The organism is Stenotrophomonas sp. 10L48 (assembly GCF_056395105.1).
In genome coordinates, this window is record NZ_JBFTIX010000009.1 from 1 (window position 1) to 114,375 (window position 114,375).

A 114,375-nucleotide genomic window follows, 5' to 3' on the forward strand; every position below is an offset into this window, starting at 1 on the left:
CGTTCACTCTGAGCCAGGATCAAACTCTTCACTTAAAACTGCATTGTCCGAAGACAAAAATTTAAAGCTGCAGATGAATGATTCTGGCAACGTATCGCTTGCTTTAAAACAATTAATAGTTGCTTGATCAAACGTCTGCAAGATGGACAWTCATCCTTCCTGCAGGCGCCTTCACAAGATACCTGCGCATACTTTCAAAGATCGGGGGAAGTGGCCTCAGCGCCATTCCCGTGTGCTGCGAAGTTTCCTTCGTAGCGAGCCGCCCATTATAGCCGGCTTTTCCGCTTCGTCAACACCTTTTTTCAAGGCCGTCTCACCGAAGTGGACGTTGTTGCCGATGCTGCTTCGTCGTTGGACCCGAAGGCCTTTCGTCGTTGCGAGCCGCCTATTATGCCGGACTTTTCGAGTCCGTCAACACCTTCGTTCGATGATCTCGTCCGGCGGTGGTGGCGTTGCTGTTCGCGTTGCTGGCTTCCGAAGAAGTCGCCGCGCTGCAGCAAGGGAGCGAATTCTAGAGATCCTGCAGAATTCGTCAACACATTTTTTTCAGGAGCATGACAACGCATCGGCTGCTGCATGCACAACGGGCGTGCAACGATCACGGCGGCGTTGCCCGCGCGTTGCGCGGTCAACGCCGCAGGCGCTATCTATAGTGGGATGCATACAGGAAGGAGGACGATGGACACGACGGTACGACAGGGATGGTGGCGCGATCTTTCGATGCCGGCGATCGTCGCCGGCTTTATCACCGTGCTAGTCGGCTTCGCCAGCTCGGCGGTGATCGTGTTCCAGGCCGCGCAGGCCGTGGGTGCCGACCAGGCCCACATCGCCTCGTGGATGTGGGCGCTGGGGCTGGGCATGGGCGTGACCTGCATCGGCCTGTCACTGCGCTACCGGGTGCCGGTGGTCACCGCATGGTCGACGCCTGGGGCGGCGATGCTGGTCGTCGGTGCGGGTGGCGCCTCTCTGTCCGAGGCCACCGGTGCGTTCCTGCTTGCGGCAGTGCTGGGCATGCTCGCCGGCTTCTCGGGAGTGTTCGCCCGGCTGATGAAACGCGTGCCCATGGCCCTGGCCGCCGGCATGCTGGCCGGTGTACTGCTGCGCTTCGGGCTGGACGTGTTCGTGGCGATGAACATCCAGCGCGTGCTGGCATTGGCCATGTTCGCTACGTGGCTGCTGGGCCGCCGCCTGTTCCCCCGCTATGCGGTTATCGCCACCCTGCTGGTCGGCATCGGTATCGCTGCCAGCCAGGGTCTGCTGCATGCACAGCAGGTGCACCTGCAACTGGCGGTACCGCAATGGGTCACTCCCTCGCTATCGTGGACGGCGATGGTCGGCATCGCCCTGCCCCTGTTCGTGGTCACCATGGCGTCGCAGAACATTCCCGGTGTGGCGGTGATGCGCGCCTCCGGCTACGACGCGCCGGTGTCACCGGTGATCGGCTGGATCGGCGTGGTCAACACGCTGCTGGCGCCCTTCGGTGCCTACGCATTGAACCTGGCCGCCATCACCGCGGCGATCTGCATGGGCCGTGATGCCCACGAAGACCCGGCACGGCGCTACACGGCGGCGATGGCGGCCGGCGCCTTCTATATCGTCATCGGCCTGTTCGGGGCCACCGTAGCGGCCCTGTTCGCTGCCTTTCCCAAGGAACTGGTGGCCTGTGTGGCCGGCATCGCCCTGTTCGGCACCATCGGCAACAGCCTGGCCAGTGCATTGGCAGTGGAGCGCGACCGCGAGGCCGCGCTGGTCACTTTCCTGGTGACCGCCTCGGGCATGACGCTGGCCGGTGTCGGTTCTGCGTTCTGGGGCCTGGTCGCCGGAACGCTCTGCCTGTGGGTGCTGCGGCCGCGTTCGCCGGCTCAGTGATAGGTCTGCAGGAGGCCCTGGGTGATGTAACGCAGCGCGTAGATCAGGCCCAGGCAGACCACCACGGCCGAGGCGCGGGTGCCACCACGGCGAAGCAGCTCGGCGCGGATGCGGTTCGGCTGGCCGGCGTGGGTCGCCTGCACCCTCGCCAGCAGACGGCTGCAATGGCGCAGGTACAGGGCGTTGGCGAAGATGGCCAGGGCGATACGCGGGAGCAGCATGCCAAAGGCGATCTGCGGTATGCCCGCGTCGGCCAGCAGCATCAGGATCGGCAGCAGCGTGGTGACCAGGTAGAAGCCGATGGCGGCCAGGTACATCCGGCGATGCACCATCCACAGGATGCCGAACAGGAAGGCGGGCCAGTTCCAGCGGCGCGGAGGCTTCGGCAGCGCACTGTCCACATGCCAGAAACGACGGTAGGCGGCGGCATTGGGCCCGACCACCAGCGTCAGGTAGTCGGCATCTTCCAGTGCAGTGCCTACATCGGCGTCAGCGCCAGGCGCCAGATAGGGATTCTCGCTACCGGGCGAGGTCTGCGGATCGAGGGTGCTCATGCTGGCCATCCGTGCCAAGGGGGAAGCCCGCTATAGCGGCGCGCTGGACAGGATCTGAAGCAGAACATGACGCCCGCCCGGTGCCACGGTGACCACATCGGGCCCGGCGTTGGCCGCTTCCAGGCAGACATAGTCGCGCCAGCCGTCACCGACATCGGCCATCCTGGCGGCACCTTCGGCGCCAGGGTTCCATGCCACCAGCGAGCGGCTGCCTTCGGTACGGAGGTCGATGCGGCGCTTGAGCACCGGGTCGCGCAGCACATAGTGTCCGCCGGCCTGGGTGTAGATGCGGTCGCTGCGGCCCGGGTCACGCGGATCGCGCAGCGACCAGGGGCCCTGCTGGCGGCGCGGCTGGGCGTAGTTCTCGAACTTGTCGAGGTAGTCCAGGCCGTCGACGCCGTCGACATCGACCTTGCTGGCGTCACCGACACGGAAGTAGTTGTGCAGCGCCTGGGTGATGGTGGCCGGAGCCTTGCCGGTGTTCTCGGTGACCAGCTGCTGGCGCAGTTCACGGCCGACACGGACGGTCATGGTCAGGCGCAGGCCAAGGTTGTCCAACGCCGGCGGGGCCAGGGTCAGCTCGATGCTGCCATCGTCGAGCCGGCGCGCCTGCTGCAGTTCCCAGGGCAAGGTGCGCACGAAACCGTGGGCGGGCACGTCGTCGCCCTGCCCCTGGCGGCCGAAGTAGGGCCAGCACACCGGGCTGCCGCCACGGATCGGCGTGGGCAGCGCAGCACGCTTGGGCGAGAGCCACATCACATCGGGCTGGCCCTTGGGCACGAACGAGAGGAGTTGGCCGCCGAACACGCTGATCGCGGCGGTGGCCTGGGGAGTTTCCACCAGCCAGGCGTCGAGTCCCTGGAACTGGCCGCTGCTGACACCCTTTATCTGTTGCACGCTGGATCGACTCCGGATGGCCGGCGATTGCGCGGCACTGTAGTTGGTGGGAAGGCTGAAGCGGGTGGGCTTGGCCGGAACCTTCGCCTGCGGTTCGCTCTGCAGCGCGCGCAGGATGCGCTGGCCGGCGCGACCATCGGCGTCGGCCCACCCGAGCCGGCGCTGCTCGACCTGGATGGCACGACGACTGGCGGTACCGATCATGCCATCGGCGGCACCGATGTCATGGCCGCGCGCCAGCAACAGGGTCTGCAGCTGGCGGCGCTCGTCGCGGCCAAGGCCAGGATCATCGGTAGGCCAAGCGGTGACCAGTCCATTGCCCCCGCGCAGGCGGTCGGCCAGGGTAGCGATGGCCAACGCATAGCTCTCGGCCGCGTTGTAACTGTAGATCGCGTCGTAATTGCGGAACACCAGCAGCGCCGGGCCTTTTGTCCCGGCCGGCAGCAACAGCGCGGCGCGGGCGTCAGCGGGCAGGCCAGCCGGCGCCAGCGCGCTGCCGTCCAGACCGGTCACGCCCAGTGCGCGCCAGTCGGCCAGTGACCGGCGCTGGGTGCGTCCCGCCTGGCTGGCGTTGAATCCGGCCGGGACACGGACTTCCATGCCCCACGGTTCGCCGGTTCGCCAGCCGGCACGCTTCAGATAGTTGGCGGTGGAAGCCAATGCATCGGGAATGCTGCCGACCAGATCGCGGCGGCCATCGCCGTCACCATCAACGGCAATGCGTGCGTAGGTGCTGGGCATGAACTGGGTGTGGCCGAAGGCACCGGCCCAGGAACCGGTCAGGCCCTGCGCCTGCAGGTCGCCCTGGTCGATGAGCTTGATCAGCGCCAGCAGTTCGCCGCGGAAGAAGGGCTGCCGGCGGCCGGCACAGGACAGCGTAGCCAGCGACTGCAGCAGTGGGCGTTTGCCGAACACGCGGCCGTAGTCGCTCTCCACACCCCATACGGCGACGATGGTGACTGGATCGACGCCGTACTGCGCCGATACGCGCTGAAGCAGCTCACGGTGCTGCTGCAGCATGGCGCGACCGTCGTCCACGCGCTGGTGATCGACCAGTGCGGCCAGGTAGTCCCAGATCGGCGTGGTGAACTCCGGCTGCGCATCGAGCAGCGGCAGCACGGTAGGGTCGGGCTGCAGTCCGGCGGTGATCGCATTGAAGCGGTCAGCGGCAATGCCCTGGCTGGCAGCCGTCGCCTGCAGGCCCGCCATGCAGCGGGCAAACGCGGGATCAGCGGTTGCCGCTGCGACCGGCGGCGCGGCCGCTGGCATGGCAAGCGCGGCGGCCAGGCCGAGCGTGGTCAGAATGGGCATGGCGTCCTCCGTGTTGCCGGTGCTGCAGCCATGGTAACGCGGAGGGGCGGCAAGGTTGGTCGAGATTGCCGGCCAGCGGCCAGTACTACCTGTGCCTAGGGTGAGGGGCGCAGGAGGCGCAGGCCATAGGCGGGATCGTCCGCGTTCCAGGATGCCGCCACCTCCAGCCCTGCCTGCTGCAGCAGGTGGCCGAAGCTGGCATCGGTGTACTTGTGGCTGTACTCCACGCGGATCGGTTCGCCAGCGCTGAAGTGGAAGGTGCGGCCGTCGAGATGCACGTCCTGCTCGCGTTGGCTCACCAGATCGGTTTCGATGCGCAGGCGCGCGGTGCTGTAACGGGCCTGGTGACGGAAGCCGTCGAGATCGAAATCGCTGCCGACCTCGCGGTTGAGACGCGCCAGCAGGTTCAGGGTGAAGGCGGCGGTGACACCGTCGGCGTCGTTGTAGGCGGCCTCGATCAGTGCAGGGTCCTTGTGCAGATCGATGCCGACCAGGGCCAGGCCGTGCTTGCCCATGGTCTGGCGCATTGCGCGCAGCAGCGCGATCGCATCCTCATCGGCGAAGTTGCCCAGCGTGGAGCCCGGGAAGAACAGCAGCCGGCGCGCGGCAGGCCGCTCTGGCGCGGGGACCTGCACAGGGCGGGTGAAGTCGGCACACACCGGCAGCATTTCCACGTCCGGCAGCGCCGGGGCCAGATGGTCGATGCTGGACAGCAACGCCGCGCGCGAGATCTCGATGGGTGTGTAGGCCACCGGGTCCTGCAGGGCAGCCAGCAGGCGCGCGGTCTTGCGGCCGCTGCCGCTGCCCAGTTCGACCACATGCACGCGCGGACCCACCGCCTGCGCGATCTCCGGCAACACCCGGTCCAGCAGGGCCAGTTCGGTGCGTGTGGGGTAGTACTCGCGGGTGTGGGTGATCTGCTCGAACAAGCGCGAGCCGCGCGCGTCGTAGAAGTACTTGGAAGGCAGCTGGCGAGAGGCGTGCGACAACCCCGCCACGGCGTCGGCAAGGATCTGCTGGCGGCCGGGGGTAAGGTCGGTCAGCGCCTGCAGCGCATCCTGGACGGTACTCATGAAAGATCCCTTGCCAGGCGCAGGCCTGAGAACTGCCAACGCGCCGGTGGCATGAAGAAGTTGCGGTAGCTGGCCCGTACATGGCCGCGCGGCGTGGCGCAGCTGCCACCGCGCAGGACCCACTGGCCACACATGAATTTGCCGTTGTATTCGCCGAGGTTGCCGGCGAAGGGACGGAAGCCGGGATAGGCGCCATAGGCGCTGCTGGTCCATTCCCACACGTCGCCGAACAACTGGCGCAGCCCGTCGCCCTGCCCTGCCATCGGGTGCAGATGGTCGTCGTCGGCGAAGTGGCCTTCGACAGGCTGCGAGGCGGCGGCCGCTTCCCATTCGAATTCGGTGGGCAGGCGGGCGCCGGCCCAGCGGGCGCAGGCATCGGCTTCGTAGTAGCTGAGATGACAGACCGGCGCATGCGGATCGAGCTCGCGCCAGCCACCCAGGGTGAACTCGCGCAGCAGGTCGTCATCCCAGTACAGCGGATGCTGCCACTGCTCGGCCTCGCGCAGCGCCCAGCCTTCGCTCAGCCACCAGCGCGGATCGCGGTAGCCGCCGGCGTCGATGAAGGCGCGGTACTCGGCGTTGCTGAGCGGGCGTTCGGCGATGGCATGCGCAGGAAGCAGCACGCGATGCACGGGCGATTCATTGTCATAGGCGAAGGCTGCGTGCTGCGGCCAGGCGGACGCACCGATGCTGACGATGCGCTCGCCCTGTTCGACCCAACCCTGCGTGCCGAGGGCGCTGACGGCGATGGGCAGGTCTTCGCGGTACGGCGGCTGCAGCGGATTGCACCAGAAGGCGTGCTTGATGTCGGTGAGCAGCAGTTCCTGGTGTTGCTGTTCGTGCTGCAACCCCAGCTGCAGGTGCTGCAGGGCGTCGCTGCCGAGATCGCCATCGCGCAGTCCTGCCAGCACCTGCTCATCCACATGCTGGCGGTAGGCGTGGACCTGCTGCAGCGAGGGCCGCGACAGCAACCCGCGCTGAGGCCGTGCGTGGGCGGGGCCGAGACTCTTGTAGTAACTGTTGAACAGATAGTCCCAGGCCGGATCCCAAGGTGTGTAGCCGGGCTGGCTGGCCAGCACGAAGCGTTCGAAGAACCAGGTGGTGTGGGCCAGGTGCCACTTGGCCGGGCTGGCATCGGCCATGCTCTGCAGCAGGGCGTCTTCCGGGCTGAGGGGTGCGGCCAGCTGCACGCTGCGCCCCCGCACATGGGTGAAGTGGCGGGCGAGGTCACGCTGCGGGGCAGCGACGGCGGCGGGTACGCTGTCCATGCGACCAGCTTCGACCGCGGCTGGTGAGCGCGATGTCATGGCCCGGTGCCGCGGTGTTCACATCAGGCTGCGCGCATTCAAGAAGGGCACCGTTGCGCCGCTAACGGCAGTGCTGCGGCCGCGTCGTGACCGCGCTGGAATTCCGTGTGTCCCATCATCCGCTTCGACAGCCTGTGCACTATCTGTTCGTGCTGCCCGCCGTGCTGGTCGCGCTGGTGCTGTGGGCGAGCCTGGAAAGCGATGATGTCGGCCGCGCCGGGCAGCGCATCCTGCCGTGGTTGCTGGCCTGCCTGGGTGCAGGGCTGGCGCTGCTGTACAACCAGGTGCGCACGCTGTGCCTGTTGCTGCTGGTGGCGCTGGCCTTCGCGGTGCTGCACCAGGACCTTGGGCACTACCTGCGCGAGGGCCGGGTGACGGCGTTGACGCCACTGCGCTTCCACGCGATCTCGACCTGGCTGCCGTTGCTGTTCGCCGTCCATGCGTTGTGGCCCGAACGTGGCCGCCGCCGCCAGGACCTGCTGCTGAGGGCCACGACCAGTGGTGTTGCGGTGGCGATCTTCATCCTGCTTGCCGTACAGCAGCCACGGGGCATGCACGACCTGCTGTCGAACCGGCACTTCCCCTGGATACCGAGCGACTGGAACGCGCTGGCGCAGCTGCCTGCCGTGCTGTTCCTGCTGGCCACCGCTGCGCTGGCATGGCAGGCGTGGCGCCAGCCGCGGCCGCTGCATACGGCGATGCTGCTGGCCCTGCTGTGCCTTTGGTGGATGCTGCCGCGGATCTTCCTGCAGCCGGCACTGCTGCCGGCGCTGAGCGTAGCGGCGCTGCTGCTGATGCTGGGCGCGACCCTGCAGGAGTCCTTCCACATGGCCTTCGGCGACGAGCTGACCGGCCTGCCCGGTCGCCGTGCGTTCAACGAGACCCTCAAGCGCGCCACCGGCACTTACAGCATCGCGATGATCGACGTGGATCATTTCAAGAAATTCAACGACACCCACGGCCACGACACCGGCGATGACGTGCTGAAACTGGTGGCCTCACGGTTGTCGCGGGTGGGCGACGGCGGCCGTGCGTTCCGTTATGGCGGCGAGGAATTCGCCGTGGTTTTCCTCGACCGCCCGGCATCGGCGTGCGTGGACGCGGTGGAGGCGCTGCGACAGGGCATCGAGCAGAGCCGCATGCAACTGCGCGACCGCAGCACGCGCACCCGCGACGATACGCTCGGCCAGCAGCAGCGCGGGCGCGGCGGTGGCGGTGCGGTGGTGCAGGTAACCGTCAGCATCGGCCTGGCCGACAGCCGGGTCGATCGGCGCCCTGCCGGGGTGGTCAAAGCGGCCGACCAGGCGCTGTATGCGGCCAAGGAGGAAGGCCGCAACCGCGTGTGCGCGCATGGCGGCCAGCGCGTGCTGGCCGTGCGCGGCAGCCAGGCTCAGACGGCGTCGAGGTAGTACCAGCGACCCTCGACCCGCAGGAAGCGGCTGTGCTCGGTCATTTTCACCGCGCTGCCGCCACCGACGCGGTAACGGGCGGTGAAGCGGACCTCGGCACTGTCGCTGCCGGTCACCTGGTGGTCCTGCACGGTCAGGCCCAGCCATTGGGTGCGCTGGCCGGGGGCATCATCGAGCGACAGTTCTGCCGGACGGGTGTCCGGGTGCCAGGTGGCACGCAGGTAGTCCGGCAGGTGGCGCACATAGGCGCTGTAACGCGAGCGCATCAGGCGCTCGGCATCCGGCGCGGCGTCGCCGGCATGGAAGCGACCGCAGCAGGCAGCGTAGTCGGCGGCCAGGCCACAGGGACAGGGATCGGGGGCGGTTCGGCTCATTCGGGTATTGTCGCGTGGGCGGCGGCAATGTGACAGGCGTATGCTGTCGCGCCCCCACTTCGATCGATCGCCGTGCTGGAACTGATTCCTCCTGAGTTGTGGTGGCTGGTGGTGATCGCCTTCATTGCCGGCCTGGTCGATGCGGCCGTGGGCGGCGGCGGACTGGTGCAGCTGCCCGGCCTGTTCACGGTACTGCCGCAGCAGACCCCGGCGATGCTGTTTGGCACCAACAAGTTCAGCTCGATGTTCGGCACCGGCGCAGCGGCATGGCGCTATGCGCGCAACGTGCGCTTCCCGTGGAAGCCGGTGCTGTTCGCCGCCGGTACGGCCTTCGTGTTCTCCTTCCTTGGCGCTACGGCGGTCAGCCTGTTGCCCAAGGACGCAGTGCGGCCACTGGTGCTGGTGCTGCTGGTGGCGATGTTGGCCTACACGCTGTGGAAGAAGGACTTCGGCGCGCTGCACCGGCCGCAGGACATCGGCCGCCGCGAGCTGGTGATCGCGCTGGCGATCGGTGCGGCGATCGGCTTCTACGATGGCTTCTTCGGGCCCGGCACCGGCAGCTTCCTGATCTTCCTGTTCGTGCGCTTCTTCGGGCTGGACTTCCTGCGCGCGTCGGCCGCGTCGAAGGTGGTGAACCTGGCGACGAACGTGGCGGCGATCTCGTTCTTCGTACCGACCGGCAACATCCTGTGGCTGTTCGCGCTGCCGATGGCGGCGGCCAACATCATCGGTTCGGTGGTGGGCACGCGGTTGGCGCTGAAGGGCGGCACGCCGTTCATCCGCAAACTGTTCGTGGGCCTGGTGGTGGTGCTGATCGCGCGGATGGCGTGGGATACGTTCCGCAGTGCGTAAACGCGGTTGCCGGCCAGCGGCCGGCACCACCACTATCGGGATTCATGACCCGGTAGGTGCCAACCTTGGTTGGCACAGCGTTTCCAGAGCGGTCAGGCTTCGGCTTCTTCCGGTTCGTCGGCCTGCTGGCGGCTGCGCTCCGGCAGCTTCAGGCGCTTGCCTTCTTCGTCGTACTCGATGAGCAGCACGCCCGAATCGTGGCGGCCACTGATCTCGACGAAGCAGGCGCCACCGATGAACGGTTCCAGCGTCATCACCGATTTCAGCGGGGTGGCCACCACCATCTGGAAACCGAAGTTGTCGAAGATGTTCATCGCCAGCGCGGTGAACTCGTTGTCGGCCTTGTCGAAGGCTTCGTCGAGCACGACTGCGGCGTAGCTGGGCAGCTGGCTGTCGGCGCCGCCGAGCTGGTAGCGCAGCGCCGCCGCCAGGCAGGTGGTGGCCAGCTTCTGCCGCTGGCCACCGGATTTGCCGGCGCCGCTGCGGTAGATCTCGACCTGCTGGCGCGTTTCCACATCCAGCTCCACGCCGATGAACTCCACGTGCAGGCGTACGTCCAGCACCACTTCGCGCCAGCGCTTGTCTTCGCCTTCCTGCGAACCGAGGCGGTTGACCAGCTGGCGCAGGACGGTGAACTGCGTTTCGGCCAGGTCGCGCTGCTCGGTCTGCTGCTGCGACAACACCTCGCGCAGCTGCTGGTGGAACTCCTGCACTTCCGGCAGGCGCCGGTCGTTCAGTTCGATGGTCAGCAGGGTGCCACGGTTGAAGGGCACCTGCTCCAGGCTGGCGTTGACTTCGTCCAGGCGCTGGCCGATCGACTTGCGGGCCTCGGCGCTGTGACGCTGCAGCGCGAGCAGGTTGTTCTTGCTCTGGTTCTGCAGCAGGTCGAAGAAGCGTTCTTCGTGCTGCGGCAGGCCATCGCGTTCAAGGCGTTCGAGGCGAGCGAGGAAATCCTCGGCCGAGGCCACCGACACGGTGAAGTCGCCCGATTCTTCCGGCCACTGCTGGATGAAGCGACGGAAGCAGCCAAGCAGCAGGTTCTCGATGCGGTTGACGTCCTGCTGCGAAGACGAGAGCTGTTCGTTCAGCGCGTTGCTGACCTGGCGCATGTGCGCTTCCAGCGTTTCCAGGCTGAGCGGGCCCTGCTCCTGCAGGCGCTCGGCCAAGCCGGCTTCCTGGTCTTCGGCCAGCGCTGGCAGGACCAGTGCACGGCTCTGCTGGCGGGCACGGTCCAGGCGGTCGCGTTCGCGCACCAGCTGGCCGCGCTCGACGCGGGTGTCTTCGTAAGTGCGGCGGGCCTGCTCGATATCGGCGCGGGTGGCGTCGATCTGCTGGGCGATCCTGGCCAGGTCGGCATTGCCTTCGCGCAGGGCGTGCAGGCTGGCCTCGATGTCGGCCAGGCGCTGCTGCGGCGCGGCGACGTCGATTTCGTTCCAGCTGATGCCGACCAGCTGGTGGCAGGCCAGGCGACGTTCGTTGTCGCGGTCACGCTGGCTGCGCAGGCGCGCGATGTCGGTATCGCAGCTGGCGATACGGGCGGCCAGCTCCTGGGCTTCCTTCTCGAAGACGGCCAGCTTGTCGCGGTTGCTGAAGCCCAGCAGCCAGCGGCGGCGATCATTGACCGCACTGCGGTCGTCCTTCTCGAAGCGATCGCCCGGATGCTTGACCTGGCCTTCGCGGGTGATGCCGCGGTCGACGTTGCGCAGCTGCTTGGCGTCCACGCACTCGTAGTCGAAGCGCTTGCCCAGCTCGCGCCGCAGCCAGCTTTCGAACACGTGATCACGCAGTTCCAGCTTGTGCAGCAGCGACTTGGCGGACGGTTCGCGGGCGAACGCATCATCATTGCGACGCACGCGGTAGTAGGTGAAACGCATGCCCAGATGGGTGCGGTTCACCCATTCGGCGACGTCGTTGTAATGCTTGTCATCGACCAGCAGCGATTGCGCGAAACCACCGAGCACGCGCTCGATCGCGCCCTGCCAGCTCTGCTCTTCCGAGCGGACCTGGATCAGTTCGCCGACGAACGGCAGGGCCGCTTCGGAGATGCCGGTTTCTTCGGCCAGGCGTGCGCGCAGCTTCTGCATCGGCGCAGGAATGCTGGAGGGTGTGCGCTGCATCGCCTCCAGTTCGCCACGCACTTCGGAGAAGCGCCGCTCGTCGTCGCGCTTGCCGCCCAACCGTTCGCTGATGGCGTCGTCCAGGGCGCTCGACGCACGCTGACGGTCTTCCAGTTCGGATTGCGCCTGCTCGACCAGCTCGGCGAAGCCATGTGCATCCTCGGGCAGCGCGGCCTGCAGCTTCTGTGCGGCGTCACGCGCCTGCGCCTGCTTGGCCAGGCGGCGATCACGTTCGGCTTCGGCGCGGCCCTGCTCGCGTTCCAGTTCCTCGATGCGCTCACCACCCTGCTGGCGGCGCTGCAGTTCCAGCTCGGCCAGTCGTTCGGTGTGGTTGTCCAGCGCCGCACGACGCTGCGCTTCTTCGCCCAGCAGGCCACGATCGCGCGTGTCCATCTCGCGCAGGCGTGCTTCGATCAGCAACTGGCGGCGGCTTTCGCGGAAGCTGTCGATGCCGAGCTTGAGCGCTTCGTCGTCGCCGCGACGGCGACTCATCGCCTGCAGATCGCCATAGTGCTCGCGCGCCGGCTGCAGGGTTTCGACCTGACGCCGCGCGGTGACCACGGCCTGGTGCGCGCCATCGAGTTCGGCGAAATCGCTGACCAGTCGTTCGGCAGCGTCGAAGGTCTTCGGCGTGTCGAGCATGAAGTCGCGCAGGAAGACGTTCAGGTCACCCAGGTTCTTCGCCGACTGCGTCTTGTGCAGCAGCCGCAGCGCCATCTCGTTGTCGATGCCGAGCAGGTGGCGGAATCGTTCGGCATAGCCGGAGAACGTGTCGAAGTGATGGACGTCGGCCAACTTCTGCTTGAGCTTGCGCAGGTCCAGATCGAAGCCGCCCAGATCCTTGGCGATGTCGAACGGACGCTCGGCAATCATGTAGTGCTTGCGCACGTCACCGGCGGAGGTGCTGCTGCCGGCGATCCAGAGCAGGCGTACCAGGCTGACCACGCGGCCATCGCCGGCGCGGTACTCCAGCACCAGCGCGGTCCAGGTCGCGCCCTTGCGCAGGTACTGGGTGGCGATTTCACCGGTGCCACTGTCCTGCTGGTCGGCCCACGCGCCGCGCACGTAGGACACCAGGTTGCGGTCGCGGCCGCTGCGTTCGGCTTCACGCGCTGCGGCGTTGAAGTCGACGATGGCCGGTGGCGTCAGCAGGGCGGACATGGCATCGAGCAGGGTCGACTTGCCCGAACCGGAGCGGCCGACGAACAGGAAGCCGCGCTCGGCGATCGGCACTTCGGTCAGGCCGTTGAAGGTGCCCCAGTTGTGCACCTGCAGGCGGCGCATGCGGAACTGCTGCAGGCGCGGGTCCGGCAGGCCTTCGTTGAACAGGGCGGGAGTGTGCTTGGAAATGGCCATGCGGTGCTCGGGTCTCTCAGGCTTCAGCGGCCGGGGTTTCGCGCAGCTGGCGGTAAACCGCCGACAGCTGGGATACGTCTTCGGCGGAGAACAGCAGCTTCAACGCCGGCGAGACTTCGTGGCGATCTTCCTGGCCGCCGAGGCGGGTCAGGATGTGGTTGTCCTTCATCTTCTGCACCGCCGAGGCGACACGGCGGTTGAAGCCGGCGCGGTCGGTGGACAGGTTCTTTTCGTAGATGGCCAGTGCTTCGGCCATTTCGGCATCGGCGACCACGGCGCGGTTGCCACGCGCATCGGCTTCGCCCAGTTGCTGGCGCAGGTACAGCAGCAGCACCGAATCGATGAAGGTCAGCGGCGAGGTGCGCAGCAGTACCGGTGCATCGACATCTTCGGTGTCGGCCTGGCGGGTGAACGCCACGCCACTGTCACGGTCGAGCACCAGTTCCAGGAACAGGTCCGACAGCGCCGAGCGGATACCGGCTTCGCTGCGGATCAGTGCCGGCCACAGCTTGGCGTGACGCAGCTGGTCGATGCTGGGACCGATCAGCAGCTGGCACAGCGCGCGGCGCGCATCCAGCGGCAGGCGGCCGGTATCGCCCATGTAGTAGACGTCGTTGCCGCGCCGGGGCTGGGCCACGGTCGCCACCGGTTCGGCCTGGTACGCGTCTTCGGCCAGGTCGGCATGCGGTGCATCGATGGGGTCTTCATGCCAGCTCATGGCGTCTCTCCTGGGTAAACCAAACCAGCGGGATGCGGGCACGACGGATCTGTCCGTCGCCACCTCGCCATTCGGCAAGCTCCTGTTCGCCGGCGATCACGCTGCCAAAGCGCGTGCCCAGCGAGAGGTAACCGATGACACTGCCCAGCCCCTGCGGCGCTTCGCGCTGCGACAGGGCCTGGGCAATGCTGAGTTTCGGCTGCCTGTCGAGCAGGTCGTGCAGGTCGCGGCGCAGGGTGCGGAAATCGATTTCCGACGACGCCACCAGATCGCCCACGCTTTCCAGGCTGATGCTGGCCGCATCGTTGTATTCGACGTTGCCATCGACCTGCGCGCTGCGCGGGTCGTGCAGCTTCCACTGCGACCACGAACGCAGGCGGCTGGTGGTCAGCTGCAGGTCGCGGCCAATGGCGCGCTGCGCCGGGAAGTCATCGCGCAGTGCCAGTGCTTCGGACTGCGCCTGCTTCAACAGCTGGTTGAGGCGGCGCTGTTCCAGGTAGCCACGGCTCTGCACGAATCCACGCAGGCTGCGCGCGAAGTTCTGCAGCACGTCATGCACCTGGCCACCACGCTCGAGCATGGTGCTGGTGAAGCCGCGCAGGAAGTTGCGCTCGTTGCGATCCAGCCGCCGGGCGAAGCCACGGGCCAGCAGCGTTTCCAGCGCGGCATCGAGCTGGGCGCTCTGTTCGGCGTCGTTGAGCAGGCGCCAGAACGCCTGGAAACTACGCCCCGCGTCGCTCTCGCCGATCACGTCCACGCCTTCGAACAGCTTGGACAGCACGTCGCCGCGCTCGCCTTCGTCATCGATGATGCGTTCGCGGAAATCACGGTTGAGCTGTTCGAAGTCGTCGCGCACGCGTCGGAAGTCTTCGGTCAACTCGTCGGCCAGACCGATGATCTGCCGCGTACGTTCCAGCGCGCGTTTGCCGTCCAGGGCCGTCACACGGCCAGCGCTGACACGGGCGATCTCGGCATCGATGCGATCGCGCTCGTCGCGTAGTGCGGACAGGCGTGCGTCCGGGTCGGCCTCGGTCTGCGCGGCCAGCTGCGACAGCTGCTCGATCACCAGTGCCAGACGGCTCTCGGTGGCGGCCACGCGGGCCTGCTCCATGCTGTCGGCGAAGCGGATCGCCTGCAGCGCCTGGGTCGAGAGCTCGTACTGCTCCTGGTCGGCGCCTTCAGGCAGCCGGCGTTCCAGCCAGCCCTGCGCGAGCCAATGGGCGACGTAGGCCTGCGCGGTCCGCGGCAGCTCGCGCGACAACTCGTCGCCGTTGAGCTGGTCCAGCGCACGCTGCAGGCGCTCGTTGAGGACCGATGCCGGCAACGTGCGATCGCCGTCCATCAGCAGGCCCTGCAGCAGGCCGATGATTTCCGGTGCGTGGTCGGCGGCGAGCAGCTTCCATTGCGGCTGTTCGCGCAGGTGGCGATAACGGGTGATACGTTCGCGGTGCTTCATGCAGCGAGATCGGTCGGAAGGGCGCGGCGGCCAGCGCGCGCGCAAAGGCGCGGCGCAGGCACGGCGAAAGCGGCGGCCACGCGCGGCCGCCACCGGGAGGCGACGGCGCTCAGCGCTTGCCGCCCACTTCGATGAAGCGCAGGAACTCGGCGCGGGTGCGGGCATCCTCGCGGAAGCTGCCCAGCATCTTCGAGGTGACCATGCTGACGCCGCGCTTGTGGATGCCGCGGGTGGTCATGCACTCATGGGCGCCTTCGACAACGACGCCGACACCGACCGGCTGCAGCACGTCCTGGATGCACTGGGCGATCTGCGCGGTCATCTTTTCCTGGACCTGGAAGCGGCGGGCGTAGGCTTCGACCACGCGTGCCAGCTTGCTGATGCCCACCACCTTGCCGGCCGGCAGGTAGCCGACGTGCACGCGGCCGATGATCGGCGCCATGTGGTGCTCGCAGTGGCTTTCGTATTCGATGTCGCGCAGGACGATCAGCTCGTCGTAGCCGGCCACTTCCTCGAAGGTGCGTTCCATGTAGGCGCGCGGGTCGTCGCGGTAGCCGCTGAACCAGTCGCCATAGGCTTCGGCCACGCGGCGCGGGGTATCCAGCAGGCCTTCGCGGGTCGGGTCCTCACCGGCCCAACGCAGCAGGGTGCGCACGGCATCCTCGGCCTGGACCTGGGTCACTTCGCCCTGCGGGGCGGCCTTTTCGTTGTTCTTGCTCATTGCATACAGCGCCCGAACGGGGGGCGAGCATCGTACCCGACCGGGGGGTGGGTCGTCCTCTGGGGACGGTTCATCGGGGGTCGTCGTGGTGCGTCATTGCTATCGGTCTGGAGGGGGTGAGGGGGCTGCGCAGGACACGCCCTGAACCCGTCCATGGGGGCTCGATGGCGCCATCCATGGCGCCAACGGTCCTGCGCAGCCCCCTCACCCCCTCCCCGACAGTTTCCTGCGGGCGCGGCCGGACCGCCCGAAAGCGGGGTCAAAAGCTGGGGGTTCATGGCTTCGGAGAGTGATCTGGTAGCGCCGGGCCATGCCCGGCGAGCGGAGCGGGTGCCACCAGGAGCCGCCGGGCATGGCCCGGCGCTACCGCTCTTGTTCTTGAAGAGCCAACCCTCCGCGCCCGCGGGATGTGGGGTGGGTGGCGGAGGGCCGGGCGGGGTAGGACCGTGAGGCGCATGGATGCGCCGATCGAGCTTACAGGGACGTACTTGCAGCGTGTCCTACCCCGCCCGGCCCTCCGCCACCCCAACCGATAGCCAGCAGGCGCAACGCTTTCCTCAATACACCCAACCCATTCAGCAAAGCCTATTGATAGGAATGAAATTAGTAGTATCCTATCTATTACTTATGGACCGACCCCTCGACGAGCGCACCGTGCTGCAGATGCAGCTCAGCTCCGGCCTGCTGTACGCAGGGCGGCAGTGGCAGCGCCTGGCCGACAGCCGGTTGGGCAGCTACGGCATCTCCACCGCCTGCACCATGCCCCTGCTGATGATCGGCCGCTCCGGCGGTGGCATCCGCCAGGTCGCGCTGGCGCAGCAGCTGGGCATGGAAGGCCCTTCCCTGGTGCGCCTGCTGGACAAGCTCTGCGCCAGTGGGCTGGTCCGCCGCGAATGCGATGCCAGCGACCGCCGCGCCAACCTGCTGTGGCTGACCGAGGAAGGCCAGGCGTTGGTGCGCGAACTGGAAGACCAGTTGATCGGCCTGCGCCAGGACGTGTTCGGCGAGCTTTCCATGGATGAACTGCATGCCGTGCTGAAGGCATGGCGCCTGCTGGCCGAGGCTGCCGACCGCATCACGTAAGCCCGTTGTCGGTGAATACCGCCGCTGCCGTGCATGCGCCAGCGGCTTTTGCCCGTTGCCGTTGTCCTGTTCCACCTCCCCTTCCCCTACCGTCCCCGCCCCTACCGATGCCCGGTGAATTCAGTCTCCACGGAGTGTTCGTCCCGACCCTGCTCGGGTTGATGGTGTTGGCCTACCTGGTCAACAGCGGCCTGCACGCGCTGCTGCAGCGTGCCGGTGCCTATCGCCACGTATGGCACCCGGCGCTGTTCAACCTGGCCTTGTACGGGATCGTGCTGGGCCTGCTGTTCCACCTCCTGCGTTGGATGCAATCGTGAACAAGATCGTGAAGAAGACTCTGCCGGTGCTGCTTACCTGCGCAGCCGTGATCGTCGCCCTGCTGGTGCTGCGCCAGCTGTGGGTCTACTACATGGATGAGCCGTGGACCCGCGACGCCCACGTCGGCGCCGACGTGGTGCAGGTCGCGCCGGATGTGTCCGGCCTGGTCGAAACGGTGCAGGTAGCCGACAACCAGGCAGTGAAAAAGGGCGACCTGCTGTTCGTGATCGATCGCGCGCGCTACCGCATCGCGCTGGAGCAGAGCCGCGCCAGCCTGGCCGAACGCCAGGCATCGGTCGCGCAGCTGCGCCGTGAGATAGGACGCGACCGCAGCCTGCAGGATCTGGTGGCCGCCGAGGACGCCGAAGTGCGCCGGGCCAAGCTGCAGGCCGCACAGGCCGCATTGGCCACCGCACAGGCCGCGGTCGACCTGGCCGAACTCAACCTGGCCCGCACCGAAGTGCGTGCACCGGCCAATGGCCGGGTCAACGACCGCACCATGCGCGTGGGCGACTACGTGGTGGCCGGCAAGCCGGTGCTGGCACTGCTGGATACCGGTTCGTTCCGCATCGATGGCTACTTCGAGGAAACCCGCCTGCGCGGCGTGGCCCCGGGGCAGCGCGTGGACATCCGCCTGATGGGCGAGGACACCCCTCTGCACGGCCATGTCGAAAGCATCGCCGCCGGCATCGAGGATCGCTACCGCAGCAATGGCAGCACCCTGCTGCCGAACGTGACCCCGGCCTTCGACTGGGTGCGGCTGGCGCAGCGCATCCCGGTGCGCATCGCCATCGACGAGGTGCCTGCCGGCGTGGAGCTGATCGCCGGGCGCACCGCCACGGTGACCGTGGATACCGGCCGCCACGTGCAGAACAAGAAGGCCGGCGCTGCGCCGACACAGGCGGGCCTGTGAACGCCGCCCTGCCCCGCCTTGGCCTGATCGTCGCGCTGGCCAGCCTGGCTGCGTGCAGAACCGTCGGCCCGGATTACGCATTGCCCGAGGGCTCGGCGTTCAAGCGGCCGCAGGCGAATGCCGCGTTCATCGATACCCACAACCCCGAAGTGGCTGCCAACCAGGCACTGCCGGCACGCTGGTGGTCGCTGTACAACGACCCGGTGCTGGATGGGCTGATCACCCAGGCGCTGCGCGACAACGTCGAACTGAAGGCTGCCGACGCGCATCTGCGCCGCGCTGCTGCGGTGTACGAGCAGGCGATGGACGCCGGTGGCTTCGAGTACGAGGCCGAAGCCGGCGTCAGCCGCGCACAGTTGTCGGCCGAGTCGTTCCTGCAGGAGCACGAGCTGCCGGTGATCAACCTGGCCGACGGCAAGTTCGCGGTGAGCTACCAGTTCGACCTGTTCGGCAAGCTCAAGCGCGGTGCCGAAGCAGCCCGCGCCGACGAACAGTCGGTGGCCGCTGCACGTGACCTGGCCCAGGTGAGCGTGGTGGCCGAGGTGGCCGACAGCTACCTGGAGATCTGCCACGCCAACCATGAGCTGCATGTCGCCGAGCATTCCCTGCAGCTGCAGCAGCGCAGCCGTTCGGTCACCCAGCGGTTGATCAGCGCAGGCCGCGGCACGCCGCCGGAACTGGCGCGCGCCAATGCCCAGGTCGCGCTGCTGGAAGCCGCATTGCCCCCGCTGCAGGCGCAGCGTTCGGCCGCCGCCTATTCGCTGGCGGCACTGCTTGGGCAGACCCCGGGCCAGCTGCCGGCCGGGGTGATCGACTGCGCGCACGCACCCACCCTTGCCCAGCCGCTGCCGGTCGGTGATGGCCGCGCGCTGCTGCAGCGCCGTCCCGACATCCGCCAGGCCGAACGCAAGCTGGCCTCGGCCACCGCACGGATTGGTGTCGCCACTGCCGAGCTGTACCCGGACATCCGCCTGGGCGCCTCGGTCGGCGCCGCCGGCCTGCTGGAAGACTTCGGCCAGCCGATGACCCAGCAGTGGTCGTTCGGCCCGCTGATCTCGTGGACGCTGCCGTCCTCGGGCACGCATGCACGCATCCACGCCGCCGAGGCTGGCGCCGATGCGGCGCTGGCCGAGTTCGACCATGCCGTGCTGCAGGCACTGCGCGAAACACAGACCGCACTGGACCGCTATGCGCAGGATCTGCGCCGCCTGCAGTCGTTGCGCGTGGCGCAGGAGCAGGCTGCGATGGCCGCAGAGCAGAACCGCCGGCTGTACCAGGGTGGCCGCACGCCGTACCTGTCCAGCCTGGATGCCGACCGCAGCCTGGCCAGCAGCGATGCCACCCTGGCCGCGGCCGAAGCCCAGGTCTCGCGCGACCAGATCCATCTGTTCCTGGTACTGGGCGGTGGCTGGCAGGACAGTGCCGCGTCTGCGTCTGCGCCGACGGCGGCGAGGTAAGCGATGAACGGGCTGACCGACCGCCAGGCCTGGCTGTTCTCGATCAAGACCTACCTGGCAGCGATCGTCGCGCTGTATATCGCCATGGCCGGCAACCTGTCGCGCCCGTACTGGGCGATGGGCACGGTGTACATCGTCAGCCAGCCGCTGCTGGGCCCGACCCGGGCCAAGGGCGTGTACCGCATCCTCGGCACCCTGGCCGCCGGCCTGGCCACCCTGCTGATGTTGCCCGCCCTGGTGGAAACACCGCTGGTGCTGAGCGCGGCGATGTCGATCTGGCTGGCCGGCTGCCTGTTCCTGGCCCTGCTCAACCGTGGCCCACGTGGCTACGCGTTCCTGCTTGCCGGCTATACCACTGCATTCATCGGTTTCCCGGCGGTGACCTCGCCGGAGACCATCTTCGACACCGTGGTGGCGCGTAGCGAGGAGATCATCCTCGGTACGGTGGTAGCGGTGCTGTTCGCCTCGCTGCTGTTCCCGGCCTCGGTGCGGCCGATGCTGGGCGCGCGCATCGGCAACTGGATGGAGGACGCAGCGCAGTGGTGCCGGCAGATCCTCGAGCGCGGCCGCGCGCATGCCCCACGCAACCGGCTGGCCGCCGACCTGGTGCAGTTCGAGGCACTGATCGAGTTCCTGCGCCGCGATGACCCACGCCATGCCGGCGCGGCCGTCTCGATGGAGCGCCTGCGCGAACGCATGCTGTTGCTGCTGCCGGTGCTGTCATCGATCGCCGACCGCCTGAGTGCGCTGCGCAGCGATGGACAGACCCTGCCCGAGGGCCTGCCGACGCTGGTCGATGACATCCACGACTGGATCGACACGCCGTCCAGTGCCAGCGACTACGCGCGCCTGCGCGCACGCATCAGTGCGCTGAAGCCACAGGTGGACCGCGATCTGCAGCACCTGCAGCTGGCCAGCCTGCTGCTGCGCCTGGAGGAGCTGGTGGACCTGTGGCAGGACTGCCGCACCCTGCAGCACGCGATCGACCAGGGCACCGCGCCGCTGGACCGTGCGCACTACCGCATCCGCACCGAACGCGCCGCCACCGACAAGCACGTCGACTACGGCATGGCACTGTTCTCCGCGCTCAGCGCCGGTGTGGCGCTGATGAGCTACTGCGTGCTGTGGATCGGCCTGGGCTGGGAGGGCGGTGGCAACGGCGCGATGATGGCCGCGGTGACCGCCGCGTTCTTCGCGGCACAGGACGACCCGGCGCCGAGCATGGTCTCGTTCCTGGTGTGGGCGATGGTGGCTTCGCTGGTCGCCGGCGTGTACCTGTTCGGCGTGTTCCCCGCCGTGCACGACTTCGGCCTGCTGGCGCTGGTGCTGGCAGTGGTGTTCCTGCCGTTGGGCCTGCTGCTGCACCACCCGAAGAGCGCGCTGTTCGCGCTGCCGCTGACGGTCAACCTGGCTGCGCTGCTCAGCCTGCAGAACACCTACAGTGCCAACGTGCAGACCTTCGCCAACTCGTCGATCGCGATGTTCATCGGCATTGGCTTTGCGGTGGTGATGACCCGGCTGTTCCGCTCGGTGGGTGCCGAATGGACCGCGCGCCGGCTGGTACGGCAGGGCTGGACCACGCTGGCCGAGGCGGCCGAAGGCCGTGGCCAGCAGGATCGCCAGCGCTTCGCCGCGCGCATGCTGGATCTGCTCGGCCTGCTGGCACCGCGCCTGGCGGCGACCCCGGAAGGCAGCGACATCGCCTCGGTGGACATGCTCAACGAGGCGCGCATCGGCCTGAACATCCTGCAGCTGCGCCGCGCCCGCCTGGAGCTGCCGGAGCGCAGCCGCGAGGCGGTCGAGCACATTCTGGAGGAAGTGGCCGTGCACTATCGCCGGCAGATCGCCGCGCGCAAGCCGATTGTGGCGGCCGAGGCGCTGCGCGAGCGGCTGGACACCTCGTTGGGCCGGGTCGGCAGTGTGGCCGCCTGCAAGGCACGCGACGAGGCGCTGATGGGCCTGGTCGGCCTGCGGTTTGCGCTGTTCCCGGAAGCGAAGGCGTTGGCGCCGGGATTGGCGGACGCCGCAGCGCCGTCCGTCTGATGCGATCCACCGGGCATGGCCCGGCGCTACCATCGTCATCCGGTAGCGCCGGGCCATGCCCGGCGTCCTTACGCCACGGCAACAGGACGGTTCAATGAGTTACGACATGATGGTGTTCGAGGCCAGCGTCGCCCCGCGTGAAGCGGCGGCGTTCATCGCCTGGTTCGAGAAGCAGGCGCAGTGGGGCGAGAGCCACGAGTACGACGACCCGGCGGTCAGCAGCCCGGCGCTGCAGGCATGGTTCGCGGAGATGGCGCAGGAGTTTCCGCCGATGAACGGCCCGCTGAGCAATGACGATGATGATCGCGCCGAGGTGACCGAGTACAGCATCGGCCGCCATGTGATCTATGGCGCGTTCGCGTACTCGGTGGCCGAGCGCGCGCATGGGCGGGTGCAGGACCTGGCCGAGAAGCACGGCGTGGGGTTCTTCGATGTCAGTGCGGATGAAGCGGCGATCGTGTATCCGGATGGGTTGGTGTTGATGCCGGAATAGATTTGGCGGCAGGGCTGCGCCCTGCACCCGCCGAATCAACGGCAACGGCAACGGCAACGTCAACATCAAATGCGTGCTCTCCGTGGGTTGGCGGGGTGGGTCCGGTTGAGGGGGACGCCGTAAACCCATCCATGGGGGCTTGGYCGCGGCATCCATGCCGCKSACACCCCCKCAACCGGACCCACCCCGCCTTCGACAGTTYYCCGCGATCTGTCGRAATGGCAKGGCCTGCTYCTGGTGGGTGTCGACCTTGGTCGACACGGTAGATCCACGCCGTGCGTGGATGAAGGTGACCGACGTGATGGTAAGGCTGGCGTTTAGAACAACGTGCCTTGCACGGTGGGTTCTTCGCCGCGCGCCGGTTCCTCGGTTACCTCTTCCGCACCCAGTCGCCACGCCAACCCACCAAGGCGGCTGGCATGTCGTTTCAATGCCGCCTCCAGCACCTCGGCGCTGCCGGCCACCTGCAGGCGCTGGCGGGCGCGGGTCAGGCCGGTGTAGACCAGTTCGCGCGACAACACGCGGCTGTCCTGCCTCGGCAGCTGCAACCACACTTCCTCGAACTCCGAACCCTGCGCCTTGTGCACGGTCATCGCGAACGCGCTCTCGTGTGCGGGCAACGCTGCCGGGTGGAAGGCGCGCGGCTGGTCGGCGGTCTCGCCGGGGAACCAGGCCACCATCGCACCGCTGCCATCGCGCAGGCAGATGCCGATATCGCCGTTGAACAGGCGGTGGCGGTAGCTGTTTTCGGTGATCAGCAGCAGCCGGCCCTGGAAGTAGCCCGGGGTGTTGCCAGCCAGCAGCTGTTCAATACGGCTGTTGAGGCCACGCGCGCCCTGCGGGCCTTCGCGCAGTGCGGTCAGCACGCGCAAGCGACCGGCCTGCTGCAGTGCCTGCGCCGGGTCCACTGCGTCGGCCAGTGCGCGCCAGTGGTCGAGCAGATGCTCGCGCTGGCCACGCAACGGGTCCGCCTCGCCTTCATGGAAACGGACACCAGCCAGCCCGCCACTGCGCAGCAGGCGCAGGGCGGTACCGCTGTCACCGCCACGCACGGCCTGCGCCAGCGGCGCCAGGTCCAGCGCATCACTCTGCCGGTAGCCACGCTGCAACTGCACGCGGCGGCCTGCGAACGCGCGCGGCGGTGCCTGCGGCTGCAGCGTCGCCGCTGCCAGCAGTCCATGCAGCGCCTGCGCATCGTCGGCACGGGTGCCGATGCCATCGCCGCTGGCGCGCAGGATGGCGCTGAGCACATCACCGGCTTCCACCGATGGCAACTGGTCGGGATCGCCGAGCAGGATCAGGCGGGTACCGCTGGCGATCGCGTCGACCAGCTTGGCCATCAGCGGCAGGTCGATCATCGAAGCTTCGTCGACCACCACCACGTCCACCGGCAACGGATTGTCGGCGTGATGGCGGAAGCGCGGTGAATCGGGAATCACCCCGAGCAGGCGATGCAGGGTCGTGCCTGTGCTGGGCAGCGCGGTGCACAGCGCCGGATCCAGCCCCTGCCCCTGCAGCCGCTGTACGGCCAGGCGCAGGCTTTCGGCCATGCGCTCGGCGGCGCGGCCGGTGGGTGCAGCCAACGCTACCTTCGGCACGGGCAGGCCCTGGTGCTGCGCCTGTGCCGCCAACAGCAGCAGCAGGCGGGCGATGGTGGTGGTCTTGCCGGTACCGGGACCACCGGTGACCAGGGCCAGCGGATGGCGCAGGGTTACGCCAGCCGCACGGGCCTGGTGGTCCTCACCCGTTGCGGCGTGCGGGAACAGACGCGCGAACAGGGGCGCCACGGCGGCCATGTCCGGTGCAGCCAGCGGATGGCGGCCGATGCGTTGCAGACCGACAGCCAACTGCCGCTCGTATTCGCGGTAGCGGCGCAGGTACAGCAGACCGTTCTCCAGCACCAGCGGCGCTTCCGCGGCGGCGGCGTTGGCATCCTGCGGGGTCGCCACCCAGGGCGAGGCCTGCAGTTGCGCCAGCCACTGCGCAGGTTCGGGCCATGCCGGGATGCCATCGATCACGCGCTGGGGCTGGCGCGGATCGAAACCAGCGTGCCCCTGCGCCACGGCCAGCGAGGCCAGTGCGGCGGCCAGTGCCACGTCGTCCGGCGTGTCTTCGCGCAGGCGCTTGAGGCTGATGGCCAGGGCGTGGTCCAGGGTGCGCAGCTGGCCACTGCGATGCAGATCGCGCAGCAGGTTCATGCGGTTTCTCCGCGCGCGCGCGCCGCCATCTCGGCCTGGGCTGCTTCGCCGCCCGCAAACAAGGCATCCAGCGCATCCACCAGCTCAGGCGCGAAGCGCTGCACGTGCACGCCGTTGCCGGCGATATCCAGGCCCCGGCAGAACAGATAGCGGATACCGCCCATGTCGCGCGCGTAGTCGTATGCCGCACCCAGGCGGAAGCGCAGCCAGCGATGCAGGGCCACGGTATAGATCAGCGCCTGCAGGTCGTACTCGCTGTGGCGCATGGCGATCTCCAGCAGGTCCGGGCTGTAACCCGGCAGCCGGTTGGATTTGTAGTCCAGCACATACCAGCGGCCATCACGCACGTAGGTCAGATCGATCTTGCCGGTCATCAGGCCTTCCAGCCTTCTGCGCAGGCCGAAACCGCGCCGTGCGCTGGAGATGCCGTGCTCGTGCAGCAGCTGCAGCAGCACCGGTACTGCGGTCGGCTCGATGGCGAAGTGGAACTCGATTTCGGCCCGGCGCTCATGCTCGGGCACGCTGCACAGCGCACCGCCTTCGGGCAGCGGTACGGTGAGGGTGTGGCCGACCAGCGGCACCAGCACCGCCACGCCATCGTCCAGATCCTCGTCGGCATAGCCTTCGTCGTGCAGCGAGCGGCGCAGAACGTCGGCCTGTCCCTCCGGTGCCGGTTGCTGCGGCTGCCAGTGCGACCACAGTGCGAAGTCGACGTTCTCCAGTGCATCGTGCAGCACGTTGCCGAAGCGGCTGCCCATGAAGCGCGGATCCGGCGGCGCAGTGTCTTCTGCGGCAGCGTCCGGCAGCGCCGGTTCCAGCGGCAGCTCGGCACCGGCGGGTTCGTCGGCAGCCGGTGCCGGCAGTTCGGTGGCCGCCGCTTCGATATCGTCGCCGTTGCCAGCGTCGGCATGCGCCAGCTGGGTGAAGCTGTAGACCCACCAGTCATGTGGCACCCGGCGGGTCAAGGCACGCACCGCAGGCAGCTCACCTTCGGTTTCGGCCAGCAGCTGCGGCAGGCGGCCCGGCGGCGCACTGTCATCCAGGTCCACGTCCGCGTGCGCTCGCAGCGCCTGCAGGTCGCCCAGCAACGGCGCCAGGCGGGTCTTCGCATGGCCTGCCAGATCGCCGGTGGCGATCCACAAGGCATGCTCGGCGCGGGTCAGGCCCACGTACAGCAGGCGCGCGTCTTCTGCACGCTGTTCGCGCTCGCGCTGGCTGCTGGCCGCGTCCCAGGCATCGTCCCTGTCCAGCTTCCAATGCAGCTGGCGCTCACCCTCCAGGTGCACGGTGCAGTGCGTGGCGGTGTTCGGCGCGCCGCCATCGATGCCCACGAACGGCAGGAACACCAGCGGGTATTCCAGGCCCTTGCTCTTGTGCAGGGTGATGATCTGCACCCGTCGCGCGTCGGACTCCAGCCGCAGCAGCTGCTGCTCGTCATCCTGGTCGGCATTGGCCATCTGCCCCTGCAGCCAGTCCAGCAGGCCGTGCATGCCCAGTGCCTGCGCGGAGGCTTCCTGCAGCAGTTCGCCCAGCTGCAGGTAGTTGGTCAGGCGCCGCTCGCCGTCGATCAGTGCCAGCAGGCGCTCGCCCTGCGCGGCGCAGACATCGGCCACCACCGCGAACGGGCCGCCACGCTGCCAGCGCTCGCGCCAGTGCAGCAGCTGTGCCTGGAACCCGCGCTGCAGGTCCCCCTCACGCTCCATGCTGGCAATCGCGCTTGCGCGCTGCCCCAGCAGCACCGTTGCCAATGCAGTACGCAGTCGCCCTTCGTCGGCCGGTTGCAGCAACGCCAGCAGCAACGCACGCAGGTCACGGGCCTCGCTGGTGGCAAACAGGCTCTGCTTGCCGGCCGCCACCGCGGGAATGCCGACTGCGGCCAGTGCACGCTGCACCAGCGTGGCTTCGCGATGCGAGCGCACCAGCACGGCGATATCGCCGGGTTGCACCGGGCGCCCACGCAGCAGCGCGGTGCCGGCACGCGCCTCCAGCAGGATCTGGTGGATCGCTGCCACACAGGCCTGGGTCGCCGCGTCGCGCGACGCATCGGCGCCAAGGGCCTTTTCACCGTCGCTGCGCAGCAGGCGCAGGGTCAGCGCCGGTGCGGCCCGGCCATCGCGCAGGTAGTCCTCATCGACACGCACGCCACCGGGCCGCACCGGCTCGAACCGGATGTCGCGTTCGAGGAAGGCATCTTCGCCAGCGTTGTCGTACAGCGCCTGCAGCGCGCGCAGCACGGCCGGGCGCGAGCGGAAGTTCTGGTCCAGCGCCGGTGCCTGCTCGGCCACCTGCTTGGCTTTCAGGTAGGTATGGATGTCGCCGCCACGGAAGCCATAGATGGCCTGTTTGGGGTCACCGATCAGGAACAGCGCCGGCTGCAGCCCCAGTTCGTCCACCTCCGGCGAGGCGCCGAACACGGTATGGAAGATGCCCCACTGGCGGTCATCGGTATCCTGGAATTCATCGACCAGGGCGATGCGGTACTGCGCCCGCAGCTGCTTGACCAGGGCCAGCCGCTGCGGGCCTTCCAGCGCGCGGGCGACGCCGTCGATCAGATCGTCGTAGGTCTGCACGCGGCGCACGCGCTTCAGCACCGACAGGCGCTGGGTGGCTTCCTCGCGCAGGGCGTGCAGGAAGTTCAGTGCCGTGGCACGCAGCCATTGTTCGCGCTGCGCCAGCAGTGCCACGTAGCGCTCAAGCGGTGCCTGCAGCGGCGAGGACGGTGTGCGGTCGGCGGACTTCTTGTTGGTCTTGGCCACCAGCGCATCGGGCAGCAGCGCCGGCAAGCGGTCGCTGGACAACAGTTCGGCTGCGTCGCCGCGCTCGGCCCAGCCCAACAGCTGCCGGCCCAGCGGGTGCAGCCAGCCCAGCTTGTAGGAAACGCCGTTGATCCACTTGTTGTCGACCGCTTCGCACAGGTCCAGGAAGAAGCGCTCACCGTGCTCGCGCACGGCCATCGACAGTTCCGCCGCCGCGCCCTGCAGCGCCGGGCGCGGATCGTCCACGGCCAGCGGCTGCAGTGGCGGGTGCAGCGGTGGCGATGCCAGCAGCGCGCGCAGGTCAGCCGCCAGCGCATCCGGGTGGGACCACAACCAGGTCAGCGGTTCCAGCGTTGCCGGATCGTTGGCATGCACCCGCCACAGATCGGCCGCCAGTTCTTCCAGCAGCTCGCGATCGCTGGCCAGCAGCTCGGGCGGGTCGAAGGTATGCCCGCTTTCGAGCGCATGTTCGCGCAGCACGCGGGTGCAGAAGCCGTGGATGGTGAAGATCGCAGCCAGGTCGATCTCGTCGGCGGCTACCTGCAGGCGCCGCTTCAACGCTTTTGCGGTTTCCGTGCCGTCCTGCAGATGACGTTGCAGCACCTGCCGGGTCAGCAGCGCATCGGGTGTTTCATCGTCGCCGGGCGGCAGGTCGACCAGGCGCGCAGCCAGGGCCAGTCGCTCGCGGATGCGCTTGCGCAGTTCCTGGGTGGCGGCGTCAGTGAAGGTCACCGCCAGGATCTGGCCGATACGCAGGCCCTGCTCGACCACCAGACGGGTGAACAGCGTCGCCAGGGTAAAGGTCTTGCCGGTGCCGGCACTGGCTTCGATCAGTCGCGTGCCGTGCAGCGGCAACGCCAGGTAAGGGTCGGGGCAATGCGTGTTGATGGTAGCGCCCTCGGCACCGCTGCTCATGCGTGGCCCGCCTGTGGATCATTGCCGAAGCTGCGCCCTTCGCGCACGGCGCTGAAGACCACCTGGCTGTTGCGCAGCAGGTCGGCGTAACTGGCGTCGTCGGCGAACGGGTCGGCGCCACGCAGCAGCAGCTGCCAGGCATCACTGTTGGCTTCACCCCAGCTGCGGTCGCTGCCATGCCATTGTTTCCAGCCTTCGCTGCGCTGCTTTTCCACCGGCGCGTTGAACAGCACCCAGCCGGTATAGGGCGCAAAGCGCAGTGGTTCGCGCAGCCCGCGCTGGCGCAGCTGCAGCAGCGCGCGCAATGCCGCGCGTGCTGCGGGCACGGTCAAGGCAGGCAATGCATGCGGACCGGGGCCGGCATCACCGCCGTCGTAGAACTGCACCAGCGGCAAGGCATCGCCGGCGGCGTTGGCCAGCAGCCAGTCCAGCCCCTGGCGGATCACCGCGTTGCCGTTGAGGGCGCCGGCGCGCAGGCGCACCAGGCCTTCGGGATGGCGATCACCGACCCGGCCATGCAGGCGAACGCCGTCGATCTCCACTTCATAGCGGCGGCTCTCCAGCGGCGTGCCCTGCAACCAGCCCAGCATGGCCGTGGCATAGGGGCGGGTCTTGAGCCGCTCCACTTCAAACTGGCGCTCGCCGAGGATGCCCGACGGCAGCAGCCCGCGTGCGCGCAGCCGAGGGTACAGCGGCTCGCCGTCACCGGCCAGGGTGGCCTGCACCACGGCCAGCTGCACACTGCGCTTCTCCGGCCCACGCGAGGACAGCACCAGCGGCTCCAGGTCGTCGACGTCCTCGACGTCGTCGGCCAGGCGCAGGCCCAGCGACTGTGCGAGGAACTGCCCGGCCGGATCACACAGGAAACGACGCAGGCTCTCCAGCGAGACCTCTTCTTCCACCGCGTCGTCCACCGGCGGCGGCAGTGCGGCGTCGAACCACGGCAGCAGGCCGCCGCGCTGCCCGCCCAGCCGCCCGGCGGCCGGGTGCCACTGCCGGCGGTAGCTGAAGCGGCGTGGATCGCCGTCACCGAAGGCGGCCGGCGAGAACGGCTGCAGCGCGTGGCGCACGGTGAAGTCCCGCGTGGCGGTCGACGGATCGAGGTGATAGGCCGCGGCGGCATCGATCAGTTCGCTGACCAGCACCGAGGGTTCGCGCACGCTGCCATCGCGCGGGTCCGCGCCGAGGTAGCTGAGGTAGAACACGTCCTGCGCAGCAGCAAACAACTGCAGGAACAGGAAACGATCGTCTTCGCGGGTGGAGCGGTCGCCGGGACGGCGGCGCGGCGTATCCAGTTCGGCGGTGAGCTGGTTGAGGCCGGCGGCCGGGTCGCGACGCGGGAAATCACCATCGTTGAGGCCGAGCACGCAGATCACCCGGAACGGCAGCAGGCGCATCGGCACCATGCGGCCGAAGCTGATGCCACCGGTCAGCAACGGCGCGCGCGTATCGGCCTCGGCAAGCGCACCGGCGAAGTGCGCACGCACCACCTCCGGTGGCACGCCATCGACGAACCCGGCCTTGTACGCATCTTCGGCGAACTGGTTGAGCAGCTTGCGCAGGCGCTCCAGCGCGCGCTGGCTGTTGGGCGAGCTGGGTGGTGTCGGCAGCAGGGCATCGAGCAGCGACAGCAGGCGCTGCCGCCACTGTGCCGGGGTCAACAGTTCGCCCAGCCGGCGCTGGTAGACGGCCAGCACGCGCAGCAGGCGCAGCAGCCGGTCCAGCGCATCCAGCGCCCCGCCTTCCAGTTCGATCCACGGCGCCACCCCGACCAGATCCACCTCGCTGCCGGTGGCGTGGCCCAGCAGCAGGCGATCCAGCGCGAACTGCCAGGTGTAGGCGTCATCGCTGGGGGCCTGCAGCTGGTCGCGATGCTGGGCATCCAGGCCCCAGCGTGCGCCTGCCTGCTGCAACCAGCCATGCAGTCGGTCGAAGTCCACCGCTTCCAGGCCGGCGGCCTCGGCCAGGGGTGCACTGGCCAGCAGATCCAGCACCTCGTTCAGGCCGAAGCGCGAAATCGGCAGGCCAAGCAGGTGCACGAACACGTCGGCCAGCGGCTCGCCAGCCAACGGACTGCTGTCGGCCAGCGCGTAGGGAATGTGTTCGTCCTCGCCCCCCCGTCCGCCGAACACCGCTTCCAGATAGGGCACATACGGATCGATGTCCGGCGCCAGCACGGCGATCTCGCGCGCCTGCAACGGCGGGTCGAAGCGCGGGTCCTGCAGCAGGCTGCGCAGCTGGTCGTGCAGCACCTGCAGCTCGCGCAGGCGGGTGTGGCAGGCGTGCACCTGCAGGCTCGGGTCGTCGCTGCGCAGGCCATCGCGCAGTTCACCGGAAGGCAAGGCACGACGGTGGAACAGGTCGCGCTGCAGGCGATGCAGCAGGCTGTCGGACAGCCCGCCCTGGTCCATCGTCGGCCGCGTGTCTTGCTCGGGGTCGGAATAGGCCGCGATCTCACCGGCCGGATGCACCACTTCATAGCTGCCCAGCACCGCCATGAAATCGCGGCCGGCCGCACCCCACGCTTCCAGCAGGCGGTTCTCGCCGGCGGCCTCGCCGAACGGGTCCGGCGCACCGCTGCGCAGGCGCTCTGCCAGGGTCTGCAGGTCGCCCCAGTAGGACTGCACCGGCGTGGGCAGATAGAAATGCAGTTCGCCCACCCGCGACTGGGTGGCCATCACCCGCAGTACGTCGGGCGAGATGTTGAGGGTGGCGAACGCCGACATCCGCGGCGGCAGGCCCTGCGGCAGCGGTTGGCCGGCGCCCTCGAAGCGGTCCAGGTACGCCTGGATGCGGCGCGCGCGGTAACCATGGCCGGCGGCGATGCTGCGCCACAGGATGGCCTGCGGATCGGCCGCGTCGGCGCCGGCTTCCCAGCGCAGCAGCCAGTCGCGGCGCCAGGCCTGGTACTTCTCGAACACCGAGGCCAGTTCGCCGGCCAGGGCCCAGGGTTTGAGCGCGTCGCCCCCGGCAAGATAGGACTGCAGCGCGCGCATCGGTGGCTGTGCCAGCAGCTGCGGATCGCGCAGGGCCTGGTACAGGCGCCAGTGCAGGGCGGCCGCGTCCAGGTCGTCGGCTTCGCCCTCGACATTGGCGTTCAGCGCACGGGCGACGAACTCACCGGGGGTCAGGAATTCCAGGTTGGCGGCCACGCCATACTCGGCAGCCAGTGTCGCCTGCAGCCAGCGCCGCATCGCCACCTGCGGGATCAGCACCACCTCCGGCGCCAGCAGCGACTGCCCCGGCACCGGCACACGCACGTTGCGCGCCAGCAGGGCAGCCAGCACGTCCAGCGAATTGGAATGGTAGAGGCGGAAGTCGCTGCCCGGGTCACTCATCGTGCACAGTGTGCAGCACACCCGCCCGTATTCAATCCCGGGGTACGGTGATCGCGACGGATTGTTCCGGTCGTTTTCGGAATTGTCCCGGTCTGGCGACGGTCCGACCGTGCAACAATACTGCACCGTCCAGTCTGCTTATGTTCAGCAGTCTGACCCGATGCTTCAATGTCGAAAAAACGTTAAGGGTGCCCATGTCGGCTTCCACTCCCAGTCTGGTGCAGTTGTCCAACGTCCGCATCGACCGGAGCGGGCGCACGATCCTGCGCGACGTTTCGCTGCAGGTGCCCAAGGGCAGCATCACCGCGGTGCTCGGTCCGTCCGGCAGCGGCAAGTCGACCCTGCTGGCGGCGCTGACCGGCGAACTGCGTCCGGTTGCAGGCGACGTCACCCTGTTCGGCAAACCCATCCCGCAGCGCACCGCCGAACTTCTGGAGATGCGCAAGAGCGTCGGCGTACTGCTGCAGGGCAATGGCCTGCTGACCGACCTGACCGTGGCCGAGAACGTCGCCCTGCCGTTGCGCACCCACACCCGCCTGCCGGCACCGGTGCTGCGCCGGCTGGTGCAGATGAAGCTGCATTCGGTCGGCCTGCTGGCCGCCGCCGATGCCTGGCCGCGTGAGCTGTCCGGTGGCATGGCCCGGCGCGTGGCACTGGCCCGCGCGTTGGCCCTGGACCCGCCGCTGATGATCTACGACGAGCCGCTGACCGGGCTGGACCCGATCGCCTCGGGGGTGATCATGAGCCTGATCCAGCGCCTCAACCACAGCCTGGGCTTGACCAGCATCATCGTCAGCCACCACGTGCACGAGACTCTGCCGATCTGCGACCAGGTAATCGCGATCGCCAATGGCGGCATCGTGTTCCAGGGCACGCCGGAGGCGCTGCAGACCAGCCAGGACCCGCTGCTGCAGCAGTTCCTGCATGGCCAGCCCGATGGTCCCATCCCGTTTGATGCCGCACCGCGCGCGAGGGTTGCCTGATGCCGTTCGTGCAAGCCACCCGCTCGCTGGGTCGTGCCGGCCTGTTCTCGCTGACCGTGCTGCGCGGTTCGCTGCCGACCCGTGATTTCCTGGCCGAGCTGACCCGCGAGATCTACAAGATCGGTGCGCGCTCGCTGCCGATCATCGCCGTGGGCGGTGCCTTCGTCGGCCTGGTGCTGACCCTGCAGGGCTACCGCACGCTGACCACCTTCGGTGCGGCCGACGCGCTGTCCACCCTGCTCGGCCTGTCGCTGTACCGCGAACTGGCACCGGTGCTGACCGCGTTGTTGTTCATCGGCCGCGCCGGCAGTTCGATCGCCGCCGAGCTGGGCCTGATGCGCGCCACCGACCAGATCAAGGCGCTGGAACTGATGGCCATCGACCCGGTGGCCAAGGCCGTGGCACCGCGCTTCTGGGCGGCGGTACTGACCGTGCCGCTGCTGACCGGCATCTTCTGTTCGCTGGCGATCAGTGCCAGCTACTTCGAAGCCGTGCACGTGCTGGGCCTGGACAACGGCGTGTTCTGGTCGGCGCTGCGTGGCAGCGTGGACTTCTGGGACGACTTCGGCGTGGCGATGCTGAAGTCGGCGATCTTCGGTGGTACCGCAGCCCTGGTGGCCGCCTATGTCGGCTTCCACGCCGAACCGACCATCGAAGGCACGTCCGTCGCCACCACCCGTGCGGTGGTCAACGCCTCGCTGCTGGTGCTGATGTTCAACTTCGTACTGTCGGCAATGTTGTTCACCTAACCCCTCCATCGGCGGTGCGCATCGGCGCGCGGCCACCACGACTGATCAGGTAATCCACATGGCCATCCGCGGTCCCAGACTCGAATTCTCCGTCGGCGCCTTCCTGCTGCTGGCCCTGGCCTCGCTGATGGTGCTGGCCGTCGCCTCGACCAACCAGCGCTGGAGCTGGGGTGGCGAAGGCTATGAACTCAAGGCACGCTTCTCCCAGGTCGGCCAGCTGCGCAAGCAGGCGCCGGTGAAGATCGGTGGTGTCACCGTCGGCCAGGTCGCAGCGATCGATCTGGACCCGGTGAAGTTCGAATCGATCGTGACCCTGCGCATGGACAGCAAGGTCAAGGATCTGCCGGCCGATACCTCGGCGGGCATCTTCACCAGTGGTTTGCTCGGCGAGAGCTATATCGGTCTGCAGCCCGGCGGCGATCCCGACGTGCTGAAGCCCGGCGAAGAGATCGTCTTCACCCAGCCGGCCGTGGACCTGATCCAGCTGGTCGGCAAATACATGTTCAGTGGCGGCGCCGGTGGCGGCGCTGCTCCGAAGCCCAACGATGGCGCGCAGGCGCCTGCAACGGAAACGCAACCATGAAGATGAAACTGATCCCGGCCCTGCTCGCCTCGTCGCTGCTGCTGGCTACCCCGTTCCTGGCCCAGGCGCAGGCCGCCGCCCCCGCTGCCGCCGCCCCCCAGGGCCAGGCCGGCAAGGTGGTGATCGACGCCAGCACGCGCATCCTCACCACCCTGCAGCAGCGCCGTGCCGAATTCAGCGGCAACCCGGCCAGCCTGCGCAGCTATATCGACAGCGAGCTCAACCGCACCTTCGACCGCGACTATGCCGCGCGCCTGGTGCTGGGCACGCACGCCCGCGGCGCTGCGGACGCTGACATCAAGCTGTTCGCCAATGCGATGGCCGACAACCTGATGCAGCGCTATGGCTCGACCCTGCTCAACATCCAGGGCAAGCCGAGCTTCCGCCTGAAGGGCGAAAGCCCGCTGCCGGGCAACCGCGGCGTGCGCGTGAGCACCGAGCTGGTGCGTGCCGGCAGCGAGCCGACGCCGGTGGAGTACTGGATGCGCAACGAAGGCGGCCAGTGGAAGATCTTCGACGTGAACATCGAAGGCATCTCCTACGTGCAGACCTTCCGCAACCAGTTCGATGCCCCGCTGCGACAGAAGGGCATCAAGCAGGTGGCCACCGAACTGCGCAGCGGCAGCATGCAGGCTGGGCCGGCCGGCAATGGCAAATAAGGCGCTGGCGCTGCTGGAAGGTGACACCCTGCGCCTGCGCGGGGTGCTCGACCGTGCAGCGGTGATCGCGCTGTGGCCGCAACTGCAGGCCCTGCCTGCGCAGCTGTCGCGGCTGGAACTGGCGGAGGTCGAGCGCGTGGACAGCGCCGGCCTGGCGTTGTTGGCCGAGTTGGCCGCACGCGCGCGCCAGGGCGGCCATCCGCTGACAATCTCCGGCGCCCCCGCCGGCTACAACGAGCTGAGCGCGGCCTACCGGCTGTCGCCCGACCTGGACTTCAACGCTACTTCTGCTGCGAGCTGACATGAACGTCGTGCGCGTTTTCCCTCTGATCCTCCTGGCCGCCGCGCTCAGCGCCTGTGCCGGCAAGCCGGCGCGCAGCGACGCGCCGACCGCCGACACCGTGGTGCCGGCGACGAATACCACCACGGTCGACAACGCTGCTGGTGCGGATGCGCCTGCTGCGAGCGTCGCAGCCGACGCCCCCGTACCTGCTGCGGCCGCGCCGGCACCGGCTACCGCCTCGCAGGGTGCAACCGGCAGTGATGCCACCGCCGCCGCACCGGGCGGCGATGACGACTTCGACGCGCTGTACGGCGCCAATGGCAGCACCACCAGCACTACCGCGTACGACCCGTGGGAACCCTTCAACCGCAAGGTGCACGGGTTCAACAACGCCGTCGACCGCGGTATCGCTCGCCCGCTGGCAACCGCCTATACCCACGTGGTGCCGCGCTTTGCCCGTACCGGCGTGAGCAACTTCTTCAGCAACCTGCGTGCGCCGCTGACCATCACCAACCAGCTGCTGCAGGGCCGCCCCGGCGACGCCTGGGACAGCCTGGGCCGGTTCCTGATGAACAGCACGCTGGGCATCGGTGGCCTGTTCGACCCGGCCAGCAAGGCGATGGTGCCGCGACGCAACGAGGACTTCGGGCAGACCCTGGGCGCCTGGGGCTGGCGTCGTTCGCGCTACGTGGAACTGCCGTTCTTCGGCCCGCGTACCGTGCGTGATGTGTTCGGCCTGGCCGGTGACATCCCGCTGTCGCCGATCCGCCGCATCGAAAGCGACAAGTACCGCATCGGTCTGCAGGGCCTGCAGCTGGTCGATACCCGCGCGCAGCTGCTGGCGATCGACGACCTGCGCGATACCGCGGTGGACGAATACGCCCTGGTCCGCGATGCCTGGATGCAGCGCCGCAACTACCAGATCGAGAACGACCTGCGTGGCAAGCGCGAGCGTGGCAGCGACGATGCGAACTCGCCGATCCCGGTCGATGCGATGCCGATGCCGCAGTGGACCAATTGACCGCTGCCGGCAACGCATGAAAAAACCCCGCCTCGGCGGGGTTTTTTGTTTTACCGACGTCCACCCACCTTCCGGCAGGTGCCAACCTTGGTTGGCACGTCGTCTTCAGGCCGCCAGCGCCGCCTCGACCGCTTCGCGCAGGCGCGCGTCATCGGCGGCAACGTCCGGGGCAAAGCGGGCGATGACCTCGCCATCGCGGCCAACCAGGAACTTCTCGAAGTTCCACAGCACCGCCGGTGCCGGGTGGATCGGAATCTCCTTGCTGGCCAGGCGCTCGCGCAGCGGGCCTTCACCGATCGCCTGCGGCTGCGCGGCGGTCAGCTGCTGGTACAGCGGGTGGGTATCTTCACCGGCCACGCTGATCTTGGCGAACATCGGGAAGCTCACATCGTAGGTCAGCTGGCAGAACTGCTGGATCTCCGCCTCGCTGCCCGGCTCCTGGCCGAGGAAGTTGTTGGCCGGGAAGCCCAGTACTTCCAGCCCCTGCGCGTGCTTTTCCGCATACAGCGCCTGCAGGCCTTCGTACTGCGGGGTCAGGCCGCACTTGGACGCCACGTTGACCAGCAGCAGCACCTTGCCCTGGTAGTCGGCAAGAGAGGACGGCTGGCCGTCGATGGTGGTGAGGGAAATATCCTGGATCGAGGTGCTCACGCGGGGCTCCGGCTACAGTGGGGAAAGGCCCACCAGCATACCGCCGCACGTGACCGGTAGTGCCGGCCGCTGGCCGGCAGCCTCATGAMTCTTCGGGAACGRTCGTGCAGCTGCCGGCCAGCGGCCGGCACTACCGTCAGTCGACGCAGAGGGTGCCTTGTGCCTTGCCACCGTCGATGCGTTGCCGGCAACCGAAGTTCTGGCTGACATCACGCTGGCAGGTGCCGGTTGCCACCGCGCCTGCGGTCACCTCGGCGGACGCCAGGCACTGGCCGCTGCAGTCGCTCTTGCTGCTGCAGGACTTGCCCGCGTCAGCATAGGGAATCACGCACTGCACCCGTTGCAGGCGGCCCAAGGGCTGCAGGGTACCGCCCGCCGCGCGGCAGTCCACATCGCGTGCTTCTTCATAGGCTGCAGCGGCTTCAGGGCTGTCGGCCACCGTGGCTGCCGCGCCTGCATCGTCACTGGCGGGTGGAGCACTGCTGCAGGCGGCAAGCAGCGCGCCCAAGGCAGCGCTGGCAAGGAATCGGAGGCGCATGGCGGTACCTGGTCAGTGAGGACGGCGCCAGCATACGCACCCGGCGATGCAGGTGGCGTGTCAGCCGGCGTTGCCGTCTTCCTCTCCGTCGGCAGAGGTCAACTGCTGCAACGGATCGGGGGTCAGCTCAGGGGGCAACGCGCGCTTTGATTTGCTGCCCAGTTCGGCAAGTCGGCGGGCACGGCTGATGGCTGACTGCGGCGAATCGATCAGGCGGTTGCGCGCGTCGGCGTAAGCCTTGCCTGCATCGTCGAGCTTCCTGCCCATGGCATTGAAGTCCTGCAGGAATCCGGTCAGGGCATCCAGCACCAGTCCACCGGCTTCACTGATCTTCAATGCCTGCTTCTGCACCTTGTCACGTGTCCACAGACGCTCGGCCACCCTCAACAGGGCCATCAGCGTGTTGGGCGAGGCAAACACCACGCGGTTGTCGAAGGCATAAGCCTGCAATGCCCCATCCGCGCCCAGTGCCGCCGACAGTGCGCCTTCGATGGGAACGAAAGCGATGGTGATATCCAGGGTCTCGCTGCCAAGAGCCTTCGGATAGTTCTTTTCGCCCAGATCCTTGACGTGCTGGCGCAGCGCCACCGCATGGCGGCGCAGTGCATCTTCGGACTGTTCCGGCGTGGCGGCATTCATCGCTTCCTGCCAAGCGATCAGGTTGACCTTGCTGTCGATCACCACGCTGCGCTCATCGGGGAACTGCACCACCACGTCCGGCCGCAGGCGCGCGCCCTCATCATCCACCGCGTGCTTCTGCCGCTGGTAGTGGACGCCTTCCTCCAGGCCTGAGCCACGCAGCACGTTGTCGAGCATCAGCTCACCCCAGTCGCCGCGTACCTTGGCACTGCCTTTCAGTGCATTGGTCAGCGCCGAGGCCTGTGCGGCCATGTCCTGGTTGAGGGTCTTCAGTTCGCCCACCGCGCCAAGCAGGCTGGCACGCTGCCGCGCCTCTTCCCCGTACAGCGTGTCGACCCGGTTGCGGAAATCCCCCAGCCTGTCGGCAAAGGGTTTGAGCAGCCCTTCGATGTCCGCGCGTGACTGCACCGTGGCCTGGCGCACGTTCTTTTCGAACTGTTGCCCGCGTTCGTCGAAAACCTTGCCCGCCAGTTCCGCGAAGGCACCGGACAGTTTTTCCTTGGCGGTATCCAGATAGCTGCGCAGCTCGGCGCTGGCGCGTTCGGAATGCTGCAGGTTGGCCAGGGCGCGCGCGTGTTCGCCATGAAGTTGCTGGTAACGCTGCTGCGCCTGCTGCAGCTCCGTGCTGGACTGGGCCAGATCGGCCCGTACCTGCGCCAAGGCAGCTTCGCGCTCGGCCAACATCGCTTCACGACTGGACGCCAACGCGGCCTCCCGCTCCACGCGTGCGGTCAGGGTAGTGACAAGCTGGGCGTGCTGCTGGCTTCGGCCGCGCTCGCTTTCCAGCTCCGCCAGCAAGGTTTCCAGCCGCCCTCTCAGTTGGCCGGCGTCAACCAGTGCGAGGCGATGCTGTTCGCGTTCGGTAACCAGCTGTTGCTGTACTTCGGCAGCGGGTGCGCTGGTGGATGCGCGACGCCACAACAGCACCAGCACCAGCAGCGTCGCCAGCAGCAGCGCCACGGCGACAATCATGAGGACTTCGATGTTCATGCGGCCAGTGTAGCCCCGCTGCGCTAGCCTTGGTTGGACCACGACGGACCCGCCCATGCTTGTTCTCTACGGAAAGCCCACCTCGATCAACGTGCGCAAAGTGCTGTGGCTGTGCGCCGAACTCGATCTGTCGTTCTCCCATGATCCGGCACCTGCGCCGGAGCGCTTGGCTGCGCTGAATCCGAACTTGCAGGTACCGGTGCTGCGCGATGGCGACTTCGTGCTGTGGGAGTCCAACAGCATCTGCCGCTACCTGGCCGCCCGGCAGGGACGAGACGATCTACTGCCGGCCGCTGCACAAGCCCGTGCCCAGGTCGAGCAGTGGATGGACTGGCAGGCCAGCGACCTCAACAGCGCTTGGCGCCACGTGTTCATGGCCCGCGTGCGCCAGCACCCCGACTTCGCGGACGACGCACGCGCCGAGGCAAGCCTGGAACAATGGAACCGCCTGATGACCGTGCTCGACCACCAGCTTGCCGCCAGCAATGCCTACGTGGCGGGCACCGACTTCAGCCTGGCCGACATCGTCCTCGGCCTGTCGACACAGCGCTGGCGCAGCACCCCCGGCAACAAACCTGTGCTGCGCCACGTAGACGCCTGGTTCGAACGCCTGCGCCCCCGGCCGGGCTTCAACGAGCATGTAGACAACGGCGTGGCGTAGCCCGTTTGCTTGGCTTCATCCACGCATGGCGTGGAGCTACTGTGTCGACCAAGGTCGACACCTACCAACAGCGGCGGGAAACCGTCGAAGGCGGGGCGGTGTGGGTTGGCAGGACCGTTGGCGCCATGGATGGCGCCATCGAGCCCCCATGGACGGGTTTACGGCGTGTCCTGCCTGCCCACACCGTCCCGCCAACCCGCAGGAGCCCCGCTTTGGCTTTGGCTTTGGCTTTGGCTGTTGCTGTCGCCTCTGCGGGTGCCGGGCGCAGCCCGGCGTTACCAGCCTTCCAGCACGATCTTGCCCTTGGCCCGGTGGCTCTCCAGCAGCGCATGCGCGCGCCGCAGGTTGGCCGCGTCAATGCGCCCGAAGTGCTCGCCAAGCGTGGTCTGCAGCACGCCAGCATCGACCAGATCGGCCACCCGGTTCAGCAGTTCGTGCTGGCGCTGCATGTCCGCGGTCCTGTACAGCGGCCGGGTGAACATGGATTCCCAGTGCAGCGACAGCGCCTTGCGCTTGAGCGCCATCACATCGATCTGGCCCGGATCATCGATCAGCCCCAGCTGCCCCTGCGGTGCCAGCAGCTCGACGAGCTGCGCATAGTGCTGGTCGGTGTGGGTCAGGCTGGCCACATGGTCCACCTGGGTGATGCCCAGCCGGGCCAGGCCCTCGGCCAGCGGCCGGGTGTGGTCGATCACATGGTGCGCGCCCATCGCCTGCACCCAGTCCTGGGTCTCCGGGCGCGAGGCGGTGCCGATCACCGTCAGCTTCGTCAGCCGGCGCGCCAACTGCACCAGGATCGAACCCACGCCACCCGCTGCACCGATCACCAGCAGGGTCTGGCCCTCGCCGCCGCCTTCGGCAATACGCAGGCGGTCGAACAGCAGTTCCCATGCGGTGATCGCGGTCAACGGCAGCGCCGCAGCGGCGGCATCGTCCAGGCTGGCCGGCTTGCGGCCAACGCTGCGCTCGTCCACCAGCTGGTACTCGGCATTGCTGCCCGGGCGATCGATCACACCGGCGTAGTACACCGCATCGCCGGGCTGGAACAGGGTCACCTCGCTGCCGACCGCATCGACCACACCGACCGCATCCCACCCCAGCACGCGCGGGCCGTCGGTGGCGGCGCCGCGCCGCACCTTGGTGTCGACCGGATTCACCGCCACCGCGCGCACCGCCACCCGCAGGTCGCGCGGGCCCGGCTGGGGCAGGGGCAGGTCGAGATCGATCAGGGCCTGCGGGTCGTCGATCGGCAGGCCGGCTTGGGTGTAGGCAATGGCACGCATGGGGGATATCCAGGGAGGAGAGACCACAGCGTGCGCCGTGCGCAGGGGGGCGGAAAGGCGCAGAATCGGTCAACACTTTCACTGCAGCAATGAAAATGGTCCGCTTCGACGATCTGCAGCTGTTTGTCCGTACCGCCGCGCTGGGCAGCTTCTCCCAGGCCGCGCGCGAGGCCGACCTGCTGCCGGGCCAGGTTGCCGCAGCGGTGGCGCGACTGGAACGCGAACTGGACCTGCGTCTGTTCGTACGCACCACCCGCAGCCTGCGGCTGACCGCCGAAGGCGCGCTGTACCTGCCCTACGCACAGGAGGTTCTGAGCACCCTGCGCGAAGGCCAGGCGCGGGTGCAGGGCGAGGACGCCGAACTGCACGGCACCCTGCAGTTGTCGGCGCCGTCGGACTTCGGCCGCAACCTGCTGCTGCCGTGGCTGACCGCGTTCCGCGCGGCGCATCCACGGCTGCGCCTGCACCTGCGCCTGTCCGACGAAGTGGCCGACGTGTTCCGCGACCCGGTCGACGTGGCCATCCGCATCGGCCACTTCGACGACGCCAGCTACGTCGCCCTGCCCTTGCTGGAACAGAACCGGCGGGTGCTGGCTGCGTCGCCCGGGTACCTGCGGCGGCGTGGCACGCCCAGCCGCCTGGAAGATCTGCGCGAGCATGATTGCCTTGTCTACCAGCTCGGCGGCCGCGCCTACGATCGCTGGTCGTTCGAGATCGAGGGGCGCCGCGTGGTGATCCCGGTGCGCGGGCCGCTGGTCTGCGACGACGCCGACGTGGTGCGGCGCTGGGCGGTCGCCGGCGAAGGCATCACCTACAAGTCCTGGCTGGACGTCCGCGACGACGTGCTGGAAGGGCGCCTGCAGGTGCTGCTGGATGGCATCGGCAGCCACATTCCCCTGCAGCTGGTCTGCCCCCATCGCAAGCAGTTCTCACCGGCGGTGCGGCAACTGCACGCGCAGCTGCGCCAGCATCTGCAACCGCTGCTGTCCGCCATGCCCGGCAATGGCGACACGCCCCTGTCGCCTGCGCCAGCACTGGCCGACAATGGCGCTCCCCCGTTGTAAGAGAGTCGCGCCATGCCGTGGATGGGCATCCAGGATCTGTGGACCTTCCTGCTCGCTGTGCTGGTGTTTCTGGCGCTGCCCGGGCCGGGCACCTTCACCCTGCTGACCGCTACCGGTCGCGGCGGTGTGCGCGGCGGCTACACGGCGCTGGCCGGCCTGCTGGTCGGCGACCAGATCCTGATGTGGCTGGCACTGGCCGGCGTGGCCGCGCTGCTGAAGGCCAATCCGACGGTGTTCCATGCCGTGCAGTATCTCGGCGCGGCGTATCTGGTGTGGGTAGGCATCAGCCTGCTGCGCACGCCCAAGGGTGACGGTGCCGACGTTGGCCCGGTGCGCATGCAGCCCGGACGCTACTTCCACCAGGCGATCCTGGTCAGCCTGCTCAATCCGAAAGCGATCCTGTTCTACATGGCCTTCCTGCCGTTGTTCATCGACCCGAAGGCCCACCAGGGCATCGCTACGTTCGCCGCGCTGGCCGGGATCATCTTCGTGGTCAGCATCGCCTACTGCTCGCTGCTGATCTGGGTCGGCAACCTGGCCCGCCGCCGGTTGATCCAGCACCCGCGGGTCAGCGATGCGCTACGGCGTGTTGCCGGCCTGTTCCTGGTCGGCTTCGGCATCCGCCTGGGCCTGAACGGCTGAGATCCCGTCGGCCTGGCAGGCCGCGCGCAGGTGGTCGATGAACACCCGCAGCTTGGGCGCCATATGCTCGCGCGCCGGGTAGTACAGATGAAAGCCGGGGAACGGCGGCTGCCAGTCCTCCAGCACGCTGCGCAGGCGGCCGGCAGCCAGGTCGTCGGCGACCAGTGAGGCGAACCCCTGCGCCATGCCCAGCCCAGCCAGCACCGCCGCATAGGCCAGTTCGGCATCGTTGAACACCAGCCGGCCCTCGACGGCTACGTCCAGGTCACGCCCCTCACGGCTGAATTCCCAGGGCATCAGCCGGCCATTGGCGCGGCGATGGACGATACAGTCGTGGCCCTGCAGCTCCTGCGGGCTCTGCGGCACACCGTGGCGCGCGAAGTAGCCCGGCGTGGCCACCACCACCTGGCGCTCGGGCGGCCCGATCGGCACCGCGATCATGCCCTGCGCCAACGATTCCCCCAGGCGGATGCCTGCGTCGAAACCCTCGGCGACCAGATCGGTCAACGCCGGTTCCACGCACAATTCCACCTCCACCTGCGGATACCGGGCCAGGAAGGACGGCAGCGCCGGCAGGACCCGGCGCTCGGCAACGATGCGTGGCAGGGTGATGCGCAGCCGACCGGCCGGCACGGTCCGCGCGCTGTCCAGGTCCTCGAAGGCCGATTCGATCTGTGCCAGCCCGCCACGTACGCGCTGCAGGAAGCGTGCACCGTGCTCGGTCAGCCCCACCCGGCGCGTGGTCCGTTGCAACAGGCGCACGCCCATCCGCGCTTCCAGCGCGCGCACGCTCTGTGACAGTGCCGAGGTCGAGACACCAAGCGCATCTGCGGCGCGGGTAAAGCTGGCGTGGTCGGCCACGTGGACAAACGCGACCACCGCCGACAGCGGTGCGGAGGGATCCATTGTGAAGCGTTCCTTCATTGTCAGTTCGGCTGTGTCCAGTTTATCCACAGGATCATCGGACGGATGCTTTCCCTCCCGGCGGCACACCGCCTCCTCCGATGGAATGCCACATGTCACTTGATCACTACCGCCTGCTCGGTCGCTCCGGCCTGCGTGTCAGCCCGATGGCGCTGGGCACGATGACCTTCGGTGCCGACTGGGGGTGGGGCGCGGACGAAGCCGAGGCCCGCCGCATCTTCGATGCCTACGTCGAACGCGGTGGCAACTTCGTTGATACCGCAAACAACTACACCAATGGCAGCGCCGAGACGCTGCTCGGGCGATTCGCCCAGGGCCGCCGCGAACGGCTGGTGATCGCCAGCAAGTACACCCTGGCGACCGTGCCCGGCGATCCGAACAACGCCGGCAACCACCGCAAGAGCATGATGCGCTCGGTGGAGGACAGCCTGCGCCGGCTCGGCACCGACTACCTGGATCTGCTGTACCTGCACGCCTGGGACGACACCACCGGGGTGGACGAGGTGATGCGCGGTTTCGACGATCTCGTGCGCAGCGGCAAGGTGCTGTATGCCGGCATCTCGGACACGCCGGCCTGGCAGATCGCCCGCATGCAGACCCTGGCCGACCTGCGCGGTTGGGCGCCGCTGGTGGCCCTGCAGATCGAATACAGCCTGATCCAGCGCAGCGTCGAACAGGAGCTGCTGCCGATGGCCGAGGCGCTCGGGTTGGGCGTGGTGGCGTGGTCGCCGCTGGGCAGCGGGGTGCTGACCGGCAAGTACAGCGCGGCTGATCTCACCGCGGCCGAGCCGCCGGAGGCTACGCCGGGCGGTTCCCGGCGCAACGTGGCCCTCATCAATGGCGCGTTGACGCCACGTTCGTTGAACATCGCCGGGGAAGTCGCTGCCGTCGCGGCGGAACTGTCGCACTCGGCTGCGCAGGTCGCTCTGGCCTGGCTGCTGCAACGACCCGCGGCCGGGGCCATGCCGATCGTCGGTGCACGCACCCTGGACCAGTTCGAACACAACCTGGCGGCGCTGGATCTGGCGCTGCCGGCTGAGGCGCTGGCACGGCTGGATGCGATCAGCGCGGTCGCGCCTGCCTTCCCGCACGACTTCCTGCAGATGCCGCTGCCACGCATGCTGATGAGCGGCGGTACGCGTCTGCAGCCACGCGCGCTGGGCAGGTAACAATGGGGGCGCGCTATGCTGGCGCCCCTCGTGGGACAAAAGCGCCATGGCCGCAACACCAACGCTCGCGGTCGCAGCAGCCCTGGTGCTGCTGCTTGCCAGTGGACCGGCCACGGCCGCACCGGACCACCGCTGCCTCAGCGATGGCCGCGACAACACGATCCACCTGGAATGGCGCTGGCTGGACGATGGCCGCGCCGATGTGCGCTACGCCGGGCACAGCGAGCGCCTGCCGCTGCGGCGGGTCTCCGAACAGACCACGGTGCTGGACGAAGACCGCCCCTACCAGTTCGACACCGTCTGGGAAGAGCGCGTGGACGGTCGCATCAACGGTCACTACACACTGAGCACGCAGGGCACACGGATCTACAGCTTCAGCTACGTGCGTGCCCGGGACGGTCGCCGCGCGGACTTCGACGAAGACGTCAACGCCTTCCAGGACGACGGCTGTCACTGGTAGGCGCCTGCGCTGAGGCCGTTTGTGCCGTTTCCGGCAGAGTGCCCAGCGTCCAGCGCGCGCTGTGTCGGCCATGACCCCCGTCAGTGGCAATGCTGCGCTGCGTTCGGTCACACTCGGGGACTTGTCGTTCTCAGTCACCCCTTCCGAGGCCTGCATGTCCCTGCTCCGGCGCAAGTCCCTAGATTCCGTCACCGTCCATGAAGCCGGCCGGCGTCTGGTCCCGACCCTCAGCTGGCCGCACCTGATCGCGCTGGGCATCGGCGCCATCGTCGGCACCGGCATCTACACCCTGATCGGCGTGGGTGCCGACCGCGCTGGCCCGGCCTTGCTGATCTCCTTCGCCATCGCCGGCGCGGTGTGTGCCTGCGCGGCATTGGCCTATGCAGAGCTGTCCACGATGATGCCTGCCGCCGGCAGTGCCTATACCTACAGCTACAGTGCCCTGGGCGAAGTGTTTGCCTGGGTGGTGGGCTGGAGCCTGATCCTGGAGTACTCGCTGGTGGTGAGTACCGTGGCGGTCGGCTGGTCCGGTTACTTCGTCGGCTTCCTGGAATGGGTGCATACCCAGTTCGGCTGGGACCTGCGCCTGCCGGCGATGCTCGCGGCAGGCCCGCACGTCGATGGCGGCATGATCAACCTGCCCGCCATCGTCATCACCTGGCTGGTGGCCCTGATGCTGATGGCCGGTACCAAGGAAAGCGCCACCCTCAACGCGATCCTGGTCGTGTTCAAGCTGATCGCGCTGGCGATCTTCGTGGCGGTGGCCCTGCCGGCGTTCGACGCCAACAACCTGCAGCCGTTCATGCCTTACGGATTCGCCAAGACGCTGGGCCCGGATGGCGTCGAGCGCGGCGTGATGGCGGCGGCGGCGATCATCTTCTTCGCGTTCTACGGCTTCGACGCGATCTCCACCGCCGCCGAAGAAACCAAGAACCCCGGGCGCGACCTGTCCATCGGCATCATCGGCTCGATGGTCGGCTGCACCATCGTGTACGTGCTGGTGGCGCTGGCTGCGATTGGTGCGATGAGCTACACCGTGTTCGGCCAGAGTGCCGAGCCGCTGGCATTGATCATGCGCCAGCTGGGCCAGCCCACCGCCGCGATGCTGATCGGCGTGATCGCGATCATCGCCCTGCCGACCGTGCTGCTGGCCTTCCTGTACGGCCAGAGCCGCATCTTCTTCGTCATGAGCCGCGATGGACTGCTGCCGCGTGGCCTGTCCAAGGTCAACGCACGTACCGGCACGCCGGTGGCGACCACGCTGTTCACCGCCCTGGTGGTGTCGGCACTGGCCGGCGTTGCACGCCTGGACGAGATCGCCGCACTGGCCAATGCCGGTACCCTGGCCGCGTTCACCGCCGTTGGCATCTGCCTGGTGGTGCTGCGCGTGCGTGAGCCGAACCGCGAGCGCACCTTCCGCACGCCTTTGGCCTTCATTGTCGGCCCGCTGGCGGCACTGGGCTGCATCTACCTGTTCATCAGCCTGCCGCACACCACCCAGCTGTACTTCCTGGCGTGGAACGTGGTCGGCCTGGTGCTGTACTTCGCCTACAGCCGTCGCAACGCGCTGATCGGCCGGTAAAGGCAGCGCCGGGCCATGCCCGGCGGTCTTTGGGTCGTGCCGGCACTACCGCAGGGCGGCTAACCGCCCTGCTTTGCCGCGTAGTCCTGCGCCTGGCGCATCACCCGCAACAGGTTGCCGCCCCAGATGGCGGCGATCTGTTGTTCGCTGTACCCCTTGCGCAGCAGCCACGCGGTGATCTTCGGCAGCTGGCTGACATCGGGCAGGTCGCTCAGGCCACCACCGCCATCCCAGTCCAGACCGATGCCGACGTGCTCGGGGCCGACCACCTTCAGGATGTGCTCGAAATGGGCGAAGAAGTCGTCCAGGCTGGCGTGGCGCACCGGGTGTTCGTGGTCCAGTGCCTGCTCGGCCTTCTGCAGCGCCACGCCCTGTTCGATGGTCATGCCTTCCCAGCCACCCAGCTGCTTGCTCAGGGCTTCTTCGGCCTGCTTGCGCTCGGGCGACTTGGCGGTGTCGATCAGGTAGCCGCCGTACGCGTTCACCTGGATCACCCCGCCAGCCTTGGCCAGCTTGCGCAGGCGCGCGTCATCAAGATTGCGTGGGTGGTCGTAGACCGCCTTGGCCGAGCTGTGCGACAGCACGAACGGCACCGGCATCATCGCCAGCAGATCGTCGAACACGGCATCGGAGGCGTGCGACTGGTCGATGACGATGCCCAGCTTCACCGCCTCGCGCACCAGGTCCTTGCCAGCCGGGCTCAGGCCCTTCCATTCAGCCCCCTTGGGATCGGTGACCGAATCGGCGAACTCGTTGTTGGCGAAGTGCACGGTGCTGAGCAGGCGCAGGCCCGCACGGTGATAGAACGACAGCAGGCTGGGATCGGCCACCAGCGGACTGGCGTTCTCCATGCTGATGTAGACCACGCGCTTGCCGGCGGCCTTGATCCGCGCCGCGTCATCGGCGGTCAGCGCCAATGCGAAGCGCTCGGGATTGGCGGCCAGCATCTGCCGGATCTCCAGCAACCGCTGCAGGCCGTGGTCGCGCTCGGCCAGATGCGCGGCGGCCGTGCGGTCGCCCTGGTCGGTATAGATCGCCCAGAAGCCGCCATCAAGCGCACCTTCGACCATGCGCGGGTAGTCCACCTGCGAGAGTGCGTTGCGGTCGTGCCGCTGCTCGATGTCGAAGCCGTCGCGGCCGAAATTGGCCGGCGTATCCAGATGACTGTCCAGGGTCAGCAGGCGCTGCTGCAGTGCCTTGGCACGGGCCAGCTCCTGCGCGCTGAAGTCGATGGCATGGGCGGACAGCGGCGCACTCAGCGCCAGGGCGAGCAGCAGGGACAGACGACGCAACGACGGCATGGGCATCCACCGGCAATGGGAAGGACACGACCATAGCGCCGCGACGGCCAACGCCGGTAGTGCCGTATTGATCCGCCAGCTCCATTACACTCGCCGGCAGCCGATAAGTCAGCGTGCAGCACCGCGTGCTGCGTCGACCATGGAATGGAAGCATTGATGTCGAACTCCCAGCCTCCAGCGCTGCCCGCGCAGGGCCAGGCCCCCGTCCCCGCCAGCACGGTCACCGTCGAACAGCTCAAGCGTGATGTGCTGCCAACGTTGTTTGCCGGGCGTACCGACATCGGCCGCTATGGCCCGGCCGACCTGGCCAGCGCCAGCGCCGAGCCGGCCTGGCAGGATGGCAGCGCCAACGCACTGGCCCAGGCGCTTGCCGAACTGGTCAGCCGGCTGTCCGAACACGATCCCAATGCGCTGCTGCAGCGCGCGGGATGGTGGGAGCGGTTCACCGGTGCCGATATCGAAGAACGCCTGCGCCGTCGCATTGCCATGGGCAGCAACGGCGACGTCCTGGCCAGGATCGAGCGCGAAGCCATCGCCGTGCGGGCCAGCGTCGATCGACTGGATGCGCAGCTGCTCGAGCATGACGTGCAGGGGGTGCGACTGCAGGTGTACATCGATGCAGGCGTGCAGTTCCTGCAGGAGCTGCCAGCGGCCGTCGACAGCGACGATGGCGCGCCGGTGCTCGACCGTCCGGTCGAGCGGCTGCAACGCCGCGTAGCCAACCTGACCGCGCTGCTGGCCAGCCATTCGATGAGCCGGATGCAGGTGCAGCTGGCACGCAGCCATGCCATCGACCTGCTGGACCGTTACAGCGAGACGGTGCAAATCCTGTTGCCGATCTGGCGCCAGACCATCCAGGCGCTGCACAACAGCGACAACGCCAGCCCGCAGATGATCGCCAGCGCGGCCCAGGCACAGGACCAGCTGAAACAGGCCCTGCAGCAGTTGCTGCGCACATCGGCGGTGCCGGCATGAGCGCGCCGGTACGCGATCCGCTGCAGATCCCGCCGGATCTGCAGGCGCGGGTGGAGGCTGTTCCGGGCCTGCGCGCGTTCTACCGGCGGGCCTCGCTGCTGCGGGTCTTCGGCCTGGCCTGCCTTCCGCTGGCGGCAACGGCGCTGTCCTGCATGGCGCTGGCATTTACCGGCACCGAGCTGGGCCCCCCGTCGTGGGCACAGGTGCCGGCCGGCTATGGGTCGAAGGACACGGGCAGGCAGTTGCTCATCCTGCTGGTCATGACCCCCTTGCTGCTGGTGTGGATGTTCTTCGGCGTGCGCGACCTGCTCAGCCGCCATCGCCTTCGCCGCTTCGCCTGGTCATTCGCGCTGGGTTCGATGCTGCTGTGCGGTGCCTGGGGAAGCATGGGCATCACCGCACCCGCCATCGGCCAGGGCGATCGCCTCGACTATCGCCAGCTGGACGCGCTGATCGCCAGTCCAGACTTCAGCGGCTTCAGCCCCCAGTGGCAGGCCTATCTGCGTGCACAGCAGGAGCTTCCCTACGGCGTCGCCTCGTCGGCCGTGGTCGCCACTGCCCGTGCGTTGGCCAATGGCGAAGACATCGGTGTTCCGGTATCGCCGGCAATGCAGTCCCGCTTCGAGAAGGCAGCAGGGCTGCCCCGCTCTGAACGGTCGCAGCGATTGCATCAGCAGCGTCTGCTGGGCTGGCTTCTGTTCGACGTCGGCTGGGTGCTCGCGCTGCTCGCGGTTCCGGCGCTGCTGGCGCTGGGCGCGGTGGCGATCGTGCTCGGCCACCATCTGCGGCGCAGGTCCGAGGTGATCAACGGGTTGCTGCAGCAGCTGCAGCCGGTTCCTGCGCCGCCACGCGCGCAGCCCTGAGGCTGGCGCGCGGGGGCAGTCTTCGGCGCTGTGTGGGGGAGCCGGGCATCGCCCGGCTCCACACCCCGTAGGTCAGTCCACCACGCGGCAGAACACGGCCTTCAGGTAACGCGATTCCTGCACGTGGGCCATGAACGGATGGTCCGGGCCGGCGCCGGCCACCTTCAGGATCTGGATGGTGCGGCCGGAGAAGTACGCCGCACGACGCAGCATGTCCAGGAACTGGTCCTCGGCCACGAGGCCGGTGCAGGAGAACGTGGCGAACAGGCCACCGGGCTTGACCACGCCCAGCGCCAGCTTGTTCATGTCCAGGTACTTCTTCAGCGCGGTGATGACCTGGTCGCGGTCGCGGGTCATCTTCGCCGGGTCCAGGATCACCACGTCGTACTGCTCACCGCGGTTGGCCGCATCGCGCAGCCACGGGAAGATGTCGGACTGGACGAACTTCGGGCGCACGTTGTTCAGACGTGAATTGCCCTTGGCGATCTGGATGACGTCCTCATCGATGTCGATGCCGACCACTTCCGATGCACCGCGCGCGGCCGCGTACACGGCGAAACCGCCGGTGTTGCAGCACAGGTCGAGCACGCTCTTGCCTTCCACCTGCTGGCTCAGCCACTCACGGTTCTCGCGCTGGTCGGCAAAGAAACCGGTCTTGTGCGCACCGGCCGGGTCGGCACGGAACTTGATGCCGTACTCGGTGATCACCGACGCTTCGGTGGTGGTGTTGCCGTGGAAATCGAAGCTTTCCTGCTTCTGCACGTGTTCGTCGGCGAAGCTGTGGAAGCGGCAACCCGGGAACTGTTCACGCAGGGCGTCGTAGATCCATTCGCGGTGGCGGAACATGCCGGCGGCGAAGAACTCCACCACTACCAGGTCGCCGTAGCGGTCGACCACCAGGCCGGACAGGCCATCGCCCTCGCTGTGCACCACGCGCCAGGCGTCGGACACCGCATCGAGCTTCAGCACCTCACGACGCAGCGACACCGCCTGGGCGATCTTGCGCGAGAACCAGCCGGCATCCAGCGGGATCTGCGGGTCGGTTTCGAGGATGCGTACGGCAATACGCGAATGCCCGTTGTAGAAGCCACGGCCGATGAACTCGCCATCCACGCCGACGACATCGACGAGGGAGCCGGGCTTGGGCCGGACGGTCGGCTTCTCGACCAGTTTCTGGAAGATCCACGGGTGGCTGGAACGCCACGCGTTCTTGAGGCGGACAACGGGAAGGGGGGTATTCATCCACCTATTGTAGCCGGGGGGCATGGGGCGCCGGAAATCCGGTGAAGGCCCGCCATTTGACGCGGGCCCGGCCAGGCCGCAGAATCGGCTGCAGAAGGGGAGTAGCTCCCAGACGTTGTCGCCGTCAATTCGAGCCCGCAGGCTCCGGTGCAACGGCAGTTCCGGCCCATCGGAACTGCGAGCGAGACCTTCGCCGTACTGGCGAAGCTCTGTCCCTGGATCCCCTCCCGATCCTCCGTTGCAGATCCTCGCCGTCCGGCTTGAGGCATTTTTCATTTCCCAACGGACAAACCCATGCAGACGATCGGTAATTTGTGGTTGTGGGGCGGCTTCGCAGCGGTGGTGGTCATCGCCCTGCTGGTCGACCTCGTATTGATGCGCCACGGTGGCCCGCACAAGGTCACTTTCAAGGAAGCCCTGTGGTGGTCCATCGGCTGGGTCGCGCTGGCGCTGGCCTTCAACGGCGGCCTCTGGTTCTACCTGAACGAGACCGCCGGCCAGGTCGTGGCCAACAAGGTCGGCCTGGAGTTCCTGACCGGCTATCTGGTCGAGAAGGCGCTGGCGGTGGACAACATCTTTGTCTTCCTGATGATCATGAGCTACTTCGCGGTGCCGGAGGAACAGCGCCAGAAGGTGCTGATCATCGGCATCCTGGGCGCGATCGTGCTGCGTACGATCATGATCTTCGCTGGTAGCGTGCTGATCACCCAGTTCCACTGGCTGCTCTATGTATTCGGCGCCTTCCTGCTCTTCACCGGCTGGAAGATGTGGTTCGCCGCGGGCCAGGAGCCTGACCTGGAAGCCAACCCGGCCCTGCGCTGGATGCGCAAGCACCTGCGCCTGCTGCCGGACTACGAAGGCAACGCGATGAGCGTCAAGCGCGACGGCGTGCGCTGGTTCACCCCGCTGTTCGCGGTGCTGATCCTGATCGCGGTGACCGACGTGATCTTCGCAGTGGACAGCATCCCGGCGATCTTCGCGATCACCACCGACCCGTTCATCGTGCTGACCTCCAACGTGTTCGCGGTGCTCGGCCTGCGTGCGATGTTCTTCCTGCTGGCCGGCATGGCCGACCGCTTCCACCTGCTGCCGTACGGCCTGGCCCTGGTGCTGGCCTTCATCGGCATCAAGATGATGATCATCGACCTGTTCAAGATCCCGACCCCGATCTCGCTGGGCGTGGTCGCGGTGATCATCGCCGCCACGGTGGTGCTGAGCCTGAAGAACCCGCCGAAGGAAGGCGGCGCCTGATCCTGGCCGATTGAACGCTGCGGCCGGTGGATTGTCCCGCCGGTCGCAGCCACTCTCCCGCGGCGGTGGCCTTGGTTTCGCGCCAGCCACCGCCATTGCTGAGGGTATGAACACGAACGCGCCCCTGCCCGCCGGCGACGCGCCGGCCGCCCGCAACGACCGCACGCGCATCCTGCGCGCCTTCAATGCCAGCCTGGCCGCCGTGCTGGTGCTGGTGGCCGTGTTCGCCCTGCAGGACCATTTCGACTGGCGGCCCTGGGCGGTCGCACCGCTGGAAGCCAAGGGCCTGCTCGGCCTGATCGGCGGACCGCTGCTGCATGGCTCGGTCGAACACATTGCCGCCAACAGCTTCGCCATCCTGATCCTCGGCACCCTGGCCGGCAGCGTCTATCCCAAAGCCACGCTGCGTGCACTGCCCCTGCTGTGGCTGGGCTCGGGCATCGGTGCGTGGATGCTCGGCAACCCCGGCAGCTTCCATCTCGGCGCCAGTGGCGTCACCCACGGCCTGATGTTCCTGCTGGCCAGCCTTGGCCTGCTGCGCCGCGACCGCGCGGCGATCGCCACCGGGCTGATCGGCATGCTGTTCTACGGCGGCATGTTGATGACCGTGCTGCCGCATGCCGACGGTGTGTCCTGGCAGTCGCACATGGGCGGAGCCTTCGCCGGCATCATCGCCGCACTGCTGTTCCGCAACGCCGACCCGCTGCCGCCGCGCCCGCGTTACAGCTGGGAGGACGAGGAAGACGAGGTCGAGCCGCTGGCCGATGACGAACTCGAGCCGCCGTCGCCGCAGCGCGTGCCGGTGCTGTGGCAGCCGCGCGAAGGGCAGGACTATGTGGTGATCCCGTTCCGCCGGCCGGAAGACCCGCGCTCGTGATGCAACGGTAGTGCCGGCCGATGGCCGGCAAGCTCCTAAGCGTGTCGAGGTCGGATCCCCGAAGGGGCTCTGACCCTGGGCGCCGCATTCTCGCGTTCCGGTAGTCGCCGACCTTGGTCGGCGCTCATGCGTCCGGCGTTCCCATGCTTCCTGCTGCGACCGCGTGCCAACCAAGGTTGGCATCTACAGAGCGGGTCAGTTCGCCGCGTTCGCCGCCGCGCCCGTTCCATCCACCGCCTGCCGGCCCAATGCCGGGTCATCGGTGAAGAAGGCATCGATGCCGGTTGCCAGGTAGGCACGCATCTCCGCGATCGACCCCTCCGCGTTGCGCGCATTGTCCGCGCCCTTGCGCAGGTTGCTGGCCTGGAAGTGGTTCTCCGGGCGGAAGGTGTACGGAATCACCATCAGGCCCACCGCGTGCGCATCGCGCACCAGCGCCGTCGGCGTGCCCAGCGCACCGTTGGCATCCAGCGGGATGATCGAGCGCAGCTCCGGGCCTATGCCGTCGGCATAGGCCGCGATGTCCTTCAGCCCCGCCGGGGTCATCATCTGCGCATAGGTCAGCGCGCCGCCGGCCTTGGCGATGTCGGCCGGCTGGGTATCGCCCTTCCACAGCAGCTGCAACAGGCGGATGTTGCTGCCACGCGGGATCTTGCCGCGCAGGTAGCGCAGGTTGGCCGTCTCGAACGACTGGATGGTGACCGGGCCGACGTTGGTATAGGCGTTGCCGCGCAGCGCGGCCAGCAGCGTGTCTTCCATCGGCAGGCCGATCGACTGGAAGTAGGTCGGGTGCTTGATCTCCGGCACCAAGCCGATGCCACGGTTGGCACGACCGGCCTGCTGGACCAGGAACGCCAGGATCTCGTCCAGGCTGGCAATGCGGAACTGGCCGTCATAGGCGGTGCTGCGGAACTCCGGCAGGCGCTCGCGGGCGTACAGCGTCTTCAGCTCGGCCAGGGTGAAGTCTTCGGTGAACCAGCCTTCGACCGTCTGCCCGTCGATGACCTTGCGGGTCTTCCGCTTGGCGAATTCCTTGTGCTCGGCCACATCGGTGGTGCCACCGATCTCGTTCTCATGGCGGGCCACCATCACACCGTCCTTGGTCATCACCAGGTCCGGTTCGATGTAATCGGCACCGTCGGCGATGGCCTGCGCATAGGCCGCCAGCGTGTGCTCGGGCAGCAGCGCGCTTGCACCGCGGTGGCCGTAGACCGACACCTTGGGCGCGGCCGGAGGGGAGGATTCAGCACTCATGGCCACCGATGGTGCCACGGCCAGCGACAACAGCAACGCACGACCCCACGACTTCACTGCGACTTCCTCAAGCGGTTTGTGATGGGCGTCAGTATGCGGCGGGAATGTGACAGGTTTGGGGGAGATGATTTCCCTGGATTGCCGGCCAGCGGCCGGCACTTACCAAGCGCTACTTGCCGATGCAGAAGCTGGAGAAAATCTTGCCCAGCAGATCATCGGCACTCATCTGCCCGGTGATTTCGCCCAGCGCGTCGTGCGCCAGACGCAGCTCCTCGGCAGCCAGCTCCAGGTGCTCGTGCACCAGCTCGCCATCCGCCCGCTGCGCGTGTTCCTGTGCGCGTTCGATCGCATCGACGTGGCGGGTGCGTGCGGAGAATTCGCCCTCCACCTGCTCCCCTGCCCCGGCCGAAGCGATCGAACGCAGGCGCGCATGCAGCTCGTCCAGTCCCGCGCCGGTGGCAGCGGAGACGAAAACGCGGTCCGGGTCGTCCCGCACCGGCATCGCATCCAACAGATCCGACTTGTTGTGGATGTAGACCTTGTGCGGCACCGCCAGTACCGCTTCGCCGATCGCGGCTTCGCCGGCTGCCGGATCGCGTGCATCCAGCACGATCAACGCCAGGTCGGTGCGCTCGATCTCGGCGCGCGCGCGACGCATGCCTTCGCGTTCGATGGCATCGCCGCCATCGCGCAGGCCGGCGGTATCGACCAGGGTCAGTTCCAGCCCATCCAGGCGGATGGTCTCGCGCAGCGTGTCACGGGTCGTGCCGGCGATGTCGGTGACGATGGCACGCTCGCTGCCGGCCAGCGCGTTCAACAGCGAACTCTTGCCGGCATTCGGTGGGCCGATCAGCACCGCATGCAGGCCATCGCGCAGACGACGGCCACGCTCTGCGTCGCGGCGCAGCAGGGCCAGATCGCTGCGCGCCTGTTCCAGGCCACGCCGCACCTGTGCACCGCCGAGTGTGTCCAGCGGTTCGTCGGCGAAATCGATGGCTGCTTCCACGTGGATGCGCAGCAGCACCAGCTGTTCGACCACCGCCTCGATGCGGCGCGAGAACACCCCGTCCAGCGAGCGTCGTGCCGCGCGCGCCGCTCGGTTGTCGCCGGCCGCGATCAGATCGGCGATGGCTTCGGCCTGTGCCAGGTCGAGCTTGCCGTTGAGAAACGCGCGCTCACTGAACTCGCCGGGCCGGGCCTGCCGCGCCCCCAATGCAATGCAGCGTGCGACCAGCTGCTGCAGCAGTACCGGGCTGCCATGGCCCTGCAGTTCCACCACTTCTTCGCCGGTGAAGCTGGTCGGCGCCGGGAACCACAGCACGATGCCATCATCGATCACCTCACCGTCTGCATCGCGCAGGCGCGAGTAGTGCGCGTGGCGCGGGCGCAACGTCGGTGCGCCGAGTGCGTTGGCAATGGCTGCGGCACGCGGGCCTGACAGGCGCAGCAGGCCCACGCCGCCCGCACCGGGTGCGCTGGCAATGGCCACGATGGTTTCGGTGCGCTTCATATCGTTCATCGCTCAGAGCTTCTCCAGCTGCGCGCGCGCCTGCGCCGCACCAGTGCCCTGCGGCTGCAGTGCCAGGTAGGTGGTGTAGGCCTGCTTCGCCTTGGCCTTGTCGCCTGCGTGGAAGTACGCGTCACCCAGATTCAGATGGGCCACCGCGCGCGACGGATCGATCTTCAGTGTGTTCTCCAGCCAACGCGCCGCTTCGGCGTAGCGTTGCTGGCGGTAGTAGACGAAGCCGAGATTGTTGGCCGCCTGGGCAAAATCCGGGCGCAGCTTCAGTGCCTCGGCGAACTGCACGGCGGCTTCGTCGTAGCGCTTCTCGCGGTACAGCTGCAGGCCACGGTCGTTGGCCTGCTGCGAGCGCTGGCGGTCCGAGGCCGGTCCGGCCGTCGGCACCACCAGCTTGGCCTTGCCGCCCTGCAGGTCGGCCACGGTCACTGGCGCTTCGCTGTTCTTGGCGTCCTGGGCAGCGTCGACCTTGTTGTTCAGGGCGATCGCATCGGCAGTCAGCTGGCGCGTATCGGCGTTGAGGTATTCCTGGCTGTCCGGCACCTGGAACACGAACTCGCCCCCCTGCGAGCCGGGCAGGCTGCCGAAGGCCGGCGTCTGCTGCGAGACCGCCGACACCGCCGGCGCCACATAGGCGGCCAGCTCGGTACCGGTGATCAGGCCATCGCCATTGAGATCGCCCTTGCCAGCCAATGCCTGCAGCAACACCCAGGTAAACACCGAGTGGCCGTTCGGGCCGGCATCGGCCACCTGCTGGTCGGCACCGCCGGCGGTCAGCATCTGCCGCGCGCTGCGGCGTGCGTTCTCGCGCAGGAACGACGAGGACGACGGGCCGCCGCGGGTCAGACCAAGGCCGCTGTAGCAGGCATCCATCACGAACATCACATGCTTGGCCTGCATGCTCTCGGCGATGTTCTGGATGTCGGTCATCGCGATGGCATCGGTGGCAAATTCCTTCGGGTCCGAATCAACCGGAATGATGTAGCCGAGGTCGCGCCCGGATGCCAGCTGACGGGTAGCACCGTGGCCGGCGAAGAACACGAACACGCGATCATTCCTGCCGGTGCGGTCGTCGGACAGCCGGTCGTGGAAGGCGGCCAGGATGTTGTTGCGGGTGGCCTGCTCGTTCTTCAGCACGATCACCTGCGAGGACGGGAAGCCGAACTGCCCGGTCAGCGTATCGGCCACGGCCTGGGCATCGTGGCTGGCGTATTCCAGCTTCGGCCACTTGGCGTAGTTGTCGATGCCGACCACGATCGCCCACGATTTTTCATAGCCGGTGGTGACGGTGGCATCGCGGTCGCTGCCCTTGCGCGGTCGGGCGACGCTGAAGTCGCGGCCATTCCAGCCGGCGAACTGGTAGCCGTCGGCGATCAGCCGGTCCAGGATCTGCGGCAGTGCCTTCACCGCGCGGTCGTGGATATCGTGGAACAGGATGATGCCGCGCTGTTCCTTGTTCACCTGGTCGAGCACGCGCTGCACGATCGATTCGGGCACCGGGTCGGCCCAGTCCATCGAATCGATGTTCCACATGATCGACTTCAGGCCCGCCTCGTTGAGCAGCTGCAGGCCTTCGGCGTTGCGTGCGCCATACGGGAAGCGGAACAGCGGCGCGCGCTTGCTGTCCACGTCCTTCAGCAGGGTGTCGGTGTCCAGCACCTGCTGGCGCAGCGCATCGCCGGTGGTGCGCGACAGCTGCGCATGGGTCAGGCTGTGGTTGCCGACGGCGTAGCCCTCTTCCATCAGGTTGCGGCTGATCTTGGCCATCGGCCCAAGGCTGACCTTGCCGTCGGTGTCGACCTTGCCCAGGTTGCGACCGACCTCGAAGAACACGCCCGGTACGTCGTAGCGCTTGAGGATGGCCACCACTTCATCGGTATAGGCCTTGTGCGGGCCATCGTCGAAGGTGAGCACCACCGTCTTCGGCGGCAGATCGCGGCCGAAGATCTCGCGGTCGCTGTCCTTCATCGACATCGGGTACGGCTCGATCACGCCGTAGTCGCGCAGGATCGCTTCGCGGCTGTAGTCCTTGTGCAGGTGCGCGATGTAGTCGTCCCACTTCTCGCGCTTCAGTTCGATGGCACGGGTGCGCTCGAAGCGGCTGAAGATGCGGGTCAGTTCCTGGTTGTAGTTGCGCTCGATCTCGTCCAGCGCCTCCAGGTCTTCACCGATGCGCTGGTGCAGCTTCACCGCCGGCAACGAGGAATCGGCGCCGATGCGTTCGTGCAGGTCACGCAGCACCTCGCGGAACGCCAGGCGATCGGCATCGAACAGTTCGGGCGCCGACTCGATGTAATCCAGCACCGTGCCCAGGGTAGCGAAGCGCTGCGGGCTGGTGCCGCGCAGCAGGGTGTCGAACTGCGTGGCAATGGCGCCGCGCTGTTCCAGGCCATCGTGGAACAGCTGCTGGCCGATGCGGGTGGAAGTGGTGCGATCGGCCGCGGACTGCTGTTCCTCATCGGCCAGCAGCACGATGATCCGTCGATAGCCGTCGAGCTGCTTCTGCAATGCGCCCAGCAACGGCGCGGCGGCCGGGTCGGCGGCAGCGGCAGCCTGTGCGCTCGGCTGGGTAACCGCCGCCGGTGCCTGCGCGTCCTTGTCGCCACAGCCAGCAACGAGCAGGGTCAACAGCAGGCTGGGCAGAAGCAGGCGGAACGACGGCGCACGCGGCATGGCGGACTCGAACAAAGGGGAATGGTGTGCCGGCGATTCTAACGCCGCATGCGAAAAGCCCGCCTTGCGGCGGGCCTTTGCTGGGCCGGCCGGCCGGCGGCCGGCTCTACCCGTCGGCGCAGACGCGCCTTACTTTTTCTTGGCCGGAGCGGTGGCTGCCGTGGCCGGCACCGGATCGCTGCCGTGGCGCTTGGTCATCCACCACTGCTGCAGCAGGCCCAGTCCACCATTGACCACCCAGTACAGGACCAGGCCGGACGGCATGAAGGCCATCATGACGCCGAACACCAGCGGCATGAACTGCATCATCTTCTGCTGCATCGGGTCCATGCCCGGTGCCGGCGTCAGCTTCTGGGTGAACCACATCACCGCTACGTTGATCACCGGCAGGATGAAGTACGGGTCACGGGCGGTCAGGTCCTGGATCCAGCCGAACCAGGGCGCCTGGCGCAGTTCGACCGATTCCACCAGCACCCAGTACAGGGCGAAGAAGATCGGCATCTGGATGAGGATCGGCAGACAGCCGCCCATCGGATTGATCTTTTCCTTCTTGTACAGCTCCATCATCGCGGTCTGGAACTTCTGGCGGTCATCGCCATAGCGTTCCTTCAGCTGTGCGATGCGCGGCTGGAAGCGACGCATCTTGGCGCCACTCTTGTACTGCGTCGCCGACAGCGGGTACAGCACGATCTTCAGCAGCACCACCAGGCCGACGATGGCCCAGCCCCAGTTGCCCACCAGCTTGTGCACCTGGTTGAGCACCCAGAACAGGCCCTGGCCGATCACCGCCATCATCGAGAAGCGGCTGTAGTCGACCACACGGTCCAGACCCGGCACGTCTTCCTTGGCGATCAGGTTGACCAGCTTCGGGCCGACCCACAGGCGGGCCTCGGTGCTGGTGGACTGGCCCGGGGCCACGGTGAAGGCCGGGCCACGCGCTTCGATCAGGTCACGACCGGCCACCTGCGACAGCACGTAGTGGGCGGTCTGGTCCTTCTGCGGGATCCAGGCGGTGAAGAAGTGGTGCTGCAGCATCGCCAGCCAGCCGCCGGTGATGTTCTGGTTCAGCGCGCCATCGTCCAGGTAATCCTTGAACGCACGACGCTGGTACTTCTTGTCGTTGTCGTACCAGGTGGCACCGTTGAAGCTGAACGAGTCCGGGTTGGTCATGCTCCGCGACAGGATCGTCGGGCTGCGGTCCAGGGTGCGGTAGACGTAGCCGTTCCACGGCGCGGCGCCGGCATTGCTGACTTCATCCTTGAAGCGGATCGCATACTCGTTGCGGCCCACGATCAGGGTGCGCTTGATGGTCACGCCGTTGTCGGCGGTCCATACGAACGGAACCTGCAGTTCGTTCTGGCCCTTGGCCAGCACGAAGTCGCGGGTGTCACCGACCAGCTTGAAGCCGTCGGCACCCGGCACCGGGGTGTTCTTGTCTTCGCTGGCCCAGCCGCTGATCGCGCTGTAGGGATGCGCGGGATCTTCGGTCAGCAGGCGCACCGGCGGGCTGCCTTCGTCCTTGCTCTGCGGGAACTGCAGCAGTTCGGCGTCGAGCACGCGGCCGCCATCGAGCTTCAGGCGCAGCACGTCGGTGGTGATGGTCACGGTCTGTGCGGACGGGGTGGCGCTGGCCTGGGCCTGTGCAGCGGCCTGACCCGGGGCACCGGGAACCTGCGCGCTGGGGATGCTGCCCGGGGACGCGCCGGGGACGCTCTGGGCGGCGGCCGGGGCCGAGCTGGTCGTCGGCGCCGGGGTCGGGGCGGACTTCTCACGGCTCCACTCCATCCACAGCAGCACGGCCACCATCAGCCAGGCAAAGATCAGGAAAACACGGGTCTGGTTCATCAGCAGGCAGGCTCAGCGGGGCCGGGACGCGGTGCCGGCTCGGTGACGGAGGAAATGGCAATGCCATCAGGCGGCGGCATTGTGCCGTCCACGCCCGGCGCGGGCAATGCGCGCAGGCGCCGCAGCAGGCGCAGGAAGGCCTGGCGGATATCTTCGTTGCTGGCATGACGCGCAGCAGTACGAGCCACGACGACGAAGTCGCCTGGCTGTATGTCGGTTCGTGTCTGACGCAAGGCGTCGCGCAGGACGCGCTTGATCCGGTTACGCCCAACGGCGTGAGGATCGACCTTGCGGGAAACCGCCAGACCCAGCCTGGCCGGCCGGTCAGCCGGTAGCCAGTGCAGGGTCATCAGCGGATCGGACACACGGCGGGCGCCGTTGAAGACCGTTGAATATTCGGCACGCGTGCGAACCCGCGCAGAGCGAGGGAATCGCTTGCGCGGGTCTGCAGTATTCACTGTCGAATGGATTGCGTCTGCCGCTGGATGCGGCATGGCAATCAGGCGCTCAGGACTTTGCGGCCCTTGGCGCGGCGACGCGACAGGATCTTGCGGCCGTCAGCGGTCTTCATACGGGCACGGAAGCCGTGGTCGCGCTTACGCTTGAGGTTGCTGGGCTGGAAGGTGCGCTTGGTGGCCATGTGGGCCTCTCGTATGAATGGGACGGAAAGAACCGGAAATTTTAGAGAGGTGTCCCCCCTCCCGTCAACCCCTGTCTGCTACGCCAATTCACCGGGCTGTGCAATAGCTGTGGATCTTTTTGTGAATAAGTAGGGGACAAGCATTCCGAAGGCGGGCGCTCGGTGGTAGGCTGAGCCATCCATTTCCCCCCTTTCAGGCCTGTGTTTGGGCGCCTTTTCGCGCCTATGCATCGGCCACCGGACAATTATTGCTGATGGATGCCTGGTCACGTAGTCTCGAGCGACTCGAGGCGGAGTTCCCGCCCGAGGATGTTCACACCTGGTTGAAGCCGCTGCAGGCAGATCTGCGCGCTGACAGCCTGGTGCTGTATGCACCGAATGCCTTCATTGTCGATCAGGTGCGCGAACTGTACCTGCCGCGGATCCGCGAGCTGGTCACCCACTTTGCCGGTTTCGGCGACGTATTTCTTGAAATCGGCTCGCGTCCGCGGCCCGTGGACGCGCAGATCGCGCCGGTTTCCAGCCATTCGGCGCAGGCGCCGGTGCAGCCGCAGGTTCCCTTTGCCGGCAACCTGGACAACCACTACACCTTCGCCAACTTCGTGGAAGGCCGCAGCAACCAGCTGGGCCTGGCCGCAGCATTCCAGGCGGCGCAGAAGCCGGGCGACCGCGCGCACAATCCGCTGCTGCTGTACGGGGGCACCGGCCTGGGCAAGACCCACCTGATGTTCGCCGCCGGCAACGCGATGCGTCAGGCCAATCCGGCCGCCAAGGTGCTGTACCTGCGTTCGGAACAGTTCTTCAGCGCGATGATCCGGGCCTTGCAGGAAAAGACCATGGATCAGTTCAAGCGCCAGTTCCAGCAGGTCGACGCGCTGCTGATCGATGACATCCAGTTCTTCGCCGGCAAGGATCGCACCCAGGAAGAGTTCTTCCACACCTTCAACGCGTTGTTCGATGGCAAGCAGCAGATCATCCTGACCTGCGACCGCTATCCGCGCGAAGTCGAAGGCCTGGAAGCGCGCCTGAAGTCGCGGCTTGCCTGGGGCCTGTCGGTCGCCATCGAGCCGCCGGACTTCGAGACCCGCGCTGCGATCGTGCTGGCCAAGGCCCGCGAGCGTGGTGCCGAGATTCCCGATGACGTTGCGTTCCTGATTGCCAAGAAGATGCGCTCCAATGTGCGCGACCTCGAGGGTGCGCTGAATACCCTGACCGCCCGCGCCAATTTCACCGGCCGTGCGATCACCACCGAATTCGCCCAGGAAACCCTGCGCGACCTGCTGCGCGCTCAGCAGCAGGCGATCAGCATTCCCAACATCCAGAAAACCGTTGCCGATTACTACGGGCTGCAGATCAAGGATCTGCTGTCCAAGCGTCGGACCCGGTCGCTGGCCCGGCCGCGCCAGGTTGCCATGGCGCTGACCAAGGAACTGACCGAACACAGCCTGCCCGAAATCGGCGACGCCTTTGCCGGTCGCGATCACACCACGGTGCTGCATGCCTGCCGGCAGATCCGCACCCTGATGGAAGCCGACGGCAAGCTCCGCGAGGACTGGGACAAGCTGATCCGGAAGCTGAGCGAATGATGCACGTACGCCGATGAGGCGTCACCGCATAAAACGGTGCAGAATCCGGTAGCAAGCGCGGGACAGGGTGTGGATAAAAATGCCGTTGGATTTCCCGGAAGATTTATCCACAGCTTTCCCCACCCCTTGGGGGCTGGTAATGCAGAGGGTTTCGAAGCCTGAAACCCTTTTGTTTACAAAGACTTAGCTGTGTTTTCCAGCGATTCTGGCTCTACCAGCACCACCAAGCTTTTGATTTATTCCACATTTTTTTAAAGCATAGGGGCACGGAACCACATGCGTTTCACACTGCAGCGCGAAGCCTTTCTCAAGCCGTTGGCACAGGTCGTCAACGTGGTCGAACGCCGCCAGACCCTTCCGGTTCTGGCCAATTTCCTGGTGCAGGTGCAGAACGGCCAGCTGTCGCTGACCGGTACCGACCTGGAAGTGGAGATGGTGTCGCGGATCGCGGTTGAAGATGCCCAGGACGGCGAAACCACCATTCCCGCCCGCAAGCTGTTCGAGATCATCCGCGCCCTGCCTGATGGCAGCCGGATCACCGTCTCGCAGACCGGTGACAAGATCACCGTGCAGGCAGGACGCAGCCGCTTCACCCTGGCCACCCTGCCCTCCAACGACTTCCCGTCGGTGGACGAAGTGGAAGCCACCGAGCGTGTTGCGATCGGCGAAGCAACCCTGAAGGAGCTGATCGAGCGCACTGCGTTCGCGATGGCCCAGCAGGACGTGCGCTATTACCTCAACGGCCTGCTGTTCGACCTGCGCGGAGATGCGCTGCGCACTGTCGCCACCGACGGTCATCGGCTGGCCCTGTGCGAAACCGATCTGGCCAAGCCCAGCGGTTCCAAGCGCCAGATCATCGTGCCGCGCAAGGGCGTGACCGAGTTGCAGCGCCTGCTGGAAAGCGGTGATCGCGAGATCGAACTGGAAGTCGGCCGTAGCCACGTTCGCGTGAAGCGCGACGATGTGACCTTCACTTCGAAGCTGATCGACGGTCGCTTCCCGGATTACGAGGCAGTGATTCCGATTGGTGCCGACCGCGAGGTGAAGGTTGATCGCGAAGCACTGCGTGCCTCGCTGCAGCGTGCTGCGATCCTGTCCAACGAGAAGTACCGCGGCATCCGCGTGGAAGTTTCGCCGGGCAACCTGAAGATCAGCGCGCACAACCCGGAGCAGGAAGAAGCCCAGGAAGAGATCGAGGCCGACACCACGGTCAGCGACCTGGCCATCGGCTTCAACGTGAACTACCTGCTGGATGCCCTCTCCGCCCTGCGCGACGAAGAAGTGATCATCCAGCTGCGCGATTCCAATTCCTCGGCGCTGGTGCGCGAATCCAGCAGCGAGAAGTCGCGTCATGTGGTGATGCCGTTGCGTCTCTGACAGCTGCGCCGTTCCACGTGGAACACATGGACGCCCGGGATCTCCCGGGCGTCTTTTTTTGTTCCACGTGGAGCATCGTTGCGAATGCTTACCGCCGCCCTTGGCGGCTCCTGCAGATGAGAGAATCCACGTTGCCCTGATGGGTTGTCGGCGCATGGAACCCACGATCCCGGGAAGCCAGCTGTGGAATCCACATGCTGAGATGACGAGACACGTTGGATATGAGCACGCAGCGGGATCCGATCCAGCGGCTTCCGCTTGCGTGCTGACCTCTCTGTCCACAGGCCTCGTTCGTAGGAATTCGGCGCTTCCCTAGCTTCTAAATCTGGGTATAAATCAAAAGCTTGGTGGTGATGGTAGGGCCAGATTTCATGTAAAAGTAGGCTATGTGCCTGTTTTAAAAAGCTTTTATAGGGTTGAAACCCCCTGTATATAGGCCATCAAGCCTGGGGGGGAACCTGTGGATAGTTTTACAGCCGAGGAAAAGTGCCTTTTTTATCCACAGTTCGCCCACACCTTGTGTATAAGTCATACAGACCCGCTGTGGATGGCGTGGAACTGCCGCTTTGAATTTCTTGAAATCTGTGGAACCTGGCAGGGGCCTTGGCCGCAGATTTCAAGAAATCTGGGGAGCACTGACTGCAATCTCGGTGGAGTCAGGCCATGAGCCGGGGAAACCGTCTTCGGAATGGCGAAATCTGGACGCCTTGAGCCTTGGCTTCCTGCCGGATTTGAACGATTTCGGCCACTGTCTCCGGCCGCCTGCATGCCGGCAGGCCTCCGCCACGTGGAACCCGTGTTCTCCAAGGCTGCAACGCCCCGCTGATGCCGGTCCACGTCCGATCCACGCTGGCTGGCTTGACCAATGCAGTAAGCTGGGAGATTCCCCGCCCCTCTACCGCCATGTGCGGATGGTCTGTCGCATCCCATGCAGATTCGTCGTCTTGCCCTCCACCAGTTGCGTCGTTTCGATGCGGTGGAGCTGTCGCCCCAGCCAGGGGTGAATCTGCTGACCGGTGACAACGGCGCTGGCAAGACCAGCGTCCTGGAAGCGTTGCATCTGATGGCCTATGGGCGGAGTTTCCGCGGGCGGGTACGCGATGGCTTGGTGCGTCAGGGCCATGAAGCCCTGGAAGTCTTCGTGGAATGGGACGAGCAACGCGGTGATCTGCCCGTGCAGAGGCGAAAAGCCGGGTTGCGGCACAGCGGGCAGGAGTGGAAGGGGCGGCTGGATGGCGAAGACGTCGCCCAACTCGGAAACCTGTGTGCCGCCCTGGCTGTGGTGACCTTTGAACCGGGCAGTCACGCCTTGGTGAGTGGTGGTGGCGAGCCGCGTCGGCGCTTTCTGGATTGGGGCCTGTTCCACGTGGAACCAGACTTCCTATCCTTGTGGCGGCGCTACTCGCGCGCGTTGAAGCAGCGCAATGCCCTGCTCAAGCAGGGCGGGCCGTCGCGGATGCTCGATACCTGGGATCACGAGCTGGCCGAGGCGGGAGAACCGCTGACCAGCCGTCGGCAGCACTACCTGGAGCGGCTGCAGTCCCGAACCATCGCCCTGGCCGAGGCATTGGCTCCGCAACTGGGAATCGTCGGCCTGAATCTGAGTCCCGGCTGGCGCCGGCACGAGGTTCCGCTGGCAGATGCCCTTCTGCTGGCGCGCGATCGCGACCGTCAGGCGGGTTACACCTCGCTGGGCCCCCACCGGGCGGACTGGAGCGTGGCGTTCCAGAGCATCCCGGGTCGCGATGCGCTGTCACGCGGCCAGGCCAAGCTCACCGCCCTCGCCTGTCTACTGGCCCAGGCGGAGGATTACGCCGAGCAGCGTGGCGAGTGGCCCGTCATCGCGCTCGACGATCTGGCCTCGGAGCTGGATCGCACCCACCAGGCCCGGGTACTGCACCGCCTGTTGGCGGCACCGGCGCAGATATTCATCACTGCAACAGAAACGCCTGCAGCACTGGAGACTCTGAGCAACATCACCCGGTTCCACGTGGAACATGCACAGATCGTGGCTGTGCCATAGTGGGCACGGCAAGGCCGCTCAGCCCCGGCTGGTATAATTCAGGCTGCTATCCCTTCATTCTCGGCACATCGCTCAAAGCGGTGTCCGACCTGCGGAGCCTACGGCAAGCGCAATGACCGACGAACAGAACACCCCGGCAAACAACGGCAACTACGACGCCAACAGCATTACGGCCCTGGAAGGCCTGGAGGCTGTCCGCAAGCGCCCAGGTATGTACATCGGCGACGTCCATGACGGCACCGGACTGCATCACATGGTGTTCGAGGTCGTCGACAACTCGATCGACGAAGCCCTCGCCGGCCATGCCGACCACGTGTCGGTGACGATCCATGCCGACGGCTCGGTCGGAGTGTCCGACAACGGTCGCGGCATTCCGACGGGCAAGCACGAGCAGATGAGCAAGAAGCTCGACCGCGACGTGTCTGCAGCCGAAGTCGTGATGACGGTCCTGCACGCAGGCGGCAAGTTCGACGACAACAGCTACAAGGTTTCCGGCGGCCTGCATGGCGTGGGCGTCAGCGTGGTCAACGCGCTGTCGCAGAAGCTGGTCCTGGATATCTACCAGGGCGGTTTCCACTACCAGCAGGAATACGCCGACGGCGCAGCACTGCATCCGCTCAAGCAGGTCGGTCCCAGCACCAAGCGCGGTACCACCCTGCGCTTCTGGCCGTCGGTAAAGGCTTTCCACGACAACGTGGAATTCCACTACGACATCTTGGCCCGTCGCCTGCGCGAACTGTCCTTCCTCAATTCCGGCGTCAAGATCGTGCTGGTGGACGAGCGTGGTGATGGCCGCCGCGACGACTTCCATTACGAGGGCGGCATCCGCAGCTTCGTGGAGCATCTGGCGCAGTTGAAGACGCCGTTGCACCCGAACGTGATCTCGGTAACCGGCGAATCCAACGGCATCACCGTGGAAGTGGCGCTGCAGTGGACCGACTCCTACCAGGAGACGATGTACTGCTTCACCAACAACATTCCGCAGAAAGACGGCGGTACCCACCTGGCCGGCTTCCGTGGCGCGTTGACCCGCGTGCTCAACAACTACATCGAGCAGAACGGCATCGCCAAGCAGGCCAAGATCAACCTGACCGGCGATGACATGCGCGAAGGCATGATCGCGGTGCTGTCGGTGAAGGTGCCGGACCCGAGCTTCTCCAGCCAGACCAAGGAAAAGCTGGTCAGCTCGGATGTGCGTCCGGCCGTGGAAAGCGCATTCGGCCAGCGCCTGGAAGAGTTCCTGCAGGAAAACCCGAACGAAGCCAAGGCCATCGCCGGCAAGATCGTCGACGCTGCCCGTGCCCGCGAAGCCGCGCGCAAGGCCCGCGACCTGACCCGCCGCAAGGGTGCGCTGGATATCGCCGGCCTGCCGGGCAAGCTGGCCGACTGCCAGGAAAAGGATCCGGCGCTGTCCGAACTGTTCATCGTCGAGGGTGACTCCGCAGGTGGTTCGGCCAAGCAGGGCCGCAACCGCAAGAACCAGGCGGTGCTGCCGCTGCGCGGCAAGATCCTCAACGTGGAACGTGCACGCTTCGACCGCATGCTGGCGTCCGACCAGGTGGGTACGCTGATCACCGCGCTGGGCACCGGCATCGGTCGCGACGAGTACAACCCGGACAAGCTGCGTTACCACAAGATCATCATCATGACCGACGCCGACGTCGACGGCGCGCACATCCGCACCCTGCTGCTGACGTTCTTCTACCGTCAGATGCCGGAGCTGATCGAGCGTGGTTATGTCTATATCGGCCTGCCGCCGTTGTACAAGATCAAGCAGGGCAAGCAGGAGCTGTACCTGAAGGACGATCCGGCGCTGGACAGCTATCTGGCCAGCAGCGCAGTGGAGAACGCGGGGCTGGTGCCGGCCAGCGGCGAGCCGCCGATCGATGGCGTGGCGCTGGAAAAGCTGCTGCTTGCCTACGCTGCCGCGCAGGACACGATCAACCGCAATACCCATCGTTACGACCGCAACCTGCTCGAAGCGCTGGTCGACTTCATGCCGTTGGAGCTGGAAAACCTGCGCAACGCAGGTCCCGGCGAAGGCCTGGACGCGCTGGCCAAGCACCTCAACCAGGGCAACCTCGGCAGCGCCCGTTTCACCCTGGAACTGCAGGAACCCAACGAGCAGCGTCCCGCTGCGGTGCTGGTCACGCGCAGCCACATGGGCGAACAGCACATCCAGGTGCTGCCGCTGTCGGCGCTTGAAAGCGGCGAGCTGCGTGGCATCCACCAGGCAGCGCAGCTGCTGCACGGTCTGGTCCGCGAAGGCGCGGTCATCACCCGTGGCGCCAAGTCGATCGAGGTCGAATCGTTCGCGCAGGCCCGCAACTGGCTGCTGGACGAAGCCAAGCGCGGCCGTCAGATCCAGCGATTCAAGGGTCTGGGCGAAATGAATCCGGAACAGCTGTGGGACACCACCGTCAATCCCGATACCCGTCGCCTGCTGCAGGTGCGTATCGAAGATGCGGTGGCCGCTGACCAGATCTTCAGCACCCTGATGGGTGATGTGGTCGAACCGCGCCGCGACTTCATCGAAGACAACGCGCTGAAGGTTGCCAACCTGGATATCTGACACAATCGGATGGTGGCCGGCGCGCGGGGAGGCGCGCCGGCTTTTGTCCCTTGATCGCAGGTAATCGATGTCCGCTTCCGCCCCGGCTTCCGCTCCGCCGCCGGTTCCACCGGCTACTGTCACGCCCCGCGCCTCCTCGCCGCTGGCGGGCTTCTTCATCGATCTGGGAATCGCCGCCGTCACCCTGTTCGGGTTGAGCCTGGTGGGCGGGCTGATCTGGGGACTCTATCGCGGCATCGTTGTGGGATACGCCAGCGCCAAATCCGGCGGTGGCACGCCTGACCCGGCAGCGGTCACCCAGCAGCTCGGCCAGCCCGGTGCTCTTGGGCAGATCCTGATGGCACTGGTCGCTACCGGCGGCGCAGCACTGCTGGTGTATTTCTGGCGCCGACCGGCCAACGCTGCCGAACGCCAGCGTTCGCGCGACGCGCTCCGTCGCCCCTCCACCTGGGGTTGGACCCTGCTGGTGGCCAGCGCGATCGTGATCGGCAGCAACGGTATCGCCTTCGTGGCCAAGCAGATGGGCATCGAGCCCGTGCCGACAAACCTCGAACTGATGCAGAACGCGGTTGCCCGCTTTCCGCTGTTCCTGACGTTGTTCGCCGTGGTACTGGCACCTGCCTACGAGGAACTGCTGTTCCGCCGGGTCCTGTTCGGGCGCCTGTGGCAGGCCGGACGGCCGTGGCTGGGGATGATCCTGAGCAGCCTGGCGTTCGCGCTCATCCATGAAATTCCCGGTACCAGCGCCAATGGCCCGGCCGAGATCGCCCAGCTATGGCTGGTCTATGGCGGCATGGGCGCTGCGTTCTGCTGGCTGTACCGCCGCACCGGCACCTTGTGGGCAGCGATCGCCGCCCATGCGCTGAACAATGCCGTGGCGCTTGCGGCCCTGGTGTTTTTCGGGGCAACGTAAGGCGCTGTCCGCTTGACGAAAGATTAAGCAGACCCGTTACACACTGGGCTTCTGAACACGGGGGTGGGTCCATGAAACAACTGCTGCTGGCCATCGTCATCACCACTCTGGTCAGCGCCTGCGCGACCACCACTTCACCCACCGGCCGTCGGCAGATGGTGGGCGGTGTGTCGCAGGCACAGCTGGACCAGCTGGGTGCGCAGGCGTTCGCCGAAACCAAGCAGAAAGAGAAGATCAGCAGCGATGGCCGCCAGAACGGCTACGTGCAATGCGTGGTCAACGCGCTCGTTGCACAGCTGCCGCCTCAGTACCGTGGCGTACAGTGGGAAACGGCGGTGTTCGTCGACAAGGAACCCAATGCCTTCGCCCTGCCCGGCGGCAAGGTCGGGGTCAACACCGGCATCTTCAGCGTTGCCAAGAACCAGGATCAGCTGGCAGCGGTGATCGGCCATGAAATCGGCCACGTGATCGCCCGCCACCACGAAGAACGCATCACCCGGCAGATGGGCGCGCAGACCGGATTGGCGGTGCTGGGCGCGCTGGCCGGCGCCTATGGCGGCGAAGGCGCAGCCAGTACGGTCAACCAGCTGGGCGGGATGGGGGCGCAGACCGCGTTCCTGTTGCCCGGCTCACGCACCCAGGAAAGCGAGGCTGACGTGATCGGTCAGCGGTTGATGGCCGAGGCCGGATTCAACCCCGCCCAGGCCGTCGATCTGTGGCAGAACATGATGGCCGCCAGTGGCGGTCGCAGCCCGCAATGGTTGTCGACCCATCCCGATCCGGCCAATCGGATCAGGGAGTTGCAGCGTGATGTGCCGGCGCTCGGCCCCGTCTACCAGCAGGCGCAGGCGGCCGGACGCCGGCCAAAGTGTGGCTGAGTGCGCAGATTCATGCTGTATTGCAGCACATAAAACGATTTCTCACGCCATCTGTTTCTGATACGTTTGGCGGCTCAGATTTTTCTGACAGTCCGACTTTGCCGCTACCGGCGGTTCGATCGAGGTGAACGATGATTTTCCGTAACCACAAAGCTGTGCTTTCCGTCCTCATCGCCACTGCCCTGACCGGCGCCGTGGTCACCGACGCGTTCGCGCAGTCCTCGCGTTCGTCCGAGCGTGGCAACCGTGGCGGCAAGCAGGCCAAGGCCGAAGTGCTGTTCCCGAACGCGACCCGCCAGGAACCGGCAGCGAAGTCGTCGGCCAAGCTGGGCAGCAAGCTGCAGAAGATGATTGACAGCTACAACAAGGAAAAGTTCCCGGAGACCCGCACGCTGGCCGACGAGATCCTGGCCACCGACGGCGCCAACGAGTACGACAAGTCGCTGGCCGCGCAGCTGGCATCGCAGGCCGCCTACCAGACCGACGACACCGCCGCGGCCATCGCGTACCTGAAGCAGGTGCTGCAGTTCAACGGCCTCGACAACAACGGCCACTTCCAGTCGATGCTGATGCTGGGCCAGCTGCAGATCCAGGAAGACCAGACCGCTGAAGGCCTGGCGACCCTGGACAAGTACTTCGCCGAGAGCAAGTCGACCAAGCCGGAAGAGCTGATCATCAAGGGCCAGGCGCTGTACCAGCTGGAGCGCTACCAGGAAGCGATCCCGGTGCTGAAGCAGGCCATTGCCGGCGCTGCCGAGCCGAAGGACAACTGGAACCAGCTGCTGATGGCCGCACTGTCCGAAGCGGGCCAGACCGGTGAGGCCGTGCAGGCCGCCGAAGCGCTGGCGGCCAAGAACCCGAACGACAAGAAAGCGCAGCTGAACCTGGCCAACATGTACATGCAGGCCGACCAGATGCCGAAGGCCGCCGCGGTGATGGACAAGCTGCGCAGCAGCGGCCAGCTCACCGAAGAGCGCGAGTACAAGCAGCTGTACTCGATCTATGCCAACACCGAGAACAAGGAAAAGGACGTCATCGCGGTCATCAACGAGGGGTTGCAGAAGGGCATCCTGAAGCCGGATTACCAGGTCTACCTGGCACTGGCCCAGTCCTACTACTACTCCGACCAGGTGCCGCAGGCGATCGATGCGTGGCAGAAGGCCGCCCCGCTCTCCAAGGACGGTGAGACCTACCTGAATCTGGCACGCGTTTTGCACAGTGAAGGTCGTGTCCCGGAGGCCAAGCAGGCCGCCCAGCAGGCGCTGGCGAAGGGCGTGAAGAACCAGGCGGATGCCAAGAAAATCATCAACCTGAAGTAAGTAGGAATAACGCCTGAACGCCTGCCCAGTTGATGCGCAAGCGCTCAGGATTGGTATAAGCTTGGAGGTTCCTGCGGTGTCATGCACCGCTGATCAGGGATCCCGCCCCCGGGATTCCGGCCCCACTATTGAGCTCTTGGCGCATGACGGAACAACTAGTCGTTCACCGGTACGAACAACCCGATGACAAGGGGCTGAGCTGGCCTCGCATCGTCGGTATCGCGTTTGTAATCGCCCTGCATCTGGCCGCCTTCATGATGCTCCTGATTCCTGCCGTGGCTCCCAAGGCCGTGGCGGAGAAGGAGCGCAACGTCATGGTGACCATCGTCGACGCACCGCCGCCGCCGCCACCGCCGCCGCCGCCGCCGCCGCCGCAGGACACCCCGCCGCCGCCGGTGAAGAATCTGTCGCCGCCGAAGCCGTCGCCCGTCCCGCCGCCGCCGCAGGCGCCGGTCGTCGACGTGCCGGAACCGCGCCCGAACGATATCGTCACCCCGCCGTCGCCGCCGTCGCCGCCGGCACCGCCGACCTCGATCGAGGCCAGCGTGGACATCTCGTCGAAGGCCATGAATCCGCCGCGCTATCCGCCGGCCGCCTTCCGCGCTGGTATCCAGGGCGAAGTGATCCTGATCATTGATGTCGATGCCAGCGGCAACGTCACCAATGTCACGGTGGAAAAGTCCAGCCGTAACCGCGATCTGGACCGTGCTGCGATGGAAGCTGCCCGCAAGTGGCGTTTCAACGCCGCCGAAGCTGGCGGTAAGAAGGCTGCTGGCCGCGTCCGCGTCCCGGTCAACTTTGCGCTGAACTGATGCGCCCGGGTGGCCGCCTGGCCACCCTCGCCTCCAGTTCGATTGTTTAGCTTAGCTACACCCTTTATCACCACACACAACAAAGGTAAGCGTCATGCTGCAGGAAATTTTCATCGCCGCTGCTGCCGGGGGCAATCCGTCCAACGCCCTGTCGCAGATGGGCTTCGAGCATCTGATCCACGAAATGACCACCAAGCCGGGTGATTTCGCGGTTTCCTGGGTCGTGCTGCTGACCCTGGTCGTCATGTCCGCCATGTCCTGGTACTGGACCGTCATCAACATCTTCCGTGCTACCCGCCTGAAGAGCGCCGCTGATCGCGTCGTCAGCCTGTTCTGGGATACCCCGAACGCGCAGGACGCCATCCGTGCAATGGAAGAGCAGCCGGCTTCGGAGCCGTTCTCGAAGATCGCACTGGACGCTGCCCAGGCTGCTGCGCACCACCAGCGTGCTGAAGGCGGCGCTGTCGGCGGCGTGGGTGAGAACCTGAGCCGTTCGGAGTTCGTCGACCGCGCTCTGCGCCAGGCCGTGACCCGCGAAAGCAACAAGCTGCAGTCGGGCATGACCCTGCTGGCCACCGTCGGTGCAACCGCTCCGTTCGTCGGTCTGCTGGGTACCGTGTGGGGCATTTACGGCGCGCTGATCAAGATCGGTGCCACCGGCTCCGCTTCGATCGACGCCGTTGCCGGCCCGGTGGGTGAAGCACTGATCATGACCGCCATCGGTCTGTTCGTCGCGATCCCGGCCGTGTTCGCCTTCAACTTCTTCAGCAAGATCAACAGCGCGACCATCAGCAAGTTCGATACCTTCGCGCACGACCTGCACGACTTCTTCGCCACCGGTTCGCGCGTCCGCTAATTGCGACGCGCTGTACCCGCGAGAACGTAGTCACCAAGATCTAGACGGAGCCCGTTATGGCTTTCAGTAGTGGTAACAGCGGCGGCCCCATGGCCGACATCAACGTTACGCCCCTCGTGGACGTGATGCTGGTGCTGCTGATCATCTTCATCATCACGGCGCCGCTGATGTCCCACAAGGTCAAGGTGGATCTGCCGGAGGCCAATCTGGTCCAGAAGCCGGACGACACCAACGACCGCAAGGGTCCCATCACCCTGGCAGTCAAGGAAGACGGTTCGATCTACTGGAACGACGAAAAGATCGACAAGCAGACTCTCGAGTCGCGCTTGGCGACCGCCGCCCAGCAGACCCCGCAGCCGCCGTTGAACCTGCGTGGTGACCGCACCACCAAGATGCGTGTCATCAACGAGATGACCAAGGTCGCGCAGGAACAGGGCATGCTGGACGTCGGCTTCGTGGCGACCAAAGAGAAGGGGCAATAAGCCATGGCATTCAGTAGTGGTGGTGGCAAAGGCCCCATGGCAGACATCAACGTCACGCCCCTCGTGGACGTGATGCTGGTGCTGCTGATCATCTTCATCGTCACCGCGCCGATCATGACGTATCCGATCGCCGTGGACCTGCCGCAGCGCGTGCTCAACCCACCGCCGCAGCTGGTCGAACCGCCGCCGCCGATCGAGCTGAAGATCGACGCCAGCAACCAGGTCTCGTGGAACAACAGCCCGATCGGTACGCACGAACTGCAGCAGCGGATGGAGCAGGAGGTCCAGCGTGACCCGACCAACCAGCCGGAACTGCGGATCGATGCCAGCCCGGATTCGGAGTACGACGTGATGGCCAAGGTTCTGGCCGCCGCGAAGAATGCTCAGATGAAGAAGATCGGCTTCGTGCAGCAGTAAATCGCTACACCGCAATACATCAGTCATGACGCGACTGCAGACGCCCCTGGAAACAGGGGCGTCTTTTTTTGTGCGTGCAGGCGTCTTCCCGGCAACGCCGTTGGCAATGAATGCCTCTGGCCGGTGCCTGTCCCCGCTATGATCGGCGGATGCTCGCCCTCTTCGATTCCGTGCGCCATTGGCTTGATGGCATCGCCCACCTGGGAACGATCCTGGCGGTGGCCTATCTGCTGTATCTGCTGGCGTTGACGGGCTGGATCATGCTGCAGAAGCGCGAGCCGGTGGCCACGCTGAGCTGGATCCTGTCGCTGGCGCTGCTCCCCTACCTCGGCCTCTTCATCTACTACCTGCTGGGCCCACAGAAGGTGAAGCGGCAACGGCTGCGGCGCGGTCGCGCGCGCTCGGGCATGGAGCACTACAGCGATGTCTGCCCGCCCGATGCCGACTGCACCGAACTGGCCAAGATCGCGCAGGCGACCACTGGGCTGGCGCCAAGCACAGCCACCGAAGTGACCTGGCTGGTCGACGGCGCGGCCACCTACGCCGCGCTGCTGGAAGCGGTGGCACAGGCGCAGGACCATGTGCACCTGGAGTACTACATCTTCAATCCCGACCACGCCGGCACCGCGTTGCGGGATGCGTTGGTGGAACGGGCCAGCGCCGGCGTGCAGGTGCGGCTGCTGCTGGATGCGGTAGGTTCTTCGGCCGTGCGCCAGCGCTTCCTGCAGCCGCTGTTGAACGCCGGCGCGGAAGTAGTCTGGTTCCATCCGCGGCAGCTGTTGAAACCATTCAAGCGACCCTGGTTGAACCTGCGTACGCACCGCAAGCTGGTGATCGTCGATGGCCGGCTGGCATTCACCGGCGGCATCAACATCACCGACGACGAAGACGAAAGCCGCAACCCGGATGCTTACCGCGATCTGCACATGCGCCTGCGCGGGCACGTGGTGCGCAGCCTGCAGCTGGTGTTCGCCGAGGACTGGTTGTACGCCAGCGGCCAGGACCACTCGCGGTTCGATATCGCCCGGCTGTGGCCCAGCGACATGCCCCTGCGCGGCGACGGCGCGATCAACGCGCAGGTGCTGGTGTCCGGCCCGGATTCGGGATGGGAGACCATCCATCGCCTGCACGTGGCCGCCATCCAGGAAGCACGTGAGCGGGTCTGGCTGGTCACCCCCTACTTCGTACCCGGCGAAGCGGCGCGGATGGCGTTGACCTCGGCCGCACTCGGTGGCCTGGACGTGCGCATGCTGGTGCCGAAGATGAGCGACTCCTGGTTCGTGACCCAGGCCGCGCGCTCCTATTTCGACGAGCTGCTGCATGCGGGGGTGAAGATCTACGAGTACGGTCCACGCATGCTGCATACCAAGGCGTTCATCGCCGACGACGATGTCTGCATCGTCGGCAGCGCCAACTTCGATCACCGCAGCTTCCGCTTGAATTTCGAGCTGTCGATGATGATCAGCGATCGTGGCCGGGTGGCGGAACTGTCTACGTTGCTGCAGTCCGAATTCGAGCGTGCCACCCGTGTACATGACCAGGCAGGACGCTCGCTGTGGCTGCACCGGCTGCCCGAAGCCTTCGCGCGATTGGCCTCGCCGCTGCTGTGAGGCAGCGCTACACTGCGGCGGTGGCCCGGGGAGACTGACAATGTACTGGCTGTACCTGCTGCTGGCGCTGGGCTGCTTCGCCTTTGCGCTGAAAACACCGAACATGGGCCTGATGTCGCTGGCCCTGCTGGGTACCCTCGCCTTCCTGCTGGCATGGGTGCGCGGGAGATACGCCGCACGCTTCGGCGACCTTCAGCGTGATCCGGCGACACTGGTGGACAGCGATGAACTCAGGCGTCTGCGCGAGCAGGCCAAGGTTGCTCCGGCCGACGGCAGCGACCCTCCCTCTCACTCCCCGTAGTCCCGTTCCATGACCCAGCTCAGCGTCAACGTCAACAAGATCGCCGTCCTGCGCAACTCGCGTGGCGGTACCGAACCGGACGTGGTGCGTGCCGCCCAGGCCTGCCTGGATGCCGGCGCGCATGGCATTACCGTGCACCCGCGGCCCGACCGCCGGCACATCACCGCCGAGGACGTGCTGGCGCTGTCGGCGCTGACCCGTGCCCGTGGTGTGGAGTTCAACATCGAAGGCAACCCGTTCGCGCCGCCGCGTGAGGGCTACCCCGGGTTGCTGCCGCTGTGCGCGCAGACGCGCCCGGCGCAGGCCACGCTGGTTCCCGATGGCGATGGCCAGATCACCTCCGACCATGGCTTCGACTTCGAACGCGATGCGCAGCGGTTGCGCCCGCTGGTGGCCGAGCTGAAAGCGATGGGATGCCGGGTGAGCCTGTTCGTGGATGCCGGCAATCCGCTGCTGGAGCAGGCCGCCGATGTCGGCGCCGACCGCGTCGAGCTGTACACCGGCCCGTATGCCGAGGCCCATGCCGCCGGCGACGCCCGCGCCATGCTGGAACTGTTCGCCACGGCCGCGCGCCGTGCACAGGCCGTCGGCCTCGGTGTGAATGCCGGGCACGATCTGTCGCAGGACAACCTGCGTGACTTCCAGGCCGCCGTGCCGGAGGTGCTGGAGGTGTCGATCGGCCACGCGCTGATCGGCGAGGCGCTGTACGACGGCCTCGATGCCACGGTGAAGGGCTACCTGGCACTGCTGTAGCAGTGCGTGGGACTTCCCCGCTGGGTTGAAGCCCGAAGACGTGCGGCAGGTCCCCGTGTTCCGGCCTGGCAAGCGCCCCTGTAGCCGATGTTCCCATCGCAGCTGCTGAGACACCCGTGGCCCATGCTGGCCTGCCGCGGCGATGGCGCGTGCCCGGTCCCAAGCCATGCAACCCTGTGGACAAGTCTGGGGTCAACGTGCGGTCCCACGTGCCTGCGCGCCTACAGCTACGTGAATCCTGGCCGCTTGCGCCACCTGTGGTTAGCAATAATACTAATATCCCGTAACGGCCGGAGGGCAACATGCAGCACCCCCCTCGCAACGCCCAGGCCGCCATCAAGGGCCGGGGTTCCACGTCCCATCTTGCGGGGCGTTTTGAAAGCACCGTCAGCGAAGCGGTGGACGACGGCTGGGCAGTGGACGACAGCGAGGAGTTCCTCGCCCCGCGCCTGCGCACGGAAGTACGCGCGGAGACCGCTCGCAGCATCATCAGCCGCAACAACTCCCCGGACGTCGGCTTCAGCCAATCGGTGAATCCGTATCGCGGCTGCGAGCATGGTATCAATACCCCCTGATTGTTCACCAGACAAATGGATATAGATCAATAGTTTAGAGGAGTATCAGTAAACACATCGGCTTGGCAGGAGCGCGCGCAGCAACGACGAGCTCGCCCCTCTCGGACGAGCTGGCCCTCGCTCTTTAGCTGCGAAGAAAGTTAGAGACCTGCGGCGCGTAGCAAGGCTGACATCGACGTGCCCAGACCATCAGCCACGCGCTCCAAGGTAGCGAGAGTGACGTTCTTTTCGCCACGTTCGATCTTGCTGTAGTAGGCGCGGTGCATTTCGATGTGGTCAGCAAAGACTTCCTGGCTGACACCCAGAGCAATACGATGCGCGCGGATCACATCTGCAAGTTTCGCTTGATTCGTATGCTCGACCATACGAAGCAGCTTGTGGTCCCGGTACTTTAAAGACTACGCCTCTAAAGGTAGTCTACTTATAAGTACTAATTGCCCATCTCATGAACTTTTACCTCGTATGTCCGGAACTGGAGTTCACGCTTGAGGTTCCCTTCTCGCCCATGGGCAGGGAGCAAGTTGCAATGCAGGTGCGTCGGATGCAGGAGGAGGAAGGGCAAGCCAGGGGCTTCGAATGCCGCTTGGCAGAAGAGCTGTCAAAGCTCATCCCGCAACTCACAGATTGGGACATCAAGCCACCCACGGGTGCACAGATGGCGTACGCGACTTCGCTCTGCGCGCAGTTGGGTATTCAACTGCCTGCAGCAACACGTCGATCGCGTGCATTGATGCAAACCTTCTTGGCCGAAGCCAAAGCGCTCCACGGTCAACGTAGCTGACAAAGACTGCACAAGCCGAAGTTGTGGATAAGTTTGGGTAAAACTTTCTCGCCAGATTACCCAATGGCCTACAGCTAGCTGAATTCCAGGGTGTTGCGGTGGCTGTGGTTAGCAATAATACTAACAACCTGACCTTCCCAAGTTGTTGCCATGGAACAGGATGCTCGAAAGGCCCAAGTTCCCCTCAAAGGTAGAGGGGCAGCATCGCGTGTCGCGAGCCGTTTCGATACCACTGCAACAGTGGGAATCGACGATGGCTGGGAATCGGTCTACCAGGAGATGGAAGACGCGCCGCAGTTGAGAACTCAGGTACAGGAAGAGCGAGCGCGAACGGTGATCAGCCGCAACACATCCCCCGACGTTGGCTTCAGCGCGTCGGTAAATCCGTACCGCGGCTGCGAGCATGGGTGCGTTTACTGCTTTGCCCGCCCCTCCCATTCCTACTTGAGCCTTTCACCGGGCTTGGACTTCGAGACGCGCCTATTTGCAAAGACGAATGCCCCAGAGCGGCTCAGAGCGGAGATTAGCAAGTCGAACTACAAGTGCGCCCCAATTGCTCTGGGAATAAACACAGACGGCTATCAGCCAATTGAAAGGAACTACCAAATTACACGCCAATGCCTTGAGGTGCTTGCTGATGCCAAGCATCCGGTGAGCTTCGTCACCAAGAGCGCCCTGATCACCAAGGACATCGAACTGCTGGCGTCGATGGCCAAGGACAGGTTGGTTACGGTCTACTTCTCGGTCACTACGCTCGACAGGAAGCTATCGGCAAAGCTGGAACCGCGAGCTGCCGCTCCCCACGCCAGGCTGCGAGCAATGAATCAGCTGCACGATGCAGGGGTCCCGGTTGGGGTTCTGATCGCGCCTGTCATCCCCATGATCACGGACCATGACCTAGAAGCTATCCTTCAGGCCGCGCACAAACACGGTGCCCGGGCAGCTGGCTACGTGCTTCTCCGGCTACCTAACGAGATCAAAGAGATCTGGAGAGAATGGCTCGAGCTGCACTACCCTGATCGGGCCGCGCACGTGCTTAGCTTGATGCGACAGATGCATGGCGGGAAGGAGTACGACGCCAGCTTCGGCACCAGAATGTCCGGAACTGGACCGGTGGCGGACTTGATCCGCAAGCGATTTGAAAAAAAGCATCGTGAGCTCGGATTCACGAGGCTGCCTGCGCTCGCCACTCATCTGTTTCAACCTCCCCAGGAGAAGTCGCCACAAGGTCAACTTTTCTAACCAGACGAAAAGCGTGGTAGCACCATCAGTTACGAGCGAAGGATCCAGTCGGAGCGGTGCTCACAGGGACAAGGAGTAACAGGCTCCCGAGTGCTGATACCATCTCCCCGAAACTGAACTAGACCCTCCTGCGTAGTAAGCTCAGACGGCTCTCTAAACGTATTTGGTTATCCCGCTTCCTCATGACAAGGACTAGCGTATGCCCAAGCAAGTGAGAGGTTTATCAGTCTACCGAAGCACGATTGAGCGATTGCCACAATTTCGTCTCCTTAGCAGCCCACTCACAGTGGACCAAGCGGCGATGCTGGGATTTGACGGCGTTCCGCAAGCGGGTGCTTCCATTGTGCCAAGCGCCGAAGGGCCCGCGACGTTCTTCAATGCCCGAGGCAAAGAGATCGTCAGAAAGGACCTTCCGATGATCACCAAGTCTCGATCGATCAACACGTCGTGGAAGGACTGGCACGGGCAAACCCACCACGGCACTCAGACAAGATCTTACGAAACCTATCCCCGGGAACACATTGCACCACCTGGTGAATTCCTCACCGCCGTGGAGACAGACGGTGGTATCGCAATGGCTACGAGGATCATTGATCGGACGGAGCTAGAAGAGAGCATTGCAAATCTCCTCAACCTCTACCTGGAATGCTTCCCACACTTTGAAATCGTTGACCCGAACCTTGCGGTGCCAGTCAGGGTCGAGAAGGTCAACTGGCGCATTCTTCCTCCTGGGAAGTTCCCGTTCGATCGAGCGATGCAGGTGCTGGATAACTATCTGGAGCAGCTTACCGAAAGCGATCGCGCAGCCGCTAGACAGCGTATCCGGACCATCACTCGTCACGAGCCAGACTTTATGGCAGTAGGACTAGGCGGTTTCAGTGAGTACATCGTCTTCGGGTTCACGCGAAAGAATCGGTACGTGTTCGAGAGCCCGGAGACAGGCAACGCCACCTACATCTTCAGGAACGAATGGGAGGAGGTGTCTCAGCTCACCAAGCGCCAGATCCTCCAAGAGCAGCTACAAGAGGCCCGGATCATCCACACCTCTCGTTGGGCTATAGAAGTCTCAGAAGCAATCCAGCGGAAGTGAGTGGTCGCGGAACGCTCCAGGATGCGTAAACCGAACCAGCATGATTCGCTCTACGCAGTAGGCAGTCACCTAACGACACGATTACTCTGGGTCGAAAGATCCCAACAGGAACTCCTTATGAAGCCAACCATCCTGGCGTTGGACCTCGAGGGTACGCTCATCTCGAACGCAGTCAGTCAGATCCCTCGCCCAGGCCTATATAGGTTCCTTGAGGATGTCCGATCTCAGTTCGAGGAACTTGTGCTGTTCACCACGGTTCCCGAAGCCCTCGCCCGAAGCATTGCGGGAATGCTGGCTACGGAAGGCAGTGTACCGGTATGGTTTTCCGGACTTCGCTACATCCATTGGTCTGGAAAGACAAAGGATCTCTCCTATGTCTCCCCCCGCTTGGGCGACGCCCTTCTGCTGGATGACCACGGCCCATACGTGCATGACGGCCAAGAGAGCCTATGGATCGAGATACCGTTGTTTGGCTCTCCGTACTCGGCGGACGACGACGGGTTGCAGATCGCATCTGCACGCCTGACTGATCGCATCATGCAACTGGAGAGTGCATCCAACCCGGCCCGCAGGACCGAAGGTTAGCTTCAATGACAGCGTCGTCTCGATGGCGCTTCGCAAGAGCACACATGTACGGATGGTTCTCTCCCAAAAATGGAACAGATATGGACCACCATGCGAACAAGCCTCAAGTAGGTCTTCCATAGGGTTCGTCTTGGAGACGCCGGAGACGGCAATCGAGAGGCCGCTCTCAGTGGAGGTGCTGCAGGCCTTCTACGGCACCCCTATCTGCGCCGGCAGAAACTAATGTGGAAGCGCCGCACGCACACGTCGTTCCAGCCGATACGATTCGCCGAAGGATGCGCAGTAGCAGGCGCGTCGTCTCCGATTTGCTCATGCCAACTCACTGCCAGCGCGCTTCGGTAGCCATAGACCGCGTGCTATCGACTGCCAGGGTCAAGCGGACCCCCAAGTTGGTAGCGAAAGCGAAAATCTCGAGTACGCGATGACCGAATCCGGTGGGCTTCTGCGCACATCGCCCCTGCTAGAGTTTGGGCTGTCCTTCACATCAAGCGTACCAGTAGGCTCACGATCAGGCGTAAACCACTGAATCAATGACAGTAAAAAACACATCTGATTCTCATTCCATTTGTTAATGTACCGTAAGGCTCACGCGCCAAAAAATTTTTCGCGTACCTGATAGCTTTCGGCGCCATGGCCTACGACGTCGAAATCTGCACCGCGCATGCGATCACTTCACCAGCGACGGTGACAACGGGTGAGCAAGGCGTGCCCTTGCCCGAGGGCTTCTGCTTTCTAGTCAGCAGGTCGGACGGATCACTCGTTCAGCCTGCTTTTGAGTTCTTTGCAGATTCTCATCTCACCATTGACCGGAATCCAAAGCTTGCATGCAGCAAGAATACGACGGCAGCAATAGCGGCTGACCTCACCGACTTCCATCACTTTTTGGACGCAAGGAAAAAGCGCGTCTCGGACGTAGACGAGCAGCTCCTCAAAGCCTACGCGGACACATTGACGGACCTGGACTCCGCGGTGACCCTCGAGAAATTTGCCGCCGCGACCATCCACCGAAGATGGTCGACCGTGACCAAGCTAGTCGCCTTCTGTGTGAAACGGGGCTATCTAAGAAAGCCGCCAGCGCTGCTGAGCAAGCAGACAAAGCGAGGAACTGTTCAAGTTCTCGAAGTTGACGTGAATCTGCCCGGGCTGAACGACGCTGACGAGCTAATTACTGCGCTGCATCCCGAGACTGTCGTAGGCATTCTCGACGAGCTAGGCCCTAACCCCGTGGTCGAAAGAAACGGGGTCGTTGAACTTGCACTCGAGACCACGGCGCAGCGATTGATGGCTGAGCTGTGCTACCACGCCGGTCTGAGGCGGTCTGAAGTGTGCGATGTGCATGCGCTCACCATCCTTAAGACGCGTACCGAAGGGCGCGATCCACTTACCGCAGTTGCCATCCCAGTTGTCGGGAAGGGCAACAAGAAGCGCAATGTTCCAGTACCAGTTTGGCTACTGGAGGCGCTGAAACGCTATGCCAAGGGTACTCGGCAGGCCCTTACTGACCTCCGACTTCGGTACCGCAAACTGGAGGATCATGGCGTCCTATTCGTCTTGGACGTAAACGACCGCAGGCACGCGGGTAATGCGATAACTCCCCAGACGTTTGATCGCCATTTCGCTCTCGCCAAAGACAGGTTGCTCAAGCGGCTTTCCAAAGAGCTCGACCTGGCTCGCTATGAATCAACGCAGCGCGAGCGGATAACCATCCATGCACTTCGACACACATTCGCCTTGTACACGTACATGGAGAAGCGCGCAAACGGCGACATGGATGCGATCAAGTATGTTCAGTCAGTACTAGGACACAGTCTCAGGGAGACGACCGAGTCCATTTACCTGAGAAGCGCGAATGCCTTCGAGAGCGAAACCAGGGAGTCCATGAGGCTGCACATTGAAGGTCAATCGTTCATGCGACTTGGCGTAGCGGCCGGAAAAGCTTGAGCAGAGAGTTCCGCCGCTAACTCATGCGCATGAGCTCGGATGTAACCGACCAACATCCTCAAAACAAAATCAATATGGAGTGGAGCACAACGTGGCAGGAAAGAGGACCGCCCACCTGCGGCACACCTTAGGAGATGAGGACAAGGTAGGCGAAACAAAGAAATGGGATGTACGCGAGAGCACTGACCGCCTGGAAGCGGCGTTCAGACGCGCCGGAGACCAACGCGACAACATCGTCAACCTCAGCCGATGGAGGAGCATAGGTGCAGCGGCACCAATCTTCGCCGAAGCGTTCTGCAGAGCCCACAAAAATAGCAGAGAGACAAGTAGATCCTCTTCAGCTAACAACATGGTGAGTGGCCTGGTGCAGTACCTAGGCGCAACAGGAGTGGAGATAAACGGCCCAGATGACGTTCCGATGGACTTGGGCGAATCGTTTCTAACCTATCTGAAAGGAAGAGATGCCACGCACCCGATCACGCTGGCGGTGCAGACGCAGCGTCACTACTACGGGACCTTCAAGAAGGTCGTCCTTGCGCTGCACGAAATGGATACACGCTGGCAGGTGATCCGTATTCCCACAAAGCCGTTCGCAGGCCTGCCACGTAAGAGCAATCCGAAAGAGCTTGACCGTGCGGCTTGGGCCAACGTCATGAAGGCCGCTGTTGAAGAATGCATCTCGACAATGGACGAAGTATGGCCGCTTCTGGACAGGGTACACAGTGCCATTGCTCAGAAGAGTAAGGGCGACGCTGTATCGCTAAGCGACCCGGCGGAGGCGATTGCGCAGATCCTGGCAAACTTTGACGGTCACCTTCCTCGCCAAGCCGAGGTTCGCAAGCTCCCAGGCGTAGGAAAGATCAGTGAAAGTGAGTACTTCCGTCTGAGGAGACTTGCGCACCCCATCGGTGGTGATCTGATCCCATTCTTTCTAGTACTGGCAATGCACTCGGGGTTCAACGAGCAGCCACTTAGAACACTCACTCTGGATGGCATATCCGAGCACTACCCGCTTGGACGGAAACGAACGGTGATCAAGTCATCCAAGCACAGGGCTGGGGAGAGCGATCAGGGGGCACCACAGCGAGCGGCCTTCCCCGCCAGCGATCACCCGCTAGCGCCGGAAAGATTGATACGCTTCGTCATAGCTTGGACCAGACGAATCAGAGACTACGCTGTTGGCAAGCTTGCCAATGACTTTTTCCTGCACGCAGTATCCGAAGGTGGGCGGCACAAGCGCCGAGGAATGCTCATCGATTCCTACTCATGCAGAACCGACGATGTAAACACGCGCGTGACCGGTTACATCACGCTGTTCTGCAAACGAAGGGGGCTCAAGTACTCCGGCTCCCGCGCAAATAGGCTTGCGTTCTCTGAAGTAGTTGATGGACTGACCGACGGCGACGCCTTCGAGCTACGAGCAATGCTGGGCCATCGGCTGCTGTCAACTGGTCAAGACAGCTATCAGACAACCACGATGCAGCGTCGGCAGAAGGAACAGATGGCAGGAGCCATGGCGGCCCAAGAGCGCTGGGTGACTTCAAATGGAAGTATTGATACGCGCTCAACCCGGAGTGACCGTGAGTATACGGCAGCCACGCAGGGCTTCTGCTGCGCAGATCCATTCCAAAGTCCGCAACCGGGTCAGCGCCAGGGCAAACTCTGCACCAGCTATGGTGCTTGCCCTGCGTGCCCGCTCGCAGCAGCTGACTCAAACGAAGCCTACGCGCTCGCCCGCTTTCTTCAACTGCAGGAGCTATACGAAGAAGCTAGGGCAGAGCTTGGGAGCGAGATATGGCGGCGAAAGTTCGAGAACGCTTACCTCGCGCTCCGCGACTCATGGATTCCTGCTGTGAGCACAAATGCGAATCGACAATCAGCGGCGATGATCATGCTGACGTCGCTCCCCACACTTGAATAGTTCGGACCGCACCGTTAGTAGAGCGTCCATTCTAGAGGTAAGGCTATGCCTGCAGTAAGAAAGGTCAAATCAGCGCAGGCGGCAACCCTGCACCCTTCATTCCAGGTGGACTATGACAGTAATGTCTGGACGTTCGCTCAAACCACTGTCGGCCAACAGAGGGAGTTCGTCACCGTTGATTGGGAAATCCCAGTTGCGCGCGGAGAATTACTCACAGACTACAAACACAGAGGACTACTGGATGAACTGAAGTGCTACCTCAAGACCTCCATCGTCGATGACGCGGTACGCATGACGGTTGGATCTATCCCTTCTACCTACATGGGCATGAGGGAGCTGGTGAAGTTTATGGGGGAGCGGGAAATCCGCACGCTTTTCGACATATCCACAGCTGTGAGTTGGGAGTATGTCGAAGGTCTCGAAGAGCAATACATCATGGCCGGAGGTGATGCCGGTCGAGACAGAGCGTGGACGCATGCCACTGCCTACAAGCTTATTCACCCACTTACACAGATCTACGAACTCGCGGACAGCTTGCGCGCCAGAGGTGGGCAGGCACCCTGCGAAGCACCGTTTGATGGAAGAAAAACCTATGACGTTGTGACCGGGCCGCTTGGGCTCGCTCGAACGGGTGGATTGCTGCCTATCCCGGACGAGATCTCGGTGCCAATCCTCACCTACGCATATGAATGGATCGAACACGGTTCGGAAGATGTGATCAGACTTCAGGCTGAGATCATCCCGATGCTCATCGACGCAAGGAGCGCCAAGGGACCAAGACGAATCATATGTCTTCGTGAGATCAGACGGCACATCGAGGAGTTCCAGATGAGCCCGATCCCAGGAACACTAACGCCTTGGCATGAGCCCCTGCTCGCAACGGATCGGATTGATGACGCTGGGGACGAGCGCGAAATTAGCGGAACTCAGGCCCTCAGACGCTTAATTCTGATGACTCAAAGCGCATGTAGCACGTTGCTGCAGGCATGCACTGGGATTCGAGCTCATGAGCTGATAGGCCTATCCTTGGACCACGATCCGACGCTACAGCACGGTGTGATCAGATCAGTGATTTCTCTAGACGGACTAATGGAGGTCTTCTCCATCTGCGGCATTTCAGCCAAAAGGGAAGCGACTCGCCATGAGTGGACAGCCGGACTGCGTCCATTCGGTACAAAGCACCTGCCGCTAGTTCTGAAGTCCATCGAAGTGTTGGCTCGACTAATGGAGCCTTGGAGAGCTCTTTCTGGCAGCAGCACGCTGATGCTCAGCTTCTCCCACGCCAAGTCCCTTCCATCCGGTGCTGACGGAATTGGCCGAATGACAGCCAACCGAAACTCTCTCCTGCAGCGCGAGTTCGCCGTTGAGGCCCTCACTAAGAAGCGTGGCATCGAGATGACGCAAGCTATCTACGAGGTGAGATCCCTCCGCCCACAGCGATGGCGGATCACCTTTGCGCACTACGTCTTCCGATCCAAGCCGGAACTTATGCCTGCACTTCGGACCCACTTCCGTCACATGAGCGAGCAGATCACGGATCAAGGGTACATCGGCAACGACGCAGCGCTTCTCGAGAATCTAGAAGGAGAAAGAGTCATGGAGACCTCCAGGTTCCTCGTTCAAATCACTCTTGGCAAGCCGATCGGGGGTGGACCGGCACAGCGGCTTCTCATGCAGCATGCCGAATCAGTGGCCAAGGCACTGTCAGTGATGGACGGAGAGACACTGATTGATAAGGCCGTAGCATACGTGAAGCTCACCGACCTTCGGATATGGACAGGGACGTACGCGAGTTGTCTGATCGATATGGTGCCTGATCGCTCCAGCTGCAATCCAGACGCAAGCCTGCTCACCGTCCGTGCCTCGCCAGACTTCGGCGTACGATCGCCCGGCCTGTGTGCGGGCTGCAAGTGCTGCATCATCCTCCCAGAGCATCGGGACTTCTGGGAGGATCGACTTCTGAAGAATCAGGCCATTGTCCAAGCAGATCGAATCAACTCTAAGGACCAGCGATCAAAGATTGCCATGAGTCGTGTCGTTCAGAGTCGAGCAGTTCTGAAGATGATATCCAAGGCTACCGGGGACGCCTCCGATCGTTCCGGCGGAAGTTGACGACATTGGCCGCTTCATCCCTGTTGGCACTTCTCTTCTGAAGCCGGGACACTGCGAGCTGAAGGGAAGCGTTGTGGATACTTGTCTTGTACACCAGAGCCTTCAACCTTGCATTCTCGGCTCTGAGCTTGGCGAGCTCTTCAGTCACTGAGCCGCGCTTCTCCTCCTCAGCTAGTTCTTGAATTTTGAGCCAGACATGCCCCAGTCGAGCGTGCCTTGATCCAAAGCTTCCTCTATTTACGCCCGCCTCCGCCGCGACCGAGGTTGGCGTGATGATCCGATGACCTGCGGCCACCTTTGCTTTCAACAATTCATTGGTTGGGCGTCGCTTCACCAGACGGTCAAGAGCGGCCAACGCTTTGTCCTCTACTGAGTAGGGTCTGCTCATGCTGCTTTCCGATGATTCGTCGTAGCCAGTACATAGCCTACGCCACATGCGCCGCCGAATCAGCTGGGTGGAATCCGTCATCTCAGGGTTTGCTGAAAACAGCGACTATCAAACTCCAGAAGCTGATAAGGGTCGCGTTAGCTACTCTATCCTCGACGTTCTGTTTCGGTTTGTAGTAGGCATCCTCCAGGATCCTACGCAACTAGGTCCCCAATACACCATGTTCAGCACGTAGATGCTTTGATTGTCAGTTCTAACGCAACAGGAAAGCGCTTACCGTGTCCATGAAGGGAAAGGTTGCATTAGTTGCTGGCGGCCGCTCTGGCATTGGATTGACGATCGCACAAAGGTTCTCAGTAGACGGTGCTCGCGTCTTCACCGCCCAGCGTCGTGCAGACATCGTGTTTGAAGGCATTGAAGCGGATTTCTCGGATCCAGCCTCTGCGCAACGCGCCGTCTCAACCGTGACTGATTTGTTTCTCGCCCCTGAGGGCTATTGATTTTGGAGAGAGCAGGTGAGCAGGACAAGTATTTCCCATCCACTGCAGATTGCTACCTTGCCCGTCGGTACGAACGGCGGTGGGATCGGCGTCACCTTTGCACCAGGAAAGCATCAGGACGTTGCAATGACTGGGTCTTGGGCTCGGGACCTGGACGTCGATCTAGCTTCGATCGTCGCGTGGGGAGCACAGCATCTGATCACGTTGATTGAGCCGTGGGAGTTCGAGGAGCTGCAAATCACCTCTTTGGCGGAACGTGCCAGAGCGCACGGCTTGGTGTGGCACGGCCTGCCAATTACGGATGGTGCGGTACCTGATGCGCGACTGCTTGAGCCATGGCGATCCCTAGGGCCACAGTTCGCGGCCAAGCTCTTGTCCGGAACCAGGATCGTGGTGCACTGCAAAGGCGGTTTGGGTCGGGCCGGCACAGTAGCGTCGATGCTCCTCATTGAAACAGGCTGCGCTTCAGACGGCATCGATGCAATTGCTAAAGTGCGCTCAGTGCGGCCCGGCGCGGTGGAGACAATGGAGCAGGAAGAATTCATCCTAAGCTGGTCTGGTCGCCCAGGCCAAAGCCTGAGCTAGCCGCAATGCACCGCGACCCGACACCAACTCCGCTTGGGAGGATATTTTGGCCAAGATGGCATCGTACCGATACATGATTGACATGTGTCCCTGAAAGCATGCTTGCACCGAGCTGAGCCCAACCCGCGCTCTCAATACTGAGGAGCGGGAAGCCAGATGGGAACAAGATTGCTCGTCGCCAATCATCCAGCTTTGTCCCTAGAGTTTGCGAGACAGCCCGATCGCCCAATTTGATGTAACGCAGGGGATGCGCTATCCCTCGTGGAACCTGTGACGTTGCATAACGGCATTCAAGTCGTTGAACATCGCGTCGGTCACACCAAACTCACTGATATAGCGGCCGAGATGGCAGACATAGAAGGTATAGCTGCCCTTCTCGCTCAATGGTATGTACAGGATGCCCGCCCGCCTAATGTGCTTTGAGTACTCATCAAAGTGCGGATGTACGATCCTAAACTTTTTAGGATCACTGGGGTAATTCACCGGCACATAACCCTTGACCGGTGGGTCGACATGGACCTCCCTGTTTCTCTTGTACTCATTACAATCAGGGCAGCAGACGCACAGGTTGAGTGGCTCAAACATGTACCCTACGTACGTCGCCTTGGGAGCGATGTGCTCGACGGTAGAGCCCGCAGCCGACCTGACCGACAGGAGGTTCAGGCAATACGGACACACGAAGCGCTGTACGCGTCGGTAATGATCTCGCACATCGACACGAACTGGCTCAAGGCTGGCATCGGACCACTTCGTGTGATCGTACTGGGGGTGCGCACGTATGGCATCTATTCTATTGAGCGCATCCGCGCTAAAGGCGACGGGTTCGTCAATCATGCCCGCTCCTCCTTGAGAAGCGCTGAGAGTGAGTCGATCAACGAGATAAGCTTGTCACTGGGGTCAAGCTTGTTGCGCACTTGGAAAAGCCATTCCATCTCCCCCTTCATTTCGCGTGTAAGCGGGCGACCAACGCGCACCTGGGCGATCAGGTTGAAGCACACCCTTGAGATGTACTCATTCATCATGCCAGGCGCGTCGAAGAGTTCCGCTAGCTGGAAGTCTGCAGAGCGGCGCTGGAACTGCGACGCAGGATAGAGCTTCCCCTTGCGCAGGTGATAGATGAAGGATCCGGGACCATTCAGCCTCGCGATGATTTGGGGGGAGTGCGTGGCGATCACAAACTGGCAGCCGCTATAAGGCGAAAAAGCAGACTGCAGGAGGGCCATGAAGCGCTCTTGCCATTCCGGATGGAGACTAATCTCGGGCTCGTCGATCAGAACCAGAGAGTTGTCTTGAATGTGCCCTGCGATACCTAGCATGAGTACAAGCAAGCACTGCTCGCCAGAACTTGCGCGCTTAAGGCTGAAAGGCGGCTGTCCAAGCTTCTCTACCTCAATATCCATCAATCGAAGCAAGTTATCGTCGAACAGCCGCAGATATGCCCCAAGGCGCTTACGCCCTAGCCGAGTGCCGCCAAGGGTCGCGACGTTGCTGCGAAAGTCCACCTCCAGACGCAATGCGCCAGGCGTATCCATCAAATCAGAAGCAATGTCGAGGTCTTTCAAGACTGCCGATAGACCATCGGTGGCCTCAATAATGGACGCGACGCGGCGATCGAAGCTGTACCTAAATTGCCCAGCCCTGAAGGATGACTTTTCGACGCTATGACGGTTCGATGAACCGTCCACCCTTGAACGTTCAAACTGAGGCTTCAGTACAAAGGTGAATACTGGAGAGAAATTCAGCGATTCCAGGACACCTAGTAGGTTTAAGCTAGGCGGGGTCTCAGCCAGCTTCGATAGCAATCCCCGAGCTGCGGAGGACAGCAGCGACACGGCTGATGATGAGCCGTACATGCCCTCTCCACGCATCCCAACATAGCGGTAGTTCTTCTGCGCCTTTGCACTCCGCCTTGGCGGCGCTGGAAACTTGTCGAAGGGACTCGTTGATGCCGCAACGACCACAGGATGTGCGGGATGACTAAATTGCCCAGTGCCGATTGGGTCGTAATACTCGCTAATCCGAAGCCGCGCAATATCCGACAACAGCCGGCTTTTTCCAACTCCGTTCTCTCCCACAACAACTGTATATGTGTTATCTCTTGGGCTGACTTTAACCTCGTCTACCAGACGCACCAGCTGACCATCATGGTAGATATTGATCACTCGTTCCATTGGAGGCTCTCCCTGTCTATAGGAAGAATGTTGTCAGATACTGGTTAGCTATCCAAGCTCATGGTCCCTGCGGCCTAGGACGCTTCCATTCCGGCGATGGGAGATCTCGGCAGAGAAGTGCAGGGCCTTCCTGGGCCAGAGCTAGCGCCACCCATCGCCGCTCCTTGACCGATCTCCCCACGGAAGGCTGACAGGTAAGATCCGGGCTGACACCGAACGCTTGGGCCGTGCCCTTAGGCCCAAAAGCGCGTGCGCCCTACCTAAATGTGCCTTCGGGAAGGCATAATCTGGCGGGGGAGGTAAATATCAACCGCCTGCCAATCTAGTTGACCGGGGAGAAGGAAGTGTCTGCAAAAGGAGGACTGCTGAGATGGCTCGGAGCCTTCATAGCTTTCGATATGGCGCTGCTAACCTACGTCTTGATTCCCGATTGGCGTTGGGGTGCTGCCGACCCGAAGATGATCATAGGTGGGCTAACGACAGTACTTTCCCCTCCAATGCTCTACATGATGACCTCAATTCTCTCGCCAGACATGAAGGCTGCACTCGTCTTCTGGAGAACCAAGCATCACTTGCCTGGCTATTCGGCATTCTCCAGGCACCTAAGAGAAGACTCGAGAATAGACGGTGAAGCAGTTGCGGCGCGGCGGGGTCCTCTTCCGTCAGACCCGGATGAACAGCAGCGCCTGTGGTACAAAATTTACCGCGACCATCGCAATGACGAGGCAGTTCTTGATGCCAATCGTCGCTTTCTCACTTTTCGGGATCTGGCAGTAGTGTCACTCCCGGTTACCGTGGTGGCCCCCATCGCGCTCACGTTCTTCGATCTCGGCTTCGCACGAGGCCCCGTGGCCGCAATCTTCTGCCTGCAATACCTTGGCGCAAGTGTCGTCGCGCGCATAGCGGGCGTACGTCTGGTTCGAACTGTTCTGGCGATAGAGGGCGCGCAGCCAGGTTCCGCTGCTCCCGGTTCGGTATGACTGGCCCTTTACTAGAAATCCGGCCGCACAATTGAGGGAAGGTAGGCAGCTAGTTCGGTGCGGTTTGCAAGGACAATCTGCTGCGATCTTGCCGCTTCGTTCTCTTGTTCTTTAAGACCCAAGCGTGCCAACAAGTAATAGCCCATTGCTTGTCTGCACTTCAGCTTCAATTTGCCTTCTGACATGCCGTAGTCAAGTTCAATCACTCGCCGCGCGCCCTCCGAGAGAGCAGGGTTTGGTGCTATCTCAATATCGATCACGCGGTTCCATTGTACGTCGCCACTGATCGTGGCTTGAGCGTCTCCAGATGGCTTCGCCAGCAAGATTCGCGCAAAGAGGAAGTCACGGTAGTCGTTGCGCAAGTGACAGTAGGCTCGGATGTGCCATCGGAATCCGTCGTAGGCCAATGCCAAGGGTGAGACGCACCTTACATCTGGCTCAGCACGTGCCATGGTCTGGTAGGTGATCTCCAGAGCTCTGCCGGACTGAATTGCAGACAAGGTCTCCCGTAGTAGCGAGACATCGACGCGGCGGCTAGGGAAGCTCACGATCTCTGAAGGCGGTGGGTTACCCAAGAAGCTCAAATCGGGACTCAGCAAGCCGGTAGTGATCGCATGCAGTTCCGCCAGATACCGGGCGCTCGATCCTTCTGTGAAGATCGGCACATATGTCGGCATCGCCACATAGGCACGCTCCTTGGCGTCGTACTTCGCATTCAGCGGGGCGCGTGCGGCGTATTCAGCAAAGTCCAGAGTGGCCTGAGGGGGTGAGATCTTGAAGAACTCCACTATGTCAGAACGATTGACCTTACCTGCCCACAAGAGCCGAGAGTCAATGAATTCTAGCCGGCGTGCCTGACCCCAGCGCTCTTTGCGGGCGGACACAGCCTTTAAGTCATTGAATTTATTAGGCATGTGAGAATCTTCCAAAAATGTCCACTACTTTTTATGACCTCATAGTTTTTCGTAGTATAGTGCGTCTGAAGGCCACGGGGTGGTCAACACGATGAGGCGCAACTCGAATGAGCAACATCACGTTCTTCCCGGTCGACTGCGGTGACATGACCCTGATCCGCCTCGCGGATGCCGCAGTCAGTTCTATCCTGATTGACGTTAACATCCGAGCGGCGGCAGACGATGCTGATGACACTTCAGTACGTGATGTGGCTTCGGATCTGCGAGGCAGGCTGCAACGAGATGAACTTGGCCGGCCCTATGTCGACGTCTTCATGCTGAGTCACCCCGACGAGGACCATTGTCTGGGTCTGGCCCGTCATTTCTACCTGGGGCCGATCGAGGACTATCCTGATGACAAGAAGGCTGACAAGGATAAGCGGATCGTCATCCGGGAAATCTGGTCGTCTCCGTTGGTCTTCCGCCGTCGTTCAAAGGAGCATGTTCTCTGCGATGATGCCTTGGCGTTCAATCGCGAGGCAAAACGGCGAGTTACGCAGTACCGCAATGGTTCTGGAAACAAGGATGGTGAGCGCGTACTTCTGATGGGTGAGGACGTTGACGGCAAGACAGATGATCTCGCCCCGATCGTCATCAAGTCGGGTACTACCTTCAACCGTCTTAATGGAGCTAGTAATTCCTACTTCGAGGCAACCCTGCTCGCGCCGATTCTCTGCGATGACCCGGACATTGTTGAGCAGTTGAAGAAGAACAATTCCAGCATCGTCATCAACTTCGCGTTGGACTCCGTCGAGGTCGGACTCCCGCGCTGCAAGTTCCTGTCTGGAGGCGATGCGGAGGTCTACGTATGGGAGCTCCTCTGGGCTGAGTACGGGAACGGTGGTGAAGCGCTGCAGTACGACCTTCTCCAGGCTCCGCACCATTGCTCGTGGCATTCGCTGTCATGGGATAGTTGGTCCAAAATGGGCGAGAATGCCCAAGTTTCCCCCGACGCGCGAGCGGCCTTGGGGCAGGCGAAGAACGGTGCCGTGATTGTGGCGAGCTCAAAGCGCATCTTGGACGACAAGAATGATCCGCCCTGCATTCGCGCCAAGAGGGAGTACGAGAGCATATTGGGTGCTGTGGGCGGCAAGTTCATGTGCACCGGAGAATATCCCCAGTACTGGGAGCAGGCCCCGTTGGACCTGCAGGTCTCGTTCGGCGGTGTTCGAGTCAGGAAGGCAGGTGCAGGCTCTTCTACGGTCGCGGCCCTGGCCGCCGCACCGCGCGCGGGCAGCCCTCGGTGACTTCAGATTTTCTCGATTGGGGAGTCAGCATCCCCGAAGATGAAGCAGATCCATTCCGCGATGTCCGCATGCAAGCTCTCCTCAGGGCCTGCAATGCACATGCCGACATCAATGTTGTCGAGCTAAGGCGCCTTGAAGACCCATTCGCCGCAGAGATCATTGTGGCCGATGTTGGTGATGGCACCGTTTCCCCTGGAAACGATGCGGGCATTCGCCGAATCGAACGAATTGCACTGCTGTACCGCAGCGGTGCCCGATTCCCGTTCGAGGCCAGGCCTCTAAGGAAGAGCTTCCCGAAGGCGCTACATCAGTACTCTACCGGGGATCATGGCCCGCCGTCGCTCTGCATCATCGAAGGTGACTGGGAGATGGTGGAGCATAGGTACACACCGGAAGCGCTGCTCGAGACCCTTCTTAGCTGGCTGGAAAGAACGGCAGACGGCACGATTCATGAGCCCGACCGCCGCTTGGAGCCCGTCTTCTACAGCCTCGGGCAGTGCCTAATGCTCCCGCCGGACTTCGCGGAGGCGTTGAGCGATCCTTCCAAGGAACTTGCTCTGATGGACGCGTGGCCGTGGGAGCGCGGAATGACATACCGCACGCGAATTGTCGCGTCTGGTTCTCCGGCACGAGCGGCCCATCGCATACTCATCATGGACGCCGCCCCAATCGCGCACCTGCCACTCTCTTCGCCGCCGTCGACCCTTGGCACTCTTGAAGAGCTTCTTGCAGCTAAGGGGAGCTCGCTGATGCCGGGACTTGCCAATTCGGTACAAGAAGCTTTCCGGCGATGCAGCAGCACAAATATCCAGCCGGGGGACGGGCGAATCATCCTGATCATTCGTCTTCCGCGGCTGAGAGACGGGGAAACTGTGTGCATCGACTCAATCGGGTTCCGGTTTGATTGTGACTTGGTCACGCTGGGCCTCAAAATACAGGCACTCTGCCGATACGGAGACAACGGGTCCGTCCAGCCGGTCGTCATACTTGGAGAAGATCCGGGCTGGCCAGAGAGCGGTTGGCAAGATATCGAGGTTCTCCACATCGACGTTAGCCGCAGTCTTAGCAGAGATGACGCGCAGCGGTGGTCGGCCATTGAGGGCGGTGAGTTTCGTGGGGTAATCGCGGGTGTGGGGGCGCTTGGAAGTGCCTTAATCGATATGTGGTCCCGCTCCGCATGGGGCCACTGGGACTACATTGATCCCGACGTTCTGGCTCAGCACAACATCGTCCGGCATGTCGGCAGCCAAGATCAGGTGGGGCTACCAAAAGTCGAAGTTGCCAAGCGCCACGCGCGGCGGACGCTCGGGATCTCCGACCCAGATGTGAAGGCGTTGCAGGATCGGGCCTCGGACCTTGATAACGAGCCGGTACGCGCGTGCTTGAAGCGCGGCGATCTCCTCATCGATGCGTCCACAACCATCCAGGTAACCAGGGCGTGGTCTGGAGCGGACCTACCGCGAAGTATGGCAGCCTTTTTGACGCCATCGGGAGACGGCTGCGTACTTCTTGCTGAGGACAGTGCGCAGGAAATCAGAGGTGCCTCGCTTGAGGCCCAGTACTACAGGGCGATCATCCAGCAAGATTGGGGAGTCGCGCATCTCGAAGCAAAGGGTCGCCCACTTCGAAGTGGCGCGGGCTGTCGCGATGTCTCTGTCGTCCTGGGCTACGATCAGGTGTTGCAAAGTGCATCATTGCTTGCAAGGCAGATCAGGAATAGATCAATGCTTGCCGGCGCAAGCATCGATGTATGGGAGTCTTCGAGCGACGGCAGCATTCGCCACATTGAGGTAGCGGCCAGGCGAACCTTCTCAAAAACGGTCGAGGACTGGACGATCCTCTGGGACGAAGGTCTCTGCCAACAACTCCTGGAGGCACGAGCCAACTCGCTTCCGCTCGAAACCGGAGGAATTCTTCTTGGCGTCGTCGATTTCAAGCTCAACACAATCCATCTCGTGGACGGCCGTTCCGCACCAAAGGACAGTGTGTCAACTGAGGCGGACTTCCAGTGCGGTAGCTGCGGCGTGCAGGAAGACATTACTGAGGCCCAGCGTCGAACAGCCGGTATGGTGCTTTGGATAGGTGCTTGGCACTCGCATCCCCAGGGTGTGAAGGCAGTTCCAAGCATCCAGGATCAGGAACTTCTGTCACATCTCTGCACAAGGCTGGGTGCGCACGGACTACCAGCGGTGATGCTCATAGCGGGCGAGAACGGCATCGACGTTTTCCTGCAGGCGAAAGGGAGTTAGCTCGCTTAACACGCAGACGAGTTGCCGAGCGGTTTGATGGCGCAGGCGGGACTTGCTGGCTTTGCCTCTGCGCACATGGCGTGGCCGCTTGGCGTGAGCGGATACATCTCCAGTTCTGATATGACCTGGTGCTGGCGGCCTTCCGTCAGCGCCCCATCAGTGATCAGGGGAGCAGTTGGAGTCTGCACTGGGCATCTGAACTGGAGAGCCCGCTCTTCGTCTAAGGCCATCACCCCGGGGTGGTAATGATTGATCAAGCAGCTCTGGACGGCTGATATGCTCGGGTCCTGATAGATGTCGAATGGCAGCTTCTGGCCGAAAGCGGACATCGCCAAGGCAGTGGATTAAGGTTGTTTATCGGGGCATGGGCGTGGCACCTTTCGATCCAGAGCGGACATCAGCGTGAGCGCACGCTCTGCACCCTGGTAGCTCTCACTACACATCGGACTGTTAAGTGAACCACAGCCGTCCTAAAATGAGGCCGTATCAAGGGTCTAGTCCTCAAATCACGGGCTGCGGGTACTTCGTATAGCCGGACCCGAGGAGCCGACCATTGTTCATTTAGCACGGCGCAATCATTCTGGGCAGCGGACGGGGACGTGATGAAGCAAGACATGAAGGAAAAGCTCAAAGAAGCCATGTTTGATGTCGAGCACGCTTTAGGAATGTACGCTTCTGGCTATTGCACCATTCCAGCAGAAGCAATCTATGACAAAGAGGCGTTGGCTTCAGTCATGAGCGTAGTCAAAGATTGCCATATCTACCTTATTGGGCTCGTACCCAGGATTGTCCTTGAGAATGCAAAACTAGAGAACGACAAGCTGAGCATTTTTATGAGTGCTCTAGGACAGACTTACGAGGTCAAGTACCCGTGCCCAGAAGGGTGTCGGTTGCAGCGGGTCGATGACATATATCACGTTGTTGATGCATCGGGACGCTTGGGATGGCCAAGTCCTCAGGACCTACAGGCACGACTAAGCTCCATATCGCAGGCGATAGATTTCGACGTGAAGTACATCGGGCAGGCCTACGGAAAAGATGGATCACGCAATGCCTTAGACAGACTGCTGAAGCACGAGACGCTTCAGAAAATTGCCTTGAAAGGCATTCCTGAGACGCACAAGCTAACCCTGCTGCTGTTGACAGTTGTTCCCAACAGTCAGCTCTTCACGTTCTTCAATCCATTCGCCAAGAACAAAGATGATGATGGGACGCGCATTCGCGCGGGGCTGGAGAAGCTATACGAGACTAGTGAGCAAGAACGAATCACTCTCTATGAGGCATCACTTATCCGGTACTTCTCTCCCGAGTACAACATTGAGTTCAAAAACAGCTTCCCGTCCACCAACCTGAAGGTCCTTCAAGCCTGCTACGAGAAGGATTTCAGTGCGGTTGTGGCAGAGATATGCATCGACGAGCTTCCGTTCAGATTAAGATCTGACGGTGTAGCACCGGCGCACTATCACATAGCTAAGCACAACTTGCATAAAGAGAGTGACCGGCGAATATTCTTTGGACTGTAGTTCGGTGAATTCTCTGTCTGCTGCTGGCGGGAAGCTGTCGTGGGCTCGACATGGCAGCAACTGACCCAAAGCGGACATCCATCAGTGCTTGTCCACTGCTCTTGAAATGCGGCCTGGTCTGCTTGCTGGGTCCGGCTATGCCTCGGCTTGTCAGCCGGACCCAGCAGCCCTAAGATCGAGCCGCTGTCAGCGGGGATAGCCCACCATATGGTGGTATGTGGATAAGTCGTGTAACCGGACTCAGGGATCCGGCTACAAGGTAGTTAGGCAGCAGGGGGAGATGGTGGACAGCCGAAGTATCTTTGAAAGACTGACACGATCCGTGCCAATCAATCTCGCAGACCTCCCAGAAGAGTTCGGTATCTACGCTCTTTGGGACCATGAACGACAAATCCGGTACATCGGTAGCACACCAAAAGCCACCGAGGGATTCCGCACCAGGATTTACAGCAAGCACGCCACTGGCAGCGAAGGTCGCAGCCACAAGTTCACGCAAGCGTATTGCACCGGCCGTATGTGGCGTTACTGCAAGAAGCTTGATCACCCAGCTGCCGCTCGCGAGCAGTCCGCCACAGATGCGGACGCAGCAAAGAAGCTGAGAAACGCCTTTATTCGTAAGCACTGTGGGGCGAGCTACGTATCCATACCTCGTAGCTATCTGCCAGAGCCATACTTCGCAAACCTCACTTCATTGGAGTTCCAGCTTCAGGCTATGGCACCTTCAAGCATGCGGGCGTGGGAGGGTATTGGGTTTCGGCCTCTACCAGAACCGGCACCTCTCGTGGATCGCTTGTTGGCTGAACTACCTCACTTTGCAGCAGGCGCTGAAAGGCAGCATGCCATCTATAAGGCACATGTGCTTTGCACTGATGTCTAACAATTCATTGATACTCGCCTTCTCAACAAGCTGCGCAATCAATGCGCGCATGAGTGGGGAGATTTCCGCATTACCCAACAGATAGTTGATACCTACATTGAGCCAATGACAATGAAACATGCGCTCAATGCTGCAAATGAGGTCCAACCGATCCTGTTCCCACCAAGCTGCGCGCCGAAGTAAGTGCTCGTCAGTACCCTTGCGGCGTTGATCACCTTTGCGAACCTGCTCAAGCCCCTCCTCAAAGCGGCCGTCACGGAGGGAACAGGTGACGGCATCTAACGATTCCAAGCCGAAGCCGCCTGATGGCTCGGCTTAGTTCAGGCGTTTGGCAGTGTCCGCTTTTGGCCGGAAGCGTACGCTGACCAAACGATGTTTTAGCCCGGCCACTCACGGGCCGTCGGGCGCTCAACGGCGCCAATACAGTGCCCCTGAGTCCTCGCCGCATTAGTCGGAACGCTAACCTCCCCTTCATCGCCATGGGCTAGGGGGGAATTTCTATCCTGAGCCGCGTTAGCCTTGACAGAGCACCAGTTCGATAGGGGTTGCGCTGAACACTTCCCCTCAAACACATATAGTGTTGCTGCTCCTACTGCTTCGCCCGCCCTTCGCATGCCTATCTGAACCTGTCGCCTGGCCTGGACTTCGAGACCAAGCTGTTTGCCAAGACCAACGCGCCACAGCTGCTGCGCAAGGAACTGTCGAAGCCGGGCTACGTGCCGCAACCGATCGCGCTGGGCATCAACACCGACGCGTACCAGCCGATTGAACGCAAGTTCAAGCTGACCCGCCAGCTGATCGAAGTGATGCTGGAGACGAAGCATCCGTTCTCGCTGATCACCAAGAATGCGCTGGTCGAGCGCGACATCGATCTGCTCTCACCACTGGCGGCGGAGAACCTGGTCAGCGTGCATTTCTCGGTGACATCGCTGGATCCGCATCTGTCGGCGAAGCTGGAGCCGCGCGCCTCGGCGCCCCATGCGCGGCTGCGTGCGATGAAGCGTCTGCACGAGACGGGCATTCCGGTGGGCGTGATGGTTGCGCCGGTGATTCCGTGGATCAACGACAGCGAACTGGAAGCCGTGCTGGAAGCCGCGCACGACGCCGGCGCCAGCACTGCAGGCTACGTGCTGCTGCGCCTGCCGCTGGAAGTGGCACCGCTGTTCCGCGATTGGCTGGACACCCATCATCCCGATCGCGCCGCGCATGTGATGAGCACCATCCAGCAGCTGCGCGGCGGCAAGGATTACGACAGTCAGTTCGGCACGCGCATGCGCGGCCAGGGTGTTTACGCAGAGCTGCTAAGCAATCGCTTCAAGCTGGCGCGCAAACGCCTGGGCTTCAACGCGCAGAACAGCCATTGGCCGAAGCTGGATTGCAGCCGGTTCCTACGCCCGCTGCCGCCGCACGAGGATTCGCTGCAGGGGTCGTTGTTCTAGGAAGTTACGGGGCGTATGGATATGACGCCGCGTTGAGGCCAATTGCAACACGTGAAAGAACCGTTACACTCAGTGAAAATGAACCCATTGTTAACGGTTCACACGTTGTCTAGCCTGCAACGATTACCACGGAAATGGAAGAGCATGACGCTCCTGAAGACACGTATGTCGCTGTGCCTTGCTTTGCTTCTCACCCCCTTGTCCTTGTTCGGTGCCGGCGCCAAGACGCCGCCGACGGACTTGGAGCGGATCACGGTCAAGCCGCCCGTCGAGGACTTTGAATACCCCCTGTGGTGGTCGATCGATGGAGGCATGCAAGGCGGCTTCGATGGCGGCATGGGCGGGGGCGGCGGTTCATTTCCGACCGAAACCGCGAAGGAGCAGCCGACCGATGACAAGGAGAAGGACTGCAATGGCCGTAAGGGCAATCCCGTCGTGCTTTACAGCGGCAACAAGGTTGAACCAGAACTTGATTTCGCCAGTCAGGGTGAAATGGGCCTGTTTCTGCAGCGCAACTACAATCACTACTGGAGCGCAACCGGACTGTTCGGCAATCACTGGCTGAGCAACTTTGACTATTCACTCGCATTCACCGATGCAAATCAGCTGGCGTGGGTGCAACGGCCCGACGGTCGCCGCATCAAGTACCTCAAGGATCCGGCCAGCGGTCGCTGGTATGAGGACAAGGCCCAGCCCATCGCGTATCTCTCCGCTAACGGCGATGGCACGTTTGCGCTTCGAAACGAAAACAACGGCACGGAGACCTACAACGCGGAGGGCTATATCACCCGCCTCAGCAATGAGCAGGGCGTGAGCTGGACGTTCTCCTATGCTGACCGCTACCTGCAGAAGGTGACCCACTCCTCGGGACGTAGCGTCAGCTTTGGTTGGGCCAATGGACAGGTTAGCCAGGTGACCGATCCGGCCGGCAACATCTATCGCTACACCTATACCCCCAACGTGTTCGGGAACGGACGTGGCCGGCTCGCCAGCACGTCGCTGCCAGGCACACCAGCAACGACGATCAGCTACCACTACGAAGATGCCCGCTTCCCGGGTGCCCTGACCGGCAAGTCCTTTGATGGCGTGCGCTATTCCACTTTTGCGTACGACGCGGAGCGGCGCGCCATCAGCACGGAGCACAATGGTGGCATTGAACGGTTCCGCTTCAGTTACGCCGTACGCAGCACCGAACCGGTGCTGCCGCCCCCCGCTCCGACTCGACCCGGGGGTGTCCGCGCCGATGAAGAGCGTGGATGGTGCGAACAGCGCCCTGGCGGTTCACGCATCTGCTATCAGCCGCGCTCACTGCCTGTTGGCTCGCTGCCGATGGAGCGCGCTCTCGGTATGACGGCTGCCGCTGCGCCGAGCCTTACGCGGCCCGTCGATATTGATGTCACTGTGATCAACCCTCTTGGCCGTAGCACCACTTACACGTTCAAGGACGGAAAGATGGTATCGACCAAGGGTGATCCGTCGCCGAACTGCCCCGCCAGTTACAAGGAGCAGAGCTATGACGCCAATGGATACCCGGATCTGGTCCATGACTTCCAGGACAATCTGACCGACTTCGACTATAGCGCTCAAGGTTACTTGTTGAAGCGTGTGGAAGCTGTCGGCAGCTCGGTCGAACGTACGACGTTGCAGGAGTGGGATACCACGCGGAACCGACTCCTCAAGACAACGGTGGTGGGTGATCTTGAGGTTGCCTACTCCTATGACGATCGCGGAAACGTGGCCAGCGCAACCGAGCGCAATCTGACGGCACGTGGCGTACCCAGCCAGACACGAGTGACCCGAAGCACGTATACCTATCACGCAAACGGATTGAAGGCCTCGATCAAAGTTGATGGACCGCTTGCGCAGGACGACGTCACCTCCGTGTTCAACAGCCAAGGAGATCTGATCAGCGTCACCAACGCACTCGGTCATACGATCAGCTATTCCAACTACAACGGACTGGGATTGCCGGGGCGCATCGTCAATGCGAATGGTGGCGTGCGAGAGCTGACCTATGACGGCCGCGGCCGCGTTGTGTCCGACAGAACCAGTTCGGCAACCGGTTGGGCGACCACCGCCATTGGATACACTACTGCAGGTGACATCGCCTCGCTTACCCAGCCTGATGGCGTGACAGTGCGCTACGGCTACGATGCAGGGCGCCGCTTGACACAGGAAGTCCGTTCGATGGGAGACGGCAAGTGGGCATGGACGCGACATAGCTACAACAACGCTTCCAATCGCACGCGCACCGAAGTTTCACAGACCGACTATCCGATGGATACGGTGGTGAGCGGAGTGATTGACGAAATCACCCATGATGCGCAGTGGAACTGGTTCGTACGTGGCTGGGCCTGCTCCACTGGCTCGGCTGGGTCAATCCAGGTGGACGGTTACGCCGACGGCAACGTCTACCTGGGTAGCACTCAAGCAAACCTTGCCAGCGAGTCAGGTGTTGCTGCGGCCTGCCAAGCATCAGGGAGTGCCTATAGGTATCAGTTGCCGATATCGCTAGCCCAGAGGCAACAGTTGGGCGGTCGCAAGTTCTCCATCTACGGCCAATCTCCGCAGGGCCGCGGCCAGGACCGACCGCTCGCGAACTCAGGCGTGTTTGCGATTCCAACGGCAAACATCGTTGGTGACATTGGCGGCGTGACCCAGGATGGCAACTGGAACTTCTTCATTGAAGGCTGGGCCTGCTCGATTGGTGTGGACGCCTCGATTGACGTCCACGTGTATGCAGGCAACAACGCATGGGCGGGCGGCACATTCGTGGCCGGTGGCCGTGCAAATCTGGCAACGGATGGCAATGTGGCGAACGCGTGCCAGGCACGAGGTAATGCGTACTGGTTCAAAATTCCGCTGGATGCCAACGCACGATCGGCGCATGGCGGCAAAGCGTTGTATGTACATGGCATCTCACCATGGGGTGGCGATCATCTGACGATCAATCGATCAGGAGCCTTCACCATACCTGCGGTCGTCCGTAATGCGGAACTGGTCAGCGCCTCGGCATCACCCCGCCAGATATTCAATGGTGGCTCGTCGAATCTGACGTTCCAGTTCCGTAATACCGGCAACGTCGTGTGGAATCCTGGTGATACCTATCTGGCATTTGGAATCCTTCAGCTCAATGAAAGCATGGGCCTAGCTGCACCGGTGCCTCCGGGGGCAGTTGCAACCTTTACCAGAAGCGTTGGGCCGAAGAACACCGGCAATGGCAACGTAACCTTCATCTACAAGGCGCAGATGGCCTCTAGTGGTGCTGCGTGGGGCACGGAGGGGAGGGCGACGTTGTCCGTTGAAAACAACAAGGGAAGCTGTGGTCGCGTTACTTGCGAACGCCCTCGGTAACAAAGGATTGTCCAAATGCCAGCACTGACGCTTGCCCTGATGGGGCTGAACGCTGTTGTCTCTGTCAACACATATGAGTATGACGAACTGGGGCGTGTGATTGTCGAACGCGGGAACGGCGTGCAGAACGTGCGCTATGCCTATGACGCTGAAGGGCGCGTCACCCAGGTGACCGATTCGCAGAATCGCGTCACCCGTATGAGCTACGATCCGCGTGGACGCTTGATCAAATCAATCGACGCCGCCGGAGGCACGACCCAGATTGCCTACGATCTGGCAGATCGCCCGATCCGTGTGAGCGATCCCCGCAATCTCGTTACCACCTACGAATTCGATGGTTTCGGCCAGATGTGGAAACAGGTGAGTCCGGATACGGGAACGACGCAGCATCATTACGACGCTGCTGGCCTGCGGACCGCGACTACGCGTGCAGATGGCAGCGTCGTTTCTTTCGGCTATGACGGCTTGGGACGAATGACTTCTGCGAGCGCAGAAGACCGAACAATCGGTTACAGCTACGATTGGTGCGGTAATGGCAAGGGTCAACTGTGCGGCACTTCAGGGCCCGGAACCGCCACGCATTTCGCCTATACATTGAACGGCGAGCTGCAGATACGCCGTGACTTCACCGATCTGTCAGGTCAGAAGACGGACTACAGCACGACCTATGAATACGACGGTATCAATCGCCTGAGCCAGATCACCTATCCCAATGGTGACAAGGCAACCTACACATATGGTTACCAGGGAAAGCCAAGCTCGTTGCTGGCAACGGTCGACGGCACTCAGCGCTCGATCATTACCCAGGCCAACTGGAAGGCAACGGGCGCCCACGAATCGCTGGCATACGGTAACGGCCTCGTCAGAGGCTATAACCACGACCAAGAGGGGCGGCTTACCGCGATGTCGGTCTGGGGACCTAACAGCCAAAAAGTCAGCTATTTGGACTACCAGTACAGCGGGGATGGTGAAATCAACGCCATCATCGATGCGGTCGATCCAAACATGACGCAGTTGATCGGCTACGACGGGTTGAGCCGTCTGACCCAGCTGACGCGTTTTGGCGTCACTAATCTGCTTTCCTACGATGCTGGCGGAAACCATGATCGCTACCAAGGGGGGAACCAGCTTACCCAGTACAGTATCGATCCAGGTAGCAACCGGGTGCTGTACTACACCAACCAGGACGGAAGCCGCCAGTACCAGTACGACGCGTTGGGAAATCGCATCAGCGAAACAGCGGGTAGCCGGATCAGCACCTATGAGTACGATGCATTCAATCGCATGAGCCGCAGCAACATCGGTGGCACAGCGACTGACTACGTGCTCAATGCTCAGGGGCAGCGCGTTGCAAAGATCAACGAGAACACCAACAGCCGATACTTCTACGCCGGTCAGAACCAGCTCATGACCGAGCTGAACAATGGCGTGTGGACCAATTACTTCTGGTTTGAAGGTGAACTGGTAGGGCTCGCTCGCAGTGGGCAGCACAACTACGTGCATACCGATCATCTTGGACGCCCCGAGTTCGTCACCAGTCCAAGCCAGCAGACAGTCTGGAAGGCGTACAACTATGCCTACGGACGTAGCGTCCAGAAGGATGAGATAGGCGGGTTGAACATTGGCTTCCCTGGCCAGTATTACGACGCGGAAAGCGGCCTCTGGTATAACGGCTTCCGCGACTATGACGCGAGCATCGGCCGGTATGTACAGAGTGATCCGATTGGGTTGGCGGGTGGCATGAATACCTACGCATATGTCTCAGGCAATCCAGTATCAAGAACCGATCCCTGGGGTCTCACCCAGTGCGACATCGATGTGGCGTTCTCATTTGCAAAGCAGAACAACCCAGATCTCAAGTTCGGCAACGGCGCACCGAAGGTGGATATTCCACGTTCAGGAGATGAGGGTCGATCGGAGCTGTATGGGGATGGTCGCATTCATCTGAACAACAGATACTTGGATGTGCTTGATTGGGCGGGCGTTTACAACGTACTGGATACGATAATCCACGAAGGCTTCCACTTCACGCGCCCTAGAAATTTGCAAACTCAAGAAAATGGTTGGGATCACGGCTACATTTCGCCGGAGGCAACCAAGCGAGCTCGGGAACAGATCTACAACTATGACAAAGCCCGTAAGGCCACATGTGAGTGCACACAATGAAGTTCTCTATCCATATGGCTTATTCTTGCCTTCTTCTCGTGCTCGGAACGCAGTTAGTCCACGCGCGTGAATTGCATGAATGCATCATCGTTCCGCAGGCAACGATCGTCACCGACATGCCGGCTGGCATGGATGAGTTCGAACAGCGTCTGTGGACAGCAAATACAGGTCAGGTGGTGAGCAAGGGCACCGATACGCTCATTCTGCTTCGCATCTTCTCGGAATCATCAGGCGTGATGGATTCCCAGCAGTACACCAAGATCACCGGCATCCTGACGGGATATACACCGTCCTCTGAAGGGACGCAGGAGGTGGTCGGCGCACGCCTAACCAGTGGTGGTGCGGGCTTCGCGCACAAGGGAGACTACTGGCTGTCCAATGCAGTAACTGTTGAACTCCATCGACCGCACAAGCGCGATAGCCGAATGGAAGTTGAAGTGAAGGCTGTAGGATGGAACAGCTATCGAAAAGAAGACCGACCCTTCGATCTGCAGTTCACTTGCCAAATCAAGGAAATGCCGCTCGAAAGGCTTAGTGCTTGGCAAGGCGGCAACGGCAATCTCTGGCTGTCTTTTGGACCGACCAAGTAGCTGCGAGAGCTTCACCCTCCCCCAAACAACTTCTGCGCGCTCTGGAACAGGATCCAGCTGGTGGCGATGAACTTGTCGCCGCCCTGCGGCCGGTTGCCACGATGGGTGTGGGTGAACGCGGTCGGCGCAATCAACAGGCTGCCGGTGCGCGGTGCGATCTTGCGGCCCTGGAACAGGAACTCGGTTTCGCCTTCGTCGAAGTCGTCGTTGAGGTACAGCGTCCACAGCACGTGCCGGTGCAGCGTCTCGGCCTGCGCGTCCTTCGGGTACAGCTCGCAGTGCCAGTACGGGTAACCGCCCTCGCCCGCCGCATACCACTGCAGGTTGATCGCGCCCGGGCGCAGGCAGGTGCGCGCCAGATCCGCCAGCTGCTCCGGCGCCATGTCGGGGAAATCCTCGGCCGACAGGCGTCGCGGCTGGCCGTTGCTGTCCTGGATCTGCAACATCAACGGCGCGATCAATGCCTGTGGATAACGGCGTAGATAAGTCTGCAGACCCGCAAATACCGCCTGTTGCAGCTGCTGGTCCACATCCTGCCAGCCATCCACGCCGCTGATCCGCAGATCCTTGCTGTGCTTGAGTTCCGGGAACACACCGCTGCCCACTGCGCCGGGTTTCAGGCCCTGGCTTGCACGCATGCGCGCGACGATCGCAGCGCACACGTCGCTGGGGACGGCGTTGTGGATGACCTCGATGAAATCGACCGGGCCCGGCTCGTGCATGCGTGCATTCCTTCGACGGCAAGGGCTTGATGGTGCCGTTTGCAGCTGCAGCTGTCACCCTGCGGTCATGTCATCAATCTGCCATGACCGTTGTAGGGATGGCCGCTGTCAGACGCTCTTCGCGTCATGCTCCTGGTGATAACGCACGGCCTCGGCGACCTCTTCGCGCGAACCGAGGAACACCGGCACGCGCTGGTGCAGCTGGTCGGGTTGCACGTCGATGATGCGCTCGCGACCGGTCCAGGCAGCGCCGCCCGCCTGCTCCACCAGCAGGCCCATCGGGTTGGCTTCGTACATCAGGCGCAGCTTGCCAGCCTTGCCCGGTTCCTTCTTGTCCCACGGGTAGATGAAGATGCCGCCGCGGGTCAGGATGCGATGCACGTCGGCGACCATGCTGGCGATCCAGCGCATGTTGAAGTTCTTGCCGCGCGGCCCTTCCTTGCCGGCCAGCAGATCTTCCACGTAGGCCTGCATCGGCGCTTCCCAGTGCCGCTGGTTGGACATGTTGATGGCGAACTCCTGGGTGGCCGCCGGGATCTGCATGTTCTCGGTGGTCAGCAGGAACTCGCCGGTTTCGCGGTCGAGGGTGAAGGCGTGGGTACCGTGGCCGACGGTCAGCACCAGCTGCGTGCTGGGCCCGTAGATGCAGTAGCCGGCGGCGATCTGCTTGCTGCCCGGCTGCAGGAAGGCGTCATCGCCGGGCAGTTCGACGTTGGTCGGACAACGCAGCACCGAGAAGATGGTGCCGACGGAGACGTTGACGTCGATGTTGGAGCTGCCATCGAGGGGATCGAACAGCAGCAGGAAATCGCCACGCGGGTAGATGTCCGGCACCGGCTGGCTGTGGTCCATCTCCTCCGATGCGCAGGCGGCGAGGTGGCCACCCCAGGCGTTGGCCTCCAGCAGGATCTCGTTGCTGATGACATCCAGCTTCTTCTGCGCTTCGCCCTGCACGTTGCCGGTACCGGCCTCGCCGAGCACGCCACCGAGGGCGCCCTTGCTGACGGCGATGGAGATGCTGGTGCAGGCGCGGGCGACGACCGCGATCAGCTGGCGCAGGTCGGCGTTGATGCGGCCGGCGTGCTGCTGCTGGATCAGGAAGCGGGTCAACGAGGTACGGGACATGGGCGGGCAGGTCTCGGCAACGGGAAAACGCCTATTGTCGCTGGTCTGACTTGCGCGTGGGTGAGCGGGGGTAGGCGTAATCGTTTCCAGAGGCGTTGCGGTCGTGGCGGCTTCCCTTCGTCGAGGCGCAGTGAGCGGGGCACCGTGGCCAAGGCCGTGAGGCGCATGGATGCGCCGATCGAGCCCCCATGAATGGGTTTACGGCGTGTCTTGGCCACGGTGCCCCGCTCACTGCGTTTCAGGGTGTGCCGCGAGCGCGGAGGGTGTGGCAAGGCAGGTGCAAAAACAAAGGCGCCTTTCGGCGCCTTTGTTTCCACAGCTTGCTGGAGCGGTCGATCAGCCCTTGGCGACGGTGGCCACGGCCTTGGCGACGTATTCCAGGTTGTTCTGGTTCAGCGCGGCCACGCAGATGCGGCCGGTGCCGACGGCGTAGATGCCGAACTCGTCGCGCAGGCGCTCGACCTGTTCGCGGCTCAGGCCGGAGTACGAGAACATGCCCGCCTGCTCGTTGATGAAGCCGAACTGCGGGGCGCCGGCGGCGGCCAGCTTCTCGACCAGGCCCTGGCGCAGGGCGTGGATGCGCTCGCGCATCTCGGTCAGCTCCTGCTCCCACATCGCGCGCAGTTCCGGATTGGTCAGCACACCGGCAACCAGTGCAGCACCGTGGGTGGACGGGCTGGAGTAGATCGTGCGGATCACGCGCTTGACCTGCGACTGCACGGCCTTGGCGTCAGCGGCGGTCGGCGCGACCATCGACAGCGCACCGACGCGCTCGCCATACAGCGAGAACGACTTGGAGTACGAGTTGGCGACGATGAAGCTGTCGATGCCGGCCTCGGCGATGATGCGCACCGCGGCACCGTCCTGCTCGATGCCCTTGTCGAAGCCCTGGTAGGCCATGTCGATGAAGGGGAACAGCTGGCGGTCCTTCAGCAGCTGTGCGACCTGCTTCCACTGGCTGACGGTGAGGTCGGCGCCGGTGGGGTTGTGGCAGCAGGCGTGCAGCAGCACCACGGTGCCCGCTTCCAGCTTGCCCAGGTCGGCCAGCAGGCCGTCGAAGTTGACGCCATGGGTGGTCGGGTCGAAGTAGGTGTAATCGACCACCTCGAAACCAGCGGCGCTGAACACGGCGCGGTGGTTTTCCCAGCTCGGGTTGCTGAGTGCGACGGTGGCGTGCGGCAGAAGCTTCTTCAGCACGTCGGCGCCGACGCGCAGCGCACCGCTGCCACCGACGGTCTGGGCGGTGGTGACGCGGCCGGCGGCCAGCAGCGGCGAGTCCTTGCCGAACACCAGCTCACGGGTGGCCTGGGTGTACGCCGGCAGGCCATCGATCGGCAGGTAGCCGCGCGGTTTGGCTTCGTTGGCGAGCTGCTGCTCGATCTGCTTGACGGCGCGCAGCAGCGGAATGCGGCCGCTCTCGTCGTAGTAGATGCCCACACCCAGGTTGACCTTGGTCGGGCGGCTGTCGGCGTTGTACGCCTCGGTCAGGCCCAGGATCGGGTCGCCTGGGACCAGTTCCACGTTTGCAAAGAAGGACACGGCGGTACTCGTTCGGTAGACGGAAAGGGGGAGGAATTGCGCCACGCGGCTTGCGGCCTGTCGGCCGAAACCGACCCATCGTAACAAAGCCTGCCGGGGCTGGCCGCCGCCATCGTCATCCGCCTGCCCGTACCATGGCGTGCGTTGCCGCCCGATCCATCAACCTGAATCATGAATCCCAGCGCACGACGCCAATGCCTGCCGCTTTCCGCCCTGCTGCTGCTGCCTTTGGCGGTGACGGCCGAGCCATTGCCGACCGCCCTGCCGACGGTGCAGGTGCAGGCCGCGCGGGTGCCCGGCGTAGACCCCTTCGCCCTGCCCGCCAGCCTGGATACGGTGTGGATCGACGCCGACCGTACCGGCCCGGGCACGCAGCTGTCCGAGGCGCTGGGCGGAGTGCCGGGCCTGCTGGCCCGGGACCGGCAGAACTTCGCGCAGGACACCCAGCTGTCGATCCGTGGCTTCGGCGCCCGTTCGACCTTTGGTGTGCGCGGGGTGCGGGTGCTGATCGATGGGGTGCCGGCGACCATGCCCGATGGTCAGGGCCAGCTGTCGCACGCCAGCCTGCTCGGTGCCGAGCGCATCGAGGTGCTGCGCGGGCCGTTCTCGGCCCTGTATGGAAATTCGTCCGGGGGCGTGCTGCAGGTGTGGAGCGCGCAGGGCCAGGCCGGTGACCCGTGGCGGGTGCGGGTGAGTGCCGGTGCCGACAACACGCTCAGCGTCGGCGCGCAGCTGCGCGGGGCGGGCCCTGGCGTCGACTACAACGTGGCCGCCAACCATTTCAGCACCGATGGCTGGCGTGACCACAGCCGCGCGCGGCGTGAATCGCTCAACGCGCGCCTTGGCACCGAGCTCGCTGGCGGCCGCCTGGAGTTGCTGCTCAATGCGCTGCACGCGCCCAACGCGCAGGACCCGCTGGGCCTGACCCGCGCGCAGGTGGCGGCCGATCCACGCCAGGCCACGGCGGTGGCTGAGCAGTACAACACCCGCAAATCGGTGCGCCAGCAGCAGGCAGGCCTGCGCTGGACCCGTGAAGCCGGTGCGCAGCGCTGGCAGCTGATGGGCTATGCCGGGCAGCGCGCGGTGACCCAGTACCTGCCGATTCCGCCGGGACCGCAGGCCAACCCATTGCATGCCGGTGGCGTGATCGACCTGGACGGCGGTTATGGCGGGTTGGACGCGCGCTGGGGCTGGAACGGCGATCTGTGGGGGCGCCCGCTGGACCTGGTGGTGGGCGTGAATGCCGATCGCCAGCGCCAGCACCGCACCGGCTACGAGAACTTCGTCGGCACCACCGTGGGGGTACGCGGCCGCCTGCGTCGCGACCAGATCGACATCGTGCAGAACGTGGACCAGTTCGCCCAGGCGTGGTGGCAATGGAGCCCGCGCTGGTCGCTGCTGGCCGGGGTGCGCCACAGCGCGGTGCGCTTCGAATCGGATGATCGCTACATCGTCGGGCGCAACCCGGACGACAGTGGCCGCCGTCGCTACCAGGCCACCACGCCAGTGGCGGGTGTCAGCTTCGAGGCAAGCCCGCAGTGGCGCCTGCACGCGGCGATCGGGCGTGGCTTTGAAACCCCGACGTTCAACGAGCTGGGCTACCGCGCCGACGGCCAGGCCGGGCTGGCGCTGGATCTGGCGGCCGCCCGCAGCCGCAGCGTGGAAGTGGGCAGCAAATGGCATGCGCAGGATGGAAGACAGCTCGATATCAGCCTGTTCCGTGCAGATACCGACGATGAGCTGGCCGTTGCCAGCAACACCAACGGCCGCAGCACGTACCGCAACATCGGCCGTACCCGCCGCCAGGGTGTGGAGCTGCAGTACCGGCAGCCGTTGGCCGAGCAGTTGGAGCTGCAGCTGGCCTGGACCTGGCTGCAGGCGCAGGTGCGTTCGCCCTATCTGGCCTGTGCGGCCAGCAACTGCGCAGTGCCCGACACCGTGGTTGCCGCTGGCAGCCGCCTGCCCGGCGTGCCCCGGCAGCAGGCGTATGCCCGCCTGCAGTGGTCGCCGGGGCAGTGGCAGTGGGCGCTGGAAGCGGCCGCCAGCAGCGACGTGGTGGTGAATGACATCGCCACCGAGCGCGCAGCGGGATACGCGCTGCTGAACCTGGAAGCCGGTCGCCGCTGGGCGCTGCAGGCCGGTGACCTGCGCGCATTCGCACGTATCGACAACGTGCTGGACCAGCGGTACATCGGCTCGGTGATCGTCAATGACGGTAACGGCCGGTTCTTTGAACCGGGGCCGGACCGCCGCGCCAGCGTTGGCCTGCAGTGGTCATGGCGCTAGGCGGGCCCCGGTAGCGCCGGGCCATGCCCGGCGATCGCGCAGCGCGGACGTGACGGATCCGCCGGGCATGGCCCGGCGCTACCGATCAATCCGGGGCCTTGGCGGGCACGAACGGCGAGGTTGGATCGCTGGCCGGGAAGGTCTCTTCCAGCGCCTCGTCCTGGTTGTCGCTGGCGTGCTGCTTGCGCTCGCGCCGCTTCAGCGGACTTTCCTGGCCACCGCGATTGCGGTCACCGCAGTCCTTGCGGTCCTGTGCGGCCTGTTCAGGCCGGCGCACGACGGGCAGTACGCCCTCGTCCGGTGTCGACATGCCGGCGCCACGGTCCTCGGCGTCGGCCAGATCGTGTTTGCCGCGCTGCTCGCCCGGCTCGGGGGTGTGGTTCTCACGCAGGGGGTCACGGGTGGTGGTCATGGGGCGTTCCTCCGGTAGGCCTCCACTAGAGCGCGGACGAAGTAAAGCCACTGCGAACCTGGCGTCATGAACATCTTTGTCACGACTGGATAACGGCGGCGCGCGTATTCCTGCCCACCCGCCCTGCTGCAGGAGCCGGCCATGCCCCGTCTTGAACGCCCCGCCCCGTCCGTGTTCAACGCCCTGCTGGATCCGCTTGGCCAGCGCAGCACGCAGCGCCGGACGCGCCGCCTGGAGGATCCGCAGGCGGTGGCGCAGGATTACCTGCAGTACATGCTGAGCGACTACGAGGAACGCCGCGGGCAGGGGCATCGCAACTGGCGCGATCTGTGCCCGGTGTACGCCTTCGCGCTGACCACCCACGCCGCTGACTGGCCGCGTGGCGGCGAGGCCGATACCAGTGGCGAACTGGCCGAGCACTGGGACCAGATGCGCGGACAGTCGCGCCTGAACTGGGCACAGGCGCAGCCGGTGGTGGAAGATGCCTGGCGCGCGCTGGACCATATCCCGGCCGCTGCGGTGAGGCCGCTGCTGCAGTAGTGCCGGTCGCTGGCAGGCATCGCCAGGATTCAAGGAGCTGCCGGCCAGCGGCCGGCACTACCGCATGGTCTGCACGTGGCCGACACGGTTGTTTCACGGTAGCCGGCTGAAGCTGGCTACCCCTGCTGAAACACAGGTGCGCATCATGGCCCGCCCGATCTGGACCGGTACGCTTTCCTTCGGCCTGCTCAACGTACCGGTCTCGCTGATGTCCGGCGAGCGCAAGGTCGACCTGCACTTCCGCATGCTGGATTCGCGCGATCGCAAACCGATCCGCTTCGAACGGGTCAACGCCGACACCGGCGAGGAAGTGCCGTGGAAGGACATCGTCAAAGCCTACGAGTACGACAAGGGCAGCTACGTCGTGCTGGAGGAAGACGATATCCGTTCGGCGGCGCCGGAAAGCCATGAAACGGTGGAGGTGGAAACCTTTGTCGACGCCAGCCAGATCGACCCGCGTTACTACGAGAAGCCCTATCTGCTGGTGCCGGGTAAAAAGGCCGAGAAAGGCTACGTGCTGCTTCGGGAAACGCTGCGCAGCACTGGCAAGGTCGGTATCGCCCGGGTGGTGGTGCGCACGCGCGAGTACCTGTGCGCGGTGATGCCCAACGATGACGCGCTGGTGCTGATGATCCTGCGCTATCCGCAGGAACTGGTCGAGCCTGACGACTACAAGCTGCCCAGTGGAAAGCTTGCCGATTACCGCATCACCAGCAAGGAAACGGCGATGGCCGAGCAGTTGATCGAGTCGATGGCCGGTGACTGGGATCCTTCGCAGTACCACGATGAATTCCGCGAACGCCTGCAGCAGGTGCTGAACAAGCGCATCAAGTCCAAGGGCGGCACCACCCAGGTGGAGGACGAGCCGGCACCGCGCGAGGACGCAACCACCAACGTGGTGGACTTCATGGCGCTGCTGCAGAAGAGCCTGGATGCCAACAAGCGCACGCCGGCGAAGAAGGCGGCCGCGCGCAAGGCTCCAGCCAAGAAAGCAGCGGCGAAGAAGGCACCGGCAAAAAAGGCCGCCAAGAAGGCGGCAAAGAAAACCCCTGCGCGACGCAAGGCGGGTTGAGCCATGTCGTTGCATCAGTACCGCCGCAAGCGTCGGCTGGGCGGGGGGAGCGGACAGACCCCGGAGCCGGACGATGCACCGGCACAGGGCAATCCGAAGCGGCGGCCGATCTTCGTGGTCCAACTGCACCACGCCAGCAGCCGCCACTACGATTTCCGCCTGGAAATGGATGGCGTGCTGAAAAGCTGGGCGGTGCCGAAGGGGCCGTCGCTGCGGGTGGGTGAGAAGCGCTTGGCGGTGGAGGTGGAAGACCATCCCCTGTCCTATGCCGGCTTCGAAGGTGATATTCCGGAAGGCCATTACGGCGCCGGCCACGTCGATGTGTTCGACCACGGCAGCTGGGCCTGCGAAGGTGATCCGCTGCAAGCACTGGCGGCGGGCAAGATCGACTTCTTGCTGCACGGGCAGCGCCTGGCCGGTGGCTGGAAACTGGTACGCACGGCGATGAAGGGCCGCCAGGTGCAGTGGCTGCTGATCAAGCGCGATGACGCGCAGGCACGGGATGCGGAGGCGGACGATCTGCTGCACACGCCAGCGCGAACATCCGCAAAGAGGTCCCGGGTTTCAGCGAAGAAGACGGCTCCAGCGCCACGTGCCGCACACCCACGCAAGGCCGATGCACGCTGGCATGCGCGCGCGCTGCAGCTGGACGGGGCGCGCGA

94 protein-coding genes and 2 pseudogenes (1 of these 96 only partly in view) are annotated in these 114,375 nt (G+C 64.2%); 61 read left to right on the forward strand and 35 right to left on the reverse strand.

Annotated features, from left to right (window positions below):
• The first annotated feature begins 678 nt into the window (after nucleotides 1-678).
• Entirely contained in the window at nucleotides 679-1,869 is a 1,191-nt protein-coding gene (locus AC1DCU_RS15780; RefSeq protein ID WP_442252194.1) for a benzoate/H(+) symporter BenE family transporter, read from the forward strand.
• Here the strand turns inward: AC1DCU_RS15780 and AC1DCU_RS15785 are convergent.
• The 4 genes from AC1DCU_RS15785 to egtB all read right to left on the reverse strand — a co-directional run bounded on the left by AC1DCU_RS15785 (nucleotide 1,863) and on the right by egtB (nucleotide 6,972).
• Nucleotides 1,863-2,423 (reverse strand): DUF2628 domain-containing protein, encoded by a 561-nt coding sequence (locus AC1DCU_RS15785; RefSeq protein WP_099786369.1) that lies wholly within the window; start codon nucleotides 2,421-2,423, stop codon nucleotides 1,863-1,865. The genes AC1DCU_RS15780 and AC1DCU_RS15785 overlap by 7 nt on opposite strands.
• A gap of 30 nt (nucleotides 2,424-2,453) precedes the next feature.
• Nucleotides 2,454-4,589 carry a lytic murein transglycosylase gene (locus tag AC1DCU_RS15790; RefSeq protein WP_442252195.1) on the reverse strand — a complete coding sequence of 712 codons (2,136 nt, stop codon included), beginning with the start codon at nucleotides 4,587-4,589 and terminating at the stop codon, nucleotides 2,454-2,456.
• A 137-nt stretch (nucleotides 4,590-4,726) separates the two neighbouring features.
• A complete protein-coding gene (egtD, locus tag AC1DCU_RS15795; RefSeq protein ID WP_279208634.1) occupies nucleotides 4,727-5,704 on the reverse strand; it encodes an L-histidine N(alpha)-methyltransferase in 978 nt (325 codons plus the stop codon).
• Nucleotides 5,701-6,972: an ergothioneine biosynthesis protein EgtB gene (gene egtB / locus AC1DCU_RS15800; protein ID WP_032978548.1), complete on the reverse strand. Its 1,272-nt coding sequence runs from the start codon at nucleotides 6,970-6,972 to the stop codon at nucleotides 5,701-5,703. Before egtB ends, egtD begins: the two co-directional genes overlap by 4 nt.
• Before the next feature lie 146 nt (nucleotides 6,973-7,118).
• Between egtB and AC1DCU_RS15805 the strand changes: the two genes are divergently transcribed.
• Complete coding sequence (locus tag AC1DCU_RS15805) at nucleotides 7,119-8,420, forward strand: GGDEF domain-containing protein (protein ID WP_032978589.1); 1,302 nt, start codon at nucleotides 7,119-7,121, stop codon at nucleotides 8,418-8,420.
• On the opposite strand, the gene AC1DCU_RS15810 is transcribed toward AC1DCU_RS15805, so the two are convergent.
• Nucleotides 8,402-8,794: a YchJ family metal-binding protein gene (locus tag AC1DCU_RS15810; protein WP_032978546.1), complete on the reverse strand. Its 393-nt coding sequence runs from the start codon at nucleotides 8,792-8,794 to the stop codon at nucleotides 8,402-8,404. The two genes, AC1DCU_RS15805 and AC1DCU_RS15810, sit on opposite strands and share 19 nt — an antisense overlap.
• A 72-nt stretch (nucleotides 8,795-8,866) precedes the next feature.
• Here AC1DCU_RS15810 and AC1DCU_RS15815 point away from each other — a divergent pair, with 72 nt between their 5' ends.
• On the forward strand, nucleotides 8,867-9,646 hold the full coding sequence (locus tag AC1DCU_RS15815) for a sulfite exporter TauE/SafE family protein (RefSeq protein WP_025875666.1): 780 nt from the start codon (nucleotides 8,867-8,869) through the stop codon (nucleotides 9,644-9,646).
• 92 nt (nucleotides 9,647-9,738) lie between these two features.
• On the opposite strand, the gene AC1DCU_RS15820 is transcribed toward AC1DCU_RS15815, so the two are convergent.
• The 4 genes from AC1DCU_RS15820 to folE all read right to left on the reverse strand — a co-directional run bounded on the left by AC1DCU_RS15820 (nucleotide 9,739) and on the right by folE (nucleotide 16,014).
• Nucleotides 9,739-13,119 (reverse strand): ATP-binding protein, encoded by a 3,381-nt coding sequence (locus AC1DCU_RS15820; RefSeq protein WP_032978542.1) that lies wholly within the window; start codon nucleotides 13,117-13,119, stop codon nucleotides 9,739-9,741.
• A gap of 16 nt (nucleotides 13,120-13,135) precedes the next feature.
• Entirely contained in the window at nucleotides 13,136-13,837 is a 702-nt protein-coding gene (locus AC1DCU_RS15825; RefSeq protein ID WP_025875661.1) for a DUF4194 domain-containing protein, read from the reverse strand.
• The gene (locus AC1DCU_RS15830) at nucleotides 13,824-15,293 is read right to left on the reverse strand and encodes a DUF3375 domain-containing protein (RefSeq protein WP_025875659.1); all 1,470 of its coding nucleotides are present in this window, start codon (nucleotides 15,291-15,293) and stop codon (nucleotides 13,824-13,826) included. Before AC1DCU_RS15830 ends, AC1DCU_RS15825 begins: the two co-directional genes overlap by 14 nt.
• A 109-nt stretch (nucleotides 15,294-15,402) precedes the next feature.
• A complete protein-coding gene (gene folE / locus AC1DCU_RS15835) occupies nucleotides 15,403-16,014 on the reverse strand; it encodes a GTP cyclohydrolase I FolE (RefSeq protein ID WP_025875657.1) in 612 nt (203 codons plus the stop codon).
• A 627-nt stretch (nucleotides 16,015-16,641) separates the two neighbouring features.
• Here folE and AC1DCU_RS15840 point away from each other — a divergent pair.
• The 6 genes from AC1DCU_RS15840 to AC1DCU_RS15865 all read left to right on the forward strand — a co-directional run bounded on the left by AC1DCU_RS15840 (nucleotide 16,642) and on the right by AC1DCU_RS15865 (nucleotide 22,321).
• Nucleotides 16,642-17,097, forward strand: a complete 456-nt coding sequence (locus tag AC1DCU_RS15840; RefSeq protein WP_025875653.1) for a MarR family winged helix-turn-helix transcriptional regulator — start codon at nucleotides 16,642-16,644, stop codon at nucleotides 17,095-17,097.
• Between the two features lie 107 nt (nucleotides 17,098-17,204).
• Nucleotides 17,205-17,414, forward strand: coding sequence for a DUF1656 domain-containing protein (locus tag AC1DCU_RS15845; protein WP_025875651.1), 210 nt, complete (start codon nucleotides 17,205-17,207; stop codon nucleotides 17,412-17,414).
• Nucleotides 17,411-18,328, forward strand: coding sequence for an efflux RND transporter periplasmic adaptor subunit (locus AC1DCU_RS15850; protein ID WP_025875649.1), 918 nt, complete (start codon nucleotides 17,411-17,413; stop codon nucleotides 18,326-18,328). The genes AC1DCU_RS15845 and AC1DCU_RS15850 overlap by 4 nt, the downstream gene beginning before the upstream one ends.
• Nucleotides 18,325-19,785, forward strand: a complete 1,461-nt coding sequence (locus tag AC1DCU_RS15855; RefSeq protein ID WP_032978539.1) for an efflux transporter outer membrane subunit — start codon at nucleotides 18,325-18,327, stop codon at nucleotides 19,783-19,785. Before AC1DCU_RS15850 ends, AC1DCU_RS15855 begins: the two co-directional genes overlap by 4 nt.
• Before the next feature lie 3 nt (nucleotides 19,786-19,788).
• The gene (locus AC1DCU_RS15860; RefSeq protein ID WP_099844471.1) at nucleotides 19,789-21,828 is read left to right on the forward strand and encodes an FUSC family protein; all 2,040 of its coding nucleotides are present in this window, start codon (nucleotides 19,789-19,791) and stop codon (nucleotides 21,826-21,828) included.
• A 94-nt stretch (nucleotides 21,829-21,922) separates the two neighbouring features.
• On the forward strand, nucleotides 21,923-22,321 hold the full coding sequence (locus AC1DCU_RS15865) for a hypothetical protein (protein WP_032978532.1): 399 nt from the start codon (nucleotides 21,923-21,925) through the stop codon (nucleotides 22,319-22,321).
• 317 nt (nucleotides 22,322-22,638) lie between these two features.
• Here the strand turns inward: AC1DCU_RS15865 and recD are convergent, their stop codons facing one another.
• From recD to recC, 3 genes are read right to left on the reverse strand one after another with little or no spacing between them, the layout of a single operon-like run.
• Complete coding sequence (gene recD / locus AC1DCU_RS15870; protein WP_032978529.1) at nucleotides 22,639-24,519, reverse strand: exodeoxyribonuclease V subunit alpha; 1,881 nt, start codon at nucleotides 24,517-24,519, stop codon at nucleotides 22,639-22,641.
• Nucleotides 24,516-28,190, reverse strand: a complete 3,675-nt coding sequence (gene recB / locus AC1DCU_RS15875) for an exodeoxyribonuclease V subunit beta (RefSeq protein ID WP_032978526.1) — start codon at nucleotides 28,188-28,190, stop codon at nucleotides 24,516-24,518. The genes recD and recB overlap by 4 nt, the downstream gene beginning before the upstream one ends.
• Entirely contained in the window at nucleotides 28,187-31,528 is a 3,342-nt protein-coding gene (gene recC, locus AC1DCU_RS15880) for an exodeoxyribonuclease V subunit gamma (RefSeq protein WP_442251389.1), read from the reverse strand. Before recC ends, recB begins: the two co-directional genes overlap by 4 nt.
• Nucleotides 31,529-31,722: 194 nt before the next feature.
• Between recC and AC1DCU_RS15885 the strand changes: the two genes are divergently transcribed.
• The 6 genes from AC1DCU_RS15885 to AC1DCU_RS15910 are packed head-to-tail and all read left to right on the forward strand — an operon-like array spanning nucleotide 31,723 to nucleotide 35,806.
• Entirely contained in the window at nucleotides 31,723-32,511 is a 789-nt protein-coding gene (locus AC1DCU_RS15885) for an ABC transporter ATP-binding protein (RefSeq protein ID WP_025875633.1), read from the forward strand.
• Nucleotides 32,511-33,260, forward strand: coding sequence for an MlaE family lipid ABC transporter permease subunit (locus AC1DCU_RS15890; protein WP_006404088.1), 750 nt, complete (start codon nucleotides 32,511-32,513; stop codon nucleotides 33,258-33,260). Before AC1DCU_RS15885 ends, AC1DCU_RS15890 begins: the two co-directional genes overlap by 1 nt.
• Before the next feature lie 58 nt (nucleotides 33,261-33,318).
• The gene (gene mlaD, locus AC1DCU_RS15895) at nucleotides 33,319-33,843 is read left to right on the forward strand and encodes an outer membrane lipid asymmetry maintenance protein MlaD (RefSeq protein ID WP_442251390.1); all 525 of its coding nucleotides are present in this window, start codon (nucleotides 33,319-33,321) and stop codon (nucleotides 33,841-33,843) included.
• Entirely contained in the window at nucleotides 33,840-34,502 is a 663-nt protein-coding gene (locus tag AC1DCU_RS15900; RefSeq protein ID WP_025875629.1) for an MlaC/ttg2D family ABC transporter substrate-binding protein, read from the forward strand. The genes mlaD and AC1DCU_RS15900 overlap by 4 nt, the downstream gene beginning before the upstream one ends.
• On the forward strand, nucleotides 34,492-34,803 hold the full coding sequence (locus tag AC1DCU_RS15905; RefSeq protein ID WP_025875628.1) for an STAS domain-containing protein: 312 nt from the start codon (nucleotides 34,492-34,494) through the stop codon (nucleotides 34,801-34,803). Before AC1DCU_RS15900 ends, AC1DCU_RS15905 begins: the two co-directional genes overlap by 11 nt.
• A gap of 1 nt (nucleotide 34,804) precedes the next feature.
• Nucleotides 34,805-35,806: an MlaA family lipoprotein gene (locus AC1DCU_RS15910; RefSeq protein WP_032978521.1), complete on the forward strand. Its 1,002-nt coding sequence runs from the start codon at nucleotides 34,805-34,807 to the stop codon at nucleotides 35,804-35,806.
• A 105-nt stretch (nucleotides 35,807-35,911) separates the two neighbouring features.
• Here the strand turns inward: AC1DCU_RS15910 and AC1DCU_RS15915 are convergent, their stop codons facing one another.
• The 3 genes from AC1DCU_RS15915 to AC1DCU_RS15925 all read right to left on the reverse strand — a co-directional run bounded on the left by AC1DCU_RS15915 (nucleotide 35,912) and on the right by AC1DCU_RS15925 (nucleotide 38,624).
• Nucleotides 35,912-36,457: a glutathione peroxidase gene (locus AC1DCU_RS15915; RefSeq protein ID WP_442251391.1), complete on the reverse strand. Its 546-nt coding sequence runs from the start codon at nucleotides 36,455-36,457 to the stop codon at nucleotides 35,912-35,914.
• A 136-nt stretch (nucleotides 36,458-36,593) separates the two neighbouring features.
• Entirely contained in the window at nucleotides 36,594-36,995 is a 402-nt protein-coding gene (locus AC1DCU_RS15920) for a hypothetical protein (RefSeq protein WP_312401772.1), read from the reverse strand.
• Nucleotides 36,996-37,055: 60 nt separating this feature from the next.
• The gene (locus AC1DCU_RS15925; RefSeq protein ID WP_025875621.1) at nucleotides 37,056-38,624 is read right to left on the reverse strand and encodes a DNA recombination protein RmuC; all 1,569 of its coding nucleotides are present in this window, start codon (nucleotides 38,622-38,624) and stop codon (nucleotides 37,056-37,058) included.
• A 55-nt stretch (nucleotides 38,625-38,679) separates the two neighbouring features.
• Between AC1DCU_RS15925 and AC1DCU_RS15930 the strand changes: the two genes are divergently transcribed.
• Nucleotides 38,680-39,285 (forward strand): glutathione S-transferase family protein, encoded by a 606-nt coding sequence (locus tag AC1DCU_RS15930; protein ID WP_442251392.1) that lies wholly within the window; start codon nucleotides 38,680-38,682, stop codon nucleotides 39,283-39,285.
• Nucleotides 39,286-39,560: 275 nt separating this feature from the next.
• Here the strand turns inward: AC1DCU_RS15930 and AC1DCU_RS15935 are convergent, their stop codons facing one another.
• Nucleotides 39,561-40,568 carry a zinc-binding alcohol dehydrogenase family protein gene (locus AC1DCU_RS15935; protein WP_080150189.1) on the reverse strand — a complete coding sequence of 336 codons (1,008 nt, stop codon included), beginning with the start codon at nucleotides 40,566-40,568 and terminating at the stop codon, nucleotides 39,561-39,563.
• A gap of 89 nt (nucleotides 40,569-40,657) precedes the next feature.
• Here AC1DCU_RS15935 and AC1DCU_RS15940 point away from each other — a divergent pair, with 89 nt between their 5' ends.
• The gene (locus AC1DCU_RS15940) at nucleotides 40,658-41,632 is read left to right on the forward strand and encodes a LysR family transcriptional regulator (protein WP_081794606.1); all 975 of its coding nucleotides are present in this window, start codon (nucleotides 40,658-40,660) and stop codon (nucleotides 41,630-41,632) included.
• Between the two features lie 12 nt (nucleotides 41,633-41,644).
• Nucleotides 41,645-42,274: a leucine efflux protein LeuE gene (gene leuE, locus AC1DCU_RS15945; protein WP_025875614.1), complete on the forward strand. Its 630-nt coding sequence runs from the start codon at nucleotides 41,645-41,647 to the stop codon at nucleotides 42,272-42,274.
• Here leuE and AC1DCU_RS15950 read toward each other — a convergent pair.
• Entirely contained in the window at nucleotides 42,212-43,180 is a 969-nt protein-coding gene (locus AC1DCU_RS15950; protein WP_051585166.1) for a LysR family transcriptional regulator, read from the reverse strand. The genes leuE and AC1DCU_RS15950 overlap by 63 nt on opposite strands.
• Nucleotides 43,181-43,290: 110 nt before the next feature.
• On the opposite strand from AC1DCU_RS15950, the gene AC1DCU_RS15955 reads away from it, so the two are divergent.
• The 3 genes from AC1DCU_RS15955 to AC1DCU_RS15965 all read left to right on the forward strand — a co-directional run bounded on the left by AC1DCU_RS15955 (nucleotide 43,291) and on the right by AC1DCU_RS15965 (nucleotide 46,409).
• Entirely contained in the window at nucleotides 43,291-44,367 is a 1,077-nt protein-coding gene (locus AC1DCU_RS15955; RefSeq protein ID WP_081794605.1) for an aldo/keto reductase, read from the forward strand.
• 46 nt (nucleotides 44,368-44,413) lie between these two features.
• A complete protein-coding gene (locus AC1DCU_RS15960; protein ID WP_032978506.1) occupies nucleotides 44,414-44,827 on the forward strand; it encodes a hypothetical protein in 414 nt (137 codons plus the stop codon).
• 154 nt (nucleotides 44,828-44,981) lie between these two features.
• Entirely contained in the window at nucleotides 44,982-46,409 is a 1,428-nt protein-coding gene (locus AC1DCU_RS15965; RefSeq protein WP_442251394.1) for an amino acid permease, read from the forward strand.
• A gap of 59 nt (nucleotides 46,410-46,468) precedes the next feature.
• Here the strand turns inward: AC1DCU_RS15965 and AC1DCU_RS15970 are convergent, their stop codons facing one another.
• Entirely contained in the window at nucleotides 46,469-47,710 is a 1,242-nt protein-coding gene (locus AC1DCU_RS15970) for a dipeptidase (protein WP_032978500.1), read from the reverse strand.
• Nucleotides 47,711-47,866: 156 nt separating this feature from the next.
• Here AC1DCU_RS15970 and AC1DCU_RS15975 point away from each other — a divergent pair, with 156 nt between their 5' ends.
• Both AC1DCU_RS15975 and AC1DCU_RS15980 read left to right on the forward strand, forming a co-directional pair.
• Complete coding sequence (locus tag AC1DCU_RS15975) at nucleotides 47,867-48,685, forward strand: protein klaA (protein ID WP_032978497.1); 819 nt, start codon at nucleotides 47,867-47,869, stop codon at nucleotides 48,683-48,685.
• Entirely contained in the window at nucleotides 48,682-49,548 is an 867-nt protein-coding gene (locus AC1DCU_RS15980; RefSeq protein ID WP_282280080.1) for a hypothetical protein, read from the forward strand. The genes AC1DCU_RS15975 and AC1DCU_RS15980 overlap by 4 nt, the downstream gene beginning before the upstream one ends.
• Before the next feature lie 72 nt (nucleotides 49,549-49,620).
• On the opposite strand, the gene AC1DCU_RS15985 is transcribed toward AC1DCU_RS15980, so the two are convergent.
• Complete coding sequence (locus tag AC1DCU_RS15985; RefSeq protein ID WP_025875598.1) at nucleotides 49,621-50,790, reverse strand: class I SAM-dependent rRNA methyltransferase; 1,170 nt, start codon at nucleotides 50,788-50,790, stop codon at nucleotides 49,621-49,623.
• 294 nt (nucleotides 50,791-51,084) lie between these two features.
• Between AC1DCU_RS15985 and AC1DCU_RS15990 the strand changes: the two genes are divergently transcribed.
• Entirely contained in the window at nucleotides 51,085-52,041 is a 957-nt protein-coding gene (locus AC1DCU_RS15990) for a TerC family protein (protein WP_025875596.1), read from the forward strand.
• 106 nt (nucleotides 52,042-52,147) lie between these two features.
• Nucleotides 52,148-52,918 carry a rhomboid family intramembrane serine protease gene (locus AC1DCU_RS15995; protein ID WP_032978492.1) on the forward strand — a complete coding sequence of 257 codons (771 nt, stop codon included), beginning with the start codon at nucleotides 52,148-52,150 and terminating at the stop codon, nucleotides 52,916-52,918.
• Between the two features lie 195 nt (nucleotides 52,919-53,113).
• On the opposite strand, the gene AC1DCU_RS16000 is transcribed toward AC1DCU_RS15995, so the two are convergent.
• From AC1DCU_RS16000 to rpmH, 6 genes are all read right to left on the reverse strand, one after another.
• Nucleotides 53,114-54,229, reverse strand: a complete 1,116-nt coding sequence (locus AC1DCU_RS16000) for a glycerophosphodiester phosphodiesterase (protein WP_282280081.1) — start codon at nucleotides 54,227-54,229, stop codon at nucleotides 53,114-53,116.
• Between the two features lie 112 nt (nucleotides 54,230-54,341).
• Complete coding sequence (gene mnmE / locus AC1DCU_RS16005; RefSeq protein WP_442251397.1) at nucleotides 54,342-55,691, reverse strand: tRNA uridine-5-carboxymethylaminomethyl(34) synthesis GTPase MnmE; 1,350 nt, start codon at nucleotides 55,689-55,691, stop codon at nucleotides 54,342-54,344.
• Nucleotides 55,692-55,694: 3 nt separating this feature from the next.
• Nucleotides 55,695-58,364, reverse strand: a complete 2,670-nt coding sequence (locus AC1DCU_RS16010) for a polysaccharide deacetylase family protein (RefSeq protein WP_442251398.1) — start codon at nucleotides 58,362-58,364, stop codon at nucleotides 55,695-55,697.
• Nucleotides 58,365-58,493: 129 nt separating this feature from the next.
• The gene (gene yidC / locus AC1DCU_RS16015; RefSeq protein ID WP_025875582.1) at nucleotides 58,494-60,209 is read right to left on the reverse strand and encodes a membrane protein insertase YidC; all 1,716 of its coding nucleotides are present in this window, start codon (nucleotides 60,207-60,209) and stop codon (nucleotides 58,494-58,496) included.
• On the reverse strand, nucleotides 60,209-60,703 hold the full coding sequence (gene rnpA, locus AC1DCU_RS16020; RefSeq protein ID WP_025875580.1) for a ribonuclease P protein component: 495 nt from the start codon (nucleotides 60,701-60,703) through the stop codon (nucleotides 60,209-60,211). The genes yidC and rnpA overlap by 1 nt, the downstream gene beginning before the upstream one ends.
• 5 nt (nucleotides 60,704-60,708) lie before the next feature.
• Nucleotides 60,709-60,849: a 50S ribosomal protein L34 gene (gene rpmH, locus AC1DCU_RS16025; protein WP_006404565.1), complete on the reverse strand. Its 141-nt coding sequence runs from the start codon at nucleotides 60,847-60,849 to the stop codon at nucleotides 60,709-60,711.
• A gap of 254 nt (nucleotides 60,850-61,103) precedes the next feature.
• On the opposite strand from rpmH, the gene dnaA reads away from it, so the two are divergent.
• From dnaA to AC1DCU_RS16100, 15 genes and pseudogenes are all read left to right on the forward strand, one after another.
• Complete coding sequence (dnaA, locus tag AC1DCU_RS16030) at nucleotides 61,104-62,435, forward strand: chromosomal replication initiator protein DnaA (RefSeq protein WP_025875573.1); 1,332 nt, start codon at nucleotides 61,104-61,106, stop codon at nucleotides 62,433-62,435.
• Nucleotides 62,436-62,711: 276 nt separating this feature from the next.
• A complete protein-coding gene (gene dnaN, locus AC1DCU_RS16035; RefSeq protein WP_005411731.1) occupies nucleotides 62,712-63,812 on the forward strand; it encodes a DNA polymerase III subunit beta in 1,101 nt (366 codons plus the stop codon).
• Nucleotides 63,813-64,740: 928 nt separating this feature from the next.
• Nucleotides 64,741-65,835: a DNA replication/repair protein RecF gene (gene recF, locus AC1DCU_RS16040; RefSeq protein ID WP_032978486.1), complete on the forward strand. Its 1,095-nt coding sequence runs from the start codon at nucleotides 64,741-64,743 to the stop codon at nucleotides 65,833-65,835.
• 112 nt (nucleotides 65,836-65,947) lie between these two features.
• Entirely contained in the window at nucleotides 65,948-68,407 is a 2,460-nt protein-coding gene (gyrB, locus tag AC1DCU_RS16045; protein ID WP_033832640.1) for a DNA topoisomerase (ATP-hydrolyzing) subunit B, read from the forward strand.
• Between the two features lie 67 nt (nucleotides 68,408-68,474).
• Nucleotides 68,475-69,320, forward strand: coding sequence for a CPBP family intramembrane glutamic endopeptidase (locus AC1DCU_RS16050; RefSeq protein ID WP_442251400.1), 846 nt, complete (start codon nucleotides 68,475-68,477; stop codon nucleotides 69,318-69,320).
• Nucleotides 69,321-69,391: 71 nt separating this feature from the next.
• Nucleotides 69,392-70,198 (forward strand): M48 family metallopeptidase, encoded by an 807-nt coding sequence (locus tag AC1DCU_RS16055; RefSeq protein ID WP_442251401.1) that lies wholly within the window; start codon nucleotides 69,392-69,394, stop codon nucleotides 70,196-70,198.
• Nucleotides 70,199-70,329: 131 nt separating this feature from the next.
• Complete coding sequence (locus AC1DCU_RS16060) at nucleotides 70,330-71,517, forward strand: tetratricopeptide repeat protein (protein WP_025875554.1); 1,188 nt, start codon at nucleotides 70,330-70,332, stop codon at nucleotides 71,515-71,517.
• Nucleotides 71,518-71,660: 143 nt separating this feature from the next.
• Complete coding sequence (locus tag AC1DCU_RS16065) at nucleotides 71,661-72,329, forward strand: energy transducer TonB (RefSeq protein ID WP_032951834.1); 669 nt, start codon at nucleotides 71,661-71,663, stop codon at nucleotides 72,327-72,329.
• Between the two features lie 94 nt (nucleotides 72,330-72,423).
• A complete protein-coding gene (exbB, locus tag AC1DCU_RS16070; protein WP_025875552.1) occupies nucleotides 72,424-73,185 on the forward strand; it encodes a TonB-system energizer ExbB in 762 nt (253 codons plus the stop codon).
• 56 nt (nucleotides 73,186-73,241) lie between these two features.
• A complete protein-coding gene (locus AC1DCU_RS16075; RefSeq protein WP_033832642.1) occupies nucleotides 73,242-73,667 on the forward strand; it encodes an ExbD/TolR family protein in 426 nt (141 codons plus the stop codon).
• A 3-nt stretch (nucleotides 73,668-73,670) separates the two neighbouring features.
• Nucleotides 73,671-74,084 carry an ExbD/TolR family protein gene (locus tag AC1DCU_RS16080; protein WP_025875547.1) on the forward strand — a complete coding sequence of 138 codons (414 nt, stop codon included), beginning with the start codon at nucleotides 73,671-73,673 and terminating at the stop codon, nucleotides 74,082-74,084.
• 149 nt (nucleotides 74,085-74,233) lie between these two features.
• Complete coding sequence (gene cls / locus AC1DCU_RS16085; RefSeq protein WP_442251402.1) at nucleotides 74,234-75,694, forward strand: cardiolipin synthase; 1,461 nt, start codon at nucleotides 74,234-74,236, stop codon at nucleotides 75,692-75,694.
• A 40-nt stretch (nucleotides 75,695-75,734) separates the two neighbouring features.
• Complete coding sequence (locus AC1DCU_RS16090; RefSeq protein ID WP_025875543.1) at nucleotides 75,735-75,995, forward strand: membrane protein; 261 nt, start codon at nucleotides 75,735-75,737, stop codon at nucleotides 75,993-75,995.
• Between the two features lie 9 nt (nucleotides 75,996-76,004).
• Nucleotides 76,005-76,748: a pyridoxine 5'-phosphate synthase gene (locus tag AC1DCU_RS16095; RefSeq protein WP_442251403.1), complete on the forward strand. Its 744-nt coding sequence runs from the start codon at nucleotides 76,005-76,007 to the stop codon at nucleotides 76,746-76,748.
• Between the two features lie 302 nt (nucleotides 76,749-77,050).
• Nucleotides 77,051-77,308 (forward strand): annotated as a pseudogene (locus tag AC1DCU_RS16100) (hypothetical protein); the annotation flags it as partial.
• Nucleotides 77,309-77,463: 155 nt separating this feature from the next.
• Here the strand turns inward: AC1DCU_RS16100 and AC1DCU_RS16105 are convergent.
• The gene (locus AC1DCU_RS16105) at nucleotides 77,464-77,688 is read right to left on the reverse strand and encodes a helix-turn-helix domain-containing protein (protein WP_049412847.1); all 225 of its coding nucleotides are present in this window, start codon (nucleotides 77,686-77,688) and stop codon (nucleotides 77,464-77,466) included.
• Nucleotides 77,689-77,768: 80 nt separating this feature from the next.
• Between AC1DCU_RS16105 and AC1DCU_RS16110 the strand changes: the two genes are divergently transcribed.
• From AC1DCU_RS16110 to AC1DCU_RS16140, 7 genes are all read left to right on the forward strand, one after another.
• Nucleotides 77,769-78,104: a hypothetical protein gene (locus AC1DCU_RS16110; protein ID WP_049412845.1), complete on the forward strand. Its 336-nt coding sequence runs from the start codon at nucleotides 77,769-77,771 to the stop codon at nucleotides 78,102-78,104.
• 150 nt (nucleotides 78,105-78,254) lie between these two features.
• Nucleotides 78,255-79,346 (forward strand): PA0069 family radical SAM protein, encoded by a 1,092-nt coding sequence (locus AC1DCU_RS16115; RefSeq protein WP_059065724.1) that lies wholly within the window; start codon nucleotides 78,255-78,257, stop codon nucleotides 79,344-79,346.
• 301 nt (nucleotides 79,347-79,647) lie between these two features.
• Nucleotides 79,648-80,436, forward strand: a complete 789-nt coding sequence (locus tag AC1DCU_RS16120; protein ID WP_238582229.1) for a hypothetical protein — start codon at nucleotides 79,648-79,650, stop codon at nucleotides 80,434-80,436.
• Nucleotides 80,437-80,553: 117 nt separating this feature from the next.
• Nucleotides 80,554-81,021, forward strand: coding sequence for an NIF family HAD-type phosphatase (locus AC1DCU_RS16125; protein WP_442251404.1), 468 nt, complete (start codon nucleotides 80,554-80,556; stop codon nucleotides 81,019-81,021).
• A gap of 630 nt (nucleotides 81,022-81,651) precedes the next feature.
• The gene (locus tag AC1DCU_RS16130; RefSeq protein WP_442251405.1) at nucleotides 81,652-82,962 is read left to right on the forward strand and encodes a tyrosine-type recombinase/integrase; all 1,311 of its coding nucleotides are present in this window, start codon (nucleotides 81,652-81,654) and stop codon (nucleotides 82,960-82,962) included.
• A gap of 91 nt (nucleotides 82,963-83,053) precedes the next feature.
• Entirely contained in the window at nucleotides 83,054-84,883 is a 1,830-nt protein-coding gene (locus tag AC1DCU_RS16135) for a hypothetical protein (RefSeq protein WP_442251406.1), read from the forward strand.
• A gap of 45 nt (nucleotides 84,884-84,928) precedes the next feature.
• Nucleotides 84,929-86,995 carry an integrase gene (locus AC1DCU_RS16140; protein WP_442251407.1) on the forward strand — a complete coding sequence of 689 codons (2,067 nt, stop codon included), beginning with the start codon at nucleotides 84,929-84,931 and terminating at the stop codon, nucleotides 86,993-86,995.
• Here the strand turns inward: AC1DCU_RS16140 and AC1DCU_RS16145 are convergent.
• Nucleotides 86,958-87,383, reverse strand: a complete 426-nt coding sequence (locus AC1DCU_RS16145) for a hypothetical protein (protein ID WP_442251408.1) — start codon at nucleotides 87,381-87,383, stop codon at nucleotides 86,958-86,960. The two genes, AC1DCU_RS16140 and AC1DCU_RS16145, sit on opposite strands and share 38 nt — an antisense overlap.
• A 284-nt stretch (nucleotides 87,384-87,667) precedes the next feature.
• Here AC1DCU_RS16145 and AC1DCU_RS16150 point away from each other — a divergent pair, with 284 nt between their 5' ends.
• Complete coding sequence (locus AC1DCU_RS16150; protein WP_442251421.1) at nucleotides 87,668-87,883, forward strand: SDR family NAD(P)-dependent oxidoreductase; 216 nt, start codon at nucleotides 87,668-87,670, stop codon at nucleotides 87,881-87,883.
• Nucleotides 87,884-87,898: 15 nt separating this feature from the next.
• On the forward strand, nucleotides 87,899-88,468 hold the full coding sequence (locus AC1DCU_RS16155) for a cyclin-dependent kinase inhibitor 3 family protein (protein ID WP_154329106.1): 570 nt from the start codon (nucleotides 87,899-87,901) through the stop codon (nucleotides 88,466-88,468).
• A gap of 252 nt (nucleotides 88,469-88,720) precedes the next feature.
• Here AC1DCU_RS16155 and AC1DCU_RS16160 read toward each other — a convergent pair whose 3' ends face one another.
• Together AC1DCU_RS16160 and AC1DCU_RS16165 are read right to left on the reverse strand one after the other, a co-directional pair.
• Nucleotides 88,721-89,302, reverse strand: coding sequence for an HNH endonuclease (locus AC1DCU_RS16160; protein ID WP_442251409.1), 582 nt, complete (start codon nucleotides 89,300-89,302; stop codon nucleotides 88,721-88,723).
• The gene (locus tag AC1DCU_RS16165; RefSeq protein WP_442251410.1) at nucleotides 89,299-90,639 is read right to left on the reverse strand and encodes an AAA family ATPase; all 1,341 of its coding nucleotides are present in this window, start codon (nucleotides 90,637-90,639) and stop codon (nucleotides 89,299-89,301) included. The genes AC1DCU_RS16160 and AC1DCU_RS16165 overlap by 4 nt, the downstream gene beginning before the upstream one ends.
• A gap of 398 nt (nucleotides 90,640-91,037) precedes the next feature.
• Between AC1DCU_RS16165 and AC1DCU_RS16170 the strand changes: the two genes are divergently transcribed.
• Nucleotides 91,038-91,619: a hypothetical protein gene (locus tag AC1DCU_RS16170; RefSeq protein WP_478014216.1), complete on the forward strand. Its 582-nt coding sequence runs from the start codon at nucleotides 91,038-91,040 to the stop codon at nucleotides 91,617-91,619.
• An 11-nt stretch (nucleotides 91,620-91,630) separates the two neighbouring features.
• Here the strand turns inward: AC1DCU_RS16170 and AC1DCU_RS16175 are convergent, their stop codons facing one another.
• Entirely contained in the window at nucleotides 91,631-92,533 is a 903-nt protein-coding gene (locus AC1DCU_RS16175) for a helix-turn-helix transcriptional regulator (protein WP_154329109.1), read from the reverse strand.
• Nucleotides 92,534-92,640: 107 nt separating this feature from the next.
• Here AC1DCU_RS16175 and AC1DCU_RS16180 point away from each other — a divergent pair, with 107 nt between their 5' ends.
• From AC1DCU_RS16180 to AC1DCU_RS16190, 3 genes are all read left to right on the forward strand, one after another.
• Nucleotides 92,641-93,819, forward strand: coding sequence for a ComEC/Rec2 family competence protein (locus tag AC1DCU_RS16180; RefSeq protein ID WP_442251412.1), 1,179 nt, complete (start codon nucleotides 92,641-92,643; stop codon nucleotides 93,817-93,819).
• Nucleotides 93,816-96,068, forward strand: a complete 2,253-nt coding sequence (locus tag AC1DCU_RS16185) for a ThiF family adenylyltransferase (RefSeq protein WP_442251413.1) — start codon at nucleotides 93,816-93,818, stop codon at nucleotides 96,066-96,068. Before AC1DCU_RS16180 ends, AC1DCU_RS16185 begins: the two co-directional genes overlap by 4 nt.
• Nucleotides 96,069-96,682: 614 nt before the next feature.
• The gene (locus AC1DCU_RS16190; protein ID WP_442251414.1) at nucleotides 96,683-97,591 is read left to right on the forward strand and encodes a hypothetical protein; all 909 of its coding nucleotides are present in this window, start codon (nucleotides 96,683-96,685) and stop codon (nucleotides 97,589-97,591) included.
• 802 nt (nucleotides 97,592-98,393) lie between these two features.
• Here AC1DCU_RS16190 and AC1DCU_RS16195 read toward each other — a convergent pair.
• Nucleotides 98,394-98,759 carry a hypothetical protein gene (locus AC1DCU_RS16195; protein WP_442251415.1) on the reverse strand — a complete coding sequence of 122 codons (366 nt, stop codon included), beginning with the start codon at nucleotides 98,757-98,759 and terminating at the stop codon, nucleotides 98,394-98,396.
• 293 nt (nucleotides 98,760-99,052) lie between these two features.
• Between AC1DCU_RS16195 and AC1DCU_RS16200 the strand changes: the two are divergent.
• From AC1DCU_RS16200 to AC1DCU_RS16215, 4 genes and pseudogenes are all read left to right on the forward strand, one after another.
• Nucleotides 99,053-99,907: pseudogene (locus tag AC1DCU_RS16200) on the forward strand (PA0069 family radical SAM protein); the annotation flags it as partial.
• A gap of 144 nt (nucleotides 99,908-100,051) precedes the next feature.
• Nucleotides 100,052-103,261 (forward strand): DUF6531 domain-containing protein, encoded by a 3,210-nt coding sequence (locus AC1DCU_RS16205; RefSeq protein ID WP_442251416.1) that lies wholly within the window; start codon nucleotides 100,052-100,054, stop codon nucleotides 103,259-103,261.
• Between the two features lie 15 nt (nucleotides 103,262-103,276).
• On the forward strand, nucleotides 103,277-105,427 hold the full coding sequence (locus AC1DCU_RS16210) for an RHS repeat-associated core domain-containing protein (protein WP_442251417.1): 2,151 nt from the start codon (nucleotides 103,277-103,279) through the stop codon (nucleotides 105,425-105,427).
• Nucleotides 105,424-106,017: a hypothetical protein gene (locus AC1DCU_RS16215; protein WP_282280092.1), complete on the forward strand. Its 594-nt coding sequence runs from the start codon at nucleotides 105,424-105,426 to the stop codon at nucleotides 106,015-106,017. The genes AC1DCU_RS16210 and AC1DCU_RS16215 overlap by 4 nt, the downstream gene beginning before the upstream one ends.
• A gap of 11 nt (nucleotides 106,018-106,028) precedes the next feature.
• On the opposite strand, the gene AC1DCU_RS16220 is transcribed toward AC1DCU_RS16215, so the two are convergent.
• The 3 genes from AC1DCU_RS16220 to AC1DCU_RS16230 form a co-directional block, all read right to left on the reverse strand.
• Entirely contained in the window at nucleotides 106,029-106,739 is a 711-nt protein-coding gene (locus AC1DCU_RS16220) for a 2OG-Fe(II) oxygenase (RefSeq protein ID WP_032978467.1), read from the reverse strand.
• A 108-nt stretch (nucleotides 106,740-106,847) separates the two neighbouring features.
• The gene (locus tag AC1DCU_RS16225; protein WP_025875529.1) at nucleotides 106,848-107,864 is read right to left on the reverse strand and encodes a class 1 fructose-bisphosphatase; all 1,017 of its coding nucleotides are present in this window, start codon (nucleotides 107,862-107,864) and stop codon (nucleotides 106,848-106,850) included.
• Nucleotides 107,865-108,200: 336 nt separating this feature from the next.
• Nucleotides 108,201-109,403, reverse strand: a complete 1,203-nt coding sequence (locus AC1DCU_RS16230; RefSeq protein WP_025875527.1) for an amino acid aminotransferase — start codon at nucleotides 109,401-109,403, stop codon at nucleotides 108,201-108,203.
• A gap of 171 nt (nucleotides 109,404-109,574) precedes the next feature.
• On the opposite strand from AC1DCU_RS16230, the gene AC1DCU_RS16235 reads away from it, so the two are divergent.
• Entirely contained in the window at nucleotides 109,575-111,689 is a 2,115-nt protein-coding gene (locus AC1DCU_RS16235) for a TonB-dependent receptor family protein (protein ID WP_442251418.1), read from the forward strand.
• Nucleotides 111,690-111,774: 85 nt separating this feature from the next.
• Here the strand turns inward: AC1DCU_RS16235 and AC1DCU_RS16240 are convergent, their stop codons facing one another.
• On the reverse strand, nucleotides 111,775-112,101 hold the full coding sequence (locus tag AC1DCU_RS16240; RefSeq protein WP_025875523.1) for a hypothetical protein: 327 nt from the start codon (nucleotides 112,099-112,101) through the stop codon (nucleotides 111,775-111,777).
• 141 nt (nucleotides 112,102-112,242) lie between these two features.
• Here AC1DCU_RS16240 and AC1DCU_RS16245 point away from each other — a divergent pair, with 141 nt between their 5' ends.
• The 3 genes from AC1DCU_RS16245 to ligD all read left to right on the forward strand — a co-directional run.
• Nucleotides 112,243-112,641: a hypothetical protein gene (locus tag AC1DCU_RS16245; RefSeq protein ID WP_025875521.1), complete on the forward strand. Its 399-nt coding sequence runs from the start codon at nucleotides 112,243-112,245 to the stop codon at nucleotides 112,639-112,641.
• Nucleotides 112,642-112,786: 145 nt separating this feature from the next.
• Nucleotides 112,787-113,713: a non-homologous end joining protein Ku gene (gene ku, locus AC1DCU_RS16250; RefSeq protein WP_025875519.1), complete on the forward strand. Its 927-nt coding sequence runs from the start codon at nucleotides 112,787-112,789 to the stop codon at nucleotides 113,711-113,713.
• Between the two features lie 3 nt (nucleotides 113,714-113,716).
• Nucleotides 113,717-114,375 carry the 5' end (the start) of a DNA ligase D gene (gene ligD, locus AC1DCU_RS16255; protein ID WP_478014218.1) on the forward strand. 1,819 nt of this gene lie beyond the right edge of the window, so 659 of the gene's 2,478 nt are visible here — the first part of the coding sequence; the start codon lies at nucleotides 113,717-113,719; the stop codon falls past the right edge of the window.

What these genes read in the sequence shown, in the direction of transcription:
- AC1DCU_RS16210 (WP_442251417.1), top strand. Translation starts at nt 103,277, where the DNA reads ATGCCAGCACTGACGCTTGCCCTGATGGGGCTGAACGCTGTTGTCTCT.
- AC1DCU_RS16140 (WP_442251407.1), top strand. Translation starts at nt 84,929, where the DNA reads ATGCCTGCAGTAAGAAAGGTCAAATCAGCGCAGGCGGCAACCCTGCAC.
- AC1DCU_RS15885 (WP_025875633.1), top strand. Translation starts at nt 31,723, where the DNA reads ATGTCGGCTTCCACTCCCAGTCTGGTGCAGTTGTCCAACGTCCGCATC.
- AC1DCU_RS15860 (WP_099844471.1), top strand. Translation starts at nt 19,789, where the DNA reads ATGAACGGGCTGACCGACCGCCAGGCCTGGCTGTTCTCGATCAAGACC.
- AC1DCU_RS16105 (WP_049412847.1), bottom strand. Translation starts at nt 77,688, where the DNA reads ATGGTCGAGCATACGAATCAAGCGAAACTTGCAGATGTGATCCGCGCG.
- AC1DCU_RS16050 (WP_442251400.1), top strand. Translation starts at nt 68,475, where the DNA reads ATGTCCGCTTCCGCCCCGGCTTCCGCTCCGCCGCCGGTTCCACCGGCT.
- AC1DCU_RS15995 (WP_032978492.1), top strand. Translation starts at nt 52,148, where the DNA reads ATGAACACGAACGCGCCCCTGCCCGCCGGCGACGCGCCGGCCGCCCGC.
- leuE (WP_025875614.1), top strand. Translation starts at nt 41,645, where the DNA reads ATGCCGTGGATGGGCATCCAGGATCTGTGGACCTTCCTGCTCGCTGTG.
- AC1DCU_RS16180 (WP_442251412.1), top strand. Translation starts at nt 92,641, where the DNA reads ATGAGCAACATCACGTTCTTCCCGGTCGACTGCGGTGACATGACCCTG.
- mlaD (WP_442251390.1), top strand. Translation starts at nt 33,319, where the DNA reads ATGGCCATCCGCGGTCCCAGACTCGAATTCTCCGTCGGCGCCTTCCTG.
- AC1DCU_RS15840 (WP_025875653.1), top strand. Translation starts at nt 16,642, where the DNA reads ATGGACCGACCCCTCGACGAGCGCACCGTGCTGCAGATGCAGCTCAGC.
- AC1DCU_RS15970 (WP_032978500.1), bottom strand. Translation starts at nt 47,710, where the DNA reads ATGCCGTCGTTGCGTCGTCTGTCCCTGCTGCTCGCCCTGGCGCTGAGT.
- AC1DCU_RS15950 (WP_051585166.1), bottom strand. Translation starts at nt 43,180, where the DNA reads ATGGATCCCTCCGCACCGCTGTCGGCGGTGGTCGCGTTTGTCCACGTG.
- AC1DCU_RS15990 (WP_025875596.1), top strand. Translation starts at nt 51,085, where the DNA reads ATGCAGACGATCGGTAATTTGTGGTTGTGGGGCGGCTTCGCAGCGGTG.
- AC1DCU_RS15910 (WP_032978521.1), top strand. Translation starts at nt 34,805, where the DNA reads ATGAACGTCGTGCGCGTTTTCCCTCTGATCCTCCTGGCCGCCGCGCTC.
- gyrB (WP_033832640.1), top strand. Translation starts at nt 65,948, where the DNA reads ATGACCGACGAACAGAACACCCCGGCAAACAACGGCAACTACGACGCC.
- AC1DCU_RS16165 (WP_442251410.1), bottom strand. Translation starts at nt 90,639, where the DNA reads ATGGAACGAGTGATCAATATCTACCATGATGGTCAGCTGGTGCGTCTG.
- AC1DCU_RS16160 (WP_442251409.1), bottom strand. Translation starts at nt 89,302, where the DNA reads ATGATTGACGAACCCGTCGCCTTTAGCGCGGATGCGCTCAATAGAATA.
- AC1DCU_RS16205 (WP_442251416.1), top strand. Translation starts at nt 100,052, where the DNA reads ATGACGCTCCTGAAGACACGTATGTCGCTGTGCCTTGCTTTGCTTCTC.
- dnaA (WP_025875573.1), top strand. Translation starts at nt 61,104, where the DNA reads ATGGATGCCTGGTCACGTAGTCTCGAGCGACTCGAGGCGGAGTTCCCG.
- rpmH (WP_006404565.1), bottom strand. Translation starts at nt 60,849, where the DNA reads ATGGCCACCAAGCGCACCTTCCAGCCCAGCAACCTCAAGCGTAAGCGC.
- AC1DCU_RS16215 (WP_282280092.1), top strand. Translation starts at nt 105,424, where the DNA reads ATGAAGTTCTCTATCCATATGGCTTATTCTTGCCTTCTTCTCGTGCTC.
- AC1DCU_RS15975 (WP_032978497.1), top strand. Translation starts at nt 47,867, where the DNA reads ATGTCGAACTCCCAGCCTCCAGCGCTGCCCGCGCAGGGCCAGGCCCCC.
- AC1DCU_RS16240 (WP_025875523.1), bottom strand. Translation starts at nt 112,101, where the DNA reads ATGACCACCACCCGTGACCCCCTGCGTGAGAACCACACCCCCGAGCCG.
- AC1DCU_RS16190 (WP_442251414.1), top strand. Translation starts at nt 96,683, where the DNA reads ATGAAGGAAAAGCTCAAAGAAGCCATGTTTGATGTCGAGCACGCTTTA.
- AC1DCU_RS16120 (WP_238582229.1), top strand. Translation starts at nt 79,648, where the DNA reads ATGCTGGGATTTGACGGCGTTCCGCAAGCGGGTGCTTCCATTGTGCCA.
- AC1DCU_RS16150 (WP_442251421.1), top strand. Translation starts at nt 87,668, where the DNA reads ATGAAGGGAAAGGTTGCATTAGTTGCTGGCGGCCGCTCTGGCATTGGA.
- AC1DCU_RS15985 (WP_025875598.1), bottom strand. Translation starts at nt 50,790, where the DNA reads ATGAATACCCCCCTTCCCGTTGTCCGCCTCAAGAACGCGTGGCGTTCC.
- yidC (WP_025875582.1), bottom strand. Translation starts at nt 60,209, where the DNA reads ATGAACCAGACCCGTGTTTTCCTGATCTTTGCCTGGCTGATGGTGGCC.
- egtD (WP_279208634.1), bottom strand. Translation starts at nt 5,704, where the DNA reads ATGAGTACCGTCCAGGATGCGCTGCAGGCGCTGACCGACCTTACCCCC.
- AC1DCU_RS15790 (WP_442252195.1), bottom strand. Translation starts at nt 4,589, where the DNA reads ATGCCAGCGGCCGCGCCGCCGGTCGCAGCGGCAACCGCTGATCCCGCG.
- AC1DCU_RS15890 (WP_006404088.1), top strand. Translation starts at nt 32,511, where the DNA reads ATGCCGTTCGTGCAAGCCACCCGCTCGCTGGGTCGTGCCGGCCTGTTC.
- AC1DCU_RS15930 (WP_442251392.1), top strand. Translation starts at nt 38,680, where the DNA reads ATGCTTGTTCTCTACGGAAAGCCCACCTCGATCAACGTGCGCAAAGTG.
- exbB (WP_025875552.1), top strand. Translation starts at nt 72,424, where the DNA reads ATGCTGCAGGAAATTTTCATCGCCGCTGCTGCCGGGGGCAATCCGTCC.
- ku (WP_025875519.1), top strand. Translation starts at nt 112,787, where the DNA reads ATGGCCCGCCCGATCTGGACCGGTACGCTTTCCTTCGGCCTGCTCAAC.
- recC (WP_442251389.1), bottom strand. Translation starts at nt 31,528, where the DNA reads ATGAGTGACCCGGGCAGCGACTTCCGCCTCTACCATTCCAATTCGCTG.
- AC1DCU_RS15925 (WP_025875621.1), bottom strand. Translation starts at nt 38,624, where the DNA reads ATGAACATCGAAGTCCTCATGATTGTCGCCGTGGCGCTGCTGCTGGCG.
- AC1DCU_RS15830 (WP_025875659.1), bottom strand. Translation starts at nt 15,293, where the DNA reads ATGAAGCACCGCGAACGTATCACCCGTTATCGCCACCTGCGCGAACAG.
- AC1DCU_RS15825 (WP_025875661.1), bottom strand. Translation starts at nt 13,837, where the DNA reads ATGAGCTGGCATGAAGACCCCATCGATGCACCGCATGCCGACCTGGCC.
- AC1DCU_RS16010 (WP_442251398.1), bottom strand. Translation starts at nt 58,364, where the DNA reads ATGCCGCGTGCGCCGTCGTTCCGCCTGCTTCTGCCCAGCCTGCTGTTG.
- recB (WP_032978526.1), bottom strand. Translation starts at nt 28,190, where the DNA reads ATGAGCAGCGGTGCCGAGGGCGCTACCATCAACACGCATTGCCCCGAC.
- AC1DCU_RS16110 (WP_049412845.1), top strand. Translation starts at nt 77,769, where the DNA reads ATGAACTTTTACCTCGTATGTCCGGAACTGGAGTTCACGCTTGAGGTT.
- AC1DCU_RS16170 (WP_478014216.1), top strand. Translation starts at nt 91,038, where the DNA reads ATGGCGCTGCTAACCTACGTCTTGATTCCCGATTGGCGTTGGGGTGCT.
- AC1DCU_RS16235 (WP_442251418.1), top strand. Translation starts at nt 109,575, where the DNA reads ATGAATCCCAGCGCACGACGCCAATGCCTGCCGCTTTCCGCCCTGCTG.
- recD (WP_032978529.1), bottom strand. Translation starts at nt 24,519, where the DNA reads ATGAACCTGCTGCGCGATCTGCATCGCAGTGGCCAGCTGCGCACCCTG.
- dnaN (WP_005411731.1), top strand. Translation starts at nt 62,712, where the DNA reads ATGCGTTTCACACTGCAGCGCGAAGCCTTTCTCAAGCCGTTGGCACAG.
- AC1DCU_RS16055 (WP_442251401.1), top strand. Translation starts at nt 69,392, where the DNA reads ATGAAACAACTGCTGCTGGCCATCGTCATCACCACTCTGGTCAGCGCC.
- AC1DCU_RS16125 (WP_442251404.1), top strand. Translation starts at nt 80,554, where the DNA reads ATGAAGCCAACCATCCTGGCGTTGGACCTCGAGGGTACGCTCATCTCG.
- AC1DCU_RS16220 (WP_032978467.1), bottom strand. Translation starts at nt 106,739, where the DNA reads ATGCACGAGCCGGGCCCGGTCGATTTCATCGAGGTCATCCACAACGCC.
- AC1DCU_RS15865 (WP_032978532.1), top strand. Translation starts at nt 21,923, where the DNA reads ATGAGTTACGACATGATGGTGTTCGAGGCCAGCGTCGCCCCGCGTGAA.
- AC1DCU_RS16115 (WP_059065724.1), top strand. Translation starts at nt 78,255, where the DNA reads ATGGAACAGGATGCTCGAAAGGCCCAAGTTCCCCTCAAAGGTAGAGGG.
- mnmE (WP_442251397.1), bottom strand. Translation starts at nt 55,691, where the DNA reads ATGAACGATATGAAGCGCACCGAAACCATCGTGGCCATTGCCAGCGCA.
- AC1DCU_RS15780 (WP_442252194.1), top strand. Translation starts at nt 679, where the DNA reads ATGGACACGACGGTACGACAGGGATGGTGGCGCGATCTTTCGATGCCG.
- AC1DCU_RS16090 (WP_025875543.1), top strand. Translation starts at nt 75,735, where the DNA reads ATGTACTGGCTGTACCTGCTGCTGGCGCTGGGCTGCTTCGCCTTTGCG.
- AC1DCU_RS15820 (WP_032978542.1), bottom strand. Translation starts at nt 13,119, where the DNA reads ATGGCCATTTCCAAGCACACTCCCGCCCTGTTCAACGAAGGCCTGCCG.
- AC1DCU_RS15900 (WP_025875629.1), top strand. Translation starts at nt 33,840, where the DNA reads ATGAAGATGAAACTGATCCCGGCCCTGCTCGCCTCGTCGCTGCTGCTG.
- AC1DCU_RS15810 (WP_032978546.1), bottom strand. Translation starts at nt 8,794, where the DNA reads ATGAGCCGAACCGCCCCCGATCCCTGTCCCTGTGGCCTGGCCGCCGAC.
- AC1DCU_RS16075 (WP_033832642.1), top strand. Translation starts at nt 73,242, where the DNA reads ATGGCTTTCAGTAGTGGTAACAGCGGCGGCCCCATGGCCGACATCAAC.
- AC1DCU_RS16065 (WP_032951834.1), top strand. Translation starts at nt 71,661, where the DNA reads ATGACGGAACAACTAGTCGTTCACCGGTACGAACAACCCGATGACAAG.
- AC1DCU_RS16095 (WP_442251403.1), top strand. Translation starts at nt 76,005, where the DNA reads ATGACCCAGCTCAGCGTCAACGTCAACAAGATCGCCGTCCTGCGCAAC.
- folE (WP_025875657.1), bottom strand. Translation starts at nt 16,014, where the DNA reads ATGAGCAAGAACAACGAAAAGGCCGCCCCGCAGGGCGAAGTGACCCAG.
- cls (WP_442251402.1), top strand. Translation starts at nt 74,234, where the DNA reads ATGCTCGCCCTCTTCGATTCCGTGCGCCATTGGCTTGATGGCATCGCC.
- AC1DCU_RS16175 (WP_154329109.1), bottom strand. Translation starts at nt 92,533, where the DNA reads ATGCCTAATAAATTCAATGACTTAAAGGCTGTGTCCGCCCGCAAAGAG.
- AC1DCU_RS16080 (WP_025875547.1), top strand. Translation starts at nt 73,671, where the DNA reads ATGGCATTCAGTAGTGGTGGTGGCAAAGGCCCCATGGCAGACATCAAC.
- AC1DCU_RS16245 (WP_025875521.1), top strand. Translation starts at nt 112,243, where the DNA reads ATGCCCCGTCTTGAACGCCCCGCCCCGTCCGTGTTCAACGCCCTGCTG.
- AC1DCU_RS15960 (WP_032978506.1), top strand. Translation starts at nt 44,414, where the DNA reads ATGGCCGCAACACCAACGCTCGCGGTCGCAGCAGCCCTGGTGCTGCTG.
- AC1DCU_RS15955 (WP_081794605.1), top strand. Translation starts at nt 43,291, where the DNA reads ATGTCACTTGATCACTACCGCCTGCTCGGTCGCTCCGGCCTGCGTGTC.
- AC1DCU_RS16225 (WP_025875529.1), bottom strand. Translation starts at nt 107,864, where the DNA reads ATGTCCCGTACCTCGTTGACCCGCTTCCTGATCCAGCAGCAGCACGCC.
- AC1DCU_RS16060 (WP_025875554.1), top strand. Translation starts at nt 70,330, where the DNA reads ATGATTTTCCGTAACCACAAAGCTGTGCTTTCCGTCCTCATCGCCACT.
- AC1DCU_RS16145 (WP_442251408.1), bottom strand. Translation starts at nt 87,383, where the DNA reads ATGAGCAGACCCTACTCAGTAGAGGACAAAGCGTTGGCCGCTCTTGAC.
- AC1DCU_RS16130 (WP_442251405.1), top strand. Translation starts at nt 81,652, where the DNA reads ATGGCCTACGACGTCGAAATCTGCACCGCGCATGCGATCACTTCACCA.
- AC1DCU_RS15940 (WP_081794606.1), top strand. Translation starts at nt 40,658, where the DNA reads ATGAAAATGGTCCGCTTCGACGATCTGCAGCTGTTTGTCCGTACCGCC.
- AC1DCU_RS15980 (WP_282280080.1), top strand. Translation starts at nt 48,682, where the DNA reads ATGAGCGCGCCGGTACGCGATCCGCTGCAGATCCCGCCGGATCTGCAG.
- AC1DCU_RS15905 (WP_025875628.1), top strand. Translation starts at nt 34,492, where the DNA reads ATGGCAAATAAGGCGCTGGCGCTGCTGGAAGGTGACACCCTGCGCCTG.
- AC1DCU_RS15785 (WP_099786369.1), bottom strand. Translation starts at nt 2,423, where the DNA reads ATGAGCACCCTCGATCCGCAGACCTCGCCCGGTAGCGAGAATCCCTAT.
- recF (WP_032978486.1), top strand. Translation starts at nt 64,741, where the DNA reads ATGCAGATTCGTCGTCTTGCCCTCCACCAGTTGCGTCGTTTCGATGCG.
- AC1DCU_RS15965 (WP_442251394.1), top strand. Translation starts at nt 44,982, where the DNA reads ATGTCCCTGCTCCGGCGCAAGTCCCTAGATTCCGTCACCGTCCATGAA.
- rnpA (WP_025875580.1), bottom strand. Translation starts at nt 60,703, where the DNA reads ATGCCGCATCCAGCGGCAGACGCAATCCATTCGACAGTGAATACTGCA.
- AC1DCU_RS15920 (WP_312401772.1), bottom strand. Translation starts at nt 36,995, where the DNA reads ATGCGCCTCCGATTCCTTGCCAGCGCTGCCTTGGGCGCGCTGCTTGCC.
- egtB (WP_032978548.1), bottom strand. Translation starts at nt 6,972, where the DNA reads ATGGACAGCGTACCCGCCGCCGTCGCTGCCCCGCAGCGTGACCTCGCC.
- AC1DCU_RS15845 (WP_025875651.1), top strand. Translation starts at nt 17,205, where the DNA reads ATGCCCGGTGAATTCAGTCTCCACGGAGTGTTCGTCCCGACCCTGCTC.
- AC1DCU_RS15935 (WP_080150189.1), bottom strand. Translation starts at nt 40,568, where the DNA reads ATGCGTGCCATTGCCTACACCCAAGCCGGCCTGCCGATCGACGACCCG.